Consider the following 115,343-nt stretch of genomic DNA (forward strand, 5'->3'; position numbering starts at 1 on the left):
GTGCGTTTAAGCATATCGACTTCCAGCTGCGACAACATGTCCATTGAGCCAAGCGGGCTAATATGTGTAATCAAGTAAACTCCTTATGGGACGCAACACGTCATTCCCTGTTGATTACAATAGCCCTGGCTTATGACCTTTCACAACCTTGCGCGCGGAATCCGGCACGCAAAATTGAGAAAAAAGATTACTGACGTACCAGACGCCCCGTTGCTGGGGTGAAATCGGTGTTGGTGCGCCATGGGTTAATGTCCAGGCCGCCACGTCGCGTGTAGCGCGCGTAAACGCTCAGTTTCTCCGGTTGGCAGAAGCGCAGAATGTCATTGAAAATGCGTTCCACGCACTGCTCGTGAAACTCATTATGGTGACGGAAGGAGACCAAATAACGCAGCAGCTTCTCGCGATCGATTTTTCGTCCGCGATACTGAATCTGTATGGAGCCCCAGTCCGGCTGGTGGGTGATCAAGCAGTTAGACTTCAGCAGATGGCTGACCAGCGTCTCTTCCACCGCTTTTTCACCGCCAACGGCATTTTCCAGATACTCTGTGCTGAACTGGTAGTTATCGATGACGATATCCTGATTGTCGATACAGGTGCCGTTAAAGTGGGCTATCGGTTGTCCTTCCAGTTCGTCAAGACGGTACAGCGCTACGCTGACATCACCCTGAGCACAAGCGCGCAGATCGTTTTCCAGCGTCTGGCGTACCGCATCCCAGGAATCAAAACGCGTCTGGTTAAAACTGTTCAGGTAAAGCTTAAAGCTTTTCGATTCGATCAGATTTACGCTGGTATAATCCAGTTCTACATGACCGACCGCTACCTGCGGTAAACCGTTGGCATTCAGCCATGACAGTTCATATAGCGTCCAGATATCGGCACCGTGAAAAGGCAGATTATCGGCCTGTAAATCCAGCTGGTCGCGGTTCAGGCTGCGTGGAACGCCCTGCAGCAGGCTGGCATCGTAATTGTCACGGTAATCTGTTGATTTACCGAGAGTCAGGCCGTCAAGCGCCTGATGATTTTCATAAGAGGACATGTTTCACCGTCATAAACCAGATACACTATGCGACAAGTGTATCCTGGCTTTTGTGAAGAGAGAAATCAGTGGACGAATTGACAGCGCAGGCGTTGACAGCCTTTACGACACGTTATTGCGACGCATGGTACGAAAAAAACAACAGCTGGCCCCTCAGCGAAGAGCTGTATGGCGTACCTTCTCCGTGCATCATTTCTTCCACAGACGATGCGGTATTCTGGCAACCTCAGCCTTTTGTCGGCGAAAAAAATCTCAATGCGGTTGAACGCGCCTTTGATATCGTGATACAACCAGCCGTTCACGCTTTTTACACCACCCAGTTTGCCGGGGACATGCACGTGCAGTTTGCGGATGAAAAGCTAACGCTGCTGCAAACCTGGAGCGAAGACGACTTTAGGCGCGTTCAGGAAAACCTGATTGGTCACCTGGTTACGCAAAAGCGCCTCAAGCTGTCGCCTACGCTTTTTATTGCCACCCAGGACAATGAGCTTGACGTCATTTCGGTGTGCAATCTCTCCGGTGAAGTGTGCAAGGAAACGCTGGGAACCCGTAAACGAACGGTGCTGGCGGACTCACTTGCGGAATTTCTCACTCAGCTTAAGCCAGTTCTGTAATCCAGATTGCCCTGAACCTTGTGAGAGATCTCTTACAAACCCTGTAGGACATTGCCAGGTGATAAGTAAAGACTTAATGAACGGATAAAATAATTATTCCTTATTATTCATAAAGTTAATGTTTTATTGTCAACTTTCATACGAAAATAATCTTAAGGGAGTGTCTGTAAGCATCTTGTAAGACAAGGCGAAACAGGCGATTCTATATCTGTCGACAAGGAGTCGCACAACGAAGAGAACATCAGGATGATGGCTCTTCGGCAGGACACACCAGGACGGTGTTACAAGGACAGGCTTCAGGATGAAGCGAAGCGGAAAGCGCTGGATGCGTTAAGGGACACCTCCAGGATGGAGAATGAGAGCCGGTCAGGATGTTCGGCGGGTCAGGATGGCCAGGACACTTCAGGATGAAGTTTTCACATCGGGGTGATGTGAGCAGGATGCACGAGTTCAGGATGAACAAGGTCGCAAGACCACAGGAAAAGTTGTCACGGATGAGCAGGGAGCACTAAAAGTAGCTGGAACGCTGCGAAACGAACCGGGAGCACTGTTTTTACAGTGCTCCCTTTTTTTATTTCCCTTCACTAGTGCTATTCTTCGCGCCAGATTTTTCATCATTGAGGTTAATTTCATGACGACTCATGACCGTGTGCGCCAGCAGTTACACGCGCTTGAAGCGCTACTGCGTGAACATAATCACTGGCGGTTGGATGAGCCTGCAGAGCATCTGTTTACCAGCACGCAGCCTTTTTGTATGGATACCATGGAGCCGGTTGAGTGGCTGCAATGGGTATTGATTCCCCGCATGCATACGCTGATTGATAACGCTCAGCCGCTTCCGCAGGCTTTTGCCGTCGCACCGTATTACGAAATGGCGTTGGCAGCCGATCACCCGCAACGCGAAATTCTCCTGACGGCATTGCAGGAGTTGGATGCACTGTTTACAAGTGATAACGCCTGATGCTGGAGATTCTGTATCAGGACGAATGGCTAGTCGCAGTTAACAAACCTTCGGGCTGGTTGGTTCACCGCAGTTGGCTCGACCGGGATGAGAAAGTGGTGGTGATGCAAACGGTACGCGACCAGATTGGTCAGCACGTTTTTACCGCCCACCGACTCGACAGACCGACTTCCGGGGTACTGCTGATGGGGCTGTCCAGCGAAGCCGGGCGGCTGCTGTCACAGCAATTTGAACATCATCAAATTCAGAAACGCTATCATGCGATTGTGCGTGGCTGGCTGATGGATGATGCCGTGCTGGATTACCCGCTGGTCGAAGAACTGGATAAGATCGCCGATAAATTTGCCCGTGATGATAAAGGCCCGCAGCCTGCCGTCACCCATTATCGCGGTTTGGCGACGGTTGAGATGCCGGTAGCGACCGGACGTTATCCGACGACCCGTTACGGATTGGTGGAACTGGATCCTAAAACCGGTCGAAAACACCAGCTCAGACGCCATCTGGCGCACTTACGCCATCCGATTATCGGTGACAGTAAGCACGGTGATTTGCGGCAAAACCGCAGCGCCGCTGAGCACTTTGGCTGTCAGCGTTTGATGCTTCATGCCAGCCAGCTTGCGCTGACTCATCCTTTTACCGGCGAACCGCTGGTTATTCGCGCCGGGCTGGATGATGTCTGGATGCAGGCGCTATCACAGTTTGGCTGGCGTGGACTTCTCCCTGAGAATGAAAGGGTTGAGTTCAGCGGGCTGTCAGGTCAGGATGAGCAGATAGATTCTTAAGTCCCAGGAGATTACGGTTATGGCGGAAATTGGAATTTTTGTCGGCACGATGTACGGAAACGCGTTGCTGGTTGCCGAAGAGGCCGAAGCTATTTTGACGGCGCAGGGTCATAAAGCCACGGTGTTCGAAGATCCCGAGCTCAGCGACTGGCAGGAATATCAGGAAAAATATGTGCTGGTGGTGACCTCAACGACCGGGCAGGGCGATCTGCCGGATAGCATCGTGCCGCTGTTTCAGGGGATCAAAGATAATCTCGGTTTCCAGCCAAATCTGCATTACGGGGTAATTGCGCTGGGTGACAGTAGCTATGTTAATTTCTGCAATGGCGGCAAGCAGTTCGATGCACTGTTGCAGGAACAAAGCGCCCACCGTGTTGGGGAAATGCTGCTGATTGACGCCAGCGAGCATCCTGAACCGGAAAGCGAATCCAATCCCTGGGTAGAAAACTGGGGAACCTTGCTTAAATAACCTTGCGCCCGGCAGCGCTTTGCTTGCACAGGCCTGTTACTCTCTTTTGGATTGTAGGCCGGGTAAGGCGTTGCTACCCGGCAACAAAACGCCCACCAAACGCCAATTTCGTGAAGCATCTTCCATTCCCTTAGGCTTATGCCATAAACAACCTCATTCACCTCCCGCAATGTTGTGTTTTTGCACGGTGAGGGTAAGAGGCACTCCTTCATATACTTTTCCCGTCAGTTCCCGAAAAGGCAGCGAGTCAGAATAAAACGGCCCTGAGCTGTACCAAAACTGCCACACACTAACCTCTCATTCTGATCACCCTACAGGTGCTGTACAGAATGAACTGGCGAAAGCCAAGATTCAGGAGTGCAACAATGAGTTCATTAAGTCAGGCGGCGAGCAGCGCGGAAAAACGCACTAACGCTCGCTACTGGATAGTGGTGATGCTGTTTATCGTCACATCCTTCAACTACGGCGATCGCGCCACCTTATCCATCGCCGGCTCGGAGATGGCCAAAGATATTGGTCTGGATGCGGTAGGGATGGGGTATGTATTCTCCGCTTTTTCATGGGCCTATGTTATCGGTCAGATCCCCGGCGGCTGGCTGCTCGACCGCTTCGGTTCAAAACGTGTTTACTTCTGGTCCATTTTTATCTGGTCCATGTTTACCCTGCTGCAGGGCTTCGTCGATATCTTCAGCGGCTTCGGCATTATCGTTGCGCTGTTTACCCTGCGCTTCCTCGTGGGGTTAGCCGAAGCGCCATCCTTCCCTGGCAACAGTCGTATTGTGGCGGCGTGGTTCCCGGCGCAGGAAAGGGGCACGGCGGTCGCTATTTTTAACTCGGCGCAGTACTTTGCCACCGTAATCTTCGCGCCAATCATGGGCTGGTTGACCCACGAAGTGGGTTGGTCGCATGTGTTCTTCTTTATGGGCGGTCTCGGGATTGTTATCAGTTTTATCTGGCTGAAGGTGATTCATGAACCGAACCAGCATCCGGGCGTAAACCAAAAAGAGCTGGACTACATTGCCGAAGGCGGAGCGCTGATCAATATGGATCAGGCGGCAGCCAAAGCCAAAGTGCCGTTCAGCGTGAAGTGGGGGCAGATCAAGCAACTGCTGGGCTCACGAATGATGATCGGTATTTATATCGGCCAATACTGCATAAATGCACTGACCTACTTCTTTATCACCTGGTTCCCGGTTTATCTGGTACAGGCACGCGGTATGTCGATTTTGAAAGCCGGTTTTGTTGCCTCGGTCCCGGCCATTTGCGGATTCGCAGGCGGCGTGCTCGGCGGCATTATTTCCGACTGGCTGATGCGCCGTACCGGTTCGCTGAATATCGCCCGTAAAACGCCAATCGTACTGGGTATGCTGTTGTCGATGGTGATGGTGTTCTGTAACTACGTCAACGTGGAGTGGATGATCATCGGCTTTATGGCGCTGGCCTTCTTCGGCAAAGGTATCGGTGCGTTGGGATGGGCGGTGATGGCCGATACTGCGCCAAAAGAGATCAGCGGTTTGAGCGGCGGTCTGTTCAATATGTTTGGCAACATCTCCGGTATCGTTACGCCAATTGCTATCGGCTACATCGTAGGTACCACTGGCTCGTTTAACGGTGCGTTGATTTACGTCGGGGTGCATGCGCTGATTGCTGTAGTGAGCTATCTGGTGCTGGTGGGTGATATTAAACGTATCGAACTGAAACCTGTCGCAGGGCAATGATGATGACAACACAATCGAGTCCCATTATTACCGATATGAAGGTCATCCCGGTGGCCGGTCATGACAGCATGCTGCTCAATATTGGCGGGGCGCATAACGCATACTTTACCCGCAATATCGTCGTGCTCACCGATAACGCCGGAAATACCGGCGTCGGTGAAGCACCGGGCGGCGAAGTGATTTATCAGACGCTGGTGGACGCGATTCCACAAGTGTTGGGCCAGGAAGTCGCGCGCCTGAATAAAGTGGTTCAGCAGGTGCATAAAGGCAACCAGGCCGCTGATTTTGACACCTTTGGTAAAGGTGCCTGGACCTTTGAACTGCGGGTTAATGCGGTGGCCGCGCTGGAAGCCGCACTGCTCGACCTGCTGGGCAAGGCGCTGAACGTGCCGGTCTGCGAACTGTTAGGGCCAGGCAAGCAGCGCGATGCGGTCACCGTGCTCGGCTATCTGTTCTACGTGGGAGATCGCAGCAAAACCGATCTGCCGTATCTGGACAGCACGCCGGGCAACCATGAGTGGTATCACCTGCGTCACCAGCAGGCGATGAACAGTGAGGCGGTGGTACGTCTGGCTCAGGCTTCGCAGGATCGCTACGGCTTTAAAGATTTCAAACTCAAAGGCGGTGTGCTGCCTGGCGAGCAGGAAATCGACACCGCTCGCGCGTTGAAACAATGCTTCCCGGATGCGCGTATTACGGTCGACCCTAACGGTGCCTGGCTGCTGGATGAAGCTATCTCCTTGTGTAAAGGGCTGAACGATGTTCTGACTTACGCCGAAGATCCGTGCGGCGCAGAACAGGGTTTTTCTGGCCGCGAAGTGATGGCCGAGTTCCGCCGTGCAACCGGTCTGCCGGTAGCAACGAATATGATAGCCACCAACTGGCGTGAGATGGGCCATGCGGTGATGCTCAACTCGGTAGATATTCCACTGGCCGATCCGCATTTCTGGACCCTTTCCGGCGCGGTACGCGTGGCACAGCTATGCGATGACTGGGGACTGACCTGGGGCTGCCACTCTAACAATCATTTTGATATTTCCCTGGCGATGTTCACCCACGTCGGTGCCGCTGCGCCGGGCAACCCAACGGCGATCGACACCCACTGGATCTGGCAGGAGGGCGATTGCCGCCTGACCAAAAATCCGCTGGAGATTAAACACGGAAAAATTGCGGTACCCGACGCGCCCGGCCTGGGCGTGGAACTGGACTGGGATCAGGTACAGAAAGCGCATGAAGCCTATAAGGCGCTGCCTGGCGGCGCGCGTAATGACGCAGGCCCGATGCAGTATCTGATCCCTGGATGGGCTTTTGACCGTAAACGTCCCGTTTTCGGCCGCCACTAATTTTGAATAAGGACTTAATTATGAGCGCACAATTTACTACCCCAGTCGTAACCGCGATGCAGGTGATCCCGGTTGCGGGCCATGACAGCATGCTGATGAATCTGAGCGGCGCACATGCTCCGTTCTTCACGCGTAATATTGTGATTATCAAAGATAACTCCGGTCATACCGGCGTGGGTGAGATTCCCGGCGGCGAAAAAATTCGTCAGACCCTGGAAGATGCCATTCCGCTGGTGGTGGGCAAAACGTTAGGTGAATACAAAAACGTACTGAATGCGGTCCGCAATACCTTTGCCGATCGTGATGCCGGTGGACGCGGTTTGCAGACCTTCGATTTACGTACCACTATTCATGTGGTTACCGGGATCGAAGCGGCCATGTTGGATCTGCTGGGTCAGCATCTGGGCGTTAACGTCGCATCTCTGCTGGGCGACGGTCAGCAGCGTAGCGAAGTTGAAATGCTGGGTTATCTGTTCTTCGTCGGTAACCGTAACGCGACGCCGCTGCCGTATCAGAGCCAGCCGGATGAGAAATGCGACTGGTATCGCCTGCGTCATGAAGAGGCGATGACCCCGGATGCAGTGGTGCGCCTGGCGGAAGCCGCATATGAGAAATATGGTTTTAACGATTTCAAACTGAAAGGCGGGGTGTTGGCCGGGGAAGAAGAAGCGGAATCTATTGTGGCGCTGGCGAAACGCTTTCCACAGGCACGTGTCACGCTCGATCCCAATGGCGCGTGGTCGCTGAATGAAGCGATTAAAATTGGTAAATACCTGAAAGGATCGCTGGCTTATGCGGAAGATCCGTGCGGCGCCGAGCAGGGGTTCTCAGGCCGTGAAGTCATGGCGGAATTCCGTCGTGCTACCGGTCTGCCGACCGCCACCAACATGATCGCCACCGACTGGCGTCAGATGGGACATACGCTGTCGTTGCAGTCCGTGGATATCCCGCTGGCGGATCCGCACTTCTGGACTATGCAGGGTTCTGTCCGCGTTGCGCAGATGTGTCATGAGTTTGGGCTGACCTGGGGCTCGCACTCTAACAACCACTTTGATATTTCGCTGGCGATGTTTACTCATGTTGCGGCGGCGGCGCCGGGCAAAATTACCGCTATCGATACCCACTGGATCTGGCAGGAAGGCAATCAACGCCTGACCAAAGAGCCGTTTGAAATCAAAGGCGGCATGGTGCAGGTACCGGCGAAGCCGGGTCTGGGCGTGGAGCTGGATATGGATCAGGTTATGAAAGCTCATGAGCTGTATCAGCAACATGGACTGGGAGCGCGCGATGATGCCATGGGAATGCAGTATCTGATCCCGAACTGGACGTTTGATAATAAGCGTCCGTGCATGGTACGCTAAGCGAACTGGGACCGCTCCCACAAAGGGGCGGTTTTTCTCCTGGTGTATGCTTAACACAGTCAACATGCGTAAGGATGCTTTATGAAAATAGTAATCGCACCGGATTCCTATAAGGAAAGTTTGAGTGCGCTTGAAGTGGCAACGGCTATTGAGCTGGGATTTCGTGAGATCTGGCCTGAGGCGAATTACGTGAAGATCCCGGTCGCGGATGGCGGTGAGGGAACGGTCGAAGCGATGGTTGCCGCAACGCAAGGCCACCTTGTGCATGTTGATGTTACCGGCCCTCTGGGTAAAACGATTCAGGCATTTTATGGTTTATCTGGGGATGAGCGTTCGGCGTTTATCGAAATGGCGGCCGCCAGCGGACTGGAGCAGGTTCCCGCAGGTTTACGCGATCCGCTGAAAACGACCTCCTGGGGAACCGGGGAGCTAATCCGTCATGCGCTGGACGCGGGCGTTGAACATATCATTATCGGGATTGGCGGCAGCGCCACCAATGATGGCGGTGCCGGGATGGTGCAAGCGCTGGGAGCAAAATTACTGGATGCGCAAAATAACGATATTGCTCATGGCGGGACTGGTCTTGAATCACTCGCCCGGATTGATATTTCTCAGCTAGACCCGCGTCTTGCCGCGTGCCGTATTGAAGTGGCCTGCGATGTGACTAATCCGTTGACCGGTGAAGAGGGGGCCTCTGCGGTCTTCGGTCCGCAAAAGGGGGCGACGCCGGAGATGATTCCTCGTCTTGATCGGGCGCTCACGCATTATGCGCAACTCATTGCCCGCGATCTGGACGTCAACGTGCTGGAACTGGCGGGTGGTGGCGCGGCTGGTGGTATGGGGGCGGCACTGTATGCGTTTTGCGGTGCGCAGTTACGCTGCGGTATTGAGGTCGTGACGGATGCGTTACACCTCGACGACTGCGTTGCGGATGCGGATTTAGTGGTCACGGGCGAAGGACGTATCGACAGCCAGACCATTCACGGTAAGGTTCCGGTTGGCGTGGCGAAGGTGGCAAAGCGTTACAACAAACCGGTTATCGGCATTGCTGGCAGCCTGACGGCTGATGTCGGTGTTGTACATGAACATGGGCTGGATGCGGTTTTTAGCGTTATCTATACCGTTTGCACACTGGATGAGGCGCTGAAGAACGCAAGTGAGAACGTGCGAATGACGGCGCGAAACGTGGCCGCGACCCTGAAAGCGGGTCAGCAATTACGTTGAATGATGTGGCATGAAGGCCGGATAAGACGCGTGAGCGTCGTCATCCGGCAATCAGATCTTTACCCTAACAACTTCTTCGCTTCGCGCGCAACGTTATCCATTTCATCCAGAAGCTCTAAAAACTCAGGCTCCAGCTCTTCTTCTTTGCTCCCGCTACGTAATTGCTGCTCAATCAGCTGACACAGGTTTTTCATGCGGGGAACGCCGCTATAACCGCAACTGCCATGCAGTTTATGGATCATATCCACCAGTCCTTCAGGGTTTTCACCTACCAGCTGTTCTTCAATTTTGTTACGCACTTCGGGCAGAAAATCGAGCAGCATTTGCAGCATATCCCGCGCCAGATCGTTTTTACCGGCGGCTTGCCTTAACGCCAGTTGCCAGTCGAGTGTGGTATTCGGATTGACGACCGGTTCAACAGCGAGCGCCCTCAGCGATGAGCTCGCGCCGGGTTTGTAGCGTAACAGCAGATTATGCAGCTTATCTTCTTCGATAGGCTTCGCCAGGTAATCGTTCATACCGGCGCTGAGCAGCTTCTCTTTTTGCCCGGCCATGGCATGCGCGGTGACCGCAATGACCGGCGTCTGTTGTTGATGAGGAAGCTGGTGGATCAGTTCGCAGGCGCGAATACCGTCCATGTCTGGCATCTGAATATCCATCAGGATGAGATCAAACTGCATCTGTTTGGCGCGATCCACTGCCTGATGTCCGCTGTCGCAGAGCACGACGTGCTGCACTTTATCTTCCAGCAGTGCGCCAATCAGCTTGAGGTTCGCCGGGTTGTCGTCCACCGCCATGACGGTCATCGCAATTTTGCTCTCGTCTAACAGTAGCGGAGCCGCGCTGTGGTTCAGTTGACAATACTCTGTCAACGCTGGCAGTAAGCGGGTTGAGGTTAGAGGTTTCAACAGGCACGCCGCCGCGCCGCCCTGCTTTAATTTCTCGGCGTTAATCTGCGCATGGCAAGGCAGAGCCAGTAACAAAAAGTCGGTCATCGCCGCTGCGCTTGCCAGCCGCTCATGCTGCATGGTGAGCGGTTCGCGTAAAGTGACCGGTATGCCAAGCAGCAGAATATCGTAGTGATCCTTCGGCAGCCCGGAGAATGAAGGGCTGTAAATCACCTCCAGCGGCGTTTCACTCAAGATATCTAACGTGCATTGCGCGGCTGTTGCGTTAGGTTCAACGTAGGCCAGCCGCTTTCCGGCCAGACAGTGCGTGGTTGAGCGATCCACGAGAACGTTAGGGTTGAGATCGAGGCTGATATGGAACCAGAACGTGGAGCCCCGGTTCGGCTGGCTGTGGAAGGAGATATCCCCGCCCATTTCATTGACCAGCTTTTGCGTAATGACCAGGCCCAGTCCTGTCCCGCCGTGGCGGCGGGAAATACTGGCATCGGCCTGGCGGAAGGCCTGGAACAGGCGTGACTGATCGCGCTCAGGGATGCCAATTCCGGTATCGCGGATTTGCACTTCAATTTGCACTTTCGTGTTACTGAGGGCGCGTTTCTCGACCAGAATGTCGATATTGCCGCCTTCGGTAAATTTGATGGCATTGCCAACCAGATTAGTGATTACCTGCTGTAAGCGCAGCGGGTCCCCGATGACGTTGTCCGGCACGTCATTCTTAATATTTAGCGTCAGCTCAAGCCCTTTATCATGGGATGAGTGCGCTAACAGCGTGACGACGTCATCCAGCGTGCTACGCAGCGGGAATGGGATGCTTTCCAGAATCAGTTTGCCCGCCTCAAGTTTGGAGAAGTCGAGCACATCATTGATGATGGCCAACAGATTGTTGGCCGAGCGTTCAATCGTATTCAGGTGATCGCGCTGCGTCGTGTTGAGCTCGGTTTTAAGCGTCAGGCGGGTGAAGCCAATCACGCCATTCAGCGGCGTACGCAGCTCATGCGACATGTTAGCCAGAAACTCAGACTTAATACGCGCCGCTTCCTGGGCGCGTTTCTTCGCCAGATCCAGTTCGACGTTCTGGATTTCCATCTGCTCCAACGTTTCGCGCAGGTCAGAGGTGGCCTGGTCGATGTTGTGCTGCATCTCTTCATGGTAGGCCGCAAGTGACATCGCCATCGAGTTGATGCCATTTTTGAGCATATCCAGCTCGCCCAACATGAAACCTTCGACGCGGCTGTCGAGCTGGCCTCTACGTATTCGGTCAACGGTATTCACCATATTGCGAATCGGGCCAGTCACGTCGCGCATCAGACGCCAGCCAAAAATTAACGCAATACCGATACAAAACAGCATCATTACGCTGGAGATAAAGATCTCTTTATACTGCTGCAATCGTACTGACTTGAGGTCCAGCTCAAGCGCTACATACCCCAGCATATTTTCCGTATTTTTGGCGTCGCTGACGGCAGATTCATCCGGCGAATAGCTTTCCGATATAATTGGCGTTCGCAGGATCATGATATCCCCGAGCCGGGTGACGCTCAGCTTTCGGGGAAATGGTGAACCGGTTGCCAGCTGCATTTCAGACGGATCGAGATGAAAATTGGATGTGACAAACAGCCGGTTATTCTCGTCATAGACAGAAATTGCCCGCACGATATCGGAATGGCGACGATGCAGCACGCTGATAAGTTGGCCGATGGATTCTCTGTTTTGCAGATTCATGCCATATTCGCTGGAGACCGCGAGTGGCTCAATGATGCTGGCGCCAGCATCTTCCAGTTGACGCTGCAAGTCGTTATAGCGATGCACAACAAAAAAGATACTGAGCAGCAAACCAATCAGGACGGTCGGGGCCAGGATCAGAATCATCATGCGTGCGCGCAGGCTGTAGTTGGTCATGGAGTTCCGTTATGGGACAATTAGGGTCACACTGTTAAATAGAGATATATCTCGTCGATGGCGCAATTCTACTCTGCAAAACGACGCGTGACGACGCGTCAGATCATAACCGTTACCGTCAATGACCTTGATCCTTTCGGCCAGGGCGTTGCTCGCCATAACGGAAAGGCGTTGTTTATACCGGAATTGCTACCTCAGGAAAGCGCCGAGGTAGTGATTACCGAAGATAAAAAACAGTTCGCCCGCGCGCAAGTAAAACGACGTTTAAACGACAGTCCGCAGCGTGAAGTGCCACGTTGCCCGCATTTTGGCGTGTGCGGCGGCTGCCAGCAGCAGCATGCCAGCATCTCGTTGCAGCAGCGTAGCAAAAGCGCGGCGTTGTCGCGTTTAATGAAATGTGAAGTGTCGGATGTTATAGCTGATACCCCGTGGGGCTATCGTCGTCGCGCCAGGTTGAGCCTGAACTATCGGCCAAAAGAACAAAAATTGCAGATGGGGTTTCGCAAATCCGCATCCAGCGACATTATCGATGTCAAACAATGCCCTATTTTGGTGCCCCAGCTTGAAGCGCTCTTGCCCCACATCCGGGCGTGTCTGGAAAGTCTGCAAGGGTTACGCCATCTTGGTCATGTCGAGCTGGTGCAGGCGGGGAGCGGAACCCTGATGATTTTGCGCCACACGGCGCCATTAAGTGTTCAGGATAAAGAAAAACTGGAATGCTTTTCGCATTCTCAGGGGCTGTCTTTGTTTCTGGCCCCGCAAAGCGAGATACTGGAATCAATATCAGAAGAGTCGCCCTGGTATGACTCAAATGGACTACGGTTAACCTTCAGCCCGCGTGATTTTATTCAGGTCAATGAAGGGGTAAACCAACAAATGGTGGCCCGTGCGCTCGAATGGCTGGATGTGCAACCTGAAGATCGCGTACTCGATCTGTTCTGTGGAATGGGTAATTTTACCCTGCCGTTGGCAACCCGGGCTGCAAACGTGGTGGGGGTGGAAGGGGTACCGGCGCTGGTGGAAAAAGGCCGGGAAAACGCGCTGAATAACGGATTACACAATGTGACATTCTTTCATGAAAACCTTGAGGAAGATGTTACCCGGCAGCCGTGGGCGAAAAACGGATTCGACAAAGTATTGCTCGATCCTGCGCGTGCGGGGGCTGCAGGTGTGATGCAACATATTATAAAATTAGAACCTATACGCGTTGTTTATGTATCCTGTAACCCGGCAACGCTGGCTCGTGACAGCGATGCTTTGCTCGACGCGGGATATGTCATACGGCGACTGGCGATGCTCGATATGTTCCCGCACACTGGACACCTGGAATCAATGGTCCTGTTTGAGCGTATGTAATAAATTTTGTACCCATTGGATTTCGGGTGGTAATGCAGCGTGAAAGACAATGGGTATGGCTTGTCGACTTCGACAGGCCAGGCCCCTTAAGGAGAGGACAATGGTTGCGGTAAGAAGTGCACATATAAATAAAGCTGGTGAGTTTGATCCAAAGAAATGGATCGCGAGTCTGGGGATCTCCAGCCAGCAGTCGTGTGAACGCTTAGCCGAAACCTGGGCGTACTGCCAGCAGCAGACACAGGGGCATCCGGATGCGGAACTGCTGCTGTGGCGTGGCGTGGAGATGGTAGAAATACTCTCCATGTTGAGCATGGATATCGACACGCTGCGCGCAGCAATGCTGTTCCCTCTGGCAGATGCCAACGTGGTCAGTGAAGACATCCTGCGCGAGAGCGTGGGCAAATCCATTGTTCATCTTATCCACGGCGTGCGGGATATGGCGGCAATACGCCAGCTTAAGGCCACTCATACCGATTCAGTCTCTTCCGAACAGGTCGATAACGTTCGCCGCATGCTGCTGGCTATGGTGGATGATTTCCGCTGTGTGGTCATCAAGCTGGCGGAGCGGATTGCACATCTGCGTGAAGTGAAGGACGCACCGGAAGATGAACGCGTTCTGGCGGCAAAAGAGTGCACCAATATCTATGCGCCGCTGGCCAACCGTTTGGGTATCGGGCAATTAAAATGGGAACTGGAAGATTACTGCTTCCGTTACCTGCACCCGGCTGAATACAAACGTATTGCCAAGCTGCTGCACGAACGTCGCATCGATCGCGAGCATTATATTGATGAGTTCGTCGGTCATTTGCGCTCAGAGATGAAAACGGAAGGCGTCAAAGCCGAAGTGTACGGACGTCCGAAACACATCTACAGCATCTGGCGCAAAATGCAGAAAAAGCAGCTGGCCTTCGATGAACTTTTCGACGTGCGCGCAGTGCGTATCGTGGCGGAGCGTTTACAGGACTGCTATGCCGCGCTCGGGATAGTGCATACTCACTATCGCCATCTGCCGGATGAGTTCGATGACTATGTCGCTAACCCGAAACCCAACGGCTATCAGTCAATTCATACGGTTGTGCTGGGACCGGGCGGGAAAACCATTGAAATTCAGATCCGTACGAAACAGATGCACGAAGATGCCGAACTGGGCGTTGCGGCACACTGGAAGTATAAAGAGGGCACCGCTTCAGGCGTGGCGCGTTCTGGTCATGAAGATCGTATTGCATGGCTGCGTAAGCTGATCGCCTGGCAGGAAGAGATGGCGGACTCTGGTGAAATGCTGGATGAAGTCCGTAGCCAGGTCTTTGATGACCGAGTGTACGTCTTTACGCCAAAAGGCGACGTTGTGGACTTACCTGCAGGCTCCACACCGCTCGATTTTGCTTATCATATTCACAGTGATGTGGGGCATCGTTGCATTGGCGCGAAAATTGGCGGGCGCATCGTACCGTTTACCTACCAGCTGCAGATGGGCGATCAAATTGAAATTATCACCCAGAAACAGCCCAACCCAAGCCGCGACTGGTTGAACCCTAACCTCGGCTATGTCACCACCAGTCGGGGGCGTTCGAAGATCCACGCCTGGTTCCGTAAACAGGACCGCGACAAAAACATCCTTGCTGGCCGCCAGATCCTCGACGATGAGCTGGCGCATTTAGGCATTAGCCTGAAAGAAGCGGAAAAGCACCTGCTGCCGCGCTACAGCTTCAATGAGCTGGATGAGCTGCTGGCGGCGATTGGTGGGGGGGACATTCGCCTCAACCAGATGGTGAACTTCCTGCAGGCGCAGTTTAATAAGCCAAGCGCAGCCGAACAGGATGCCGCCGCGCTGAAACAGCTTCAGCAGAAAACGCAGGCGCCGCAGAGTCGCCGTAAAGACGATGGTCGCGTGGTGGTGGAAGGGGTGGGTAACCTGATGCACCACATCGCGCGCTGCTGCCAGCCGATTCCAGGCGATGAAATTGTCGGGTTTATCACTCAGGGCCGCGGTATTTCCGTGCACCGGGCGGATTGCGAACAGTTGACCGAGCTGCGCTCCCATGCGCCGGAACGTATTGTTGATGCGGTTTGGGGTGAAAGCTACTCGGCAGGATATTCGCTGGTGGTTCGCGTCCAGGCCAACGATCGCAGCGGCTTATTACGTGATATCACCACGATTCTTGCCAACGAAAAGGTGAACGTGCTGGGGGTTGCCAGCCGGAGTGATACCAAACAGCAACTGGCTACCATCGATATGACCATCGAAATCTATAACCTGCAGGTGCTCGGGCGCGTGCTTGGCAAGCTGAACCAGGTGCCGGATGTGATCGACGCACGTCGTCTGCACGGTAATTAATTATTTTATAGGCCAGATAAGTTTGCATGCCTGGTGAGGCGCGTTAGCGTTGCCATCAGGCATTGCCATGTTGCCGGATATCGGCTGTCGTCTTAGCTGGCCTCGCGTATTGAAATTTCAGGATATTCCAATGAATCAAATCGACCGACTGCTCGGTATTATGCAGCGCCTGCGCGACCCGGAAAACGGTTGTCCCTGGGACAAAGAGCAGACATTCGCCACTATTGCCCCTTACACCCTCGAAGAAACCTATGAAGTGCTGGACGCAATTGCGCGGGAAGACTTCGACGACCTGCGTGGAGAGCTGGGTGACTTGCTGTTCCAGGTGGTGTTTTACGCCCAGATGGCGCAGGAAGAAGGACGTTTCGATTTCAATGATATTTGCGCCGCTATCAGCGATAAGCTTGAGCGTCGCCACCCACATGTTTTTGCTGATGTTTCTGCCAGTAACAGCACTGAGGTGTTGACCCGCTGGGAGCAAATCAAAAGCGAAGAACGCGCCCAGAAGGCGCAGCATTCCGCGCTCGACGATATTCCCCGTAGTTTACCGGCGTTAATGCGCGCCCAAAAAATCCAGAAACGCTGCTCTAATGTTGGCTTCGACTGGAAAACATTAGGACCGGTTGTCGACAAGGTTTACGAAGAGATCGATGAAGTCATGTTTGAGGCGAAGCAGGCTGTTGTCGACCAGGCTAAACTGGAGGAGGAAATGGGCGACCTGCTGTTTGCGACGGTCAATATGGCTCGGCATTTGGGCACTAAAGCAGAGACCGCATTGCAAAAAGCGAACGAGAAATTTGAGCGCCGTTTTCGTGAGGTTGAGCGAATTGTAGCGGCTCGGGGTCTGGAAATGACTGGTGTTGATCTGGAAACTATGGAAGAAGTCTGGCAACAAGTAAAACGGCAGGAAATTGATCTCTAAGGGATTTCGTCGGTCAAGGGCGATTTGTGTGATTTTTTAAATAACAAGCGCTTGATTTACGTCAAAAACATTTACCCCAAAGGGGCTATTTTCTCACTCCCGATGTTTATGTGAGCCTGGTGAAGAGGAGGAATAATGAAAGTTTGTGGCGCTCGTCATGTTCGGGTATACTACTTTCCCGTCTTGGTAATTCCATCGTTTCACCCTAACTTCTCAGGTCCAGCATGACAACGAACTATATTTTTGTGACCGGCGGGGTCGTATCCTCTCTGGGTAAAGGCATTGCCGCAGCCTCCCTGGCAGCCATTCTTGAGGCTCGTGGCCTCAACGTGACCATGATGAAACTGGATCCGTATATCAACGTCGATCCAGGTACTATGAGTCCAATCCAACACGGGGAAGTGTTCGTTACTGAAGACGGCGCTGAAACCGACCTGGACCTGGGTCACTATGAGCGTTTCATTCGTACCAAAATGACTCGCCGCAATAACTTCACTACCGGTCGAATTTACTCCGATGTCCTGCGCAAAGAGCGCCGTGGTGACTATCTGGGTGCAACCGTACAGGTTATCCCGCACATCACCAACGCGATTAAAGAGCGTGTCCTTGCCGGTGGCGAAGGTCATGACGTCGTTCTGGTTGAAATCGGCGGTACGGTCGGTGATATCGAATCCCTGCCATTCCTGGAAGCGATTCGCCAATTAGCGGTGGATATCGGTCGTGAACACGCGCTGTTCATGCACCTGACTCTGGTTCCTTACCTGGCCGCTGCCGGTGAAGTCAAAACTAAACCGACTCAGCACTCGGTAAAAGAGTTGCTGTCTATCGGTATTCAGCCTGACATTCTGATCTGTCGTTCCGATCGCGCGGTTCCGGCCAACGAACGTGCAAAAATTGCATTGTTCTGTAACGTGCCAGAAAAAGCCGTTATTTCAATGAAAGATGTCGATTCCATCTATAAAATTCCAGGCCTGTTGAAATCCCAGGGCCTTGACGATTATATTTGTAAACGATTCAGCTTGAACTGTCCGGAAGCTAATCTGTCAGAATGGGAACAGGTTATCTACGAAGAAGCGAATCCGGCAGGCGAAGTGACTATCGGTATGGTCGGCAAGTATATTGAACTGCCGGATGCCTATAAGTCAGTTATCGAAGCATTGAAGCACGGTGGTCTGAAGAATCGTGTCACCGTCAACATTAAGCTGATCGATTCGCAAGATGTCGAAACGCGCGGCGTTGAGATCCTGAAAGGTCTTGATGCAATCCTGATCCCTGGCGGCTTCGGCTACCGTGGTGTTGAAGGTAAGATCGCGACAGCGCGCTTTGCGCGTGAAAACAATGTTCCTTATCTGGGTATTTGCCTGGGTATGCAGGTTGCGTTGATTGAGTTTGCACGTAACGTAGTGGGTATGGATAACGCCAACTCCACGGAATTTGTGCCAGACTGTAAGTACCCGGTGGTGGCCCTGATTACCGAATGGCGCGATGAAGACGGCAACGTTGAAGTCCGTACCGAGAAGAGCGATCTGGGCGGCACAATGCGCCTTGGCGCCCAGCAGTGTCAGTTGAGCGACGATAGCCTGGTTCGTCAGCTGTACGGCGCGCCGACAATTGTTGAACGCCATCGCCACCGTTACGAAGTCAACAATATGCTGTTGAAACAGATTGAAGCTGCGGGTCTGCGTATTGCAGGCCGTTCCGGTGATGATCAGTTGGTCGAGATCATTGAGGTACCGAATCATCCGTGGTTCGTGGCCTGTCAGTTCCACCCGGAATTTACTTCCACGCCACGTGATGGGCACCCGCTGTTTGCCGGCTTTGTGAAAGCCGCCAGTGAACATCAGAAGCGTCAGGCGAAGTAAGAAGTAAAAAAGTTAGAACGGCAATGCACCCATCCGGGTGCATTGTTTGTCTGGAGTTTTAGTTTAACTTGTACTGAGGAAAATCTAATGTCCAAAATCGTTAAAATCATCGGTCGTGAAATCATCGACTCCCGTGGTAACCCGACTGTTGAAGCCGAAGTACACCTGGAAGGTGGTTTCGTTGGTATGGCAGCAGCTCCGTCAGGTGCTTCTACTGGTTCCCGCGAAGCACTGGAACTGCGCGACGGCGACAAATCCCGTTTCATGGGTAAAGGCGTACTGAAAGCTGTTGCAGCTGTTAACGGCCCAATTGCTCAGGCTCTGCTGGGTAAAGATGCTAAAGATCAGGCTGGCATCGACAAGATCATGATCGATCTGGACGGTACTGAAAACAAATCCAACTTCGGTGCAAACGCCATCCTGGCTGTGTCCCTGGCGAACGCCAAAGCAGCAGCTGCTGCTAAAGGCCTGCCGCTGTATGCACACATCGCTGAACTGAACGGTACTCCGGGCAAATACTCCATGCCGGTTCCGATGATGAACATCATCAACGGTGGTGAGCACGCTGACAACAACGTTGACATCCAGGAGTTCATGATTCAGCCGGTTGGCGCTAAAACCCTGAAAGAAGCCGTACGGATGGGTTCTGAAGTGTTCCATAACCTGGCTAAAGTTCTGAAAGCTAAAGGTATGAACACTGCAGTGGGTGACGAAGGCGGCTACGCGCCGAACCTGGGTTCCAACGCTGAAGCTCTGGCTGTAATCGCTGAAGCGGTTAAAGCAGCTGGCTACGAGCTGGGCAAAGACATCACCCTGGCGATGGACTGTGCAGCTTCTGAATTCTACAAAGACGGTAAATACGTTCTGGCTGGCGAAGGCAACAAAGCATTCACCTCCGAAGAATTCACTCACTTCCTGGAAGAACTGACCAAACAGTACCCGATCGTGTCCATCGAAGATGGTCTGGACGAGTCTGACTGGGACGGTTTCGCATACCAGACTAAAGTTCTGGGCGACAAAATCCAGCTGGTTGGTGACGATCTGTTCGTAACCAACACCAAGATCCTGAAAGAAGGTATCGAAAAAGGCATCGTTAACTCCATCCTGATCAAATTCAACCAGATCGGTTCTCTGACCGAAACTCTGGCTGCGATCAAAATGGCGAAAGACGCTGGCTACACCGCTGTCATCTCTCACCGTTCTGGCGAAACTGAAGACGCTACCATCGCTGACCTGGCTGTTGGTACCGCTGCAGGCCAGATCAAAACCGGTTCTATGAGCCGTTCTGACCGCGTTGCTAAGTACAACCAGCTGATTCGTATCGAAGAAGCTCTGGGTGAACAAGCGCCGTATAACGGTCGCAAAGAGATCAAAGGTCAGGCGTAATCCTGTTCTTTAACTCTTAACGTAAAAACCCGCTGCGGCGGGTTTTTTTATGCGTTCAGCGGAATTTGACGCAGATAAATCTGCTGGCTGTTTTTACCGGCAAGTTTCTGAAGGAAGCAAAATAGCGCATGATTCGTTCGCAGATTAAACTTTTTGCGGATGATGTATTTATGCACATAGAGCGTTTTCTCTGAGATTGACATGTTGCTGGCAATCTCAGATGTCGTTATCCCCTGACAGATAAAGGACATAATGCGCCTTTGCTGTCTGGTCAGGACTTTATGTGGACAATGAAAACATAATGTTTTCCCTGGCTGTATTTGCTTTTTTCTTGATTCCCGCCAGGCAGTTAATACTTTCTTTTTGACTGTCGACAGTGAGTCCTGTCGGTGAATAAAAATGATCCGGGCAATGCAAAAGGGCAGATCGGAAGGGGAGTCAATCACCTCATCAGTTAAGCCAATAATAATGCCTGTTGTCCTGTTCTGTAGTTCAGGAAAACACATGAGATGCTCTCCCGGAGCCAGAGAAATAACGACGATATCTGCCTTATCAAAGTTTTGTTGGGAGTAGGATGTTAAAAAGCCAATTTTATTGGCGGTTCTTCCAAGGAATATCTCTATAAAAAAATGTTTCAATCCTTCGCGATAAAATTCGTAAGGGTCCTGTATGAGTATTTTCATATTAAATATACCAGAGCCAGTAGAGGCATTTATTAATAATAATTAGGGTGGTTTTTTTAGTAATTCAAATTCATTTGCACCAAAGAATTAAACGTATTGGGAAGGGGGCAGATACCAGTCAGTAAAAAGATCGCTGGATACAGGGGACAAAGCGCCAGGATAGAATAATTCATTTGTTGCACCATGATAAATATCCTTTACACAGAAATAGTTCGGTTTACTGATAAGTCATTGTGAATTGCAAAATAGTAACTTAATTGTAAGTAAAGTTGGCCTGAACGATACCAGCGATCGTCCCCGGCATCACATTGCCTTTGGAATAGGCCCGGGCACGTAAATTGTATGTAACGGTACGATCGGCCAGGACTGATTGAGTAATATTCGTATTATTTCCTTTCAGGTAACCGGTGCTGACCTGGATCAGTTCTATCGCAACGTTCGCCGTTCCGGTATTTTTATAGCGTACCGGAAAGTCGGGATCTTCCGTTCCGGTAAATGTCACGACCACGCTGGTGGTTCCCACCGGGCAACTGGCAAGGTTAATGGTAAAATTTACCGGGGTAGAGGTTGTACCTGCCGCTGCAATATCTGCAGCCGGGATGTCTCCCAAATTAACATTGATATTGCTGCCACTGGCTACGACACACGGGGACGCAATAACTTTCCCGGTAATATTAATATTGACCGGTTCGGCCCCGGCAATATGGATTGTCGCTCCCAGATACAGCCCCGCCAGCGCCAGATGAATGAATCTTTTTTGAATATTCATTTTATGCCTCTCCTTGTATAATTCTGATGGCCGAGTCGCCTACTGATAAGTAATATTGAGCGTCGCAGTGGCGTTAGCGCTGCCTGCGGTCACGTTGTCTTTCGTCTGAAAATAGCGTGCGGTGAAGGCTCCCGGAGGGAATTCCTGCCCGCCTGCTGAGGTTTTCAGCACGATGTTGTTATTCAGCTTCAGGGGCGCGCCCCCATAAAGCAGCTGGATCCCGATTCCGCTCGCAACCCCTGACATCCCAGCTCCTGATAATGCCAGGATACTGTCATTGGCGGTTTCAGTACTTTGCGTCCCGCTTAACGATGCGTTAATCCGGGTGCCCGCATCACAGTTAAGGTCTATTGTGAAAGTCCGATCGCCTTTGGTGGATCCTGCACCGCTAAAACTATCCGCTAATACCGGATCCAGGGGGACAGCGATACTCGCGTTATTTATTGCGCATGCCTGGACCGTCACCACCACTGACCCCGCACCTGACCAGATGGGATTTAAATCCCACTGTCCGCTTTGATTATTTAACGAATAGCTTGAGGTTACAGACGGTATTGTCGTTATTGCTCCTGAGGAGACATTGGGCCTGGTTTTCACAAATTGCAATGATGCACCCATGGATAAACCCTGCGTGTCCTTTTTAAGTATATGGCAGGTATAAGTCCGGGTTGAGTTTGAAATATGATCGTCAAATTGCACCGGGCAAAAAGACAATGAGCCTGTATTCAGGGCAAAATTATAACGAACGCCAATTCCGTCAACATTCGTGGGATAGACATCGGTATAACCTGCAACGGGGGCTGAATTAACCTGTAAACGCAAGTACACATCTCTGTCGGCGTCAGGATCCCCGAAGCAACCCAGCCCCCATACTTCGCTGCCAATAGATCCAAATTTATTACTGAAAACATTCATGGTGGCGTCGTCACGTTGATAATTTAACGCTCCTGAGAACGTATAATACCCGCCGGAATTTACACAGCTGGCCGCTTCAACAGAGGCAGTAAACGCACCGGTTAACCCAAGTACCAGGACGAATATATGATTCTTCTGTATCTGTAACATAACGCATACCCTCGCCGCTATTTCAGGTGACTATTCTCAGCAACCCATTCAGAGCCTGGCTCTAAGCAGGGTGGTTTTGTTTATCGGTAAGTAAAATTCATTTGTACCAGGGAATTAAACGTACCGGGGAGGGTAGTGTCAGAGACAATCACCCGACCAGCCAGTAAAAAGGTCGCCTTGCGCTGAGCGTCAACCAGGACGTTCATGCTGCTGCCGTTTCCCTGCACCTGCGCCTTGTTTGTGTCCTGGGCCATTTGCACGGCGGCGTTGGCGGCGGTCCCCGTACTGGCATACAGCGTGGGATCTTCTACGGCCGGCTGTCCGTTGAACGTCACGTCCACCGATGTCGTTCCTGCCGGGCATTTGAAAAGCCTCACCTCGAAGGATTTCCACGCGGACGCATTTCCGTCGGCGCGCATTTCATTTAAGCGGAGCTGGCCGAAATTAACGCTCTGGTTTTGCGAGGCGATCTCGACCACGCAGGGAGACGCCACAACATGACCACCGATATTGATCTCCGCAGCATATGCAGAGCACGCCAGACAAAGCGCGGGGAGAACATATTTCATTTGTTGCTGCATGATAAACACCCGTTGAGCAGAGAAGTCAGGTTTACTGATAAGTGAAGGTGACTTGTGAAACGCTCACTATCGTGCCGGGCATAACGTCTGCCGCTGCAGCAATGGCGCGTGCGCCTATCGGGAAGGAGACAGTGCGGTCGGTTGCAACATTACGCTTTAATGTGGTTCCCGGACCTAAAAACTTACCGTTACCGGAACCCAGACTCTCTTTAAGCTGTACGTTAACATTGGTTGCCGTCCCGGTATTGACATAATCCCCGGGGCTGTTTGCTGCTGGCGTTCCGGAAAAGGCAGCCGTTACCGATGTTGTGCCAAAAGGACAATCTTTTAAGATTAAATAAAAGATTTTGAATGTTGTGACGTTACCAGGCTGTGCCAGGGCGGTGGCCTGAATATTATCACCCAAATTAACATTGAGCTGTGATTGGGTGGTGTCAACAGTACAAGGTGAGGCGACGACTTTGCCGGTAATATTAATATTGACCGGTTCTGCTTCGGCAATATTTACTGCCGCTCCCAGATATAGCCCCGCCAGCGCCAGATGAATGAATCTTTTATGAATATTCATTTAGTCCCCTCCTTTTTATAACTCAGATGGCGGAGCCGTCTACTGATAAGTAATATTGAGCGTCGCGGTGGCGTTAGCGCTGCCCGCGGTCACGTTGTCTTTCGTCTGAAAATTATCCCATGCCATACCCCCCTTTTGTTGTTCGATATTGCAGGCGGCAAGCGCAGAAAATGAGCTGCATATTAGAAAAGCAGCGCTCCAGATAATTTTCTGAAATTTCATTTTGTTCATTGGTATACCTCAATACGCAACAGGTATCAGATAAAAAATTATTTTTTTGAACGGCTAAGTTATTTACTTAATGACACCGCTCGCTAATGATCTGAATGCCGCTATTTTCCGGCGGCGCTTTAGCCAGGGAATAATTCACCTGACACTGCTGCTCTGCGCCGTTCCCCCATTTCACTCTTAGTTCACCGCTGTCGGCCAGACCGGTCAGATACACCTGTCCGCCATCGCCAACGATAAACGCCTGGGCGCTTTTCTGCGCGGTATCGCTGACCGTCGCGCCAAATGGCACTGGCATTCCACCTTGCAGCAATAGCGTCATCATCACGCGCTGGCCCACGCTGGCGTTAAAGCTGGCCTGCACCACGGCTCCCCGCGTCGGCACCACGTTGCGGGTGGTCTGCATCAGCTCTACGTTATCGGGCAGCGTCAGCGTATTCAGCTGCACCTGGTTTTTACGGTAGGGCGAGGTATAAGGCACGATGGCATAGCCGCGCCAGTCGGTTTTCACCCCGCTCTGATTGCTCACGCCAACCCCGGAGGCTCCCGGTGCCTGAACCAGCGCCATGGTTTCACCCAGCGGTTGGCCGAAGGTGACGCCGCTGGCGTGCGCGACTATCCCGCCCTGTAGCCCGTAGTTCAGCCGCTGGCTGTTTTTGTCGTAAGCATATCCAGCAGTGACTTCAGCATAGGTTCCGCGATAGTCGGCGTTCAGATTGCCGCCGTTGCCCGTTCCCTGGCTGCCGTAACCCTGCTGGATGCTCCAGCTCAGATTATTGCCCTCAAGCGTCGTACCATTGAGACCCACGGTGTGATTGGTGCTCCCTTTCTGGCTGCTGCTGACGTTCCACCACGCGTGGGTATTACTCAACCAGCGATTCAGTGGAATGCTGATGTTCAGTGAGAACACCTGGTCGCGCTCATAGACCTTTTCTTTGCCGGAGCCCCCGCTGCGCGACGTCGAGTTAATGTTATAGCTGTAATTAAGCCCGTAGCTGATGCCGTTCCAGCTATTGTTGTAACCGGCGCCGATCGACCGCAGGGTCCGGTCGCTGTTCCAGTAGTCTTCGTTTATCAGGCTCAGCGACAGCGAGCCCGCTCTTTCCCACAAATTCTGGCTCAGCGACAGTTCAGTACGGTTACGCCTGCGCTCGAAAAACGTCGGGTTGCTCCCGCCGCGCCAGGTATCCATGACTTCTGCCAGCGTGTAATAGCCATCGGTCGAGTAGCGATAACCGGCAATGGCGAAGTTAGTCCCGGTTTCGACAATATTTTTGCTGTAGCGGATCCGCCATGACTGGCCTTTCTCCTTCGGCTGGTTCTGTATCTTCGACCAGCCCTGGGTGACATCCAGCGAAAGCGCGCCAATTTCCCCCAGATTTTTACCGACGCCCAGCGCCAGCGACTGATAGTGATCCGAGAACTGGCCGCCGCCATAGAGGGTAAAACCCCGGGGCAGGCCGTAGATCAGCGTCGCCTGGCTAAACGGCGTCTTTTCCACGCTGCGGTCATACGAACGATACTGGCCGCTGGTCAATGAATATTTCAGCCGCTGTTCACGCTGGAGCACCGGCAGTGAGGCAAACGGTACGACGAGATTCTGCTCGCTGCCGTTATCTTCTTTAATCGTCACATAGAGATCCCCGCTGCCACCGGTGGCGTACATGTCGTTGATTTCAAATGCGCCCGGCGCCACATAGCTCTGATAAATAACATACCCGTTCTGCCGGATAATCACCTGCGCATTGGTTCGCGCGATGCCTTTGATCGCCGGCGCATAGCCCTTCATGCTGTCGGGGATCATCTCCTCGTCGGACGCCAACTGCGCGCCGCGAAAAGGAACGCTGTCAAAAATATCGGACGGGGAGGCGCTGTCTCCCAGCACCAGCTGGCTCTTCAGGACACGAATATCACGGGACAAATAGGTATAGACGGTGTCCCAGCTGTCGCGACCGTTATTATCCCGCTGAAAAGTCGTGTAATTACGCAGCCGCCAGGGACCGATATTCATGCCGGGACGCAGGTTGGCGTACTGGGTCGTACTGTCCGTGCCGCTACGAGCCCGCGCCCGGGTACTGGCACCGTTCACGCTGTAATTAAGCAGCAGGGCGGTGATCCCATCATCCCACTGCGTTTCAGGAACGTAATCGCGTGGATTCATCACAATGGCGGCCTGCGGAATGCTCAACAGCAGTTGCTGCGCGCTAAAGCGAAACTCTGCGCGAGCCTGGGGGATCGCGTCCAGCCTGGCACACGGCGCGGCGGCATCGCCCAGATCCGGGAACAGGTCGGTTTTGACTCCCATCGAGTTAAGCTGGCTCACGCTCAGGCATGGCGACAGAAGCGCTTTCCCGTCCGGGCCGGGCTGCATGCTGAACTCCACTTCCCGGGTTTCCTGAAACTGGTTGTTAACAGAGATATCGACTCGGTAAACGCCCGGTGCCTGGCCGTTTTCCTCTTCAAATACGCTAAGATCGGTCTTTTCCTGATGCGGGTTGTCAATTTCCAGCATCAGCGGATTAAAATATTCCCTGGCGTGTGAGGCAAAAGTCGTTAAATTTAGTAGTAAAAAGGGTGTCGAAAAAAGATAAATCAGCCTGCGGATATTATTGGTTTGTGGATATTTGCGCAGGTTTTTTGGGCTCCCCATCTGTATAGTCCTTCCCTGAAGGGTAAATAATTTACGCCGGATTCCTGTGCTGTTATTTATCAGAATGAAGCACGATGAAGCTCGCCGATTCCGCCGTAATCATTAATAATTTTCCAGCTCACGCTATTACCCGCACCGCTGGGTAATTCAAAAATGGCGCTACTCTGCGGCGCAATATACCGGGCATCTTCCAGCTCTTTACCTGCAACGGTAACGCTCTGGAAATTCATATAAAATGAGGTCGGGTTACTCACCTCCAGCCGGTTGCCGCGGCGCTGCCAGGAAAGCTTATGGGTTAACACTTCCGCGGAGCCTGTTAAACCTTCAGGGCGATAGATCAGTTTGATGCGCGTTTTGACCGCGATCTGCAGCAAGTTTTTACCCTGATCTTTTTCTATCGAGGGGATACTCTTAATATTCAGCCAGTACAGCGATTCCCTGTCCTGCGGTAGATTCCCGCCCGCCCGCACGACGCGCAAGACATTTTCCTGCCCGCCGTCCAGACGAAATAACGGCGGGGTGATCACAAACGGTGTTTTCTCTGCGCGATTAATTTCCGGTTCGACCCAGCTTTGCACCAGATAAGGTGCCAGGTCCGGGTTGCTCACATTAATTGAAGACTCTTTCTTACTCCCATCGTAAATTAAGCGGGTGCCACCCACAATCAGGCCAGCCTGGGCTAACCCGGGGGTTATTATTAGTGCAGTCAGCAAGGTGAGAGGAATAAGTTTCATCATTAGTCATTCATTAAAAGAGTGAGGACGGACCGACAATAATCCATCGGTCCGAATAACAATTTCGTTATGCAGGTATGACGGGCTATTAATTATAAACAATGGTGAAACTTGCCATTGAATTAGCCTTGCCTGCGGTCACCGTTGTCGATGTGGCGATATAGCGCGCAATAAAATCCAGATTATTCACCACGCCGGTACCTGACGTCAGAGGGTATTGTTTGGATGCGTTATACAGCGGAATCGCGGTATTGGCATCGTCGTATAATTGAATCCCCACGCCGCCTGCCACGCCAGTTTCTGCGGTCAGGGCCAGCACGCCAGGACTCCCTGCTACCGGGGAGCCGTCAAACTTCACGGCCGCCTTGGTTGCGCTTACCGGGCAATCCGTGAGCTGCAACGTGAATTTGGTCGGTGCAGCAGTAGAGCCTGCGTTGGTAAAGGCGCTCTTACTGACCTGACCTAATGTCACCGTCAGCGGACTGGCCGGACTATTGGTGACTTTACAGGCAGCATCAATAATTTCGCCGTTAAAATTCACCTCTCCGTCAGCTGCCATCGCTGAAACTCCAGCCAGAGACGAAATCAGCACTCCCAGTGGCAGTAATTTGCTTTTCATGATCTATTCCTTGAGTATATTCAATTTATTAGTATTAATGTATTGCCAGGCAAACGGCAGCTTTTTGAAATTTATCAATAGAATATCGTCCCGTTTCCAGGCTCACAGATCTCTAATGATAATATTAATAAGAATGACAGTTCCCTGCTTTTATATTTAAAACGGGCTTGTCAAACGTTATAATTTGTATGAGATTATTCTTGTACATTTCAAAATATCCGGCAACACTTTTTTGGGTGTAATTTTACACCCTGTGTGTTTTCCGCGATAAAAGGGTTATGCCAGAGGGGACGGTAAGTCTTGGGAAAATAGCGACTGCAAGTTAACAAAACAAGAACATATTATAAGGGTAAACATTTCATCGAAGAGAGTACGTTATTTTTCTTCGTTGATACAATAAGTTAGTACTTTAACGGAAGATGCTCGATTGTCAAAAGGATGCCGTTTTCAATGCTGATATAGCCTCCCTTTTTAAGCTGTGCGAGGATTTTCATAATGCTGCTACGTGAAAGGCTGGTTTTCTGCTGGATATACTGCGCGGCAGAAACATCATGTCTGTATTCCGCTGGTTCACTCATCAACTCCTGTAACTGAACGCGGACAATTTCATAGGCACAGGTGGCCATGAGCCTGGTATTTATCGTATACAGTCGTGAGGTGACTCTGAGGCTATGGCAGGCCAGCAGCCTCCAGAGATTGTGTTCGGTGACGAACTGGTTGACCTTATCGGTACGGGTAATCGCGATCTCAGAGGTACTGTGGGTTTGAATAAACATCCCCGCCTCGGCGTAAAGTGTTCCACTGAGACCCATGATCCCTGGCACATACAGCGTGCCCAGCAGAATTTCACTCGTCTGATGATAGACGTTGCACACGCCGCTTCGTACCAGATAGCAGTACGCAACGCCATTATTATAAAGATATAACCGGGTGTTGGGAGGATAAATAGCAAAAGTCGCCAGAGGAGTCAGGCTTTCCAGCAGTTCGGCGGTAGCGGAAAGGATCAGACTGCGATCCGGATGTTCGGTATCCATAACATACTCCTCATGTTGATTGACGCTCACTTAAAATTTGACTCAGAATTATCCGATAGATCTTAATCTTATTTCTTTTTAAATCAATATCTTCAAAGTAATATTTAATCTTGTTTATATAACAAAATACTTCTGATAAGTAATTTATGGTTTTATTACTTATTTCCTTTTACTAAAATGGCTGTAATATCAAATTGGATGATTTTTAAGAAGAATGAATTCAGTACCCATAATAGTATTATGGATGTTTATGCAAGTTATTTATGGGTGTAATTTTACACCCATAAACAACTTTTAAAAATCTAAAACAATTATCATAATTATCGTTTATGTGAGGGGAGTGCGTTAGGGGGATGTTCATAAGCCTATGGAGGGATTTATTTGTGAATAATAAAAGAAGAGCTACCTCAATAAGTTACAGCATCAGACACAAAAAGCCTCTGGCTGATATCAATCAACTGATAAGCATCCTTACACCTTCAGCCAATAAGTTGACGCTCGCCAATAAGCAGTCACTTAACTTTAGAGTGGAAGGGGAACATAAATGTTTTTTACTTCATCACGGTAACATTACGCTTTATCGCCATGCCGACGGTATTGCCTTAAATTCAGAATCAGCTCCCTACATATTTGGCTTAAGTACGCAGTTGCTGGAGCATGATTATTTCTATATCAGAACGAATGAGACTTCTGATATTAGCGTTCTTTCTATTGCCGATGCTAACCGGATTATCGACAGGAGTAACCTGTGGAAAGGCGTAGCCGCGCTATTAATTTATAGTGCGACAAGAATGTTCGATCACTGCACGAAGATCTCGGCATTATCTTCTTATGAGATTATATGCTATCAGCTCTATGAACTGATGGATGAAACAGAAGAGGTGAGAAATAATGTCAGCATTGTTTCTTATATTTTAAGCCGTACCTTTCTGTCGCGCAGCAGCATCATGAAGATACTGGCTCAGCTGAAGACCGGAAATTATATCGAGACTGAAAAAGGCCTGCTCAGAGCGATAAACAACATACCTTCAAAATATTAAATCATCACCGCTGGCGATGGCACCTGAAGCCACAGAGGCGCGGCGGCTCCCGTACATGACCTGATGACCGAAATCTGCGATACTTATGCTTTATCCCCCTCACAGAGATGACTATGCAGTACCCGATTAACGAGATGTTCCAGACCCTGCAAGGTGAGGGTTACTTTACCGGCGTCCCCGCCATTTTTATTCGTTTACAGGGATGCCCGGTTGGCTGTGCCTGGTGCGATACCAAACACACCTGGGATAAGCTTGAGGATCGGGAAGTTTCCCTGTACAGCATCCTGGCTAAGACCAAAGAGAGCGATAAATGGGGCGCGGCGAGCAGCGAGGATCTGCTGGCGGTCATTGTGCGTCAGGGCTATACCGCCCGTCACGTGGTGATAACCGGTGGCGAGCCCTGCATTCATGACCTGATGCCGCTGACAGACCTGCTGGAAAAGAACGGCTTTAGCTGCCAGATTGAAACCAGCGGTACCCACGAAGTGCGCTGTACGCCGAATACCTGGGTGACCGTATCGCCGAAGGTGAATATGCGCGGCGGTTATGATGTGCTGTCGCAGGCGCTGGAGCGTGCGAATGAAATCAAACATCCGGTTGGTCGCGTTCGCGATATTGAAGCGCTGGATGAACTGCTGGCTACGTTGAGCGACGACAAACCGCGTATCATCGCCTTACAGCCAATCAGCCAGAAAGAAGATGCCACGCGTTTGTGTATTGATACCTGTATTGCGCGTAACTGGCGTCTGTCGATGCAGACCCATAAATATCTGAATATTGCCTGATGATAATGGGTTTATCGGCCTGCATTGAGTGCTACATGCAGGCCGGACAACCTTATGCGTTAGACCAGCTCTGAATCGAATTAACGTTATCCAGGCCGCCGTGCAGTACTTCATACGACTTTTTCAGGATCACATCGGTGTGCTGGGTTAAATCGCGGAAAATCCCTTTGTTCAGCGCGTCATAGCGTCTGGCGTTGCTTTCTATTGGTGTGAATACATCTTTCACCCGAACCATTTTTTCTATCGCGGTCTCATAGTTCGGATAGAGACCAAGCCCTACCGCCGTGTTAATGGCCGCGCCCAGGCTGGCGCAACCGTTAATGGCATTCCGTCTTGCTGGAAGATTGAACACGTCGGCAAAGATTTGCATGAATAGATCGCTGTTTGAACCACCGCCAGTGATGATCACCTGTTTAGCGAAGTGGTTAATTTCATTACACATATTGTCGTAATTGTTTTTCAGCGTCAGCGCAACGCTTTCCAGAATAGAGCGGTAAATCCATGCGTAGTCCATGCTGGAGTCAAAGCCAATCATGATCCCACGTTTGAACGGTTCCCACGGGTTGGTCAGCCAGTCCAGGACGGTCATCAGGCCATTACAACCGGGTGGTACGCTGGCCGCTTTCTTGTTCAGCAAATCTTCCGGCGACAGATCCTGCGCTTTCGCATCCTGGATTAGTGATTCCCCCAACATATCCCGCAGCCAACTGACCGTCCACATCCCTTTGCGAATGCCATAGCCTTCGTAGAGCAGCGTTTGCGGAATCGAAGACATAATTGGCCAATAAGCGACGGGATCTTTGGGCAGCGCTTTGCCGTTCATCATCAGGGCGATATAGGTGCCTAATGAGATCACCGCGGTTTCGTCGTCCAGCAATCCTGCGCCCAGGGCTTCTACCGGTTTGTCGCTGGTGGTGCAAACCACCGGTAATCCTGCCGGGAAGCTGGTCGCTTTCGCCGCAGCATCCGTCAGGTGCCCGAGCACGGTTCCCGGCATCTGCACCTCGAACAGCATCCTGCGCGGGATATTGAATTTCTTCACCACCTCCGGGTCGTCGCTCCATGTCCAGGTTTTGTAATCCACCGGCCACTGACCAAAGTAGTTGGCGATATTGTCTTTAAATTCACCGGTTAAGCGATGTGACAAATAACCTGAAAATGAGGTGACGTAAGCCACATCAGGATTGGCGTGCTCATAGGGGCGGGTGACGCGCGCGTCCTGCCAGCTGATCAATGGCGCAGCGGGCGTGCCGTCTGCTTTGAGCAATGCGCGACAGCAGCGAATGGAGCCCAGACCAATCCCGACAATGTCTTTTGGATCTCCCGCGAACTGGCTCATTAAGTCTTTGCCAGCAAAACACAATGAAGCCCATAAATCATCGTCCGGATGCTCTGCCGTATCGGCGTCGGGAGTAAACATCGGTTGCAGGAGACCTTTTCCTTCACACACCACGTTACCTTCCAGATCGTACATCACTACCTTGGTACTCTGACTTCCGCCATCAATTCCAATGATGTATTTCTTTGACATTGTCATTCTCCTTTAATTTTCCATCTTCACTCGCCGGAGGTTTCTGCGGCCAGTGAGGTTATCTTTTCCGGTGCGGCGTTGTTGGTGCGAATTTTGCGAAACAATAAGAACGTGAAGAGGATGACCATGCACAGCGCCGCCAGTCCCATCAGCCACATATTGCGATAGGCTTGTGCCGCCGGGAGCGTATCCTGCCAGTGGCCGACAATCGGATAGACGAACACGTCGGGCAGAAAACCGATCACCGAGCAGATCCCTACGGTGGTTCCCATGATGTAAGAAGGGGTTCTGGCCTCGCCGGGACAGGCCCAGTAAAGCCCGCGCGAGGCGTAGCAGGTGAAGCCCAGCAGCAGAATCAGACCGATCCCCATAACCACGGACTGCGGATTTGAGTTCGTCACCAGCAGGGCAATCAGCGCAGCGGCGCCGACAATTGAAAGCAGTTGCACCACGCGCGTTGGCGACTTAATTTTGCTGTAGGTGGTGATGATGCCGCCCAGCGGCCCACAGATAGCCCGGAAGATCTTGTTGATGACGATCCCCATGTAGCTCGCCGCGACCAGCGACATGCCGTACATTTCAGTCAGATAGTTGGTGGAGTAGCTGAGAATGGCGTAGATCGTAAAGACGCCAAAAATAACCATACTGCAATACCAGGTGGTGCTGATACGCAGCACGGCGATGATATCTTTGAGCTGAAACGCCTGCTTATCCTCTTTCGCACCGTGGCTGCGGCTGTTGCCATCGTTCACGAAGAACCAGCACAAAATTCCCAACAGGATGTAAACCACGCTATAAATCAGGATCACGGCCTTCAGGCTGTTGCTGTCGTCCGGTGCGAAGCGAGAAAAGACCCACATGGTAAATACCGCCAGCGACATGACGCCGACGCCGCGCAGGCCTTCCATCCAGCCCATGATTTTCCCTTGTTCACTGTGATCCCCCAGCAGCGAGGCGGCTTTAATTGATACCGACCACAGCATCAGGATTGTCGTGATGGCAAATGCGACCTGAATACAGAGCATGATCCACAGCGGTGGATAGGTCATCATCAGCAGACCGAGCAAGCCGGTAATTATCATGGCTGAGGTGATCATTTTGCGATGGGAGAATTTATCGGCAATAACGCCGCTGGGCGCATACAGAATAATAGCGGCAACGCCAAAGGTACTCATTATTAATCCAATTTCGGTATTGCTAAATCCCATGAATTTTGCCATGGGAATTTGATAGATATAACGTAAATAGGCTAAATCAAAACTAACGCCACCACTGAAACTAATAATGGCGAGTGTTATCCAACGGCGATATGAGGATTGTTGCATATCGGGCTCTCATTTTATGCAGACAAAAAAAAGAGAAAAGTAAACCGCCCTTTCAGGTGGATTACTTTTCTCAGGTCTCTAGTAATTGCGCTTAGAAATAACATGGAAGTGTGGGTTATAGTGTGAGAATAATCACGCTTCTTGTTTTTAGTCATCAATACAAAATGAACAAAACATCTGTGATTTTGATCACGTTAGATAATTTCTCGTTATGCTAAAAATTCATTCCAGTTACCAGAGATAATGAGAAAGGTGACTTCCCTCTAGCGGGGGAAGTTGCCTTTCTTTTTTTTTGCCTAAAGGAATTTGGAGCCAGCTATGTCAATCGAATCTCTCAATGCATTCTCAATGAATTTTTTCTCCCTGAAAGGGAAAACGGCGATCGTAACGGGCGGCAACAGCGGTCTGGGTCAGGCTTTTGCGATGGCGCTGGCGAAAGCCGGGGCGAATCTGTTTATCCCAAGTTTTGTAAAAGATAACGGTGAAACGAAGGAAATCATTGAGAAACAGGGTGTTGAAGTTGAATTCATGCAGGTGGATATCACCGAGAAAGGTGCCCCGCAGAAGATTATTGCCGCCTGCTGCGAGCGTTTTGGCACCGTTGATATTCTGGTGAACAATGCCGGAATTTGTAAGCTGAATAAGGTACTGGACTTTGGTCGTGCGGACTGGGATCCGATGATTGACGTCAACCTGACGGCGGCGTTTGAACTGAGCTACGAAGCAGCAAAAATTATGATTCCGCAAAACAGCGGTAAAATTATAAATATCTGTTCTTTGTTCTCTTATCTTGGCGGACAGTGGTCTCCGGCTTATTCAGCGACAAAACATGCGCTTGCCGGTTTTACCAAGGCGTATTGCGATGAATTGGGGCAATATAATATTCAGGTTAACGGTATCGCACCGGGATATTATGCAACGGATATTACGCTGGCTACGCGCAGCAATCCGGAAACGAATCAGCGCGTATTGGATCATATCCCAGCTAATCGTTGGGGCGATACCCAGGATTTAATGGGGGCTGCGATATTCCTTGCCAGTCAGGCTTCTAATTATGTTAACGGTCATTTACTGGTCGTCGATGGCGGTTATTTAGTTCGCTAATATCTACCTATAGTTTCTGTATTATTAATTGTTCTGCTAATTATCAGGAAGGAATAGCTATGCCTTTATCTCGCGAAGCGATTGTTGACCAGTTAAAAGAAATTGTTGGGTCCGAACGCGTAATTACCGATGAAACGGTATTAAAGAAAAACAGTATTGACCGCTTTCGTAAATATGCCGACATTCACGGTATTTATACACTACCCATTCCGGCAGCAGTGGTAAAACTCGGTTCGACAGAGCAGGTTTCCCGCGTTCTGGCGTTTATGAATCAGCATAAAATCAATGGAGTTCCGCGTACCGGCGCATCCGCGACGGAAGGGGGGCTGGAAACGGTGGTTAAAGACTCCGTGGTGCTGGACGGGGCAGGGATGAACCAGATCCTGAGCATTGATATTGAAAACATGCAGGCGACCGCTCAATGCGGCGTGCCGCTTGAGATTCTGGAAAATGCATTGCGCGAAAAAGGATATACCACCGGGCACTCGCCGCAGTCTAAGCCGCTGGCGCAGATGGGCGGCCTGGTTGCAACCCGCAGCATCGGGCAGTTCTCCACTCTTTACGGTGCCATTGAAGATATGGTCGTGGGGTTGGAGGCGGTGCTGCCGGACGGCACGGTAACCCGCATCAAGAACGTGCCACGCCGGGCCGCCGGGCCGGACATTCGCCACATCATCATTGGGAACGAAGGCGCGCTGTGCTATATCACTGAAGTGACGGTGAAAATCTTCAAGTTCACGCCGGAAAATAACCTTTTTTACGGCTACATTCTGGACGATATGAATATCGGTTTCGACATCCTGCGTGAAGTGATGGTGGAAGGCTACCGTCCTTCGATTGCACGCCTGTATGACGCCGAGGATGGCACCCAGCACTTCACTCATTTTGCTGACGGGAAATGCGTGTTGATCTTCATGGCTGAGGGCAATCCGCGAATGGCGCAAGCCACTGGCGAGGGCATTGCGGAGATCGTCGCGCGTTATCCACAGTGTAAGCGTGTGGACAGCAAGCTGATTGAGAACTGGTTTAACCATCTGAACTGGGGCCCGGAAAAAGTGGCTGCCGAACGCGTGCAGATCCTGAAAACCGGCAATATGGGCTTTACGACGGAAGTTTCCGGCAGCTGGAGCTGCATCCATCAAATTTACGAAAACGTGATCCATCGTATTCGTACTGAATTCCCACACGCAGATGACATCACCATGCTGGGCGGTCACTCTTCCCATAGTTATATCAACGGTACCAACATGTACTTTGTGTATGACTACAACGTAGTGGACTGCAAGCCGGAAGAGGAGATTGATAAGTACCACAACCCGCTTAACAAGATTATTTGCGAAGAGACGATCCGTCTTGGCGGCTCAATGGTGCATCACCACGGCATCGGCAAGCATCGTGTTCACTGGAGCAAGCTGGAACATGGCAGCGCGTGGCCGCTGCTGGAAGGTCTGAAACGTCAGTTTGATCCAAACGGCATTATGAACACGGGAACGATCTACCCGATTGAGAAATAAACATCAGCTGGCTTCCTGATCGGGAAGCCACAATTTTACCGGACAGGGGTAGAAATGAACACTTCACCGGTGCGAATGGACGATTTACCGCTTAACGGTTTTCACTGTCGTATTGCCGCCTTGACCTTTGGTGCTCACCTTACCGACGGCTATGTTCTTGGTGTTGTCGGCTATGCCATTATTCAGTTAACACCTGCCATGCAGCTCACACCGTTTATGGCCGGGATGATTGGCGGCTCGGCGCTGCTCGGGTTGTTTCTCGGTAGTCTGGTGTTGGGCTGGATTTCAGACCACATTGGTCGACAGAAGATCTTCACTTTCAGCTTTGTGCTGATCACTATCGCCTCTTTTTTACAGCTTTTCGCCACCTCGCCGGAACAGCTTATTGGTTTACGCATCCTGATTGGGATTGGGCTGGGAGGCGATTATTCCGTAGGGCACACTCTGCTGGCCGAATTTTCACCACGACGACATCGGGGAGTGTTACTGGGGGCTTTTAGCGTGGTATGGACCATCGGCTATGTGCTGGCAAGCCTGGCGGGACACCACTTTATTACCGAAAACCCGGATGCCTGGCGCTGGCTGCTGGCGTCGGCGGCGCTGCCCGCACTATTGATTACCCTGCTTCGCTGGGGGACGCCGGAATCGCCTCGCTGGCTGCTGCGCCAGGGGCGTTTCGCGGAAGCCCATGCCATTGTTCACCGCTATTTTGGGCCGCACGTATTGCTCGGCGACGAGGTTTCTGCGGCGTCCGGGAAACATATCAAAACGCTCTTTTCCCCCCTCTACTGGCGGCGAACCGCGTTTAACAGCGTGTTTTTTGTTTGTCTGGTGATCCCGTGGTTTGTTATCTACACCTGGCTGCCAACCATTGCCGGGACCCTCGGCCTGGAGGATGCGCTCACCGCCAGCCTGCTGCTGAATGCGTTGTTAATCGTTGGCGCACTGCTGGGGCTGATATTGACACATCTGCTGGCGCACCGTCGGTTTCTGCTTGGGAGTTTTTTTCTGTTGGCTGCCACGCTGGTGGTGATGGCTTTTCTGCCGTCCGGTAGCTCGTTAACTTTGCTGCTTTTTGTCCTGTTCAGCACCACAATTTCTGCGGTCAGTAATCTGGTAGGGATCCTGCCTGCTGAAAGCTTCCCGACGGATATCCGCTCTCTGGGCGTGGGTTTTGCGACGTCGATGAGCAGACTTGGCGCGGCAATCAGCACCGGCCTGCTGCCCTGGACGCTGGCGCAATGGGGGATGCAGGTCACGTTGCTGCTGCTGGCTGGCGTGCTCCTCATTGGATTTATGGTGACATGGCTATGGGCACCGGAAACGAAGGCATTGCCGCTGGTGGCGGCCGGAAGCGTGGAGAAAAGACAGGGAGGAGCAAATGAACATTCTGTTCGCGTTTAAGGCCGAACCAGACTCCGGCATGTTGGCGGAAAAAGACTGGCTGGCGGCGACGGAAGATACCCGGGGCCCGGACACCGCGCTGCTGCGCTGTTCTCCTGGTGCCGATGAGCAGGCGGCTGCGGCATTACTGCTGGCGCAACGTCGTGAAGGTTGTGATATGACGTTAACCGCGCTAAGCATTAGCGATGAGCGTGCTATTCATTGGTTGCGCTATTTTGCCGCGCTGGGTTTTGATAAGCCGGTGTTGCTGGAAACGACGGCGGATCTGCGCTTTGCGCCGGAATTCATTGCCCGGCAAATAACTGACTGGCAGCGTCATCACGGCGCGGATTTGATTATCACTGGCTGTCAGAGTAGCGAAGGGCAGAACGGGCAAACGCCATTTTTGATGGCTGAAATGTTGGCCTGGCCCTGCTTTACCCAGGTGGAGCGTTTTACGCTGACGCCGCCTTTTGTTGTTGTCGAACAGCGAACGACAACCGGGTTACGCCGCTGCCGGGTGCGGCTTCCGGCAGTGATTGCCGTCAGGCAATGTGGTGAAGTTGCGCTTCCCGTCCCCGGAATGCGCCAGCGTCTGGCGGCGGTAAAAGCGGAGATTGTGCGCCAACCAGCGTCCAGTGATGAAACTCCGAACGTGCAATGTCAGAAGCTGGCGCGACCGGCGCAGCGGCGCAGCGCCACGATTATCGACGGCGCGACGGCGCAGGAAAAAGCCCGGATATTGTGGAATGATTATTTGCGCCAGAGGATGCAGCCATGAAGATCGTTGTGATTACGGAATCGGGTGAATGCGCTGCAATAGCGGGCTGGATCGCAGGGAACGCGCTTAATGCAGCAGAACTGGAACGCTGGACGCTCGACCCGATGCCGGACGTGGCGGAGCAGGTGCTGGACGCGCTGGCGGCGCAGTGGTTGCTGACGCCAGCCGACATCCTGATTTTTCCGGCGGGTGCGCTGGGGGATGAGCTTGCGACGCGGCTGGCCTGGCGTCTGCACGGCGGCAGCGTTTGCCAGGTGCAGACGCTGGATGCACAACAGGGGCTGGTGACGAAATCCCACTGGGGGAATGCGCTGACGGCCCGGCTACAATTCACCGCGCGTCCCTTGTGCCTTTCACTGGCGCGACAACCGGAAACGGGCGCGTCGGGCAACGTGCTGCCAGCGATGGTGGAGCGCCGGATTGCCCCCACCACACCTCCGGGCTGGCTGGATAGCGTAGAAAGCATCGACCGTGTTACAGCTCATCCTTTGTTGCAGGCCGGGCGTGTGCTGGTGGTAGGGCAGGGAAGAAGTGACGCCGATGCCGAAAAAATTACCGCTCTTGGTAAGGTGTTTGGTGCCGAAGTGGGATACAGCCGTGCACGGGTGATGAATGGCGGCTTTGATGCTGAGCGCGTGATTGGCATCTCAGGTCATCTGCTTGCGCCGGATGTCTGCATTGTGGCGGGAGCGTCCGGGGCGGCGGCGCTAATGGCCGGGATTCGTCAGAGCCGGTTCGTCGTGGCGATAAACAGTGACGCCAGAGCGCCGGTCTTTTCACAGGCGGATGTCGGGATTGTGGATGACTGGCTGCCGGTGCTGGAGGCGTTGGCAGCCATCGCAGAAAATTAATTCAGGGGCAGGCCGGATCAGGTGTTTACACCGCTATCCGGCACCTCGGGTTAATGCAGCTTTTTCGCTAACGTCCAGACGTCGGTGTTGGTAGTTGAAAGTGCTGCTACACCAGCTTTCATCGCATTGCGAGCGTCCTCTTCATCGCAAACCAGACCACCGGCAATCAACGGCTGGCGTATTTTTTCCGTCACCCATCCCAGCACTTTTGGCATGCATCCCGGCAGGATTTCAATACAGTCCGGGTTCGACTGTGCGACCTGCTTATCAATGTTGTGAAAGGAGATGGAGTCGACGATAAACAGGCGATGAATACAGAAAAAGCCCTCCGCCCGCGCGGCTTTCAGCATCGACGCTTTGGTACTGATGATGCCGTCGGCCTCGGTGACCAGCTTCAGAAACTGGATCACCACCTCTTTATTGGATGCGCCCTCCAGCAGATCAACGTGTATAAATGCGTATTTACCGGCATTTTTAATTTTCTTTACGATATGGCTGATGGTGCAGATATTGCCGTACAAAACAGATATGAACTGGCATTCGGAATCGATGGCTAATTGCAGACTGGCGTTGTCTTTCACCGCGGCAATAACCGGATTCTGGCGAAGCAGGTGTAACAGGGGCATAAATTATCCTATTAAATTATCCAAATCGGTAAGTGATGCCAAAGCCGGACGCGGGGTAGCGCCACTGTTGCAGTGTTTTTTCATCACACAACAGTCGACAGGTGCCGCACTCCAGGCAGCCGCGAAAGTTGATCCGTAGCTCACCTTCCGCCGTAAGAGAAAACAGTCCGGCGGGGCAGGACGTAATCAACCGTTCTGCCGTTTTGCTGTCAATAACGGTCGCAGGAACGATATGTGAAATGTCGGCGGGACGCCAGACGTTACGGGCTACAGACATCGTAAGCTCCTGATGATATCGCCTGCCAGATGACGCAGGCCGTGACGACGAAACTGACGCCAGACAATCTGGCGCAGCGGGGCTACCGGGCGGTCGCCCTGATGCCAGATTTCACGGGAAATAGCCTCCATCAGCATGGGCCATTGGCGATACCATCCGGGGCGCTGGAGCAACGCCGGAACATCCCGGTAACGTTGCAGAACGTCCCACAGCAGGCTGTGCTGGATGTCGTGGTGATAAGCCGGAAACAGATTTTGCGGCTCGCGTTTCCGGCAGGCGTTAATCAATGTTTGCGCCGCAGCCTGAGCACCAATGAGCGCCATATCCATGCCGCGAACGGACAAACCGGTATTCACACAGCTGCGCAGCGCATCGCCCACCAGCAGCCAGCCTTCTCCTGCATATTGTACGGGCAGGCTGTGCAACCCGCCTTCTGGAACCAGATGCGCACCATATTCCAGCGTTTCGCTGCCTCTGAGCAGCGGATGTAACGCCGGATGCGTCTTGAGCCGCTCCAGCAGTTCAGCCGCCGGGACATCGCTTTGTGCCAAAGAGGAGAGCGGACAAACCACGCCCAGAGAGAGCGTCTCCTGATTGGTATAGAGAAACGCGCCGCCGGGAAGTTCGCCACAAATATTGCCACTGAACAGCATTGCCGCGCCTTCGTCATTGGATAAGCGGAAACGTTCCTCAAGTAACGATTTATCCAGCGCCAAAGTCTCTTTAATGCCTAATGCCATTGCGGTTGTCGAGGGACGCGGCAGGAATCCGTAGCGCTCGGCCAGTACGCTGTTTGCCCCTTCCGCCAGTACCACATAACGGGCGCGCAGCGTCTCGTTATCGGCAATAACGCCGCAGACTCTGCCCTCTTCGATATGGAGCGCCTCGACCGTCACACCGCTGATAAACTGTACGCCTTCGGCCTCGGCCTGGGCGACAAACCACGGGTCGAAGCGGGCGCGCAGCAGGCTCCATGAGTCTCCATCCGGTTGCAGGCTGGAGTACGTCGTTGCGCCATCGCGAGTTAACAGCGAGAGATTTTCCTGGGTAATTCGGCGTTCAAGTGGGGCTGAATGTTGGAAGTGGGGAAGAAGTTCACCGAGCGCGTGAGTATACAGACGCCCGCCGGAAAGGTTTTTACTGCCGGGAAGCTCGCCGCGTTCAATAAGCAAAACTGACAGTCCTGCTCGCACGCAGCGTAAAGCACAAGCGGTGCCCGCTATCCCTGCACCGATAATAATAATATCGAAATCGTCAGACATGTTGTGCTCCAGATATCCAGAGCACATAACCCTAACAGAGTGTTAGTTAAGGAAAATTGACCGTTGCCACAGACGATACAATCATTCCCCGCGATACACGCAGCCTGCTGTGCAGGTCTCTTTCACCATTACGGCACTCAGCAGAGGGACAACCGGTTTAACCTGATCCCAAATCCATTTGGCCAGTACTTCACTGGTTGGGTTTTCTAAGCCAGGAATATCGTTCAGATAGTAGTGATCGAGTCTGTTGTAAGTTGGCTTAAACGCGGCTTTTAACTCAGAAAAATCCATGATCCAACCGGTATGCGGATCGACTTCACCGGTAATTTCAAGACGCACCATAAATGAGTGACCATGCAGGCGGCCACACTTATGCCCTTCCGGTACATGCGGCAGGCGGTGAGCGGCTTCGAAGGTGAAATCTTTAAACAAGGTGGTGGACATTTTTTACTCTCAAGAATGCGAAAAACCGCCGTAGGGTACCGTAAAGAGCGAATTTTATCATTAGTTAAAAGGGCGCTGAGTATCAGAACGACCTATTCATGATGGTAATATTTAATAATTATTGATATATCATATGGTTATCCAATCTGTTTTGCTGTTAATAACTATAACTAAAACAGGTTAGTTCATTTGGTTATTTGTTATTTCTATCCCTTCTTTAATTGTTACTATCCCCGCCGTTAACCTTATCTTCAGTTTGGGTTTTATTGCTGAAATCCGCTTTGCTTACTGGAACATGACAACGCATGACGACACAGGTCCCACCTTCCGCTCTGCTACCGCTAAACCCGGAGCAACTGGCACGCCTTCAGGCGGCCACGACTGATTTCACTCCCGCACAGCTTGCGTGGGTTTCTGGCTATTTTTGGGGCGTGCTGAATCAGCAGCCAGGCAGCAATGCGGCGACTCCTGCGCCTGCTGCTGAAATGCCTGGTATTACGCTTATCTCCGCCTCGCAAACCGGTAATGCGCGTCGTGTGGCGGAAGCCCTGCGCGATGATCTGATCGCTGCAAAGCTCAACGTCACTCTCATCAATGCTGGCGACTATAAATTCAAACAAATCGCCAATGAGAAATTGCTGATCATAGTGGCGTCGACGCAAGGGGAAGGTGAACCGGCGGAAGAAGCCGTAGCGTTGCATAAATTCCTGTTCTCGAAAAAAGCGCCGAAGCTCGATAACACCGCTTTTGCCGTGTTTGGTCTTGGTGACACTTCTTACGAGTTTTTCTGTCAGTCAGGAAAAGACTTCGATGCAAAACTGGCTGAGCTGGGCGGTGAACGCTTGCTTGACCGCGTGGATGCCGACGTCGAATACCAGGGCGCGGCAGCCGAATGGCGTGCCCGTCTGGTTGATGTCCTGAAAGCGCGTGCCCCTGCGGCATCGTCTGTGCAAGTTGCTGCGAGCGGTGCGGTAAACGAAGTACACACCAGTCCGTACACCAAAGAAGCGCCGCTGACGGCGTCGCTTGCGGTGAATCAGAAAATCACCGGTCGCGACTCGGAAAAAGATGTGCGCCATATTGAAATCGATCTCGGCGATTCCGGCCTGCGCTACCAGCCGGGCGATGCCTTAGGAGTCTGGTATCAGAACGATCCTGAGCTGGTCAAAGAGTTGGTTGAATTGCTGTGGCTGAAAGGAGATGAGCCGGTCACGGTTGACGGCAAAACCCTGTCGCTCACCGAAGCGCTGCAGTGGCATTTCGAGCTGACGGTTAACACCGGCAATATCGTCGAGAACTATGCCACTTTAACCCGTAGCGACTCTCTGCTGCCGCTGGTGGGCGACAAAGCGCAATTGCAGCATTACGCCGCAACCACGCCAATCGTCGATATGGTGCGCTTCTCCCCAGCGCAACTGGACGCCCAAACGTTGGTTGATCTTCTGCGCCCGCTGACGCCGCGTTTGTATTCTATTGCCTCTTCCCAGGCGGAAGTGGAAAGCGAAGTGCACGTCACCGTGGGCGTGGTGCGTTATGACATTGAAGGTCGTGCCCGTGCTGGTGGCGCGTCCAGTTTCCTCGCCGATCGCGTGGAAGAAGAGGGCGAAGTGCGCGTGTTCATCGAACACAACGATAACTTCCGCCTGCCGGCTAACCCGCAGACACCGGTGATTATGATTGGACCAGGCACGGGGATTGCGCCGTTCCGTGCATTTATGCAGCAGCGTGCGGCTGACGGAGCCGAAGGCAAAAACTGGCTGTTTTTTGGCAACCCACACTTTACCGAAGATTTCCTGTACCAGGTGGAATGGCAGCGTTACGTCAAAGAGGGCGTACTGAGCCGCATCGATCTTGCCTGGTCGCGCGATCAAAAAGAAAAAGTCTACGTACAAGATAAACTGCGCCAACAAGGTGCGGAACTGTGGCGCTGGATAAACGACGGTGCCCACATTTATGTCTGCGGCGACGCCAATCGCATGGCGAAAGACGTTGAGCAGGCTTTGTTGGAAGTGATTGCCGAATTCGGTGCTATGGATATCGAAGCGGCGGATGAATTTTTAAGTGAGCTGCGCATTGAGCGCCGTTATCAGCGAGATGTCTACTAATGAGCGAAAAATACCCAGGACCATTGGTGGTCGAAGGCAAGCTGTCCGACGCTGAGCGTATGAAGCTGGAAAGCAACTATCTGCGCGGTACGATTGCCGAAGATTTAAACGACGGCCTGACCGGCGGCTTCAAAGGCGATAACTTCCTGCTGATCCGTTTTCACGGTATGTACCAGCAGGATGACCGCGATATCCGCGCCGAACGAGCCGAGCAAAAGCTGGAGCCGCGTCATGCGATGCTGCTGCGCTGCCGTCTGCCGGGTGGGGTGATCACCACCAAACAGTGGCAGGCGATCGACACGTTCGCCCATGACAACACGATTTATGGCAGCATTCGTCTGACCAACCGTCAGACCTTCCAGTTTCACGGCATTCTGAAGAAGAACGTTAAGCCGGTACACCAGATGCTGCATTCGGTCGGGCTGGACGCGCTGGCGACCGCCAACGACATGAACCGTAACGTTCTGTGTACCTCTAACCCGTACGAGTCCGAGCTGCACGCGCAAGCCTATGAATGGGCGAAGAAGATCTCTGAGCATCTGCTGCCGCGCACCCGCGCCTATGCGGAGATTTGGCTCGATCAGGAGAAAGTCGCCACCACCGACGAAGAGCCGATCCTCGGTCAGAGCTATCTGCCGCGTAAGTTCAAAACCACGGTCGTAATCCCGCCGCAGAACGACATCGATCTGCACGCCAATGACATGAACTTTGTGGCGATTGCCGAAAACGGCAAGCTGGTGGGCTTTAACCTGCTGGTGGGCGGCGGTTTGTCCATTGAGCACGGTAACAAGAAAACCTACGCCCGCACCGCGAGCGAGTTTGGCTATCTGCCGCTGGAGCACACCCTGGCGGTAGCGGAAGCTGTGGTGACAACGCAGCGCGACTGGGGTAATCGTACCGATCGTAAAAACGCCAAAACCAAATACACGCTTGAACGCGTTGGTATCGACACGTTCAAAGAGGAAGTGGAGCGTCGTGCGGGTATTAAATTTGAGCCGATCCGCCCGTACGAGTTCACCGGTCGCGGCGATCGTATTGGATGGGTAAAAGGGATCGACAATAACTGGCACCTGACGCTGTTTATTGAAAACGGCCGTATCCTGGATTATCCGGGCCGTCCGCTGAAAACCGGCCTGCTGGAGATCGCGAAGATCCACAAAGGGGATTTCCGCATCACCGCCAACCAGAACCTGATCATTGCTGGTGTGCCGGAAAGCCAAAAAGCGAAGATCGAGAAGCTGGCGCGCGATCACGGATTGATGAATGCGGTGAAGCCGCAGCGTGAAAACTCGATGGCCTGCGTGTCGTTCCCGACCTGTCCGCTGGCGATGGCGGAGGCCGAACGTTTCCTGCCATCGTTCACTGATAAAGTGGAAGCTATTCTCGAAAAACACGGCATTCCTGACGAGCATATCGTGATGCGCGTTACAGGCTGCCCGAACGGCTGCGGCCGCGCGATGCTGGCGGAACTGGGCCTGGTGGGTAAAGCCCCGGGGCGCTACAACGTACACCTTGGCGGTAACCGCATGGGCACGCGCATTCCGCGTATGTATCGCGAAAATATTACGGAATCGGAAATTCTCGACTCCGTTGACGAACTGGTTGGGCGCTGGGCGAAAGAGCGCGAAGCGGGTGAAGGCTTCGGTGATTTTACGGTGCGTGCGGGCATCATTCGCCCGGTGCTCGATCCCGCCCGGGATTTCTGGGAGTAACCACGAGAGGTAATTATGTCCGTACTCGATCTAAACGCCCTTAATGACCTGCCAAAAGTCGACCGCATTCTGGCGCTGGCGGAAACCAACGCACAGCTCGAAAAGCTGGACGCCGAAGGGCGCGTGGCGTGGGCGCTGGAAAACCTGCCTGGTGAATATGTACTGTCATCAAGCTTTGGTATCCAGGCGGCAGTAAGCCTGCACCTGGTGAATCAGGTTCACCCGGATATCCCGGTGATCCTCACCGATACCGGCTATTTGTTCCCGGAAACCTACCAGTTTATTGATGAGTTAACGGACAAACTCAAGCTTAATCTGCAAGTCTACCGGGCGAAGGAGAGCGCGGCCTGGCAGGAAGCGCGCTACGGCAAACTGTGGGAGCAGGGCGTTGAAGGCATTGAGAAATACAATGAGATCAACAAAGTCGAGCCGATGAACCGCGCGCTTAAAGAACTCAATGCGCAAACCTGGTTTGCCGGTCTGCGCCGCGAACAGTCGGGCAGCCGGGCGCATTTGCCGGTGCTGGCTATCCAGCGCGGCGTGTTTAAAGTGCTGCCGATCATCGACTGGGACAACCGTACCGTTTACCAGTACCTGCAAAAGCACGGCCTGAAATACCATCCACTGTGGGATCAGGGCTATCTGTCAGTTGGTGATACCCATACCACCCGCAAATGGGAGCCGGGTATGGCGGAAGAAGAGACGCGGTTCTTCGGATTGAAGCGCGAGTGCGGATTGCACGAAGGGTAAAAGATAAAAGCCCGGTAATGTTTACATATTACCGGACTTCTTCTTCAGGATTTTCCCGCCTTTGCCAGTTCTTTTACCAACGGGAGCATAATGCGTACCACGTCGCGGCTACGGTGCTCTATCCTGCCCGGTAAGGCTTTATCGATATGCTGCTGGTTATCCAGTCGCACATCGTGCCAGCTGTTGCCTGCCGGGAACGAGGCGCTTTTGGCGCGCTGTTGATAGCCATCTTTCTTGCCCAGACTCCAGTTGGTTGCTTCAACGGAGAGCACGGCAATGCCTGCGTTGTCGAAGACCTCTGCGTCGTTACAACATCCAGTACCTTTCGGATAGTTTTTGTTCAGTCCCGGATTGGTGCTGGCTACGATACCGCGGCTGTGCGCGATGGCCAGTGCCCGGTCGCGCGTCAATTTTCGCACCGCTTCCGGGGTTTTCTTACCGCTATTGAAATAGAGCTTATCGCCGACGATCAGGTTATCGAGGTTGATAACCAGCAGCGTATTTTTCTTCTCGGCGGCGCTCATTCGCTTCAGGATGTTCTCCGCGCCCAGTTTGCCTTCTTCCTCGCCGCTGGTGGCGATAAATCGAATGCCGTACTGCGTCGGCACGTCTTTGAGTTTTTCCGCCAGTTCCAGCATCACGCCAAGTCCTGCGGCGTTGTCATCAATACCTTGCAGGGTCAATCCACCCAGATTGGCATCGGAATCGGCGTCGCTCTGTGCGGCGTAGGTGTCGAGGTGCGCCATGATAATAATCTGCTGTGGCGCTTTACCCTCATGTGCGGCAATAACGGTACTTCCCGTGACGTTATGCCAGTTTTTACGGTTATTTTTGGCGGTATAAACATAACGGCTATTAAACGTTCGAATATTGTAATGGCTCAATAGTAATGTCCGCCTGTGGCTCAATTCAGATGTCCGCGCTATGGTAAGCTTCACTGGTCCGTTTAAACTACCGGGAGGCATATCATGAGCGCAGAAAGCTCAGGAGTGTTTACTTTGAAAGAGATCAACCGGATCAAGATTATACAGGACGTCATTGAACGTCGCATCACAACGCGCCGTGCGGCCGAGCACCTCGGTATCAGCGACAGGCAATGCCGCAGACTTCTTGCCCGTTACCGTGAAGGCGGACCGCTTGGTATGGCCAGCAGACGATGTGGCATGCGTGGTAACCGCCAGTTGCCACCCGGGCTCGCAGATCAGGCTCTGGAACTGATCAAGACGCGTTATGCTGATTTCGGTCCGACTCTGGCGCGTGAAAAGCTCGAAGAACTCCACGGACTGTTTCTTGGCAAAGAAACTGTCCGGCGCATCATGGTGCGGGCTGGCTTATGGGTTCCCCGTAAACAACGTGCCGCAAGGATCCCTCAACCACGGTACCGGCGTCCGTGTACTGGTGAGCTGATACAAATAGATGGCTGTGATCACGACTGGTTTGAAGGCCGTGGCCCGGCCTGCACCGCGCTGGTCTATGTTGATGATGCAACCAGCAAACTGATGGAACTGTTGTTTGTTAAATCGGAGTCCACGTTTTCTTACTTCGAAGCCACGCGGCGCTATATCGATAAGCATGGTAAACCGCTGGCACTGTACAGCGATAAAGCCGGTGTTTTTCGTGTTAACAATAAACACGCCACAGGCGGAGACGGGCATACTCAGTTTGGGCGAGCCATGCATGAACTGAACATCCAGACTATCTGTGCAGAAACCAGTCCCGCCAAAGGGCGTGTAGAACGAGCTCACCTCACTTTACAGGATCGTCTGGTCAAAGAGCTGCGGTTACAGGGCATTTGTTCAATGGAGGCTGCAAATGACTTCGCTGAGGCCTATATGGCTGACTATAACCGCCGTTTTGGCAAAGTACCGCGACATGATTTTGACGTACACCGTGCTGTAGAACATGATGAGGACCTGGGGCTTATTTTCACTGTTCGTGAAAAACGTAAAGTCTCAAAATCGTTGACGATACAATATGATAAAATGTTGTACCTGATTGAAGACAGCGAACTGAGTCGCCGTGCAATAGGTAAATATATCGATGTGTATCACTATCCTGATGGCAGAAAAGAGCTGCGCCTGAACGGTACGCTACTTCCCTACTCTACCTACGACCGACTGTCAGAAATCGACCAGGGCGCGATTGTCGATAACAAGCGTCTTGGCCGAACCCTGGAGTTTATCAGTCTGGTGCAGAGCAAGCGGGATAACACGCGCTCTCAGTCAATTCCCGCTGGAGATGGCCCTTCCCGACGACGGCCAAAGCAGGAAGGGAAGAAATCCCAGCGCTCACTGGATAATGATGACATGCTCGAAGCACTCAAACAGCTTCAGTCACGTTCAGAGGACATTTTTGGTAAAAGAGCCCGCTGATGGTACTCACTGGCCGGACAGTGGTTGCTCACCAGTTGATATTGTCCGGCCAGACCCATGATGTATTATTCATTTCGTTCAGCATCTTTATGTCCTGCTTTTCACGGGCATACTTACCCCATAATGAATGAAAAGAACGAACAATACTGATTAACTGCTTTTTTCTTTGCTCCGGAGATAGGCTGATAAAATAGCAGCACCTGCTGTCAATATTATCCTCAATGAAATTAAAATCAGAGTCTGATGCATATTTTACTGTTAGCATAATATCATTCGACGTTGTTCTCTCAGACTCTGTTAATGCTGATTCTATCAGGTATTCAAAGGCATACATGACAGACAGCTGGTTTTTGTCTGTCTGAATATAACCCATTGAGTTTCTGAGTATTGAGGACTGTACCAGGACCAGAGGCCATAAAAGCTCAACACCATAAAGCTTATATGTATCATGTTGATCATACTGATGTTGCTCAACACGACGATTACCTTCCCGTGCTTTACGAATATCATAGGCAAGGGATAACATAAATCCGTCTTTAACTTTAATCAGTGGGCTTTCATCCACGATGTAATGAATGAGTTCATGTAATTCATTCAGGGCTTCTGAATCTCCCCACAGTATAAAACCTGCATTGTTCGGCGTTAACTCGTATCGAAGCATGGGCTCAATCATCCTGTTGTTTCAGTCGGAGGAAAGTCTATCAGTAAAGAGAATGAGAGATCAAAGTGGTCATTTTAATTGAGCTGGATAACGGACATTTCAATTGAGCCTTGACAAATATCACTGCTGTAGCCCATCTGCTGAAATTGCTGGCGAATATAATCAGCAGACAACATTTCTGCCGGAGAGCCCGTTACGCGGCCTGGGAAAAACGTTGCGATATATCGAGCCTGGGTATTTGCGATATCTCCAGGTTTGGAAGATGTTGCCTGTGCGGGAAGGATAAAGCACGCGCCGAGCGCCAGGATTGCAAGAAGTGGGCGCGTTGCGGAAAACATAATGAGTCCTTAAATACCAAGCAGAAATTTTTAGCCGCTAGTATGAAACCGTGATCGAGGTAAAACAATTTCATTTGCTCCTAAATGCCCTAAATTCGGTAGCTTAAGCACTTTTTGATATTTGCTTTTCCGGATCGTTATTCCTTTGAGGAACTACTCATTCCAATTCGTAATTTCATTCGCCCTCTTGCCCTCCCTATAGTCAGGTTATCTGAGCATCGTTAGCAAAATAACGGCATTACATAGGAACGGTTATGGATCAAAAACGACTTACCCACCTGCGGCAACTGGAAGCGGAAAGCATCCATATTATTCGTGAGGTGGCCGCCGAGTTTTCGAATCCGGTGATGATGTATTCCATCGGCAAAGATTCCAGCGTAATGCTGCATCTGGCGCGTAAAGCGTTTTATCCTGGCACGTTGCCGTTCCCTCTGCTGCACGTTGATACCGGCTGGAAATTCAGCGAGATGTACGAGTTTCGTGACCGCACGGCGAAAGCCTACGGTTGTGAACTGCTGGTGCATAAAAACCCGGAAGGGGTGGCGATGGGCATCAACCCGTTTGTTCACGGTAGCGCCAAGCATACCGATATTATGAAAACCGAAGGGTTGAAGCAGGCGTTGAACAAATACGGTTTCGACGCCGCGTTCGGTGGCGCTCGTCGTGACGAAGAGAAATCGCGTGCCAAGGAGCGCATTTATTCTTTCCGCGATCGTTTTCATCGCTGGGACCCTAAAAATCAGCGTCCGGAACTGTGGCATAACTACAACGGACAGATTAACAAAGGCGAAAGCATTCGCGTATTCCCGCTCTCCAACTGGACTGAACAGGATATCTGGCAGTACATCTGGCTGGAAAATATCGACATCGTGCCGCTGTACCTGGCGGCGGAGCGTCCGGTGCTGGAACGCGACGGCATGCTGATGATGATTGATGACGACAGAATCGATCTGCAACCGGGGGAAGTGATTAAAAAACGCATGGTGCGTTTCCGTACGCTCGGCTGCTGGCCGTTAACAGGCGCGGTGGAGTCGAATGCGCAGACGCTGCCTGAAATCATCGAAGAGATGCTGGTCTCAACCACCAGTGAACGTCAGGGCCGCGTGATTGACCGCGACCAGGCGGGCTCCATGGAGCTGAAGAAACGTCAGGGGTATTTCTAAGGAGCCGCCATGAACACGACACTTGCACAACAAATTGCTAATGAAGGCGGCGTTGAAGCCTGGATGGTCGCCCAGCAACACAAAAGCCTGCTGCGTTTTTTAACCTGCGGTAGCGTGGATGACGGGAAAAGCACCCTGATTGGTCGCCTGCTGCACGACACGCGTCAGATTTATGAAGACCAGCTTTCATCGCTGCACAACGACAGTAAACGTCACGGTACTCAGGGCGAAAAGCTCGATCTGGCGTTATTGGTTGACGGCTTGCAAGCCGAGCGCGAGCAGGGCATCACCATCGACGTGGCTTACCGTTATTTCTCTACCGAGAAGCGTAAATTTATTATTGCGGATACTCCCGGTCATGAGCAATACACCCGCAACATGGCGACCGGTGCGTCGACCTGCGACCTGGCGATCCTGCTGATCGATGCGCGTAAAGGCGTGCTGGATCAGACCCGTCGTCACAGCTTTATCTCCACGCTACTTGGGATCAAACACCTGGTGGTGGCGATCAACAAAATGGATCTGGTGAACTTTAGCGAAGAGACATTTAACCGCATTCGCGAAGACTATCTTACTTTTGCTGAACAGTTGCCGGGCAACCTGGATATCCGGTTTGTGCCGCTCTCTGCGCTGGAAGGCGACAACGTGGCTTCACAAAGCGCCAGCATGTCGTGGTACAGCGGTCCGACGCTACTGGAAGTACTGGAAACCGTTGAGATCCAACGCATAGTTGATACTCAGCCGATGCGCTTCCCGGTGCAGTATGTGAACCGACCGAATCTGGATTTTCGTGGTTATGCCGGGACGCTGGCCTCCGGTAGTGTGAAGGTAGGGCAACGCGTCAAAGTACTGCCATCCGGCGTTGAGTCGAGCGTGGCACGGATCGTAACCTTTGATGGCGATTTACAGGAAGCACATGCGGGTGAAGCGATCACCCTGGTATTGAAAGATGAGATCGATATCAGCCGGGGCGACTTGCTACTTGATGCCGGTGAAGCGTTACCTGCGGTACAAAGCGCTGCCGTTGATGTGGTGTGGATGGCGGAACAACCGTTGTCGCCTGGGCAGAGCTACGACATCAAAGTCGCCGGTAAGAAGACCCGCGCACGCGTTGATAACGTGCAGTACCAGATTGATATTAATAACCTGACCCAACGTGATGTTGAAGCGTTGCCGCTAAACGGCATCGGTCTGGTTAATCTGACCTTTGATGAGCCGCTGGTGCTGGATACCTATCAGCAGAACCCGGTTACGGGCGGGCTGATTATCATTGACCGCCTGACCAACGTTACCGTTGGCGCGGGGCTGGTACGTGAGCCAATCGTCCAGGAGCACACCGCGGCTTCTCAGTTCAGCGCGTTTGAGCTGGAGCTTAATGCGTTGGTGCGTCGCCATTTCCCGCACTGGGGCGCGCGCGATCTGCTGGGAGGAAAATAATGGCGCTGCATGACGAAAACGTCGTCTGGCATGCCCATCCTGTTACACCGCAACAGCGGGAACAACGCCACGGTCATCGTGGTGTTGTGCTGTGGTTTACCGGGCTGTCAGGTTCCGGTAAATCCACGGTAGCAGGGGCGCTGGAAGAGGCGTTGCACAAGCTGGGAGTGAGTACCTATTTGTTGGATGGCGATAACGTGCGCCACGGCCTGTGCAGCGATCTTGGGTTTAGCGATGCCGATCGTAAGGAGAATATTCGTCGGGTTGGCGAGGTGGCTAACCTGATGGTGGACGCGGGCCTTGTGGTGTTGACCGCCTTTATCTCTCCGCATCGCGCCGAACGCAAAATGGTCCGTGAACGCGTTGGCGAAGGGCGTTTTATTGAGGTTTTTGTCGACACGCCGCTGGCAACGTGCGAATTACGCGATCCAAAAGGGCTATATAAAAAAGCGCGGGCGGGTGAGTTGCGCAATTTCACCGGAATTGATTCGGTATACGAAGCGCCTGAATCGCCAGAGATTCACCTTGATGGTGAACAATTGGTAACAAATTTGGTACCCCAATTATTAGACCTGCTGAGGCAGGAAGATATTATCAGATCCTGAGACACCCGAGCTTGTATGCCCGGTCAGTCACGGTCACAGGATTAGATATGCGTAACAGCCATAACATTACTATTACAGAGTCAGATACCTTCGCCGCCGACGATGAAACCACCTGGTCACTACCGGGTGCTGTGGTCGGTTTTATCGCGTGGCTGTTGGCGCTGGGGATTCCGTTTCTGATTTATGGCCCTAACACACTCTTTTTCTTCATTTATACCTGGCCCTTTTTCCTCGCATTGCTGCCCGTGGCGATTGTTGCGGGTATTGCGCTGCACTCCCTATTGAAGGGGCTGTTGCTGCTGAGCATTACCTGCACCCTACTGGTGGTTGGGGCGATGTTTGGCGCGCTATTTCTGTGGTTGTTGGGTTAGGCAAACGCCTTTTTTTAACAATCGCTGATGTTGTTCACTCTCTGGTCATAATTCAAACCGTAACCAACAATGAGATTATGTTCTCCTTACACGGGGTATACGTAACAACGGGCAAATGTGGTACATTTGCCCGCGTTGTCGCGGCATTCCCGACCGTTGATGTAAAGTTGTCTGCGGAAGTTATGGGATGTTAATGCCGTTTTTCAGGGGGCAGGATGGGTAAACTAACGCTGCTGTTGCTGGCTTTATTGGTCTGGCTGCAGTATTCGCTGTGGTTCGGTAAGAACGGCATACATGACTATAGTCGCGTCAACGATGATGTTGCTGCGCAGCAAGCTACGAACGCGAAACTTAAAGCACGTAACGATCAGCTCTTTGCCGAAATTGACGATCTCAATGGCGGACAAGAGGCTATTGAGGAGCGCGCGCGCAACGAACTCAGCATGACTAAGCCGGGCGAAACCTTTTATCGTCTGGTGCCTGACGCGTCTAAACGCGCTCAGACTGCAGGGCAAAACAATCGATAAACCGTCCAGGAATTAACATGGCAGCCACTTTATTGGACGTTTGCGCCGTGGTGCCGGCTGCCGGGTTTGGCCGCCGAATGCAAACAGAGTGTCCTAAGCAGTACCTCTCTATTGGCAATAAAACCATTCTTGAACACTCGGTTGATGCGCTGCTGGCTCATCCCCGGGTGACGCGAGTCGTTATCGCTATCAGCCCAGGCGACAGCCGCTTTGCCCAACTTCCACTCGCCGCGCATCCGCAAATTACCGTAGTGGATGGCGGCAACGAGCGTGCCGATTCTGTCCTTGCTGGTTTGCAAGCCGCAGGTGAGGCCAGTTGGGTACTGGTGCATGACGCCGCGCGTCCGTGTCTGCACCAGGATGATTTAGCCCGTTTGCTGGCAATCAGTGAGACCAGCCGCACCGGCGGGATCCTGGCGGCACCAGTACGCGACACGATGAAGCGCGCGGAGCCGGGCCGAACAGACATTGCCCATACGGTCGATCGCACCGATTTATGGCACGCGCTGACGCCGCAGTTTTTCCCTCGCGAGCTGTTGCACGACTGCCTGACCCGTGCGCTCCACGAAGGCGCAACCATTACGGATGAGGCCTCGGCGCTGGAATATTGCGGCTTACATCCTCAGCTCGTTGAAGGACGGGCTGATAATATTAAAGTAACGCGTCCAGAGGATTTGGCGTTGGCCGAATTTTATCTGACCCGGACTACCCACCAGGAGAAGACATAATGCGAATTGGACACGGTTTCGACGTACACGCTTTTGGCGGAGAAGGCCCAATTATCATTGGTGGTGTGCGCATCCCGTATGAAAAAGGATTGCTGGCGCATTCTGATGGCGATGTGGCGTTACACGCGCTAACCGATGCTCTGCTGGGCGCGGCTGCGCTGGGGGATATCGGTAAACTCTTCCCTGACACCGACCCGACCTTTAAAGGTGCCGATAGTCGTGAATTATTGCGAGAAGCCTGGCGGCGTATTCAGGCCAAAGGCTATACGCTTGGTAATGTGGATGTGACAATTATTGCTCAGGCACCGAAGATGCTGCCGCACATTCCGCAAATGCGCGTGTTTATTGCCGAAGATCTCGGCTGCCATATGGATGATGTTAACGTGAAAGCGACCACCACGGAAAAACTCGGTTTTACCGGGCGTGGGGAAGGGATTGCCTGTGAAGCAGTGGCGTTACTCATTAAGGCACCGAAATGACTGTGTTTGACGATCTGACGTATCTCCATGGCAAACCACTGGGCCATGGCGTCCTGAAAGCGAATCCGGAAGACTTTGTTGTCGTCGAAGATTTAGGCTTCGAACCGGATGGCGAAGGCGAGCATGTTTTGGTGCGCATCCTGAAAAACGGTTGTAACACCCGTTTTGTGGCTGACGCGCTGGCGAAATTCCTGAAAATTCACGCCCGTGAAGTGAGCTTTGCCGGGCAGAAAGATAAGCATGCGGTCACGGAACAGTGGCTGTGCGCGCGCGTACCGGGCAATGCAATGCCTGATCTAAGCAAATTTGAGCTCGAAGGCTGTAAAGTTCTGGAGTACGCGCGCCACAAGCGTAAGCTGCGTTTAGGGGCGCTGAAAGGCAACGAATTTACGCTGGTGTTGCGTGAAGTGAGCGAGCGAAATGACGTTGAAGCGCGTTTGCAGGCGATTAGCGAACGCGGCGTACCGAACTATTTTGGCGCTCAGCGTTTTGGTATTGGCGGTAGCAACCTGCAAGGGGCGCTGCGCTGGGCACAAAGCGATGCGCCGGTGCGCGATCGCAATAAACGCAGTTTTTGGTTGTCGGCGGCCCGTAGCGCGTTGTTTAATCAGATAGTCAGTGAACGCTTGAAAAAAACAGACTTTAATCAAGTTGTTGACGGCGATGCGCTACAATTATCCGGACGCGGAAGCTGGTTTGTCGCCACACAGGAAGAACACACTGAATTACAGCGTCGCGTCGATGAGAAAGAATTGATGATCACAGCGGCATTACCGGGCAGCGGTGAGTGGGGAACTCAGCGCGACGCACTGGCGTTTGAAAAAGCCGCTGTTGCTGATGAAACCGCGCTGCAGTCTCTGTTATTGCGCGAGAAAGTCGACGCGTCGCGTCGCGCTATGTTGCTGTATCCACAACAATTAAGCTGGAACTGGTGGGATGACGTAACCGTCGAGTTACGCTTCTGGCTACCGGCAGGTAGCTTCGCCACCAGTGTTGTAAGGGAACTTATTAACACAATGGGTGATTATGCGTATATTGCTGAGTAACGATGATGGGGTCCACGCACCCGGTATACAAACGCTGGCGAAAGCGCTGCGTGAGTTTGCTGACGTACAGGTGGTTGCCCCGGATCGTAACCGCAGTGGCGCGTCTAACTCGCTGACGCTGGAATCCTCACTTCGCACCTTTACCTATGATAACGGCGATATCGCCGTACAAATGGGTACGCCCACCGACTGCGTCTATCTGGGCGTGAACGCATTAATGCGTCCGCGTCCGGACATTGTCGTTTCTGGTATTAATGCGGGTCCTAATCTGGGTGATGATGTTATCTATTCCGGTACCGTTGCGGCGGCAATGGAAGGTCGTCATCTGGGGTTCCCGGCGCTGGCTGTTTCACTCGATGGCCATAAACACTACGATACTGCTGCCGCAGTAACCTGTCGTATCTTACGGGCGCTGAGTCGTGAACCGCTGCGCACCGGTCGCATTTTGAATATCAACGTGCCGGATTTACCGCTGGATCAGATTAAAGGTATTCGCGTCACGCGCTGCGGCAGTCGCCATCCGGCGGATCAGGTTATTCCACAGCAGGACCCACGCGGTAATACGCTGTACTGGATCGGGCCACCGGGCGAAAAGTGCGACGCCGGGCCGGATACGGATTTTGCCGCCGTCGATGAAGGCTATGTTTCTATCACGCCGCTGCATGTCGATTTAACCGCATACGGCGCGCATGAAGTGGTTTCTGACTGGTTAGACAGCGTGGGAGTCGACACGCAATGGTAAGCAGACGCGTACACACTCTTCTTGAACAATTACGTGCGCAGGGCATCAGAGATGAGCTTGTCCTCGATGCGCTCGCCGCCGTGCCGCGTGAAAAATTCATTGATGAGGCGTTTGAACATAAGGCCTGGGACAATATTGCCCTGCCGATTGGTCAGGGGCAGACAATTTCGCAGCCTTATATGGTTGCGCGAATGACCGAACTGCTTGAGCTAACGCCGCAGTCTCGGGTGCTGGAAATTGGTACTGGCTCTGGCTACCAGACGGCGATTCTGGCGCACCTGGTGCATCATGTGTGCTCCGTTGAGCGCATTAAAGGTTTGCAATGGCAGGCGCGTCGCCGCCTGAAGCAGCTTGATTTACATAATGTTTCGACCCGTCATGGTGATGGATGGCAAGGCTGGCAGGCGCGAGCTCCGTTTGACGCTATCATTGTAACGGCAGCGCCGCCCGAGATCCCAACCGCATTGATGATGCAACTGGATGAGGGCGGCATTCTCGTCTTACCCGTGGGCGATGAGCACCAGTTTCTGAAGCGGGTGCGTCGTCGGGGAGGCGAATTTATTATCGATACGGTGGAGGCCGTACGTTTCGTTCCCTTAGTGAAAGGGGAGCTTGCGTAGATAGCGCTGCTGAATACCTGGAGTTTTCCTGGTTATTCTCGAAAGAGTAAGCGTATTGTGACGGTGCCTTGCACGGTGATTACGTCACTGGTTTTAACCAATTTTCCTGGGGGATAAATGAGCGCGGGAAGCCACAAATTTACCGTTCGCCGCATTGCGGCATTGTCACTGGTTTCACTATGGTTGGCAGGTTGTTCAAACACCTCGAATCCACCAGCGCCGGTCAGCTCGGTTAACGGTAGTGCATCAACGAACACCAGTTCTGGCATGCTGATTACGCCTCCACCCAAAATGGGCTCGACGTCGACCGTACAGCAGACGCCACAGATCCAGTCGGTGCAGCAACCAACTACACAGCCAACGCAAATCCAGCCTGTTGCTCAACAGCCTGTGCAGATGGAAAACGGTCGTATTGTATACAATCGTAAGTATGGGAATATTCCGAAAGGTAGCTACACGGGCGGCAGTACCTATACTGTTAAGAAAGGCGATACCCTTTTCTATATTGCCTGGATCACCGGGAACGATTTCCGTGACCTCGCACAACGCAATAACGTTCCGGCCCCGTATGGCCTGAATGTCGGTCAAACTCTGCAAGTGGGCAACGCGTCTGGCGCACCGATTACCGGTGGCAATGCCATCACCCAGGCGGATGCAGCACAGCAAGGAGTTGTGACCAACCCTGCACAAAATTCCACCGTTGCTGTTGCTTCGAAACCAACAATTACGTATTCTGAGGATTCAGGTGAACAAAGTGCTAACAAAATGTTGCCGAACAACAAGCCTGCTGGGACTGTGGTCACAGCGCCTGTAACGGCTCCAGCAGTTAGCACAACCGAATCAACTGCAAGCTCAACGTCGACTAGCTCGCCAATCTCTACATGGCGCTGGCCGACTGACGGCAAAGTGATCGAAAACTTTGCAGCTACCGAAGGTGGCAATAAAGGGATCGACATTGCAGGCAGCAAAGGACAGGCTATTGTCGCGACCGCAGATGGACGCGTCGTCTATGCCGGTAATGCGCTGCGTGGTTACGGTAATCTTATTATCATCAAACATAACGATGATTACCTGAGCGCCTACGCCCATAACGATACAATGCTGGTCCGGGAACAACAAGAAATCAAGGCGGGGCAGAAAATAGCTACCATGGGTAGCACCGGAACCAGTTCAACACGCTTGCATTTTGAAATTCGTTACAAGGGGAAATCCGTAAACCCGCTGCGCTATTTACCGCAGCGATAATTAGGCGGAACCAGGCTTTCACGTGCTAGTTCCGTTAGGGATCACGGGTAGGAGCCACCTTTATGAGTCAGAATACGCTGAAAGTTCATGATTTAAATGAAGATGCGGAATTTGATGAGAACGGAGTAGAGGCTTTTGATGAAAAAGCCTTGAGTGAAGAGGAACCCAGTGATAACGACCTGGCTGAAGAAGAGCTGTTATCGCAGGGGGCCACACAGCGTGTGTTGGACGCGACTCAGCTTTACCTTGGTGAGATTGGTTATTCACCACTGTTAACAGCCGAAGAAGAAGTTTATTTTGCGCGTCGCGCACTGCGTGGAGATGTCGCATCTCGCCGTCGCATGATTGAAAGTAACCTGCGTCTGGTGGTGAAAATTGCTCGTCGTTATGGCAATCGTGGTCTGGCATTGCTGGACCTGATTGAAGAGGGCAATTTAGGGCTTATCCGTGCCGTCGAGAAGTTTGACCCGGAACGTGGGTTCCGCTTCTCAACATACGCAACCTGGTGGATCCGCCAGACGATCGAACGGGCGATTATGAACCAAACCCGTACGATCCGACTGCCGATTCACATTGTAAAAGAGCTGAACGTCTATCTGCGTACCGCGCGTGAGTTGTCGCATAAACTGGACCACGAACCGAGTGCAGAAGAGATTGCTGAACAACTGGATAAACCGGTTGATGACGTTAGCCGTATGCTCCGACTCAACGAGCGCATTACCTCGGTAGACACCCCCCTGGGTGGCGATTCCGAAAAAGCGTTGCTGGATATTCTGGCCGATGAAAAGGAAAACGGTCCGGAAGACACCACGCAAGACGATGATATGAAACAGAGCATCGTCAAATGGCTGTTCGAACTGAACGCCAAACAGCGTGAAGTGCTGGCACGTCGTTTTGGTCTGCTGGGGTACGAAGCTGCGACACTGGAAGATGTGGGCCGTGAAATTGGTCTCACTCGTGAACGTGTTCGCCAGATTCAGGTTGAAGGTCTGCGTCGTCTGCGTGAAATTCTGCAGACTCAGGGACTGAATATCGAAGCGCTTTTCCGCGAGTAAGCACAAGTTCTATCAAGAAAGGCCCGTCTCATTGAGACTGGCCTTTTTCTTTAGGGTTACTGCTATCGGGCTCTTATTGCTATACCAGACTTTTCAACCGGTAGATCCACTCCAGCGCCTGGCGAGGCGTTAGCGAATCCGGGTCGAGGTTTTCCAGCGCATCAACGGCGGGTGACGTTTCTTCCGGTACTGACAGCAGCGACATCTGCGTACCGTCGACCTGGGTTGCGGCAACATTTGGCGCAATGCTTTCCAGTTCGCGCAGTTTTTGCCGCGCGCGTTTGATCACCTCTTTCGGTACGCCAGCCAGGGCAGCGACTGCCAGACCATAGCTCTTGCTCGCCGCGCCATCCTGCACGCTGTGCATGAAGGCGATGGTATCGCCGTGCTCTAACGCATCCAGATGCACATTAGCGACGCCCTCCATCTTCTCCGGTAACTGCGTCAGTTCGAAGTAGTGGGTCGCAAATAAAGTTAATGCTTTGATTTTATTCGCCAGATTTTCTGCGCATGCCCATGCCAGCGACAGGCCGTCGTAGGTGGAGGTGCCGCGTCCAATCTCATCCATCAGCACCAGACTGTTCTCGGTGGCGTTATGCAGAATGTTGGCGGTTTCGGTCATTTCTACCATGAAGGTGGAACGACCCGATGCCAGATCATCCGCCGCGCCCACGCGGGTAAAGATACGATCGATAGGCCCGATCTCGACTTTCTGTGCCGGAACGTAGCTGCCGATATAGGCCAGTAGCGCAATCAACGCAGTCTGGCGCATATAGGTACTTTTACCCCCCATGTTTGGGCCGGTGATGATCAGCATCCGTCGCTGAGGCGAGAGGTTAAGCGGGTTGGCGATAAACGGCTCGGTCAGCACCTGTTCAACCACCGGATGACGTCCCTCGGTAATACGAATACCGGGTTTATCGGTGAAGATCGGACAGGTGTAATTCAGGGTATAAGCACGCTCCGCGAGGTTGACCAGCACGTCCAACTCCGCCAGCGCGCTGGCGCTCTGTTGCAAATCAGCCAGGTGTGGCAGCAGCATGTCGAACAGTTCGTCATACAGCTGTTTTTCCAGCGCCAGCGCTTTGCCTTTTGAGGTCAGAACTTTGTCTTCGTACTCTTTCAGTTCCGGAATAATGTAGCGTTCGGCGTTTTTCAATGTCTGGCGGCGTACGTAGTTAATTGGCGCCAGATGACTTTGCCCACGGCTGATCTGAATGTAGTAGCCGTGCACGGCGTTAAATCCTACTTTCAGCGTGTCCAGACCGGTGCGTTCGCGTTCGCGGATTTCCAGTCTGTCGAGGTAGTCCGTGGCGCCATCAGCCAGCGCTCGCCACTCATCAAGCTCTTCATTGTAGCCTGGGGCAATGACGCCGCCGTCACGTACGAGCACTGGCGGAGCTTCCACGACGGCACGCTCCAACAGTTCACGCAGCTCAGTAAACTCACCCATTTTCTCGCGCAGCATCTGCACGGGGGCGCTATCTACGTTTTCCAGTTGTGTGCGCAGTTCGGGTAATTGCTGGAAGGCATGACGCATACGGGCCAGATCGCGCGGGCGCGCAGTACGCAGAGCCAGACGTGCCAGAATACGCTCCAGATCGCCTACCTGACGCAGCACGGGTTGTAATTCGCTGGTGGTATCCTGCAGCGCGCCGATGGTCTGTTGGCGCTCGGTGAGGATTTTGGTGTCGCGGACCGGCATATGCAGCCAGCGCTTGAGCATACGGCTACCCATCGGTGTCACGGTGCAGTCGAGTACTGAAGCCAGCGTGTTTTCCACCCCGCCCGCCAGGTTCTGGGTGATTTCCAGATTGCGGCGTGTGGCGGCGTCCATGATGATGCTGTCCTGCTGACGCTCCATGGTGATGGAGCGAATATGCGGAAGCGAAGTGCGTTGGGTATCTTTTACGTATTGCAGCAGACAGCCGGCAGCGCATAACCCGCGTGGGGCGTTTTCCACGCCAAAGCCAATCAGATCCCGCGTGCCGAACTGCAGATTTAACTGCTGACGGGCGGTATCAATTTCAAATTCCCACAGCGGACGACGACGCAGGCCGCGACGTCCCTCTATCAGCGAGGTTTCGGCAAAATCCTCGGCATACAGCAATTCAGCGGGGTTGGTGCGCTGCAATTCCGCGGCCATGGTTTCGCGGTCAGCGGGTTCACTGACACGAAAACGCCCGGAGCTGATATCCAGCGTAGCGTAGCCGTACCCTTTACTGTCTTGCCAGATGGCGGCCAGCAGGTTGTCCTGGCGTTCCTGCAACAACGCTTCATCACTGATGGTGCCTGGTGTGACAATACGCACCACTTTGCGCTCAACCGGGCCTTTGCTGGTTGCCGGATCGCCTATCTGTTCACAAATAGCAACAGACTCACCCTGATTGACCAGCTTGGCGAGGTAGTTTTCTACCGCATGATGAGGAATGCCTGCCATCGGGATTGGCTCGCCTGCAGATGCGCCGCGTTTGGTCAGGGAGATATCAAGCAGCTGAGACGCGCGTTTCGCATCGTCATAAAACAGTTCGTAAAAGTCGCCCATGCGGTAAAACAGCAGTATTTCCGGGTGCTGAGCCTTCAGCTTGAGATACTGCTGCATCATGGGGGTGTGGGAGTCTAAGTTTTCTATTGTACTCATCGGTTTATGATGTCCATTTTCTTAATTTTTAATGAGTTAGTGATTTTTGTGGTTATCATTAAGTTTCACGTTGTCTCATCGAATATCATGAAATCCTACATTTAAAGGTGGGGTAAAGTGTGCCTTGCCAACCTATACCTGGGTAAAATATGGGCATATACAGGGTAACCTACCTTGATGTTCATGACTGCATAAGGTGCATGATAACGGAGTCTTTATGGCAGGAAAACAAGAGGGAAAGCTACTTTCGTTTAAAGCGGTAGAAATGATGAAGCCTGGCGACAAAGATAAGTCCATAAATGACTCTGAGGTGTCTGTTAAATCCGTGGTGATTCAACCTTTACGACAACCGGGGCGATACCTCAGTAAGGAGGCCATTAGACAGGCCTCGTCGTGAGGAGCGAATCTGCTTACAGATGTGGGGTCGGTCCATTATTCTGGAATAAACCGGTATCAGGACGATGTTTCATGCAATTTATCTGCTGGAGTTCCTCAATGGTATATTCGCGGTACAAGAAATACTGGATTTGGGTACCGTATCTGAGGTTCATTTTCTGAGCCAAGGCTGATACCCGCTGATACACTGCTTTCGTTGAGCAGTGCAGAAGTTGGGATGTGGCATTAATATTTATTTGTCGGCGTAACGCACAGGCTACGGAAATCTCGGTATGGGTAAGGTTACGTAGCTCCCGCAAATAATCAATTATGGTGAGTATATGATAGACAGTATATCTTCGGCCTTCATTAATATACCGGATAAACTCAGTTACAGAGGCGGTTCTGGAGATACCCTCCAGTGATGAGAGCACCTTTGATAACATCCCTCGGCCTTTTACAAAAATGATAGAATAGCCGTCGGTCAGTTCATTACAAACACGATGTTTAATATCATGCAAGCTGAAGAAAGATTCAATATCAATAATACATAAGTTATCTTCGCGCAGGCTATCTATTGGCATCAGCCCTCCCGCAGACCGGGTAAAAAAAATATCATCAGAGAATACGACAAACGACATTGGGAAAAACCTTAACTCTTTGTTTTTAAGAAAAATGAGTCCGGTGCTTTCCTCAAAGGGATACACTGGACAATAAATGATTTACTGATTTTTTGAGATGAAACTAAGAAATTACAAGAAGATCCTCATTCAGACGCTATTTTTTGTCTGACACCATTAGCGTTATCTCTTTTTTATTTAGCATGGAAATAATCCCCTGATCCTTCAGGCTATCCAGGGCACGCGACAAGGTGGATATCGAAATGCCCAGAACCTGGGCCAGTTCTTTCTTACTGATCGGTAACTCAAGGTTGAGATGCTCAAAGCCATACTCTTTATAAGTGCGAGACAACAGTTGCAGGAAATATTGAACCTTCTGCAAGGTATCACTTTTGGTCAATACTGAAATAAATTGCTGTTTTTCCTGCGCCGAACGTGACAGGATCCTGACAATAAAATCTGTAAATCCTGGCATCAGCTGGCTCATTTCGTAGAAATGATCGCTTCTCAGTACGCAAACTTCTATTTCCGTTGCGGCTTGAATATCCTGCTGACTGTACCCGATGTGCAGCTCTTCCACGCCCATCACCTGTCCTGGCAAAACGATCCCCATCAGTTGCCCGCGCGTATCGTAAACCTTAGCGGCCCCGCTACGTAGGGCATATAGCGCGTCTATTTTCTCCCCCCGACGATAAATATATTCACCTCTGGCAATCTTCTTTTCTGTCTCCAGATTGCGGATAAACAATGGATCTTTCTGCCTGAACAGATAGGCGGAGCACAGTTCTGCAAAACCGCACTCTTCACAATTGACACAATTATTTCTTTTCATAGTGAATGTATAACACTATCCCTGTTATTGAATCACACAGTTCATTAAGGGTGATAAGGTATTTGCAATCGTAATATAGTTATTGTCTTTTTTGTCTAAGAAGATAACGTATTTCCCTTCCATTCCAAATATTTTTGTTGTCAGCAGGGCAATGTCTTCCGGCACATTATCGTGAGCCATGATATCTTTTGTTGTCGTATTCATGCGATACTGGTTGCCGCTGACGTTATGATAGGTAAATGTTATATAACGCGACAATCGATATTGACGCCCCTGATAGTCAATGTTGCCCGAAAGATTAAATACACCCGTTTCGTTCTTGTTAAATTCAAACGTGATATTCCCTTTGAATAAGAGAGCGTTATCCGAAGCGTCAACATAGGTGGCATTAGCAAAGCAGCGTTCGTCAAAATAAACACCCGATCGCAGGTTTAGTTGCCATGTTAACAGACAAATCAACGCGACCGTTGCCAGCACTAAGGTTGTCATCAGCTTCATTTTAATTTCCAGTTAAAAGCGTAATGGTTCTCACAATAGACAATTTTTGCTGTTGCCTTATCTGTTGGACAATAAGAGTAGAAAAACCGACCATGGCTACCGTAAAGAACGCTGGGTTGAAAATAAACCATAATCTGCGCGGGTTTCCGGGCACACTTTTGCTCAAGTTCAGGCTGTAGCTGACGGATAATATTCATGACCTGAGGGTCAACTTCCTCCGATAAATCTTCATAGGCAGTAAATTTGCAGCTCCCGATTTCACCAATGCTGTATTCCGCTGCAAAACGCGGTGATTCCTGTTTCTGGCTGAGTATCCACAGATTGGCCAGCAGCAAAAACGCGATAGCCGCGATCAGCCAGAGATTTTTTTTATCCTTCGTTGCCGCCTTACGCAGGGATACCGGAAGAGGTGTGGTACTCACCCTTTCCTCATCATTCTGCAGTTCGACGGCGATTTCCGGTGAGAAGTAAAAGCCCACCTTGGGTACGGCTACAATAATTTCCTCAATGAATATTAAGGACGTTAATGTTTTTCTGAGGATACTAATGTACTGGCTCAGCGATGAACTGGAACCCGGATGGCCCGCTTCCTCCCAGACTTTATCCAGAAGATAATCACGTTCAAGTACCCGGCCTGGCGACGCAATCAGCAACGAAAGAATACGGTTAGCGGTATTTGTTAGCCTTTTACTTTGCTCGTTTCCGGGTTCCTTGACCACAAGTTCCCCGCTCTCGCTATCGTAAATGACTCTATTGGCTATCAAATATTTCATTCGCGTTTTCTTTCGGTAAATTTATAGAATATGCATTCTGCGCGGCTGCGATTTCGGGTTATGCCTGGCTTAGTACATCGCAACCAAAGGTCTGAGCACTGCAATATTATGGCTTAGCAGATCGACAATGTCCCGATCCAGACGAAAATTTGACGCCTCTTCCTCCAGAATAATCAATGCTTTTTCGCTGGACATCCCCTGACGATAGGGGCGGTTCTCGATCATCGCGGTGAAAACATCAGCCACAGCAATAATACGCGAAGGGATATCCAGCGCAGCCGCACCCAGACGAAAAGGGTAGCCGCTGCCGTCGAGGCGTTCATGATGTCTTGCCGCCCAGTGTACGATTTCACCCAGCTCTTCAATGGGGTGTAGCATCTCCAGCGTCTTATAGCTGTGGCGCTTCATTTGCGCATACTCGTCCGGCTCCAGCTTTCCCTGCTTCTCGAGGATTTCCAGTGGAATACCCAGCTTGCCAATATCGTGCAGGTACCCCGCGATGCGGATTTTATCCTGGGTGTAGCGATCGCAGCCGTACAGCTCCGCAAGCTTCGCCGCCACGTGAGCCACGCTGGTACTGTGAGTCTGCGTAAAGCTGCTGTATTTATCGACGATATTCGAAATCAGCAGGCAGACCTCCAGAAAATCATGGTGATCCAGCACCACATCATTGAGCGGGCTGATAACGCGCAGCACCTGTTGTAATGAGGGCGAACTCAGGCGAAACCAGAAACCATCCTCATGGCTGGCATCCTGTAGCGCCTCGACCAGGCACGATGGCCATAGTGGGCTACTGGCCAGAAAACCGGAAACAATATTATTCCGTTGGGCCACATAGTCACCTTCAATCCCGCGCAGCCACAGCTCAAACTCATCGGCCAGATGCACCAGATGCCAGGTATTTAGCATTGTATTCTGCGTGTAACCCAAGGCATCCGCGTGGCGCGTTTCAAGAATTGCGGTCACTGGCTGTAAAAAACGTACGCCGGACATCATTGAGGCGCCAAGTCGTCCATGCTCTTCAATAAAGGCTTTACCATGGGGGCCACTGAAGGGATGCACTTTGCTCAGCGCCCCGATATTGTGCAACATACCCGCAAGCCAGGCGTTATTGATGGTTGCACTGTCAAAACCGGCTCGATTTCCGAGATACCAGCAAATGAGACCCGTGCGTTGCAAATGATGCACCAGTTCAGGAGAAAGCGGGTGCATAATGCTGTGCAGAAGATCAAGTACGGTTTGAACAGATATTTTCATAAAATCCTTTATGAGAATTAAATTAAAAACTTCCTGTAGCCCGTCTGGGCCACAGTAAAATAGAGGGGTTAATCGTAGCCAAACATTATCTGCGCAGTCGCCACCACGCTACCGGTTGATAATGCTGAGGCGTTATAAACTTTGTAATAAGCATGAAGATAAATGTATTGCGTATTGCTTATATCATCATCTTTAGCGATATCTAATATTTGCGAGGCATGTTCCATATTATTGCTACTGGATATTTGCACCTCATCATAGTCACCCATAAACATCCGGCTACGAATGGCAATACCTACCCCTCCTGCTGTGGTTTCATCGTTGACCATTATCTGGTAGCTGGTATCCGAACTGACTAAATCATTGCTGGATAACCAGGCCTTAACATTGCGGGTAGACGTTTTAATTCCGGCCAGGTTGCCGCACTTCAGCGGGATGGTGAAATCGGCACCATCTGCCTTTCCATTTTTTTTCAGGACGCTAAACGGAGCGGGGGGTAATTTCACGCTCATGTCCCGCGTCATATTGCAGGTTGTTTCTTTTGGCTCAAACTGAATCGTTAGCTTCTCATAAGCAATAAAATAATCGGTATTCCAGCTTTTGCGTGCGGTTTCAGACATCATATTGGACCAGGCGCGATAAGCATATGTTTTGCTGGAAAGGAACGGTGAGCTGGAGCCGCTTCCGGTACCGCTCATCACCGCAGGTATGACCGACAGTGCGCCGCTGGTTGTGGTTTTGGTATAGCTTTCCATGCCCACAGGCGGAGCCGACATTAATTCCGCCCGCAGCGTATATTGTGTCTGATATGACAGAGAGTGAATGCCCACGATACCGCTGACAGTCACTTTGGTATCGCCACTAATGGTGGACGTTAATTTTATCCAGTAGCTACTTTCACCATCCGCACTGTTGAAATTCAAATAAACAGGAGAACCGTTGAAACCGGTAAAATAATATAAGTGGTCTTGCGCCAGACCACCGATCCCGATGTTTCCGTAAGTACAGGTCATACTACCCGACCAACTGGTGGTATAGGAATATTCAACGACGTTTGAATTCACGAAAGCCGATGAAAGATTTAGCGACTTATCCGATTCTGCAACGCTGGAAAAAAGTATGCCGGAATTACGGCAGGTATCGCCTGTTACACCGCGAGACTGAGCCTGCGACTGTGCTTGTGCAGATAATATTGGGATTGCGGTCAGTATTATGGCCGTAACCATAAGATAAAATAATTTTTTCATGATTGATTCTGTTAGCTGAGTAAACTGAGTTAGCGACAAATATTTTCAGCATGCTCTGCAGGCTGGGAAATAGTGCAGAATTTTTTAGTCTTGCCTTTGCTGATATTCACTTTCAGGCTGGCGGGAAGCGTCTCTGACTTAATAAAAATCTGACTCCCCTGTGCGACATAGCCGACCTCTTCATTCCCGGCACCGCTGACAACCGCGCCAAACGGCAACTGACCCCCTTCAGCGGTTTGCACATCAAAAGTGAAGAGTCTGCGCGTGTCAGTTTTGTACTTCAGCCAGCTGATACTGCCTTCGTACGGCGCCACATTGAGTAAATTACCTTCAAGGTCGACGTCGCTTTTTTGGGTTCCATCCTGCTCCAGATGGAAATTATTCTGTCGGTACGGTGTCGCGCTGGTGATGAGGGCGATACCTTTGCTGTTGGTGTGTGCGGAGGTATCGCCGTTAACGACCGCGTTCACCACTCCTGGCGCTTCAATAATGACAAAATTACGTCCGTTATGAGGAGACGCCAGCAGCCCACCTTTCCATGCCAGCAGATTGCCGCTGGCACCCAGGCTTAGCTGGCGATATTCACGGGCCAGGGTCGCGCCGCTGTTCATGCTGGTATAGTCATTTTTCCAGCTGGTGTAGAGATCGGCTGCCCGTGAATCGTTGTCACTGTCGTGGCTCAGCATCAGGCTGTAGTCAACATCATGCATATTCCCGCTCATGCTGACGTCAGAAGAGGAATATTTGCCGTTCTGCACGCTGGCATGAGAAGACAGGCTGCCGCCGCTGCCGAATATCGACATCGGTATCGTGACAGAAAAATAGAGGTTGTTTTCCGTCTTACCGCGTGAACGCAACGCGCTCACCAGGTCGCCTTCATAATTGGTTTCATAGTCGTAATAGGACTGCGTAACCTCCGAGCGGCGCAGCGAAACCGAGTAGTTGACGCCGTGACTGGCATTGCTCCAGGTCAGGTTATACTGACGGCTACTTTTCTGACCGCGCCAGTAATCGCGCCAGTAGGCTGAAAGCGACAGTCTTCCAAATTGTTCCCCCAGCGGCTGATTAATATTGGCGCTAAAGGCTTGTTTGCTGTTGATCGTTGAGGTGCCCGTTCCGCCATAATCCTTAATATTGGATTTGGTCAGAATATAATCGCTAAAAGAAGCGTAATCCTGAGTACGGTAATAATACGAAGCCAGTGAAATATTGGTGCGGGTCGGGAAGTATTTACTCCAGGACAGCGCGTATTTTTCTCCATGGCGACGGCTATCGCCAGGCAGATGATACTGCGACTCCTCCACGGAAGCCGAGAGTGACCCAGCGTAGGGGACGGAAACCGCTCCTCCAAGAAGCAGAGACTGATAATCCTGGCTCCAGATCCCGCCCGCTGACGCGGTGAGGTAGTTATTCACCCCACGTGAATAGCTCACCTGGGTAAAATGGCTGCTATCGTCGACGTTGCGCATGTCCACCGCCCCGACGTTAATCTGATAGTCGCTGCTGCCGGGGCGCTGCATATCCGGGATCGAGGAGAATGGCACAATGAAGCGCTCAATGTTGCCGCCGGTGTTTTTTACCTCGACGGATAAATCGCTGCGTGAGCCGGTAGGCATCAGATCGCGGATGGCGAAGGGACCTGGCGGGACATTGATCTGGTGGATGATATGACCATCCTGGGAGATACTGACCACCGCTGAACTGGTTGCAACACCTTCGATCACCGGCATATAAACGTTTTCGCTGTCCGGTAACATCTGACGACTTTTATTCAGTGTTACCCCACGAAAACGAACCGTGTCAAAATAATCAGACGTCGTATAGCTCCGACCAATGCGCAGTACCGAATCGATCGCCGCAATTGGTTTTTCAACAAAACGCGTGGTATTTATCCAGCTACCTTTGTTCATTGCGCTGTAGCGCATCCACGATGAGCTATCGAGAAAATGCCAGCCATACATGTTTAGTCCGCTGTTCAGCGATAAATACAGATTATCGCTGTCACTATAGCCATTCTGCAGGCCGTGAAAATTGTAATAGTTGAAATTGTAATTGGTATACAGGCCATTAATTCCCTGATCCCATTTTTGCGGTGACACCCAGTTACGGCTATATTCTTTTACGAAAGCCTGAGGTACTTCTAAATCCAAACGCAGTGTGCCGGGTATCAGGGCGCTTTTCCCTCCGTGTAGCAGGGTATTAACGTCGAGCTTTTCAGCGGTGCTTTTATTTACAATATCATCCAGCCCCTGAATATCCAGTAGAGATGCGTCGTCTTTATTAATAAGCAGAGTACCTTTATCGTCATTAGCGACGGAAATATTAAATTTCCCGCGCCAGACGTTATTCACATAAACATCCAAATCATAAGCCCCCGGCGTCATAACCAGCCGAGAATTACTCCAGTCCATATCTGCTGAATTACCTACCAGCAGGCTGCTATTAAAATCCTCTGCCAACGCGCCGTATGAAAATATCGCGAGGCTGACAGAGTGAACTAGCAAACTTATACGAAACAGAGAACTGTTTTTCATCAGAATTGAACCTGGAGTCATTTATCTGGGATATCAGTGGATAGTGCTGAATCTCTTTGCGCCATAATCATCAAGCCAGGTAAGGCGATATTGCCCACCGGACTGAATTTTGCTGGACACCAGCGCGCAGCCAAACGGCGGAATAAACGCAGTCTCAGCCAGTAAATTATCTTTTCGGCTTTGCTTTAGCTCGCCACCCTGCCAGGTCACGACCTGAGGGATGGTCATGTAATATGGCGAATTATTCTTCAGGCAGGTGTGACCGCCAGAAGTTGAAACGGTAATTTTCTCCGCCACGCTGCTGTCGAGATCGCTCAGTACATCCGGACGATAGAACAGTTTTATACGATTGCGAATGGCCACTTGTAGGTAGCTATCTCCACTCCCTTCAGGGACGGGAGGGACATCCAGAACGTTAAGCCAGAACACACTTTCGCGGTCTTTTGGCAGCGAATGGGTGTTCATCGCCGAGATTTTCAGAGCCTGTCCGGCGTGTCCGCTCATTTTTACGACCGGAGGCAGCAGAGAAAACGGCACTTTGACTTTCTCCGGCGCGGCGGAAGCATCGCCCTCGTCAATCCAGGACTGCACCAGATGGGTTTGTTCGCTGTCGTTTACCAGTTGCACCGACACAAATTTGGCGCTGGCCGGATAAATAACACGCGTTTCGTTGATCACAACGCTTGCGCTGGCATTCATGGAAATGAACGTAGCCGCAAGAAAAAATATCAGAGTTTTCATAATGTCGTAGAGGAGAGCCGGGGAGACCCCGGCTGAATGAGTTAGTCGTAGCTGAAGGAATAAGTTGCGTCAGTAACCACTTTACCGGTTGTTACGGCCGCGCCACCGTAGTTGTAGTAGTTGGCATACATGGTCAGTGTGACGCCATCTTCGGTGGCAGCGTCAGCGGAACTCAGACCAGTATCGAAAGCGGTATCAAACGGTACGGCAGTGTTACCGTCTTTGGTTAGCGCAATACCCACACCCTCGGCACCATTGTCGCTGTAGTTTTTCAGGTATTTAGCATCATCCGACAGGTTGCTGCTGCTGAAAGTGATTTTAAGCGTTTTAGCTTCGTCCGATGCCGCAGAGCAGTTTTTCAGATTCATGGTGAAGTCTTTGGCGTTGGTTTTAACAACACCGGCGGTGGTGCCCATATCACCCACAGCAATAGGGGAAAGGTTTACCGTGAAGTCTGAACCGTTATTGGTCACTACGTTACAGGTGGTATCGGACACTGAACCGTTAAAGGTAATAGTGCCACCCGCTACGCCGGTTGATTCAGCTGCAAATGCAGAGCTGGAAACCATCAATGCCGCTACGATGAATGTTTTGTTAAACATTTGTGTATATCCCATTTTCATAATCAAATTTACTTTTGTCAGTAGCGTGAAACTTTTTCCCTGCTCCCTGGTTCGCGCTACATCATCCCTGGCATCTGAACAGATGTTGATGATTCATTTCACCTTCTCTGGAGTGGCGCATTCGGTTGCAGAACAACATTTCGCGTCACGCTGTAAGGTTGGAATATAAGACCATTGTTTGCATATTTGGTAAATGTAAATATCGATTAAATTATTTTTTTAAGATTAAAACGCTATTTTTAATGTTTTTTATAAATTTATATCATGAGCGAGGGGATGAAGAGGCTAGCGTTAAGAAAGTAATTACTGGTTAGATGATGGACAAAAGCTGCAAATGACGTTTTTGCAGAACAGCGGAATAGGCGAATGAATAAATTAATTAACTAATTGTTATCAAAAACTTAATAAAATAAACGTGTTAGATACAATTGCCGTGTCGGTTCTGGGCTAAAGTTGACTCCCGGGCAGGGCAATCAATCGGGTTATGAACATGTTCAATACCTTTAAAGTAGTGCTAGGACAATTTCAGGATTGATACCAGGTGCCCAGAGATCCTGCAGCATGTACGGAATAAATGGGATAGCATCAGTTGTTTCAGCGGCAAGAGAACGTGCCAGTTTATCCTGTACACTCCTGTTGATTATTATCTCTTCGTCTTTCCAGTCGGGATTTTAGCTAATGTCAGCTAAAACAGCCCACCCTCAAATACTGAACACGGGCAACTGATCGTGGCATCAACAATGCGGTTAAATGTACCCGTTCCTGTGCTTCCACCTGCTATAAGTAACAATGTTCGAAAAGACCAGTTGGTGGTTGTCATTTCATCCAGTCCATTATCAAATACCCCCTGAAACCATCATTTTCTGCCTGCAGTCTTTAATGGTCTGTTGATATTAAAAATCTCGGAGGTTCAGGGGAAAAGCCCTTCTCCGGTTTCAGCATCAAGGACAAACTCCGAGAAAATAAATTGTCTGACCTGCAGTATCGAACTGAGGTTAAACTTTTGCCTGATCTTGCTGGTATAGGTATAAACAGTTTTTGGCGACAGATGAATGTTCCTGGCAATCGCCAAGGTGTCGTCAGTATCACGCAGGGCAAAAAGTGTCTTTTTTTCCTGGCCTGAAAGCAAGCTGAGATCCCTGCAGCATGTAATATGATTTAACGCATATTGAGGTGAATGCGTCCTGCCGTCATTGAGTTGTTTTCGAAAGTCCATAAAGCACGATTTTCTGTATATCGTCACAAGCGGCTCAAGAACCCTTGAACTGACATCTTTGCCACCGATGAAGATTAACCCGTGCTTATCAGTCAGTTTCTTTCTTTTTAGCAGTCTGAAAATCGCGCCCAGGCTTCTGTACGATTCAATATCAACAATGCAGAGCTTCCTGGCGGGAGACACCTGTTCAAGGATGACAGACAACGCTTTCTTTAAATAAACATCTTTTGTCAAAATCATGTGAGACATAAACATATCCGGATATTTCATAGCGCAATGAATAAGGGCCCTGAGGCCCCTGAGATAACATCAGAATCCGATACGGATACCGGCCACACCCTGAACCGGCGTCTCCGTATGGCTGCCCTGACGATAATTAGCCTCGCCGTACAGCGTTACGTCCTTGCCGACACTGACCGATGCGCCCAGACCGTACTTGCCTGACGTGCCTTTGACGTTGTTGTCAAAGCGGTTGCGCGCATTGATGGTGACTTCATTTGAGTCTGCATACTCCTGCACGATCGCCGCTGACAGGTAAGGTTTAAATTCTGTCGCACCGAGGCTGAACTTGCCGGTCAGCTTCGCGCCGGCCTCACCCGTTACCGAGCGCGGCGTGCCGGTGTTACCCTTCATGCCGTTGCTCAGCTTTACGTCCTCACTGCTCATCTGAACAAACGCCAGGCGGGCATAAGGCGTGAGGCTCAGGTCGTCCCTCACATCAAACTGATAGCCACCTTCAACGGCTGTGCTGAGACCATACTGCGTCCAGTCACCGCCGGTTCTGCCGCCGTTGGTCATCACGGCTCTCAGTTTGTTGTTCAGGCGGTTACCTTTCACCACACCGTCAGCGTAGAAGCTGCTGGCATCAAACCATGTTGCATACAGGCCGATACCGTAGCTGTCGATTTTGCTTTTTCCACCGCGGGCATGCTTAACAGTGTTGTCGCTGTAAGACATGAATGCCCCCGTGACGAGGCTGCCGCGCGCAAAATCCGTCCGCGTGTCGGCACCGATTTCAATGCCGTTCTGATTAAGCTGATACGCCGCGCCATTGCTGGTATCCGTATGGTTTTTGCTGCCAAGGTAGTGACCCCACACGTTACTTTCCGGTCCGGTTTTATCCAGATTTGTCCGGTACATGCGCAGGCCTTCCAGCTCGGAGTGGATGACATTCAGGCCGGCATTCGACATGGCCAGGATGGCGTCCGTTGCCGGGGTGGTCATCGGCTTCTTGTCGCCGCTTCCGCTACCGCCGGTATTGCCGTTGTCACCGCCGTCCGGATTCTCGCCGCCGCCAGGGTTTTCACCACCGCCAGGATTCTCGCCGCCGCCCGGGTTTTCACCACCGCCAGGGTTTTCACCACCGCCAGGGTTTTCACCGCCGCCAGGGTTCTCGCCGCCGCCAGGGTTCTCACCGCCGCCAGGGTTCTCGCCGCCGCCAGGGTTTTCACCGCCACCCGGATTCTCACCACCGCCAGGTTCTTCCGTCATCGCGCCCAGGTACCAGACGTTACCGCCGTTGAGACCGTCTTTATTCTGCTCGCTGAACAGGGTGTACATGTAGGTCCCGCCGTCAACCATGCTGGTGCTTCGCCCGTTAGCCGTGACCATTTCAAAATCAATGTCACCACCCTTCTCATGGATGAGGTTCACTGTGAGGTCGGTGTGGTCTGAGATTTCTTTACCGGAGTCATTAACGGCAATGCCAAACTGGCCTGAACCCTGCTCGATGGTGACAAAGTTGGCTTTGCGGTCGGCCAGCGAGGTATTGAAAAGGAAGTTTCCGGTTCCGTTCAGTTCCGTAATAGTCAGTTTCGCGAATTCACCTTTGCTGTTGCGCAGGAAGTTGACGTTACCGCCGTTCATGGTGAGCTTATCGACCTGAGCCGGGGTATAACTGGCGGTGGTATTGGTAAGGTCGGCGACAGAGAGGGTGCCCCCCGTGATGCGCACGTCCGTTGCGACAGAGCCAGCGTCCATCAGCAGTTCACCACCGGCGTTCACTTTGGTTTCGCCGTCAGCCAGTGCCCCCGTCTGCAGCCACGACTGACCGCTATTGATAGTGGTGTCAATGGCTGTGCCGCCACTGTAGACGAACTGCATGCCCCCGCTATTAATGGTAGTGCCAGTAGCCGTACCGTCACTGGAGACGTTCTGTCGGCCACCACCGTTGATAGTGGTGCCAGTTGCAGTGCCACCGCCGCGGATGTACTGCCTGCCATCGCTGTTGATAGCGGTCTCATTGGCTGTGCCGCCACTGGAGACGTACTGTTCGCCACCGTTGATAGTGGTGTTTGTGGCTGTCCCGCCACCGGATACGGATATGTACTGTCCGCCCCCGCTGTTAATGGTGGTGTCTGTGGCCGAGCCCCCACTGAAAATGCCTTGGACACCACCGCTATTGATGGTGGTGTCAGTGGCTGTGCCACCATAAATGGCCTGTTCACCACTGCCGTTAATGGTGGTCTCATTGGCTGTGCCCCCAATGTGGATGTACTGCTCTCCACTGTTGATGGTGGTGTCAGTGGCTGTGCCCCTATTGCTGACGTCCTGCCAGCCACCGTTGATTGTGGTGCCAGTGGCCGTGCTGTCATGGTAGACCCATTGGAAACCTCTGTTAATGGTGGTATCAATGGCTGTGCCACCACTGTTGACATACTGCTGACCATTATGGTTAATGGTGGTCTCAGTGGCTGTGCCACCATTGACGTCCTGTATGCCCCCGTTGATGGTGGTCTCAGTGGCAGCACCACCGCTGGAGACTCGCTGCTCGCCATCTGTGTTGATGGTGGTCCCAATGGCTGTGCCACCACTGTTGACATACTGATAACCACCGCTGTTAATGGTGGTGGCAGTGACAGAGCCGCCACTGAAGACGCTTTGACTACCACCGTTAATGGTGGTGTCAGTGGCTGTGCCCCTATTGTAGACATTCTGACTGCCACCGCTAATAGTGGTGTTAGTGGCTGTGCCGCCGCTAACGATCTCCTGCTTGCCACCATTGTTGATGGTGGTCCCAATGGCTGTGCCACCTAAGATGTACTGGTCGCCACCGTTGTTGATGGTGGTCTCAGTTGCCGAGCCCCCAACGTAGACGTCCTGCATGCCCCCATAGTTGATGACGGTCTCAGTGGCTGAGCCCCCATTGTAGATGTACTGACTGCCACCGTTGATAGTAGTAGAGGTGGCCGTATCTCCTGAAGAAATAGTCTGTTCACCCGTTAGCGTCACGTCCACATAATCCACGGCCATGACCGGCGCTGAGGGCAGCAGCATTGCCCCCAGCAGCAGTGCCAGGCCGCTTTTCTTTGGTGCCAGTTTCGGGCGACCAGAGCCGGATGCCAGTTCAGAGGTGACCACCCACTGCTGGCGCGACTCGCACCAGACGGTGGTATATATCTTGTTCATAGTAACGCTCCTTAATTATCAACTAATCCTGCATGCAGACGGTCCACCATCCCTGTAACCTGTCGTCCGGTTATTAGCCGCGTGCACTCATACTGTCTTGGGGTATCCCTGTGATGCGGGCACCACAAAAAATCCTGGTGGTCAAAATCAACCGACGTGTCATCCCAGCAGCCGTTACAGCCATGACTGCTGAACACCCGCCAGGGGGTGTAAAATTCGCTATTCGGAAGGCTGAATCCGCTGATCAACACCACAGGTATGTCAGTTGCCCAGGCAAGCCATGACAGCCCGCTGGCCAGACCGATAAAGAAACTCGCATGCCTTAACAGGTCCACCCGCTCCTGAAGCGGAATGTCGCCCGTGAAGTCTTCGGCACCATAGGGGATGTGGTTCCAGACGAAGCCCTGACCGTGACGGGCCTGGCGGTCAATGCACAGCACCCGGTATCCCAGTGATTTAAGGTGGGCTACCACCTCTGCCCAGCCGTGACCGTTGTTCCAGTATTTAGCCTGGTTGGTTGACTGCGCGGCGATGCAGACGTAGGGCTCCGCAATTTTTCGCTCTGCATCCAGCTTCAGGCGAGGCGGGCACTCCCGCGGGTCAACCCCGAGGATGTATCCGGCATTGCGGTGAAAGCCGACTTTCCTGAAATCAACGGGCTGATGAAGTGTGTCAGCCTTGAAGAAAAGACCGACGTACCAGGACGCGTAGGGATTGATTGTCCGGTGGGATTCTTTTGTGGAGAAGGTTATCTCCGGATATTGTGCGCTGAGCAGGTCAATGATTTCCTGCCCCATGACGCATTCAAGCTGGCACCTGTGCAGCTGACGAAATCGCTCGGCGTAATGGAACCAGCCAAGCATATCGCCCAGTGTTCCGGTCGGGAAAAAGATGACGACCGGCTTATCCTTCATGTCCAGTGTTTCATCCAGGATCGGATGCGCTTCTCCCTGGTGGAATACCTGAATGCGGAAACGGATGTAATATTTTTTGGTACTGGCGACCCACCCGCCGTCAGAATCACAGCTGAAAAGGATATTGCCGGAATCATCATCCATTAAAATGACATGCCATTTCCCTTCCGGAAGGTAAACACGCGCGCCATAATTAAAGTCAAACAGAATACCTTCCGGTCCGGCACAGGTCGGAAATTCAGGAGGTGTTGCAAAGTTAGCTGACATATCTTATATATCCCTAGTGTTCATGTGCAGTCGATAAAGGGTCAGTCAATTGCACTGGTTATATCTGTAATATTTTCCGTGACGGGCTGTGAGCCGTTTTTAACTCAGGCCAATAAGCAGTTCCGGATTAAATGTTTTGCGACTGTAAATGTATTTAAATCACCCTGCAGCTGAGGGCGTGATTTTTATTTTCCACTCAGTCAGTCATGTCCGGTCTGTTTACAGGGGTAAGGGTGTTAAATATGTTTGCAGAACTCGTGCATGCTGACGGGTTTTGAAAAAAGATAACCCTGAAAAACATTCACACCTTTATCTTTCAAAAGAGATAATTGTTCTTTATTTTCCACTCCCTCTGCCACAAGCTGGATTTGCAGTCGTTCAGAGAGGGTTACGATTGAATCAATTACCGCGGAATAAATTAATGTACCGTTGCTGACCACTGTAAGGCATTTATCCATCTTAATTGTAGAAAAACCTGAATGCTCAATATATTTAAGACACGAACTTCCGTTTCCGAAGTCATCAATCGCAAATCGCACACCTGCATCGGTAAGTTGTTGCATTGCGTCAAGCGCAAAGTCATCGAGATGCATCGTGCCACGTTCGACAATTTCAAGTAATACAGCAATGCGTCCTGCAAATGTTTTATTAAAATCGGTCACTGCTTCAATAACGTCCGGGGAATTCAGTTGTCTCGCACAGATATTGAAGGAAAGATAGAAGTCATCGGGAAGGGCTCCTTCATAGCCGTTGAAAAAGGTTTTAACATCAGACAGCAAAGAGCATGTCACATCATTAATCACCTCGCATGACTCCATTGCAGAGATGTATTTCTCCGGAGAGTGAAGGACTCCATCTTTTCGGATCCTCAATAACACTTCTCCGCCTGCAACCTTGTAAGCCCTGTAAACCGGTTGCACATAAGGCACAAACTCAGCTCCAGCCAGTTCTGCTGACAGGATCGACTCTCTTATCCGTGTTCCGGCCTTACTGAAGAAACGTTCTGCCTTCCTGAGCATGTTGGTGCTTATCATGGAGTTGCTCCTGAACCATGGTGGATCCGTTAACCTGGGAACTCTTCATATCCCGGATGGTGAATGGCAGTAATGCTGATGACTATTAGATGATAAGAACCTGCTCATTCTGCGAACAATCTTAACTGAGAAGAGTGGCAAATAAGTACATGTATCGTCGTTAAGTTATTTTGCGGATTAAAATGCTAAAATATAAGTGATTTACAATCAATTAACCTGGTAATTAAGATATCCTGGCTGCGTATGGTATGCTTTGCAAAAGTCAGACGTAGTGATAATGAGGTGGAACAGGCGTTTTTTATCGCCTTACGTTCAGGATATTGGAGTGTTCATGTGGATTATTTAATCAGTTCTCTGGCCAGGTATCGTTCAGATGATGGCACAATCTGGCCGGTCTCGGATGAAGATTCTGTCATTATTCTGACAGCAACCATGAACAGACTTTTAGCCTATCTGCTGGAAAGACAGGGGCAGGTGATTAACCGGGATGAGCTGCTGGATAATGTCTGGGATTTACATGGTCTGCGTTCGTCAAACCACACCCTTAATAAATATATTTCCGAAATCAGGAAGTACTTTGTCAGCACAGGGATTCAGGCAGAATGTATTACCACTGTGCCACGAATCGGTTTTATGTTTAATCAGGATATAGAGGTCGTGGTGATGACAGATACATTCCCGGTGCATGAGTCGGTTACCACGACGGACTGTACCGGAGCCGGAATAAAACGGCGGTATTCTGCATTTTCGGCAAAACACAGAATAATCTTTAACATTCTGTTGTTAGCTATGTTTGCCGCCAGTGCCGCCATTTTTATTGCGGGCAGTCAGATCCCGGCAACAACCACATCGGCCCTGAAAGATATTCAGACCCATTTTCTGTTTAACTATCAGAATTGCCCGGTGTACACCATTCAGAAAAACTCCATTTCATTCCTTGAGAAAAAGAAGGACGTATTTGTCACCCTGGCCCGGCAGAATAATATTGACTGCCTGGACGGGGCTGTATTTCTTTATCAGGCGTCAGACGCTTATATTTATGGCAGTAAAGGCCGGGTATTTATCAGCAGATGTACAACGAAAGACAAGCAGTATATATCCTGCCTTAATAACTACTGGAATGGCTATGAAAGCAATTAAGATAAGTCGCCTCTGTGCAGCTGTCAGTCTGCTACTGGTCATGGCATCGTCCATCGGGTTCTATATGTACATGCTTAAGCGACAGAATGGCATGGACATCGACTGCAGCACGATCATTCGTTATAACCATCTTAACCCTGATTTTACTGCCACACTGAACCTCATCTTTCGTCTCGATAAACAATTCTCTGGTCAGGTTGTGTTGTCCGGATATATCAATTCTGAAGGTGACCATGAAACGGTTTCCAGGACGATTCATTTCGGTTACGAGGTGAACAGGCCAGGCGAAATTTCAGTGAGCAATATGCACTATGTCAAAAAATCACAGGACACCGCCAGTGATGAAATATTCAAACACAGCTTCTTTTATGTTCCGGAAGGCACAGTCCGTCAGATCAGGATCAATCCGTTGTTAAATGGCTGGTTGATTGAAAATCTGCAGTCGCCGTTTGCGCTTTGCGTGAATAAGGACAGGTAGCGATAAAGACAGCATACCCAACATGCTCAAAAACCATACCGGGTATGCTCAGAGGATACTCCAGGAGACTACGGCTTATTTTGCCCAGTCTTCCAGCGTGAGCCCCGGCACCCGCTCAAACTCCCTCACATTAATGGTCACCAGCACACGCCGGCGGCGATAGCATGCCGGCAATCGCCGTGTCGTTCGGCCCAGTTGATAGCCGAGACCACGTCCGATCGCTGGCCAACACCGCCTGCTCCAGGCGCTTCAGTACGAATTACAGCTGCCCGTGCAGGATGAACGCTCAGATACAGGTGTCGAGCATATACGTTTTTTCACAGGTCAGCCCGTCCTTCGTCGCTGACATCCTGCATTGATGAGGGGAAGAGATTATTGGAAAACCAGAAAGTTATAACGCTGGACGAGCAGGGTAACAATGTTCGCATAATCAGTGAGTTATGGTAGTGTAGATTAGAATGGGTTTTTTATATTATGAGAGAAAATAATCTTTATTAATCAGCATTAACACACCAAGGCATCATTGGCGTGTGGTTCGTGAAGTCCGTATCAAGTGACTCTTTCAAATCGTTTTTGCTCTTATTTAATCTTCGCTTATTGATTATTCATTTTCCGGCAACGCATAATTCTGGCAGTACAGATAGGGGATCCCCTCTTTGGTAATCAAATACGTCTCTCTATTCAGCGCAAAAAAATCGACGTTGGATACGCTGGTGTTGGTCAGGAAGAAGTCGGGGAGGAGTTCCTGAATGAGACTGGCGGGTGCTGTTTCGCGATTGGATATTTGGATTTTCTGCGAAATCCAAACCGGGCTTGAGCCGTAGCTGGATTGTGTAAAAAGTACCATGCGTTGCACGGTCTGCTCATTATTTTCGGCATCTTTGATAATGCCATCAATATTCACAATACCTTTGCTGCCGCCGGTTTTGATATCAATGATCCCTCGGAATGAGCTTGTATTGCGTACAATCTCGATGGCAGACCGACAGGTCAGATTATGTAACTGACCATTGTTTTTACTGTACCGGTAGACGGCGGTAACAATTAGCGCAGCAAAACAAAGCAACAGGATAATACCTGTCTGGATGCGGGGCGTTCGGGAATAAAAATTCATTAGCTATCATACCGTGGGTAATAAACCGACTGACAGGCGTTTTCCTGCCTGTTTTTCATCGGTGAGCGACATACAAGCACGGATAATTTCTTGGATTCAGGGTAGGTGGTGATATAGATAAATTTATGGCTCTGACACAGCCCAGGATTTTTGTTGATAAATGCCGTATGTCGGGAGAAATTACTGGCATCATTATTAAAATAATACTGACAGTCAGTGGGGGCTTTGTCTGCGGTGATATAGCCGGAGAAATAGTTATCACTGGTTTGCCACGGATACATTATAAGCACACAAATTATCAGGGTAATGGCAAGTATGACCATTTCAGCAGTGGTTATCAAAGGTTGGCGCGCTGTGTCATCTGACAGTTCTTCTATGGCGACATCCGGCACTAAAGGTTCTGCTGTAAAAGATACGCTCTCCTCCGGAGTTTCAATCACCTGAATATTGAATTCTTCCTGGATGATCAGCCCTTTGCGGGGGATCGTGGTGATAAGCGGTTGCTCCAGTTCCAGCTGCAGCAAACTTTTGCGCAAAGAGAGAATGCTTTGATAAAAGGCGTTGAAGCTCACCTGGCGGTGATTTTTACCCCAGCCGAATTCCAGTAGTTCGTTTTGGGAAACCACTTGCCCGCGATGTTGAATAAGTAATAAAAGACATAATGACGCCGAGTGTTTGAGTTTTATCCGCTGATTGGGTTGATCTATCCGCGCCAGAGATTGTGTAGCTGGCGTAAATATTATTATTTTTTCAATCAGATAACTGACATTGCCAGTCTCAGACATGATGTTTCTACTCTTGCTGGTGCGCCAGGCGGTTGGCGAGTCATGATACCACTTAGTCCATAAAGACCACCAGTATGGACCCGACCCTGCAGCGAGAACCGCGAAGTGTTTCAATTTCGTATCATAATATAACAACAATGATAACTTTTTAATGAAAATAAACTATATATAAATCAATGTATTGTATCTTTTTGGCTACATTGAAAAGAACAGAAAGATGAAATAACAACGACAAAGATGATTGCCATTAATTCTTTATGGACAGCGTCATATACTGCCTGGCGCCACCACGCGAAAACAGCATGAGTCTGAACGCGTCAACGGCACCAGGGAATGCCGGTGGTAGATGTAGATGGGAATAAATGTCAGCTTGTTGGTGAGCTGACATTTATTTTTCGTGTTGAGTAAAATTCCACCCTCGTTTTGACAAAGCCATAATTTGCGGTAGAGAGTCCCATGTTCCAGAAAGATATTGAAAATGCTGTAGTGCTTGTTGGTGATGAAATGAAAAAGTCAGATAATGCCTGGCTGTCCTTACGCAAAAAACGCCAGCGTATTGATCTGAAGAGTGATGGAAATATCTTGTTTCTGGAGAAAGGGGCCGTCTCTGTTCATCGTGTGGAAAATGATTTAGTGATGGTAAGTATATCTGCACCGGCCATCCTCGGCTTGCCACAAATGCGTACGGAAGTTGCCGGACACTATTTACGTTGTGATACCGATTGTGAAATGTGGGCAATGAGTGCACCCAATGCCGAACTTTTGTTCACTGCAAAGAATCTTTGGAAACATGCATTTGATATTTTAACGCTACATCTGCAACGCTATTTTCAGCGAGAAAAATTGCAATCGCATCGCACTATCCGTGAATTGATTATTGAACACCTGAAGTATATTTGGTCGATGGAGCTTGAGATGCGTGAAAACACATCTGTGTATACATTCATTCTCGCTCGAAATCATATCTCACGCAGTGCTATCCACAAAGTATTGCAGGAGTTAGTGAGTGACGGAAAAATAATTATGAAGCGAGGGAAACTCTCTTTTTTTGTATGTTAAAGTTAACATTAAAAGCATCTGACGTGTTTTTTGCACTCAGCTGGAATGATAATGCAAAAACTGGGTTTGTGATTTTTGTTAATTATCAGTATGTTGGTTTTTGTCTTTTTCTTCACCGCTGATGCCAGCTACGCGGAATGTCCATTTTTATCTATAAATTAGTATTTATTTATTAATTTGATATGAATATGATGTTCCCTCCAATAATAACAAAAGTCATATCGCCAATGACCAACGGCAGGCCGGAAAACCTTGAGGCACAGCATAGCCGACTGTTTGGCAACCCTACTACCGATACAACGGATGTTCGCGCTGCACTGCAAAACGCGTTGGATCACAATACCTTTGTCCTGCTGGCCCAGCCTATCGTCAGTACTCGTGGTGATGAATCCTATCATGAGATACTGATCCGCATGCTCAATGAGCACGGGGAATTTCTTTCCCCTGACAATTTTCTGTCGGTTGCACGCGACACAGGGTTAGCACCCGATATCGATCTTTGGGTTATTGAGAACACCCTGAAGTACATGCGCTACCATCCGCTGAGTTGTTTTTCCATTAACCTGGCGCCAGTGACGCTATGTCGTTCAGGTATCGTTGCAAAGATAACTGCGTTGTTGCAGGAATATGTGGTGATACCGCAACGGATTATTTTTGAGATAACCGAGGCTGATACCCTGTCAGATAAAGAACACACGGCAGATACACTACGCTTACTACGTCAATTGGGATGTCGGATCGCGATTGATGACTTCGGTGCCGGGTTTGCAAGCTATGAACGCCTGATGAACATTGAAGCAGATATTTTGAAGATTGATGGGTCTTTCGTTCGTGGGGTTATAAAATGTGAGGTTAGTCGCTATATCATCGAATCTTTCTGCCGGGTTGCGGCAATGAAAGGTATGCAGGTTGTCGCCGAGTTTGTTGAAAGTGCCGAAATCCAGATGCACCTGGAACACATGAATGTCGGGTGGTTACAGGGATACCACATTGGCAAGCCACAACCGTTGTTCACGTTAGAGTAATCTATAATCCATTTATTTAAACGTATCATCACGATGCTGTAATCTGCCGATAATATAACCTCCTGGCGGAGGCTATATTAATATCAAGAACATTAGCTGACCCATAATTTACGGATCCTGCAGCTGAAGCTGATTCTCTAAACGCCTATCGCGCAGGGTTGCATAAATAAAGGTAATCACAAACAGCAGAGAAAATAGTACGACTATGGTGGGAGCCGGTGCGCTGTCGATGAAAAATGACAGGTACACGCCCATAAATGAGGTAATGACCGACATCGCCACCGCCAGCCATAAGGCGTGGGAAAATTTCCGCGTCATTAAAATCGCGATGGCGCCAGGTGCAATCAGTAATGAAATTGACAAAATAATCCCTACTGATTTTAGCGTGGCGACAATCGTCAGGGCGATCATGCACAACAGGCCGTAATGCAGCAGTGCGGTGTTAAGCCCACTGGCCTTTGCCTGATGTGGGTCGAACGCATGCAGTAGCAAATCTTTCCATTTAAGTCCGATGATAAGCGCGATCCCCAGAGTAATAACCGCGGTTTGCATGATATCGCTTAACGATACGCCCAGCATGTCGCCGAACAGAATATGATCGAGATGGACTTCTGACTGGATAGAGACGTACAGCACCAGACCCGCACCAAACATCCCGGAGAAAACAATACCCATGATGGTGTCGCGCTTGATGCGGCTGTTATCGTCGAGGTATCCGGTCGCCACCGCGCAGAACAGACCGGCGATAAACGCGCCAATTGCCAGCGGGATGCCCACAATCCACGCCAGTACAATCCCTGGGAATACCGCATGACTCATGGCATCGCCCATCAGCGCCCAGCCTTTGAGTACTAAAAATACCGACAGCAGCGCGCAGGGCACTGCGACGATGGTAGAGATGACCAGCGCATTAACCATAAAGCTAAACTGAAAAGGTTCCAGCAGCGTTGTTAAGATCATACTTGCTCCTTGTTCACCAGACGGGCGCGGCGGCGATTTGCCAGCAGACCGTGTTTTGGTGCGAAGACAAATGCCAGCAGGAACAGCAGCGTTTGCAGAACGACGATAATTCCGCCGGTTGCACCGTCCAGCCAGTAGCTTAGCCAGGCGCCGAAAAAGCTGGTCAGGCTGCCGAGCGCCACGGCGATGGTGAGCAGGCGAGGAAAACGATCGGTCAGCAGCCAGGCCGTCGCACCGGGCGTAACCACCAGGCAAATCACCAGAAAGGCGCCGACGGTTTGCAGTGCGGCGATCGTGGAAACGGAGAGCAGCGTAAAAAACAACAGCTTCAGCCGACCCGGATTCAGCCCGATAGACCGCGCGTGGTTTTCATCAAAAAAGACCACCATCAGATCTTTCCACTTCAAAAACAGAATGGTCAGCGAAACCACGCCGATGATCGCCAGTTGCAGAATATCTTCCGGCGCAATCGCCAGGATGTTACCCAGAATAATGGTCTGGATGTTCACCGACATCGGATTAAGCGACACCATAAACAGCCCGATACCGAAAAAGGACGAAAAAATCAGCCCGATAATGGCATCTTCCTTCAGGCGTGAACGCTGATTGAGAAACAGCATGCTGCCCGCCGCCAGTCCACCGGAAAGAAATGCGCCCAGCGCAAAGGGAAGCCCTAACATATAGGCTCCGGCTACGCCTGGAACGATCGAGTGCGACAGCGCATCGCCAATCAGCGACCAGCCTTTGAGCATCAGATAGCAGGAGAGAAATGCGCACAGGCCGCCGACCATCGCCGAAACCCACATGGCGTTGAGCATGTACTGGTAGCCAAACGGCTCCGTCAGCCAGTTCATGATTGCTCCCCCTCGCTTGCCGCGCGTCGCGAAATAAACGGACGTTCATCATCGGTAATCACGTGTTGTTCACCGCCGCTCAGCGCGACGTGACGCAGAACGCCGCTGAATGCCAGCTCGAGATTCTCGTGGGTAAAGGTGGTTTCGGTTGGCCCACTTGCCAGCACCGTGCCCTTAATCATCACCGTGTAATCGCAAAATTCGGTGACGGATCCCAGATTATGGGTAGAGACCAGCATGGTCCGGCCTTCATCACGCAGTTCACGCAGCAGATCGATGATCCGGGCCTCGGTTTTCACATCCACGCCGGTGAAGGGTTCATCCAGTAAAATAACCTGCCCGTCCTGTGCGATGGCTCTTGCCAGAAAAACGCGTTTTTTCTGCCCGCCGGATAGTTCACCTATCTGGCGATGGCGATAGTCCAGCATATCTACCCGCGCCAGCGCCGCATCCACGCAGTCGTGGTCGATCTGTTTTGGTCGACGCAGCCAACCCATATGGCCAAAGCGGCCCATCATCACTACATCTTCCACCAGTACCGGAAACGACCAGTCCACCTCTTCTGACTGGGGGACATAGGCGATAAGATTCTGTTTGAGCGCCTTATTAACCGGTTGTTGCAGAATAGATATTTCCCCTTTCGCCAACCGGACAAAACCCATCAGCGCTTTAAAAAGCGTTGATTTTCCCGAACCGTTTACGCCGACCAGAGCGGCAATTGAGCCGCCCGGAACCTGAAAAGTGGCATCCCGCAGCGCGGTGTGGCCGTTGCGATACGTCACCGTAACCTGATTCACGGTAATCGCAGATTGACTCATTTTTGGCTCCTTAACCCGTCGTTGATGCCGCTGACGATGGTTTCTGTCGTCACGCGCAGTAAATCCAGATAGGTCGGTACCGGACCATCGGCAGCGCTGAGCGAATCGACATACAGCACGCCGCCGTAGTACGCGCCAGACTCGCGGGCGACCTGACGCGCAGGTTTGTCGGACACGGTGCTTTCGCTAAATACGGTAGGGATTTGATGTTTTCTGATCGCATCGATCACTTTGCGTACCTGCTTGGGCGTGCCTTGCTGATCGGCATTGATCGGCCATAGATACAGCTCTTTCAGGCCGTTATCACGCGCGAGGTAAGAGAATGCGCCTTCGCTGGTGACCAGCCAGCGTTTATCAGCAGGGAGCTTCGCCAGTTCTGCATGCAGTGGCGCCAGAGTCTGCTGGATTTTCGCTTTATAATTCTCCGCATTTTTCTGGTAGGTTGCGGCATGGTCGGGATCGTATTTCATCAGCGCATCGCGAATGTTATCCACGTAGATAAGCGCGTTCTCCGCTGACATCCAGGCATGCGGATTCGGTTTGCCGTTGTATGGCCCTTCGCTGATACCCATTGGCTGCACGCCATTTGAGACCATGACCTCCGGTACGCCGGACAAATTTTGGTAGAAGCGGGCAAACCATAGTTCGAGGTTAAGGCCGTTGGAGAGAATAAGCTGTGCGCCTTGCGCCCGTTTAATATCTCCCGGTGTGGGTTGATATTCGTGAATTTCTGCCCCGGGTTTGGTGATGGAACTGACGTCCGCCGCGTCACCTGCCACGTTGCTTGCCATATCGGCAATCACCGTAAAGGTGGTTATCACTTTGAACTTTTCTTTCGCCCAGGCAGGTGACAGCGTAAGCGCCGTTAACACGCTGGCAAGGAGAAATGACTTCAGATGGGGCAGATGCGGCATAGTATCCCTCACAACAAAGTGGTTAATTTATCATCGAATATAGCCTTTGCTATGTTATATAGCACACGGCATAAACAAATGAAAATAATTCTTATTTGCGTAGGGTGCTAAGGAATGTATCACCGCCAGGTAATAGTCCTGCGCTTAGTTAAGGTGTATTATTTATGCAACTTAATTGTGGAGGCATCATGTCCGGCAAACGTATTGCACGTGAGAAAATGACGATCCAGAGAATGATCTCGCTGTATGAGAGCCAGTGTCCGCAGGCTTCAGATGAACCGGGGCATTACGATGCGTTGTTTGCCTATGCGCAAAAGCGCCTGGATAAGTGCATATTTGGTGAGGAAAAACCGGCCTGCAAACAGTGTCCGGTGCACTGTTACCAGCCCGCTAAACGCGAAGAGATGAAGCAAATTATGCGTTGGGCTGGACCCAGAATGCTCTGGCGTCATCCGATCCTGACCGTGCGTCATCTGATTGATGACAAACGTCCGGTGCCGGAGTTACCCGAGAAATACCAGCGGAAGAAGTGATTTAGCTATTCTATGCCGGGTGGCGGCTGCGCCTTATCCGGCCGACAAAGACAAACGCACCAGTGGCGTAGGCCCGATAAGCGTAGCGCTATCGGGCAATAATCCGTTAAACCAGTGCGTCCTTATCAATGCCCAGGCGCTTCATGCGCGAGAGTAACGTTGTGCGTTTCAACCCCAGTCTTTGTGCCGCGCCTTTAGGACCGGCGACAACGCCATTGGTTTCTTTCAGAACGCGCATTATCAGCTGGTATTCATCTTCGCCATCCTGCGCGACTTCGGTCGCCACCGGCGGCGTAGACGGCGCCATAGCGATTACATCCGGCAAGGACAGTTGCAGCACGTTGCCCCGGGTGAGCAGAACCGCGCGTTCTACGACGTTTTCCAGCTCGCGCACGTTACCCGGCCATTCCATGTTGCTCAGCGTACGCAGGGCTTCGGCGGGAATGCTGTCGATATTGCGCCCCATCCGGCGGGCAATTTTGAAGGTGAAGGCTTTCACCAGCAGCGGAATATCTTCCGGGCGCTCGCGCAGCGGCGGCAGATGGATCGGGAAGACGTTCAGTCGATAGTAGAGATCGTTACGAAACTCGCGATCGGCGACCATCTTTTTCAGATCGCGGTTAGTGGCAGCGATCAAGCGAACGTCGGTCTGGATCAGCTTATTGCTGCCCAGACGTTCAAACTCCTGCTCCTGCAGAACGCGCAGCAGCTTGGGCTGAAGCTCCAGCGGCATGTCGCCAACTTCATCGAGAAATAACGAACTTTTGTCCGCCAGTTCAAAGCGTCCAATCCGCTGCGTGCTGGCCCCGGTAAATGCGCCACGCTCATGGCCAAACAGATCGCTTTCCAGCAATCCGGCAGGCATTGCCGCGCAGTTCATTTTCACCATCCGACGGGCGTTACGTCCGCTCAGGTTGTGAATTGCTCGTGCAATCAGCTCCTTACCCGTCCCGGTTTCACCAAGAATCAGGACAGTGCTGTCGCTTTGCGCCACCATTTCGACCTGTTTGAGTACGCTGTACATCGCTTCGCTGCGGCCAATGATTTCTCCGAACTCACTTTCTACGTTGTTGAGTTGTTCAGTCAGCGCCAGGTTTTCATCGACCAGCCGCTCCTTCAGGCGGTGGATTTCCTGGTAGGCGAGAGCGTTATCCACGGCGATCGCCACACGTTCTGCGATTTGGCGCAGCAGTTTGAGATTGGCGGTGGTGAATACTTTCTCTTCACATTGCGCCAGCTTAAGTACGCCGAGCATATTATTGCCGGACATCAGCGGCAGCAGGCACAGAGTCTGTAGCTGGTTGCCCCAGGTTTCGAACAACATTCTTTCGTAAGGGGCCAGGGTATCGCGTTCGCTCAGGTTAATCAGCAGCATCTCTTTACTTTTGAAGACCCGTTCAGAGAGCGTGCCGGCTTCGTCCACTTCACTTTGTTCGTGTGCCGGATGATGTTCATCCAGATAGTGAGTGGAATAAATGCTGAGCTTGTTTTTGCGATCGCTGCGTAACACGATGCTGATGGCATCAATGTCGAAGTAGTGATGGATCTCTTTGGCGACTTCGCTGACCAGCTCATCAATATCCAGGCGGGAGAGCACAGCATTGGTGATGGCGACCAGGATGCGAAAGTTATCACGCTCACGGCACAGGAGATCGTAATCGACATTGTTGCTGACCCGGCTTTGAATTTGTTCAGCAACGACGCCGACTATTTGGGTGAAGGTCTGCAGCCGGTTGTACTCTTTTTCACTCCACGGTTGGTCTTCGTTACGGATAAATTCGCAACCGCCAAAGATTCGCCCATCTGCTGCCAGCGGTAGCAGGCAATAGTGACCAAATTTAGAATACAGTCCGCCAGAGGCCAGCTGTGGCCAGGTTTCGCTAAACTCATGATAGTTGCAGTGCAGCGCATCGGGGCGAGACAAAATACGGCGTACCGGGCCATGCGCCAGTACCGTTTCGTCTTCATAATCGATGGGGTTACCATTTTCACGCGTCGCAAAATAACGCGCACGCTGCGTTTGTGCCTGCCATAAGACAATAGCCGCGCAGTCGGCCAGCGCTGAACGCTTGACCAGTTGCGAAAGCGCCTCGCTGAGAGACGGCAGGTCGGGCTGCTGTAATAATGTACGAGTAATATCGAACAGGCCTTGCTGTCCGAGGTCACTCATCGGTGTATACGACATATTGCTTTTCCAGGAAAAGCACCGCAGAACGGTGCGAAAACGGTAAATGAATTATAGGTATAAGTCGTAAATTATTGCCGGACTGGTCCAGCTACACGAACCGTAGACCCGATCGGCAAAACGCCATCAGGTGATATTGCAGCGTTAAGGCCGGATGTCGACGCAAATGCGTCTTACCCGGCCTACAGCTTGCTGCCAACCGGCTGTTAGCATATACGAGGTAATGGTTCGGCGTGTGGTAAATCGAGAGTGCGTTTCACGCCGTAGAGTCCGGCAAGACGCACACCTTTGCGTTCTACCACTTCACCAATCATTGCGGCATCGCGTCCTAACGGATGTGCGCGCAGCGCGGCAAGCACCGTTTCAGCAGCCTGACGCTCAACGGCAATCACCAGCTTGCCTTCGTTAGCAAAGTTAAGCGCATCCAGACCCAGCAGTTCGCAAACGCCACGCACCGCGGGCTTCACGGGCAGGGCCGCTTCAGACAGCTCAATACCAAACCCGCATGAGGCGGCAAACTCATGCGTTACCGCATTCACGCCGCCACGGGTCGCGTCACGCAGCGCCTTCACGCCGGGAATATCACGCAGCGTCTGGATAAGCGGTGTCAATACCGCGCAGTCGCTGACCAGTTCGCCATCAAGACCCAGCTGTTCGCGCAGGTTAAGGATAGTTGCGCCGTGATCGCCAAGCGTACCGCTGACCAGCAGCACATCGCCTGGGCCGAGGGTCTGTGCGCCCCAGTGAATGTTGGCGGGGATCGCCCCCATTCCGGCCGTGTTGATGAACAGCTTGTCTGCAGCGCCGCGCTGCACGACTTTGGTATCGCCGGTCACGATGGCGATGCCTGCTTCACGCGCGGTCGCCGCCATACTGTTGACGACGGTTTTCAACGTCTCCATCGGCAAACCCTCTTCGAGGATAAAACCGCAGGAGAGGTAGCGAGGGATCGCGCCGCTGACCGCCACGTCGTTAGCCGTACCGCAGATGGCCAGCTTGCCGATATTGCCACCCGGGAAGAACAACGGATCGATAACATAGCTGTCGGTTGAAAACGCCAGACGATCGCCTTCTGCAACCAGTTGTGCCAGGTCCAGACGGGCCTGATCTTCTTGTTCCGCCAGCCACGGATTAGCAAAAGCCTCCATAAACAGACTGTTGATCAACTGCTGCATAGCCTGACCGCCGCTACCGTGGGCGAGTTGTACGCTGTTCATGCTTCACACTCCTGCTGACGATACTGATACCAGGCGGCACATGCGCCTTCTGAGGAGACCATCAGGGCGCCAAACGCGGTCTCCGGGTTACAGGTTTTGCCAAATAGCGGGCACTGATGCGGTTTGCATCTGCCGGTCAATACCTCGCCGCAACGCGCGCGCGGATCGTCATACACCTGCTGCGGCGCTGGCTGGAAATGCGCTTCGGCATCAAAGCGCTGATAGTCTGGCGTCAGGTGAACGCCAGAGGATTCAATGACGCCCAGACCTCGCCATTCGCTATCGCCATTGACGCAGAACACTTCGGCGATGGCCTGTTGCGCTAGCAGGTTACCGGCGTCCGGCACCACGCGGCGATACTGGTTTTCAACCTGGCTATGCGCGGCAATCTTCTGTTCAATCAACATCACCACGCCCTGCAGCAGATCGAGCGGTTCGAAACCGGCGACCACCAACGGACGATGGAAATCTGAAGCAATGAAATTATAGGCATCGGTGCCAATCACCATGCTGACATGGCCCGGCGCTAAGAAGGCGTCGATGCCGTTGTCCGGCTGTTCCAGCAGGCTGCGCAGCGTTGGGATAAGCGTGATGTGCTGGCAGAAAAAGTAAAAGTTCTGCACGTCACGCTGTTTTGCCTGCTGAAGGGTGATGGCGGTGGTTGGCATTGTGGTTTCAAAACCCAGGCCAAAGAACACAACCTTACGCGTTGGGTTTTCCTGCGCCAGCTTCAGCGCATCCATCGGTGAATAGACGATGCGGATATCCGCGCCGCGCGCTTTGGCTTGTAGCAAAGAACCTTGTTTACCCGGAACGCGCATCGCATCGCCAAAGGTGCAAAAAATCACTTCCGGATGGCTGGCGATTTCCACACAACTGTCGATTCTGCCCATCGGCAGAACGCAAACCGGGCAGCCCGGGCCATGAATAAACTCGACGTTGTCGGGCAACAATTGGTCGAGACCGAACTTGAAGATAGCGTGGGTATGACCACCACACACTTCCATGATGCGCAGCGGACGTTCAGCAGTGTAGGGGAGGTGTGCGGCACGTTCACACAGGTGCTCTATCAACTGCATCACCTGTTCTGGTGCGCGGTATTCGTCAACAAAACGCATTATTTTTCCTCGCCATACAACAACGCGCCGACATCCGGCTCAACGTCAAACATGTTTTGTAGCGCGTCGAGCGTGTCGCGCGCTTCAGCTTCATTAATGATGCTCATGGCAAAGCCGACGTGGACCAGTACCCACTGGCCCAGACGGGGTTGACCGTGTTCATCGCAGCTTCCGACCAGCGTCAGGTCGACGTCGCGCTGAATACCGCAAACGTCGACTTTGGCCTGGTTGCCATCAATGGTGCGGATTTGACCCGGAACACCTATGCACATCGCTGCGTCTCCAGCCAGGAGAGCCATTGGTCCATGCCTTCGCCACTGGTGGCGGAAATCAGGATAATCTCAATTTCCGGGTTCACTTCCCGGGCGCTGGCGATGCACTTTTCTACGTCAAAATTGAGGTACGGCAGTAGGTCTACTTTGTTGAGCAGCATCAGCGACGCGGCGGCAAACATATGCGGGTATTTCAGCGGCTTGTCTTCGCCTTCAGTGACGGAAAGCACCGCCACTTTATGGCGTTCGCCGAGGTCGAAGCTGGCCGGGCAAACCAGGTTCCCGACGTTTTCAATGAACAGGATGCCGTTGTCTTCAAGCGGCAAACGTGGCGCTGCGTCAGCAATCATTTGTGCGTCAAGGTGGCAACCTTTACCGGTGTTGACCTGGATGGCGGGCGTACCTGTGGCGCGAATACGGGCGGCATCGTTAACCGTCTGCTGGTCGCCTTCAATGACGGCGCAAGGCACGCTGTCTTTAAGCTTCATCAGCGTTTCGGTCAGCAGCGTAGTTTTACCGGAGCCTGGGCTTGAGACAAGGTTTAATACCAGATGTTGACGGGCAGCAAAGCGGGCGCGGTTGCGCTCGGCCAGACGGTTGTTTTTATCCAGCACGTCAATTTCCACTTCCAGCATCCGGCGCTGACTCATGCCTGGTGCGTGGGTGCCTGCTTCACCGTGACCGTAATGCAAATCGCCTTCTTCAGTCTGGCTCGGTGTGAAACTGGAGGTCTTCACCCCGGTAATATTCAGCGCCGGACGAGCCGCTGGGGCAAATGGCGCGCTGCGAAACGCCGAGTGGGGATTATGCTCATCACCCTCTATATAAAGGTTGCCTTCAGCGCAACCACATGTCGTACACATCGCTCACTCCTGATTTATTACTTGCGATACTTCAGTTGCCGGATGATGACGCTTAGGCGTCGGCATCCGACGCTGGAGTTTCATCTATTTCAATACGTCGAATCTGTAAGCCGTCATCGGCCACAATTCTCAGCATATCGCTGTTGCATTGCGGACATCTGCGCACGCGTTGCGTCAGTAAGGTGACGTATTGCTGACAAGATTCGCACCAACATTCGGCTTCTTGTTCTTCGAGGTGGAGTTTACAACCTTCTGCAAGGGTCCCGCGGCATACCAGATCAAAACAAAAGGCGAGAGCGCTGGTTTCTACGCAAGAAAATGCGCCAATTTTGAGCCAGACCCCAGTTACTCGCTGTGCACCGTATTGCGTGGCCTGTTGTTCAATCAATTCCAGTGCCCGTTGGCAGAGGGTTATTTCGTGCATACCGCCTCCTATGAAGTTGCCGTATTAAAAGCAATAAACATGCCAGCTTGAATTTTTTCTATCGTGACAATGACGACGATGACGAAATGACATGTCGTCACCACTCTTTGATTTTTTATCTATATGAAAATTAAGGTTTTTAATTTTGGCATGAAATGTGCTTAAAGCTGTTCATCTCTGCTAAACGGGTAACCTGACATGACTATTTGGGAAATAAGCGAAAAAGCCGATTACATCGCTGAACGGCATCGTCGCCTACAGGACCAGTGGCGTATTTACTGCAACTCGCTGGTTCAGGGGATCACCCTGTCAAAAGCGCGTTTGCATCATGCAATGAGCTGCGCACCGGACAAGGATCTCTGCTTCGTCCTTTTTGAACACTTCACTATCTACGTCACGCTGGCGGACGGCTTTAACAGCCACACCATCGAGTACTACGTTGAAACGAAAGACGGTGATGATAAGCAACTGATTGCACAGGCTGAGTTGACCATCGACGGTAAGGTTGATGAGCGTATCAGCAACCGCGATCGCGAGCAGGTGCTGGAGCACTATCTCGAAAAAATCGCCACCGTCTACGACAGCCTCTATACCGCGGTTGAAAACAATATGCCGGTGAATTTAAGCCAGCTGATTGAGGGACATAGCCCGGCTTAAGCTTTGGGTGTGCCCACTTTTGTCATGATGCACTTTCATACTGCGTCACGACGTTTAGGGAATGGGCATGTCGAAAAATGTCGAAATGACATTTTCCAGACATGTTTTCGTCAAAAATGACTATCACCTGAGGAATGCCTGGTGAATCGTTTTGTAATTGCTGACTCCACTCTTTGCATCGGCTGCCACACCTGTGAAGCCGCCTGCTCAGAGACACATCGCCAGCATGGCCTGCAGTCAATGCCGCGCCTGAAAGTGATGTTAAATGAAAAAGAATCCGCCCCGCAGCTTTGCCACCATTGCGAAGATGCGCCTTGCGCCACCGTTTGTCCGGTTAATGCGATTAATCGCGTTGATGGTGCCGTGCAGCTGAATGAAAGCCTGTGTGTAAGCTGCAAACTGTGCGGGATAGCCTGTCCGTTTGGCGCGATTGAGTTTTCCGGTAGCCGTCCGCTGCATATCCCGGCAAACGCCAATACGCCAAAAGCGCCTCCGGCTCCGCCAGCGCCTGCCCGCGTGAGCACGTTGCTGGACTGGGTTCCGGGTATTCGCGCCATCGCGGTGAAATGCGATCTGTGCAGTTTTGACGAGCTTGGTCCGGCCTGCGTACGCATGTGCCCGACCAAAGCCCTGCACCTGGTGAGTAACGTGGATATTGCCCGCGCCAGCAAACGTAAGCGTGAGCTGACTTTCAATACCGATTTCGGCGATCTCACCTTGTTTCAGCAGGCTCAGAGTGGGGATGCAAAATGAGCGCAATTTCACTGATTAACAGCGGCGTGGCCTGGTTTACGGCGGCTGCGGTTCTGGCATTTCTGTTTTCATTTCACAAACCGCTGAGCGGCTGGATTGCCGGGGTTGGCGGTGCGGTTGGCAGCCTGTGTACGGCGGCTGCGGGTTTCACCGTACTGACTAATGCTCTGGCGGTAAGCGGTGTGATGCCATTTATTGGTCACAGTGTGCAAATTACCCCGTTGAACGCTATCTGGCTGATTACGCTGGGCCTGTGCGGCCTGTTTGTCAGCCTGTACAACATTGACTGGCATCGTCATCCGCAGGTAAAAGCCAACGGACTGCTGGTGAATCTGCTGATGGCTGCGGCGGTATGTGCGGTGGTTGCCAGCAACCTCGGAACGCTGGTGGTGATGGCGGAAATCATGGCGCTGTGTGCCGTGTTCCTCACCGGCTGCAGCAAAGAGGGCAAACTGTGGTTTGCGCTGGGCCGCGTCGGCACGCTACTGCTGGCTATTGCCTGCTACCTGGTGTGGCAACGCTACGGCACCCTGGAGCTGCGCCTGCTTGACCTGCGCGCACAGGAGCTGCCGCTCGGGTCTGATATCTGGCTGCTGGGCGTGGCGGGTTTTGGCCTGCTGGCCGGGATTATTCCGCTGCACGGATGGGTGCCACAGGCACACGCCAACGCCAGCGCACCGGCTGCGGCGCTGTTCTCTACCGTCGTCATGAAAGTGGGTCTGCTGGGTATTCTCTCCCTGTCGCTGCTGGGTGGTAACGCGCCGCTGTGGTGGGGCATTACGCTGCTGGTGCTGGGAATGATCACCGCGTTTGTCGGCGGTCTGTATGCGCTGATGGAACACAACATTCAGCGTCTGCTGGCATATCACACGCTGGAAAACATCGGCATTATTCTGCTGGGTCTGGGCGCAGGCGTAACCGGAATTTCCCTGAATCAACCTGCGCTGATTGCGCTGGGTTTGACCGGCGGTCTGTACCACCTGGTAAACCACAGCCTGTTCAAAAGCGTTCTGTTCCTGGGCGCAGGCAGCATCTGGTTCCGTACCGGTCATCGTGATATCGAAAAACTGGGCGGTATCGGTAAACGTATGCCGGTTATCTCTCTGGCGATGCTGGTTGGCCTGATGGCGATGGCCGCACTGCCGCCGCTGAACGGTTTTGCCGGTGAGTGGGTTATCTACCAGTCCTTCTTTAAGCTTGGCAACAGCGGCGCGTTTGTCGGTCGTCTGTTAGGACCGTTGCTGGCGGTAGGACTGGCGATTACCGGCGCGTTGGCGGTGATGTGTATGGCGAAAGTCTATGGCGTTACGTTCCTTGGCGCACCGCGCACGAAGGAAGCTGAAAATGCCTGCTGCGCGCCAATCCTGATGGGCGTTAGCGTAGTCGCGTTGGCTATCTGCTGCGTGATTGGGGGCGTTGCTGCGCCGTGGCTGCTGCCGATGATCTCCGCTGCCGTTCCGCTGCCGCTGGAAACCGCGAAAACCACCGTTTCTCAGCCAATGATCACGCTGCTGCTGATCGCATGTCCGCTGCTGCCGTTCATCATCATGGCGATTTTCAAAGGCAACCGTCTGCCATCGCGTTCACGCGGTGCGGCATGGGTGTGTGGTTACGATCACGAGCAGTCAATGGTCATTACCGCACACGGTTTTGCCATGCCGGTGAAAGAAGCCTTTGCGCCGGTACTCAAACTGCGCAAATGGCTGAATCCGGTATCACTGGTTCCGGGCTGGCAGAATGCGGCTGCACCGGTGCTGTTCCGTCGCCTGGCGCTGATTGAGCTGGCGGTACTGGTGGTGATTGTGGTTTCACGAGGAGCCTGAGAATGAGTGTTTTATATCCGTTAATTCAGGCGCTGGTGCTGTTTGCCGTTGCGCCGCTGCTGTCCGGTATTACCCGCGTGGCACGTGCGCGTTTGCACAATCGCCGCGGTCCGGGCGTTTTGCAGGAATACCGCGACATTATCAAACTGCTGGGCCGTCAGAGCATTGCGCCTGCGGATTCCAGCTGGGTTTTCCGCCTGACGCCGTTTGTGATGGTGGGTGTGATGCTGACTATCGCCACCGCGTTGCCGGTAGTGACCGTTGGCTCACCACTGCCGCAACTGGGCGATCTGATCACCTTAATTTACCTGTTCGCCATCGCTCGCTTCTTCTTCTCTATCGCGGGCCTGGATACCGGTAGCCCGTTTACCGCTATTGGCGCCAGCCGCGAAGCGATGCTCGGCGTGCTGGTTGAACCTATCCTGCTGCTGGGTCTGTGGGTAGCGGCGCAGGTTGCTGGCTCAACGCATATCAGCAATATCGCCGATACCATTTATCACTGGCCTGCTGCACGCAGCATTCCGTTGATTCTGGCGCTGTGCGCCTGTGCTTTCGCCACCTTTATCGAAATGGGCAAACTGCCGTTCGATCTGGCAGAGGCAGAGCAGGAGCTGCAGGAAGGTCCATTGACCGAATACAGCGGCAGCGGTTTTGCGGTGCTGAAATGGGGCATTAGCCTTAAGCAACTGGTCGTTCTGCAAATGTTCGTTGGCGTGTTCCTGCCGTGGGGACAGATGGAAACCTTCACCTCGGGTGGGCTGCTACTGGCGCTGGTGATTGCCGTCGTCAAACTGGTTCTCGGCGTGCTGGTCATCGCCCTGTTCGAAAACAGCATGGCGCGTCTGCGTTTTTGCGCCACTTCACGCGTGACCTGGGCCGGTTTTGGGTTTGCGTTTTTAGCGTTCGTCTCCTTGCTGGTGGCGTGATTTAAGAGAGTTTGAGCATGTCTGAAGAAAAATTAGGTCAACAATATCTCGCGGCGCTGCACCAGGCCTTCCCGGGCGTCGTGCTGGATGAAGCCTGGCAGACCAAAGATCAGCTGACGATCACCGTCAAGGTGAACTACCTGCCGGAAGTGGTGGAGTTCCTGTACTACAAACAGGGTGGCTGGTTGTCCGTGCTGTTTGGTAACGACGAACGTCAGCTGTGCGGTCATTATGCCGTGTACTACGTGCTGTCGATGGAGCAGGGTACCAAGTGCTGGATTACCGTGCGCGTTGAAGTCGATGCCAATAAGCTGGAGTTCCCGTCCGTCACGCCGCGCGTGCCTGCTGCGGTCTGGGGCGAGCGCGAAGTGCGCGATATGTACGGTTTGATCCCGGTTGGTTTGCCCGATGAGCGTCGTCTGGTACTGCCGGATGACTGGCCGGACGAACTCTACCCGCTGCGTAAAGACAGCATGGATTATCGCCAGCGCCCCGCGCCGACTACCGATGCTGAAACCTACGAGTTCATCAACGAACTGGGAGACAAGAAAAATAATGTAGTGCCGATTGGCCCACTGCACGTCACCTCTGATGAACCCGGTCACTTCCGTCTGTTTGTTGACGGCGAGAACATCATCGACGCCGACTACCGTCTGTTCTATGTCCACCGCGGCATGGAGAAGCTGGCGGAAACCCGCATGGGTTACAACGAAGTGACCTTCTTGTCCGACCGCGTGTGCGGCATTTGCGGCTTTGCGCACAGCACCGCCTATACCACCTCCGTCGAGAACGCGATGGGCATCGTCGTGCCGGAACGTGCGCAGATGATCCGCGCCATTCTGCTGGAAGTTGAACGCCTGCACTCGCACCTGCTGAACCTCGGCCTGGCCTGTCACTTTACCGGTTTTGACTCCGGCTTTATGCAGTTCTTCCGCGTGCGTGAAACCTCCATGAAGATGGCGGAGATCCTCACCGGGGCACGTAAAACTTACGGTCTGAACCTGATCGGCGGTATTCGTCGTGATCTGCTGAAAGAGGATATGATCCAGACCCGTCAACTGGCGCAGCAGATGCGTCGTGACGTGCAGGAACTGGTCGATATGCTGCTCAGCACGCCGAACATGGAACAGCGTACCGTAGGTATTGGCCGTCTGGATCCGGAGATTGCCCGTGACTTCAGTAACGTCGGCCCGATGGTACGCGCCAGCGGCCATGCGCGTGACACCCGCGCCGATCACCCGTTTGTGGGCTATGGCCTGCTGCCGATGGAAGTTCACAGTGAACAGGGTTGCGACGTTATTTCTCGTCTGAAAGTCCGTATCAATGAAGTCTACACCGCACTGAATATGATCGACTTTGGTCTGGACAACCTGCCAGGCGGCCCGCTGGCTGTGGAAGGTTTTACCTACATTCCACACCGCTTTGCGCTGGGCTTTGCTGAAGCGCCGCGCGGGGATGACATCCACTGGAGTATGACTGGCGACAACCAGAAACTGTATCGCTGGCGCTGTCGCGCGGCGACTTACGCCAACTGGCCGACGCTGCGCTACATGCTGCGTGGCAACACCGTTTCCGATGCCCCGCTGATTATCGGTAGCCTCGATCCTTGCTACTCCTGTACCGACCGTATGACCGTGGTCGATGTGCGTAAGAAGAAGAGCAAAGTCGTGCCGTACAAAGAACTTGAGCGCTACAGCATCGAGCGTAAAAACTCGCCGCTGAAATAAGGAATCGCCATGTTTACCTTTATCAAAAAAGTCATCAAAACCGGGGCGCCGACATCGTCGTATCCGCTGGAGCCGATTGCGGTCGATAAAAACTTCCGTGGCAAACCGGAACACAATCCGCAGCAGTGCATTGGCTGTGCGGCCTGTGTGAATGCGTGCCCGTCGAACGCGCTGACGGTAGAAACCGATCTGGTTACCCATGAGCTGGCGTGGCAGTTCAATCTCGGCCGTTGCATCTTCTGCGCCCGCTGCGAAGAAGTCTGCCCGACGGCGGCAATCAAGCTGTCGCAGGAGTATGAACTGGCGGTGTGGAAGAAAGAGGATTTCCTGCAGCAGTCCCGCTTTGCGCTGTGTAATTGTCGCGTATGTAACCGCCCATTTGCGGTACAAAAAGAGATCGATTACGCCATTGCGCTACTTAAGCACAACGGCGACAGCCGTGCGGAAAACCACCGTGAGAGCTTTGAGACCTGCCCGGATTGTAAGCGCCAGAAATGCCTGGTGCCGTCTGACCGTATTGAACTGACTCGCCATATGAAAGAGGCCAGCTGATGAGCAATTTATTAGGCCCACGTGACGCCAACGGTATTCCGGTACCGATGACGGTGGATGAATCCATTGCCAGCATGAAAGCATCGCTGCTTAAAAGCATCAAGCGTTCAGCGTACGTTTACCGTGTGGACTGCGGCGGCTGCAACGGCTGTGAAATCGAAATCTTCGCTACGCTTTCTCCGCTGTTTGATGCCGAACGTTTTGGTATCAAAGTTGTACCATCACCGCGCCATGCGGATATCCTGCTGTTTACCGGCGCGGTAACGCGTGCCATGCGCTCTCCGGCGCTGCGCGCCTGGCAGTCTGCGCCAGATCCGAAAATTTGTATCTCTTACGGTGCCTGCGGTAACAGCGGCGGTATCTTCCACGACTTATACTGCGTATGGGGCGGCACGGATAAAATCGTACCGGTGGATGTGTATATTCCTGGCTGTCCGCCAACGCCTGCGGCTACGCTGTACGGTTTTGCAATGGCGCTGGGTCTGCTGGAACAAAAAATTCACGCGCGTGCGCCAGGTGAACTGGACGAACAACCGGCTGAAATTCTGCATCCGGACATGGTTCAGCCGCTGCGCGTGAAGGTGGATCGTGAAGCACGCCGTCTGGCGGGCTACCGCTACGGTCGCCAGATTGCTGATGACTATATGACACAGTTAGGGCAGGGCGAGCATCAGGTGGCGCGCTGGCTGGAAGCGGAAAACGATCCGCGTCTGACCGAGATCGTCACGCATCTTAATCATGTTGTCGAAGAGGCGCGTATCCGATGAGTGAAACGGTGGTGTTCAGTCAACTGAGCCGTAAGTTTATTGATGAGAACGATGCAACGCCCGCTGAGGCGCAGCAGGTTGTCTATTACAGCCTGGCGATTGGTCACCACCTTGGGATCATCGATTGCCTGGAAGCGGCGTTAACCTGTCCGTGGGATGAATATCTGGCGTGGATTGCCACGCTTGCCGAAGGCAGTGAAGCCCGCCGGAAAATGGAAGGCGTGCCGAAGTACGGCGAGATCGTCATCGACTTCAACCATGTGCAGATGCTGGCGCGCGCGTTCGATGATGCGCGTGCCGTGCAGACCCCGCAGCAGCAGGAGTGGAGCAAGCTGATGCTTAGCATGCTTCACGATATCCACCAGGAAAGCGCCATCTATCTGATGGTGAGGAGACATCGTGACTGACGTTTTATTATGTGTGGGTAACAGCATGATGGGCGATGACGGCGCGGGGCCGCTGTTGGCCGAAATGTGTGCTGCAAATCCTCAAGGTCAATGGGTTGTCATCGACGGCGGTAGCGCGCCGGAAAACGACATCGTCGCCATCCGTGAGTTGCGCCCGCAGCGTCTGTTGATTGTGGATGCCACCGATATGGGGCTAAATCCTGGTGAAATCCGCATTATCGATCCTGATGATATTGCCGAGATGTTCATGATGACCACCCACAACATGCCGCTGAACTACCTGGTCGATCAGCTGAAAGACGACGTTGGCGAGGTGATTTTCCTTGGCATTCAGCCGGATATTGTCGGTTTTTACTACCCGATGACACAGCCGATCAAAGATGCGGTAGATACCGTTTATCAGCGATTAGCCGGGTGGGAAGGACACGGTGGGTTCGCTGAATTAGAGGCACCGGAAGCCTGAGCCTGAGGGCACTGAATACCGGATGGTGTGTTGCATTACCACCATCCGGATAACGTCGACACCCTCGAAACAGACTATTCACCCGCTTGTTCAATAATTAATTTCCCCTGCGTAACCGATACTTTTACTGACGTGCCCGTTGGGAACCCCGCCTGTTCCAGCCAGTCTCCGTTCATCGTGAGTGAAGCATGACGGCTTATACGTCGTGTAAAACCGGTTTTGCGATCTTCATGCCGTACTCTGACATAGCTGACTTTAAAATGACGTAATGGCTTGTTGATAACCGCTTCGGCATTACCATTTTTACCAGACATAAACACTCCCTTGTTACGAATAAAACGATGGAAAACTACTGAATAAAATGCCAGTAAAAAGGCGGGAGGGCAAACCCGAAACTGGAAGGCAGATCCAGAAAATAGAATGCAAATAATGAAAGGATGAGAAGTTGATAATAGTTGGGGGGGAATATTCTCTTCTTTTACTAATACGGGAGTTATATTATATTTCGGCGTTGTTCAGGGAGGTTATATACTCGAATTATTTAGAATTTGAATATATGGGAAATTAATATACAGGAGTTATTTATGCGTTCAGGTATTCGTTTGGTAAATTTAATTATTATTTCCTCTCTTCTTAGCGGGTGCGAGACGGCGGCTGACGCGTTCTTCTCTGCGGGAGACCGATTATTTCAACCGGGGGAGTCATCAGCTGCGTCAATGCCAACCTTGTCCGTCGCTGATTTTGTCGCGCCCTATACCTTAAATCCTGTTAAAGCCAATAAGGACTATCTTGGTGAGTGGGTGAAGCTGCGGGGCGTGGTCATTGATATTCGTAAGATTAATGGTATTTCCAATGCTTATTCTTATCTTGTCAGCCTGAAAGACGAAAATAATAAAACGAACCACGTGATTCAGTTCCAGTTTGGCTCCCATAATAGTACGAATGTTGAGTCATTACAGATTGGCCGGAGCGCGACAATTATTGGTCAGGTCCACGCGTTGGGCGAAGCGCCTTTGCCGCTGCTGCAAAATCCTAAAGTTGTACAATAAAAATGATAACAGACAGCGGGTATATATATTCTGAATAATACGTGTTGCCGGATGGCAGTGTCATCCGGCAACATTGTTATTCCAGATCGGTCCCGTTGCTCGCAATCACTTTCTTATACCACCAGAACGATTTTTTGCGTTTACGCGCTAACGTGCCGTTGCCCGCGTCATCGCGGTCCACATACACAAAACCGTAGCGTTTGCTCATCTCACCGGTTGAGGCTGAAACCAGATCGATACAGCCCCAGGTGGTGTAGCCCAGCAGCGGCACGCCATCCTCAATAGCATCTGCCATAGCGCGAATGTGCTCGCGTAAATAGCTAATGCGATAGTCGTCATTGATTTCGCCGTTAGCATCGATCTCATCTTTCGCCCCCAGCCCGTTTTCCACCAGAAACAACGGCTTCTGGTAGCGGTCATACATCATATTCATGGTGATGCGCAGGCCGAGCGGATCGATGCCCCAGCCCCATTCGCTGGCGGCAATGTACGGATTACGCAGCGACTTCACCACGTTAGCGGCGCTGGTATTGCCAGTATTCATTTCAGCGGAGGCGCAGCGCGATGCGTAATAGCTAAACGAGACGAAATCGACGGTGTTTTTCAGGATATCGTCATCTCCCGCCGCTTTTTCTATCACCACGCCTTTTTCGCGAAACACACGGGCAGAGTAAGCGGGGTAAGCCCCACGCGCCTGCACATCAATAAAGAACAGGTTTTCGCGGTCTTTTTCCAGCGCGGTCCACACATCTTCCGGTTTACAGGAATAAGGATAAAAATTACCGCCCGCCAGCATACAGCCGACCTGGTTTTGCGGATTAATTTCATGGGCTAATTTAGTTGCCAGAGCGCTGGCAATCAGTTCGTGGTGGGCGGACTGATATTTCACCTGATCCTGATTCTCTCCTTCTTCAAACACCAGTCCGGCGCCAGAAAAAGGGCTGTGCAGCATAATGTTGATTTCGTTGAACGTTAGCCAGTACTTCACCAGACCGTCAAAGGCCTCGAAGCAGGTACGGGCATAGCGGGTAAAGAATTCCACCATTTTGCGGTTACGCCAGGAGCCATACTCGCTGACCAGATGCATCGGCACATCGAAGTGACACAGCGTAACTAACGGCTCAATACCGTATTTTTTACACTCGGCAAACACGGACCGGTAAAACGCGATACCCTCTTCATTAGGCGTCAGCTCGTCGCCGTTGGGGTAGAGACGGCTCCAGGCAATGGAAGTACGAAAAACCGTAAACCCCATTTCCGCCATCAGCGCGATATCTTCTTTATAGCGATGATAAAAGTCGATTGCCTGATGGCTGGGATAAAATTCGTCATCCCGCAGCGTAAAGCGTTTTTCCTGACCCAGTTTGACGGCCATGCGGTTTGTGCCGTGGGGGATCATATCGACGGTGGTCAGCCCTTTGCCGCCTTCCCGGTATGCCCCTTCAGACTGGTTGGCGGCCAGTGCGCCGCCCCATAAAAATCCTTGCGGAAAAACAGACATAGTTAACCTCAGTTCATACCAGTCAAATGCTGGCTCTATTGATATTGCCTGGTTGCGCGGCCTGGTTTTTTCTGGCCTGCGCGGCTGCATCTTCGACAGGAATATCTTCAAAGCCGAGGAGCAGTGTTAATACAAAGGAAAGCACAACCGCCAGCGCCATCACGCCAAACACCCAAACGATGGTCATCGGATTGGCTGGATCGAAAAACTGTACGCTGGTGAACAAGCCTGGAGCCGCCATGGAGTGGCTCGCCAGTCCGGCCATTCCGGCAACGGCACCGCAGATAAAGCCGCTGATAAGACTCGCAATCAGTGGGCGTTTCAGGCGGATCGCCACGCCATACAGCGCGGGTTCGGAAATGCCTGCCATGATGGCCGAGGCGGCTGCCGCTAACGCCGTCTGACGCAGTTCCGGGTTTTTGGTTTTCCATGCCACTGCCAGCGATGAACCGCCCAGCGACAAATTGGCACCGATTTCCGACGGCATCACCATGCCTTCTTTTCCGGTTTCGGCAATGGTCTGAATAATGGTTGGCGTGAAGACGCGGTGCATACCGGTCATCACCAGCAGCGGCCACAATGCGCCCATAATGGCCACCGACAGCCAGCCGAGATAGCCGTGAATGGTATAAACCAGTGCTGAAATTGCACTACCGATCCAGATACCGATCGGGCCAATGATGACGATGGCGAGTGGGGCGGCGATCAGCACGATTAGCATTGGTTTAAGGAAGTTTTTGGTTACCGCTGGAGTGATGCGATCGACCCAGCGTTCGATGTAGGACAGACACCAGGTCATGACCAGCGCCGGGATCACCGTGTAGGTGTATTTCACCGCCGTCACCGGGATCAGGGCAAACTCAACGTGCTCACCCTGCGCGGCCTTCGCCATCAGTTCGATGAAGCTGGGATGCACCAGTACGCCTGCGATGGCGATTGCCAGCGACATGTTGGTTTTGAATTTTATGGCTGCTGAGGCAGCGACCATCAGTGGCAGGAAGAAGAAGGCGCCGTCGCCGATTACGGTCAGAATAGTGAGCGTGGACGATCCTTTCACCAGCACGCCGGTCATTTCGAGGATCATTGCCAGCAGCTTGAGCATTGATCCGCCGATAATAGCCGGGATCAACGGGGACATTGTGCCGATCAGCGCGTCGAGGATCCCCGCACCAATCCGCTTCAGCGTCAGCCGAGGTTTGGTTTGCGGCTCTGCAGGTTGCATATTGGCAGGTAACAGGCTGACTACCTCGCGATACGCCTGCGAAACGGTGTTGCCGATGATCACCTGGCACTGGTTATCGCTGCGCACCACACCGAGCACGCCAGGGAGCGTCTTCAGCGTCGTGCTGTCGACCTGCGAGTCATCTTTGATAACGAAACGCAAACGGGTCATACAGTGGGTCACTGCTGTGATGTTGTCCACGCCTCCCAGAGCCGTCACAACCGAGCGCGCCAGCGCTGCATAATTTTTGGACATCGGATTTAATCCTGTTTTATCAGTAGAGTACGTTATGTTTTATCCGTTTACGTTGGTCGCTTTTCTGGGTTGATGAAACGCAGATAGGAAACCGGTTCCACAAAATCATGTTTAAATTACAAACAATAGGCAAGTTTTAATTTTGATCATTTTTTATAATTGTGACTCCGATCACCAGATGTCAGCGTTTGCAATTTAGCAGCAAGGACAGCGGCGAAACGGTGCAGTACACTGCGTCACATTGAGAGAAAAGGGATGAGTAATATGACCACGATGCTGGAGGTGGCGAAGCGTGCCGGGGTGTCAAAAGCGACGGTTTCCCGGGTGCTTTCCGGGAATGGCTATGTCAGCCAGGAAACCAAAGATCGCGTGTTTCAGGCCATTGAAGAGAGTGGTTACCGCCCTAACTTGCTGGCACGCAGTCTGGCAGCGAAAACCACGCAGACGCTGGGTCTGGTGGTAACTAACACCCTTTATCACGGCGTCTATTTCAGCGAACTGCTGTTTCATACCGCGCGGATGGCGGAAGATAAGGGACGCCAGTTGTTGCTGGCTGACGGTAAGCACAGCGCAGAGGAAGAGCGTCAGGCGATCCAGTACCTGCTCGACCTGCGCTGTGACGCGATTATGATCTATCCGCGTTTCCTTAGCGTGGATGAGATAGACGATATCATCGACGCCCACGCCCAGCCGATTATGGTGCTTAATCGGCGGCTGCGAAAAAATACCAGCCACTGCGTGTGGTGCGATCAAAAGCAAACCAGTTTTAACGCCGTTACTCAGCTCATTGCCGCCGGGCACAAAGAGATTGGTTTTATTACTGGCTCGATGGATTCGCCTACCGGCGTGGAGCGACTTTCAGGCTATAAAGACGCGCTGGCACATCATGGCATTCCGCTTAATAATGATTTGATTGTTAAAGGGAAATGGACGCCAGCCTGCGGCGCAGCGGGAGTCGATACTTTGCTTTCGCGTCAGGTTAATTTTACCGCGCTGGTGGCCAGCAATGATGATATGGCGATCGGTGCGATGAAGCAGTTGCACGCGCATGGCGTGAGCGTCCCTGCTCAGGTGTCGGTGATTGGCTTCGATGATATCGCTATCGCGCCATACACTATTCCGGCGCTTTCCAGCGTCAAAATCCCGGTAACGGAAATGATCCAGGAAACGATAGGCCGCCTGATCTTTATGCTGGATGACGGGGCGTTTACGCCGCCAAAAACCTTCACCGGTGAACTCATTCAACGCGACTCTGTTGCGCCGCTCGTTTTGCGCTGACGGCTGTCATTTGTCATCGTCACTAGTGACGATGACACGGCTTCTCTGCATTCATCAAAATAAAAAACCTTTAATAACAGTCAATTAAATTCTGGCACGATTTATGAATGCTTCGGCAGATAATCTGTCATTGCTGGAGAAATTGATGAACCGTTTCATCATTGCAGACGCCAATAAATGCATTGGTTGCCGTACCTGTGAAGTGGCCTGCGTGGTATCCCATCAGGATAACCAGGACTGCGCATCGCTGACCCCTGAAACCTTTTTACCCCGCATTCACGTCATCAAAGGCGTTAATGTCTCCACGGCGACGCTGTGTCGCCAGTGTGAAGACGCGCCGTGCGCTAACGTCTGTCCGAACGGTGCAATCAGCCGTGATAAAGGCTTTGTTCACGTGATGCAGGAGCGCTGTATTGGGTGTAAAACCTGCGTTGTGGCTTGCCCTTATGGCGCAATGGAAGTGGTCGTGCGTCCGGTTGTTCGTAACAGCGGGGCAGGTCTGAACGTCCGGGCAGAAAAAGCCGAAGCCAATAAGTGCGACCTGTGCCACCATCGTGAGGCCGGCCCTGCCTGTATGGAAGTCTGCCCGACTCACGCGCTAATTTATGTGGATCGCAATAAGCTTGAGCAACTGAGCGCTAAAAAACGCCGTCGCGCGGCGCTGGATTCCACTGCATCTTTGCTGTTCTGATATCTGAAAATCCGCGTAAAATACGTGCCGGATAAGGCGAAGCCGCCATCCGGCAAACGGACATTTCAGGGATACAATACCGCGGGAATTCATCATGACAATAAACAACCACTCCGGCGTACAGCTGCGTATTCGCGGTAAGGTACAGGGCGTCGGATTTCGCCCCTACGTCTGGCAACTGGCGCAGCGGTTACAGCTACATGGCGATGTGTGTAACGACGGTGACGGTGTGGTTGTGCGTATACAGGAAGATCCGGCAGAGTTTATTGCGCAATTGCATCAACACTGCCCGCCGCTGGCGCGCATTGACAGCGTTGAGAGCGAACCGTTCGCCTGGACGCAGCCGCCTGCCGACTTCTCGATTCGGCAAAGTGCTGGCGGCACGATGAATACGCAAATCGTTCCGGATGCCGCGACCTGTCCAGAATGTCTGGTTGAAATGAACACCCCCGGCGAACGCCGTTATCGTTATCCCTTTATCAACTGCACCCACTGTGGCCCACGGTTTACGATTATCCGCGCCATGCCCTACGATCGCCCGTTTACCGTGATGGCGTCATTCCCACTCTGTGCGCAATGCGATAATGAGTATCGTGATCCATACGACCGTCGCTTCCATGCCCAGCCCGTTGCCTGTCCGGCATGCGGTCCCCACCTCGAATGGTTTAGCGCGGGTGAGCGGGCGGAGAAAGAAGAGGCGTTGCAGGCGGCAGTATCGCGCCTGAAAGCGGGCGGTATTGTGGCCGTTAAAGGGATTGGTGGGTTTCATCTGGTGTGCGATGCACGAAATGATGACGCCGTAGCGCTGCTCAGGCTGCGCAAACACCGTCCGGCAAAACCTCTGGCAGTGATGCTGCCCGGTGATGACGGACTGCCTGAACCCGCTCGTCGTTTGCTGACAACCCCAGCCGCGCCGATCGTGTTGGTGCAGAAACGCTATGTCGCAGCATTGAGCGAGGGCATTGCGCCAGGGTTAACGGAAGTGGGTGTCATGCTGCCAGCGAATCCGTTGCAGCATTTGCTCTTACAAGAGATGAATTGTCCGTTGGTAATGACCTCCGGCAATCTCAGCGGCAGACCGCCCGCTATTACCAACGCCCAGGCGCTGGAAGATTTACACGAAATTGCCGATGGTTTCCTGCTGCATAACCGCGAAATTGTGCAGCGGATGGATGACTCTGTGGTACGCGACAGTGGCGAGATGCTGCGTCGTTCACGGGGTTACGTGCCGGATGCGGTAGCGCTGCCGCCAGGATTTCACGACGTGCCGCCGATGCTTTGCCTGGGCGCAGATCTGAAAAATACCTTCTGCCTGGTGCGTGGTGAACAGGCGGTTATCAGCCAGCATTTGGGCGATCTCAGCGATGACGGCATTCAGCAGCAGTGGCGTGATGCGCTGCGCCTTATCCAGAACATTTATGACTTTACGCCGCAGCGTATCGTGCATGATGCACACCCTGGTTATGTTTCCAGCCAGTGGGCCAGCGAAATGAATCTGCCAACCGAAACGGTGCTGCATCACCATGCGCATGCCGCTGCGTGTCTGGCCGAGCACGGCTGGTCGCTCGATGGTGGTGACGTGATTGCTCTGACGTTAGACGGTATCGGCATGGGGGAAAACGGCGCGCTGTGGGGGGGAGAGTGTTTGCGGATCAACTATCGTGAATGCGAACACCTTGGCGGCTTGCCAGCGGTAGCGCTGGCGGGGGGGGATCTGGCGGCAAAACAGCCGTGGCGCAATTTGCTCGCGCAGTGCCTGCGTTTTGTTCCTGACTGGCAGCGCTACCCGGAAACATCGGTGCTGCAACATCAAAACTGGAACGTGCTGGCACGCGCCATTGAGCGGGGGATTAACGCACCGCTGGCGTCATCGTGCGGACGGCTGTTTGATGCCGTTGCCGCCGCGCTTCAATGTGCGCCGGAATCGCTGAGTTATGAAGGTGAGGCGGCCTGCGCGCTGGAGGCGATGGCATCGCAATGTGCTGGCGTTGAGCACCCTGTCACGGTGCCGCTTGATGGCAATCAGCTGGACTTAGCGGTTTTTTGGCAGCAATGGCTGACCTGGCAGGCCAAACCTGCCGAAAGAGCGTGGGCGTTTCACGACGCGCTGGCGCGTGGGTTTGCTACCCTGATGCGTTTGCAGGCCGAAGAGTGGGGGATTAAGACGCTGGTATTCAGCGGAGGTGTGATGCATAACCGCTTATTGTCAGCCCGGCTGGCGTTTTATCTGCATGATTTTACCTTACTGTTCCCGCAGCGTTTACCGGCGGGCGACGGCGGGTTGTCGTTGGGGCAGGGCGTGATTGCCGCGGCGCGGGCGTTGGCGCAAAAATAAAAAAGCCCCGGGACTGGCGGGGCAAGAACAACAGGTCGGGGCATACCGACAAGTGGCAACGCACATCCATGTGCGTGAGGTTAATAAATCAAGCAACGGTATCCTGTACTTAAACGGGCAGCGTTTTCAGCAGCGCAAAGGCCTCTTTCATGCGGTCTTCGCTGACGACAAAGGCACATAGCTGGCCTGCGTCGTTCATCCCTCTGGCCACCATCCCTTGCGCTTCGGCGGCAATATGCCAGTTCAGATCGCGGCGCTGGGTATCCCCAGCCAGATGCAAGGGTAATTCCGGCGTTTTGACTTTTACCAGCATGGCAGGCAACTTCAATGGTGCATTGCCGCCGAGCAGGTTTTTCGCCAGATACATGGCGCTCAGCTGAATCGGTTGCAGGAACGGGAGTACCTGACCGTTAATTTCCGCACAGTCACCGAGAGCATAAATGTCCGGGTGGCTGGTTTGCAGGTAGCTGTCGACGCAGACGCCACGATTGATGTTCAATCCGGCGCGACGCGCCAGCGCGGTTTCAGGGCGCAGACCCGTAGCGGCGATCACCGCATCGACTTCTACGCTGCGGCTACGATCGAGCGTGGCGCGAATCCCCGACTCCGTTTTCTCCAGCCCCTGAAGCTGCGATTTCAGCAGCAGGTGTACGCCCATATCGGTCAGACGATGCTGTAAGCGACTGCTTACTTCTGGCGGCATCAGCGAAGCCAGAATGCTGGCGGCGTTGTCGATAAGCGTCACCGCTTTACCAGCACGACAAAAATCCATCGCCAGTTCGCTGCCAATCAAGCCGCCGCCGACAATCAGCACCCGTTGGGCGTCACGCAGTTGTGTTTCACAGGCGCGATACTCTTGTTGGCTGTTCAATGTGAGCATTAACTCACGTCCGGTAATCGGCGGTACGAAGGCCGACGCTCCCGTCGCCAGCACCAGTTTGTCGTATGGCCACTGTTGCTCCTGGCTTTTCACTACGTGAGCATCGGCATCGATGTCGGTTACCCAGGTGTGCGGAAAGAGGCGCAAATTAAACTGTTCGGCAAACTCCCCCGCCGACTGGCGGGTGAGGTCGTCTGCACGTTGCGACTGACTGATAACATGGCTGAGATCGGGCTTGTTGTACTCATCCATACTGTCTGCAGCAATCAGGGTCAGCGGGACATTTGCATCCTGCTTACGGATATTTTTGACTAACTGGCGGGCGGCGAAGCCTGAACCAATAATGACAATTCCGCGGCTCATTTTGCCTCCGTTGCCAGTACGTCAAAGACGTCTTTACCTAATGAACATTCCGGGCACAGGAAGTTATCCGGCACGTCGCTCCACGGTGTTCCCGGCGCGACATCCTGCAGCGGTTCACCTTTTGCCGGGTCGTAAATCCACTGGCATACGCTGCACTGCATGCTTGGACCAAGATCAGCGGCAGCCGCAGCGGCACAGGCGCACTCTTCCTCTTTGGTTGCCGTTTTGACGATTGTTTCCGGCAGCGGAGCAAGCGCCCACTGACGTGCGATTTCACGGCCATGCTGGCGACACAGTTCCAGCGCGTCCAGATCCGGACGCCATTTCGCTTTCAGACTCAGCGACATCTCGAAACCGGCATCCTGCAAGCGTGTGGACAAACGGTCTACCGCACCGCCGCTCCAGCCGTGTGAACCAAAGGCGCTGGCGCGTTTGTTACGAAAACGCAGGCCGGTCATCTCTTCTACCAGACCGGCGATTTTTGGCATCATTACGTTGTTCATCGTTGAAGTACCAACCAGCACGCCTTTAGAGCGGAAGACGTTAGTCAGGACTTCGTTTTTGTCGCTACGGGCGACGTTAAAGATTTTCACCGCCACGTTCGGGTCAACTTCGTTGATGCCCTGGGCAATGGCGTCCGCCATCATGCGGGTGTTGTTGGACATGGTGTCGTAGAAAATGGTGATACGGTCTTCCTGATAGTCAGCCGCCCATTTCAGATACATTTCAACGATTTGTGTCGGGTTGTCGCGCCATACGACGCCGTGGGAAGTGGCAATCATATCCACCGGCAGGTTGAAGCCGAGAATCTCAGTGATTTTCGGTGTAACCAGACGGCTGAACGGCGTCAGGATGTTGGCGTAGTAACGCTGGCACTGTTCGAACAGTTCGGTCTGGTCAACTTCGTCGTTAAACAGACGTTCATCACAGTAGTGCTGGCCGAAGGCGTCGTTACTGAACAGCACCGCATCGCCGGTCATGTAGGTCATCATGCTGTCAGGCCAGTGCAGCATCGGTGTTTCAACGAAGATCAGTTGTTTACCGTTGCCAATGTCCAGCGAGTCGCCGGTTTTCACCACGTTGAAGTTCCACTCCGGGTGGTGGTGGTGCCCGTTGATAGAGTCAATAGCGTTGGCTGTGCAGTAAATTGGGGTGTCAGGGATGCAGGACATCAGCTCAGTCAGCGCACCGGCATGGTCCTCTTCCGCGTGGTTAATGATGATGTAGTCGATATCTGCCAGGTCAATTTCACTGCGCAGGTTCTGCACGAATTCACGGCTAAACTTGTGGTCTACTGTATCGATCAGGACATTTTTTTCTTCACGGATGAGATAGCTGTTGTAGCTGCTACCGCGCAGCGTTTTATATTCAGTCCCGTGGAAATCACGAACTTCCCAGTCACGTTGGCCAACCCAATGAATGTTATTTTTAACCAGAATAGACATAGCAACCTCAGTAATTAATTCAGCGTTTTTCTAAAAAAGATGTTTTGCTTATTGCAGGTTGCGTGCCAACTTTTTATTTTGTTGATTTTAAAGGGTTTGTTTTTTAATGCCTATAAGGTGGTAGTCAAAATGACTATTCATTTTATTGTCAATATGACAATATGAATTGTCAAAATGACAATGAGGTCGTCATGAGTTTTTCCGTAGACGTGCTGGCGGGTATCGCCATTGAATTACAAAGCGGTATTGGACATCAGGACCGTTTTCAACGCCTGATAACCACCTTGCGACAGGTGCTGGAGTGCGACGCGTCGGCATTGCTGCGCTATGAGTCGCGACAGTTTATTCCGCTGGCGATCGATGGGCTGGCGCAGGACGTTCTCGGCAGGCGCTTTACCCTGGAAGGGCATCCTCGTCTGGAGGCGATTGCCCGCGCCGGGGACGTGGTTCGTTTCCCTGCCGACAGCGATTTGCCAGACCCTTACGATGGGCTGATTCCGGGCCAGGAGAGCCTGAAGGTACACGCCTGCATTGGCTTACCGCTGTTCGCCGGTCAAAATCTGATTGGCGCGTTAACGCTGGATGGCATGGAGCCCGATCAATTCGACGTTTTCAGCGATGAAGAACTTAGGCTGATTGCCGCGCTGGCGGCGGGCGCGCTGAGCAATGCGCTGCTGATTGAACAACTGGAAAGCCAGAATATGTTGCCGGGCTCGTCGACGGCCTTCGAGCAGGTGACGGAAACCCAAATGATTGGCCTGTCGCCCAATATGCTGCAGTTGAAAAAAGAGATTGAGATTGTGGCGGGATCCGATCTCAACGTACTGATTAGCGGCGAAACGGGGACCGGGAAGGAGCTTGTAGCTAAGGCTATCCATGAAGGTTCGCCGCGCGCGGTGAATCCGCTGGTGTATCTGAACTGCGCGGCGTTGCCGGAAACCGTAGCGGAAAGTGAGCTGTTTGGTCACGTAAAAGGCGCCTTTACCGGGGCTATCAGCAATCGTAGCGGTAAGTTTGAAATGGCTGACAATGGGACGCTGTTTCTCGATGAGATTGGCGAGCTCTCGCTGGCGTTACAGGCTAAGTTGCTACGTGTGTTGCAGTACGGCGATATTCAGCGTGTGGGTGACGATCGCAGCCTGCGCGTGGATGTTCGGGTGCTGGCCGCAACGAACAGTGATTTACGAGAAGAGGTGCTGGCCGGGAATTTCCGTGCGGATTTGTTCCACCGTCTGAGCGTCTTTCCCCTTTCCGTACCGCCCCTTCGTGAACGCGGCGAAGATGTGGTGCTGCTGGCCGGTTATTTTTGCGAACAATGTCGGCTGCGGCTGGGTCTTTCCCGCGTGGTGTTAAGTCCCGGCGCGCGTAGTCATCTGTTGAATTACGGCTGGCCCGGGAACGTGCGTGAGCTGGAACATGCCATTCACCGGGCGGTTGTTCTGGCAAGGGCCACCAGGGCAGGGGATGAAGTGGTGCTTGAGGCGCAGCATTTTGCCCTGCAGGATGAAACCCCGGCTCCCCAGG

At 52.1% G+C, this 115,343-nt stretch carries 106 protein-coding genes and 4 pseudogenes (2 of these 110 cut by a window edge); 55 read left to right on the plus strand and 55 right to left on the minus strand.

Going from position 1 to position 115,343, the window contains the following annotated elements:
* On the minus strand, positions 1 to 74 hold the start of the coding sequence (gene ppnN, locus HV237_RS05235) for a nucleotide 5'-monophosphate nucleosidase PpnN (protein WP_003840366.1). 1,291 nt of this gene lie to the left of the window's left edge; the window shows 74 of its 1,365 coding nt (coding positions 1–74); its start codon is at positions 72 to 74; the stop codon falls past the left edge of the window.
* Between the two features lie 113 nt (positions 75 to 187).
* Positions 188 to 1,036, minus strand: coding sequence for an NADPH-dependent 7-cyano-7-deazaguanine reductase QueF (queF, locus tag HV237_RS05240; protein WP_047357905.1), 849 nt, complete (start codon positions 1,034 to 1,036; stop codon positions 188 to 190).
* Positions 1,037 to 1,104: 68 nt separating this feature from the next.
* Between queF and syd the strand changes: the two genes are divergently transcribed.
* From syd to HV237_RS05280, 8 genes are all read left to right on the plus strand, one after another.
* A complete protein-coding gene (syd, locus tag HV237_RS05245) occupies positions 1,105 to 1,650 on the plus strand; it encodes a SecY-interacting protein (protein ID WP_047357904.1) in 546 nt (181 codons plus the stop codon).
* A gap of 631 nt (positions 1,651 to 2,281) precedes the next feature.
* Positions 2,282 to 2,611: a YqcC family protein gene (locus tag HV237_RS05250; RefSeq protein ID WP_016154244.1), complete on the plus strand. Its 330-nt coding sequence runs from the start codon at positions 2,282 to 2,284 to the stop codon at positions 2,609 to 2,611.
* Positions 2,611 to 3,393: a tRNA pseudouridine(65) synthase TruC gene (gene truC / locus HV237_RS05255; protein ID WP_003825671.1), complete on the plus strand. Its 783-nt coding sequence runs from the start codon at positions 2,611 to 2,613 to the stop codon at positions 3,391 to 3,393. Before HV237_RS05250 ends, truC begins: the two co-directional genes overlap by 1 nt.
* A gap of 19 nt (positions 3,394 to 3,412) precedes the next feature.
* Complete coding sequence (locus HV237_RS05260) at positions 3,413 to 3,862, plus strand: flavodoxin (protein ID WP_047357903.1); 450 nt, start codon at positions 3,413 to 3,415, stop codon at positions 3,860 to 3,862.
* A gap of 365 nt (positions 3,863 to 4,227) precedes the next feature.
* Entirely contained in the window at positions 4,228 to 5,580 is a 1,353-nt protein-coding gene (gene gudP, locus HV237_RS05265) for a galactarate/glucarate/glycerate transporter GudP (RefSeq protein ID WP_016154241.1), read from the plus strand.
* A gap of 2 nt (positions 5,581 to 5,582) precedes the next feature.
* Positions 5,583 to 6,923, plus strand: coding sequence for an enolase C-terminal domain-like protein (locus HV237_RS05270; RefSeq protein WP_047357902.1), 1,341 nt, complete (start codon positions 5,583 to 5,585; stop codon positions 6,921 to 6,923).
* A 20-nt stretch (positions 6,924 to 6,943) separates the two neighbouring features.
* On the plus strand, positions 6,944 to 8,284 hold the full coding sequence (gudD, locus tag HV237_RS05275; protein ID WP_016154239.1) for a glucarate dehydratase: 1,341 nt from the start codon (positions 6,944 to 6,946) through the stop codon (positions 8,282 to 8,284).
* 81 nt (positions 8,285 to 8,365) lie between these two features.
* Positions 8,366 to 9,508 carry a glycerate kinase gene (locus HV237_RS05280; protein ID WP_047357901.1) on the plus strand — a complete coding sequence of 381 codons (1,143 nt, stop codon included), beginning with the start codon at positions 8,366 to 8,368 and terminating at the stop codon, positions 9,506 to 9,508.
* Between the two features lie 59 nt (positions 9,509 to 9,567).
* Here HV237_RS05280 and barA read toward each other — a convergent pair whose 3' ends face one another.
* Positions 9,568 to 12,315: a two-component sensor histidine kinase BarA gene (barA, locus tag HV237_RS05285; protein ID WP_047357900.1), complete on the minus strand. Its 2,748-nt coding sequence runs from the start codon at positions 12,313 to 12,315 to the stop codon at positions 9,568 to 9,570.
* 57 nt (positions 12,316 to 12,372) lie between these two features.
* Here barA and rlmD point away from each other — a divergent pair, with 57 nt between their 5' ends.
* The 5 genes from rlmD (at position 12,373) to eno (ending at position 20,176) form a co-directional block, all read left to right on the plus strand.
* Positions 12,373 to 13,671 (plus strand): 23S rRNA (uracil(1939)-C(5))-methyltransferase RlmD, encoded by a 1,299-nt coding sequence (rlmD, locus tag HV237_RS05290; protein WP_047357899.1) that lies wholly within the window; start codon positions 12,373 to 12,375, stop codon positions 13,669 to 13,671.
* A gap of 100 nt (positions 13,672 to 13,771) precedes the next feature.
* A complete protein-coding gene (gene relA, locus HV237_RS05295) occupies positions 13,772 to 16,006 on the plus strand; it encodes a GTP diphosphokinase (protein ID WP_047357898.1) in 2,235 nt (744 codons plus the stop codon).
* Positions 16,007 to 16,136: 130 nt separating this feature from the next.
* Positions 16,137 to 16,928 (plus strand): nucleoside triphosphate pyrophosphohydrolase, encoded by a 792-nt coding sequence (gene mazG, locus HV237_RS05300; protein ID WP_016154234.1) that lies wholly within the window; start codon positions 16,137 to 16,139, stop codon positions 16,926 to 16,928.
* A gap of 224 nt (positions 16,929 to 17,152) precedes the next feature.
* Entirely contained in the window at positions 17,153 to 18,790 is a 1,638-nt protein-coding gene (pyrG, locus tag HV237_RS05305) for a CTP synthase (glutamine hydrolyzing) (RefSeq protein ID WP_016154233.1), read from the plus strand.
* A gap of 87 nt (positions 18,791 to 18,877) precedes the next feature.
* Positions 18,878 to 20,176, plus strand: coding sequence for a phosphopyruvate hydratase (gene eno / locus HV237_RS05310; RefSeq protein ID WP_003034129.1), 1,299 nt, complete (start codon positions 18,878 to 18,880; stop codon positions 20,174 to 20,176).
* 47 nt (positions 20,177 to 20,223) lie between these two features.
* On the opposite strand, the gene HV237_RS05315 is transcribed toward eno, so the two are convergent.
* From HV237_RS05315 to HV237_RS05360, 10 genes are all read right to left on the minus strand, one after another.
* On the minus strand, positions 20,224 to 20,859 hold the full coding sequence (locus tag HV237_RS05315) for a LuxR family transcriptional regulator (RefSeq protein WP_047357897.1): 636 nt from the start codon (positions 20,857 to 20,859) through the stop codon (positions 20,224 to 20,226).
* Positions 20,860 to 21,112: 253 nt separating this feature from the next.
* Positions 21,113 to 21,628, minus strand: coding sequence for a fimbrial protein (locus tag HV237_RS05320; protein ID WP_052951268.1), 516 nt, complete (start codon positions 21,626 to 21,628; stop codon positions 21,113 to 21,115).
* A 39-nt stretch (positions 21,629 to 21,667) separates the two neighbouring features.
* The gene (locus HV237_RS05325; protein WP_052951267.1) at positions 21,668 to 22,693 is read right to left on the minus strand and encodes a fimbrial protein; all 1,026 of its coding nucleotides are present in this window, start codon (positions 22,691 to 22,693) and stop codon (positions 21,668 to 21,670) included.
* Positions 22,694 to 22,773: 80 nt separating this feature from the next.
* Complete coding sequence (locus tag HV237_RS05330; RefSeq protein WP_046276149.1) at positions 22,774 to 23,274, minus strand: fimbrial protein; 501 nt, start codon at positions 23,272 to 23,274, stop codon at positions 22,774 to 22,776.
* Between the two features lie 31 nt (positions 23,275 to 23,305).
* Positions 23,306 to 23,842 (minus strand): fimbrial protein, encoded by a 537-nt coding sequence (locus HV237_RS05335; protein ID WP_047357896.1) that lies wholly within the window; start codon positions 23,840 to 23,842, stop codon positions 23,306 to 23,308.
* A gap of 39 nt (positions 23,843 to 23,881) precedes the next feature.
* Positions 23,882 to 24,073: a hypothetical protein gene (locus HV237_RS05340; protein ID WP_047357895.1), complete on the minus strand. Its 192-nt coding sequence runs from the start codon at positions 24,071 to 24,073 to the stop codon at positions 23,882 to 23,884.
* A gap of 67 nt (positions 24,074 to 24,140) precedes the next feature.
* Positions 24,141 to 26,720 carry a fimbria/pilus outer membrane usher protein gene (locus HV237_RS05345; protein WP_082137227.1) on the minus strand — a complete coding sequence of 860 codons (2,580 nt, stop codon included), beginning with the start codon at positions 26,718 to 26,720 and terminating at the stop codon, positions 24,141 to 24,143.
* A 59-nt stretch (positions 26,721 to 26,779) separates the two neighbouring features.
* Positions 26,780 to 27,454, minus strand: a complete 675-nt coding sequence (locus HV237_RS05350) for a fimbria/pilus periplasmic chaperone (protein ID WP_047357916.1) — start codon at positions 27,452 to 27,454, stop codon at positions 26,780 to 26,782.
* Between the two features lie 88 nt (positions 27,455 to 27,542).
* The gene (locus tag HV237_RS05355; protein WP_046276152.1) at positions 27,543 to 28,073 is read right to left on the minus strand and encodes a fimbrial protein; all 531 of its coding nucleotides are present in this window, start codon (positions 28,071 to 28,073) and stop codon (positions 27,543 to 27,545) included.
* 401 nt (positions 28,074 to 28,474) lie between these two features.
* Entirely contained in the window at positions 28,475 to 29,107 is a 633-nt protein-coding gene (locus HV237_RS05360) for a winged helix-turn-helix transcriptional regulator (protein ID WP_046276153.1), read from the minus strand.
* Between the two features lie 383 nt (positions 29,108 to 29,490).
* Between HV237_RS05360 and HV237_RS05365 the strand changes: the two genes are divergently transcribed.
* Positions 29,491 to 30,147: a winged helix-turn-helix transcriptional regulator gene (locus HV237_RS05365; protein WP_047357915.1), complete on the plus strand. Its 657-nt coding sequence runs from the start codon at positions 29,491 to 29,493 to the stop codon at positions 30,145 to 30,147.
* A gap of 113 nt (positions 30,148 to 30,260) precedes the next feature.
* On the plus strand, positions 30,261 to 30,932 hold the full coding sequence (gene queE, locus HV237_RS05370) for a 7-carboxy-7-deazaguanine synthase QueE (protein WP_016154229.1): 672 nt from the start codon (positions 30,261 to 30,263) through the stop codon (positions 30,930 to 30,932).
* Positions 30,933 to 30,984: 52 nt separating this feature from the next.
* On the opposite strand, the gene HV237_RS05375 is transcribed toward queE, so the two are convergent.
* Together HV237_RS05375 and HV237_RS05380 are read right to left on the minus strand one after the other, a co-directional pair.
* Positions 30,985 to 32,463, minus strand: a complete 1,479-nt coding sequence (locus HV237_RS05375; RefSeq protein WP_047357894.1) for an FGGY-family carbohydrate kinase — start codon at positions 32,461 to 32,463, stop codon at positions 30,985 to 30,987.
* Positions 32,464 to 32,489: 26 nt separating this feature from the next.
* Positions 32,490 to 33,788: an MFS transporter gene (locus HV237_RS05380; RefSeq protein ID WP_047357893.1), complete on the minus strand. Its 1,299-nt coding sequence runs from the start codon at positions 33,786 to 33,788 to the stop codon at positions 32,490 to 32,492.
* 318 nt (positions 33,789 to 34,106) lie between these two features.
* On the opposite strand from HV237_RS05380, the gene HV237_RS05385 reads away from it, so the two are divergent.
* The 5 genes and pseudogenes from HV237_RS05385 (at position 34,107) to HV237_RS05405 (ending at position 39,421) form a co-directional block, all read left to right on the plus strand.
* Positions 34,107 to 34,892 carry an SDR family oxidoreductase gene (locus HV237_RS05385; protein ID WP_016154226.1) on the plus strand — a complete coding sequence of 262 codons (786 nt, stop codon included), beginning with the start codon at positions 34,107 to 34,109 and terminating at the stop codon, positions 34,890 to 34,892.
* Between the two features lie 59 nt (positions 34,893 to 34,951).
* Positions 34,952 to 36,406 (plus strand): FAD-binding oxidoreductase, encoded by a 1,455-nt coding sequence (locus tag HV237_RS05390; protein WP_047357892.1) that lies wholly within the window; start codon positions 34,952 to 34,954, stop codon positions 36,404 to 36,406.
* 45 nt (positions 36,407 to 36,451) lie between these two features.
* Positions 36,452 to 37,810 (plus strand): annotated as a pseudogene (locus HV237_RS05395) (MFS transporter); the annotation flags it as partial.
* Entirely contained in the window at positions 37,788 to 38,570 is a 783-nt protein-coding gene (locus HV237_RS05400) for an electron transfer flavoprotein subunit beta/FixA family protein (RefSeq protein ID WP_047357890.1), read from the plus strand. The pseudogene HV237_RS05395 and the gene HV237_RS05400, both read left to right, overlap by 23 nt.
* Entirely contained in the window at positions 38,567 to 39,421 is an 855-nt protein-coding gene (locus HV237_RS05405; protein WP_047357889.1) for an electron transfer flavoprotein subunit alpha/FixB family protein, read from the plus strand. Before HV237_RS05400 ends, HV237_RS05405 begins: the two co-directional genes overlap by 4 nt.
* Before the next feature lie 50 nt (positions 39,422 to 39,471).
* Here the strand turns inward: HV237_RS05405 and HV237_RS05410 are convergent, their stop codons facing one another.
* The 4 genes from HV237_RS05410 to queD all read right to left on the minus strand — a co-directional run bounded on the left by HV237_RS05410 (position 39,472) and on the right by queD (position 42,030).
* The gene (locus HV237_RS05410; RefSeq protein ID WP_016157338.1) at positions 39,472 to 40,047 is read right to left on the minus strand and encodes a glycerol-3-phosphate responsive antiterminator; all 576 of its coding nucleotides are present in this window, start codon (positions 40,045 to 40,047) and stop codon (positions 39,472 to 39,474) included.
* 16 nt (positions 40,048 to 40,063) lie between these two features.
* The gene (locus HV237_RS05415) at positions 40,064 to 40,324 is read right to left on the minus strand and encodes a 4Fe-4S dicluster domain-containing protein (RefSeq protein WP_047357888.1); all 261 of its coding nucleotides are present in this window, start codon (positions 40,322 to 40,324) and stop codon (positions 40,064 to 40,066) included.
* Positions 40,315 to 41,586 carry an FAD-dependent oxidoreductase gene (locus HV237_RS05420; protein ID WP_047357887.1) on the minus strand — a complete coding sequence of 424 codons (1,272 nt, stop codon included), beginning with the start codon at positions 41,584 to 41,586 and terminating at the stop codon, positions 40,315 to 40,317. The genes HV237_RS05415 and HV237_RS05420 overlap by 10 nt, the downstream gene beginning before the upstream one ends.
* A gap of 81 nt (positions 41,587 to 41,667) precedes the next feature.
* Positions 41,668 to 42,030 carry a 6-carboxytetrahydropterin synthase QueD gene (gene queD / locus HV237_RS05425; RefSeq protein WP_016154218.1) on the minus strand — a complete coding sequence of 121 codons (363 nt, stop codon included), beginning with the start codon at positions 42,028 to 42,030 and terminating at the stop codon, positions 41,668 to 41,670.
* A 305-nt stretch (positions 42,031 to 42,335) separates the two neighbouring features.
* Here queD and cysJ point away from each other — a divergent pair, with 305 nt between their 5' ends.
* The 3 genes from cysJ to cysH are packed head-to-tail and all read left to right on the plus strand — an operon-like array spanning position 42,336 to position 46,597.
* Positions 42,336 to 44,135: an NADPH-dependent assimilatory sulfite reductase flavoprotein subunit gene (gene cysJ, locus HV237_RS05430; RefSeq protein ID WP_047357886.1), complete on the plus strand. Its 1,800-nt coding sequence runs from the start codon at positions 42,336 to 42,338 to the stop codon at positions 44,133 to 44,135.
* Positions 44,135 to 45,847, plus strand: coding sequence for an assimilatory sulfite reductase (NADPH) hemoprotein subunit (gene cysI / locus HV237_RS05435; RefSeq protein WP_047357885.1), 1,713 nt, complete (start codon positions 44,135 to 44,137; stop codon positions 45,845 to 45,847). The genes cysJ and cysI overlap by 1 nt, the downstream gene beginning before the upstream one ends.
* A 15-nt stretch (positions 45,848 to 45,862) precedes the next feature.
* The gene (cysH, locus tag HV237_RS05440; protein ID WP_016157335.1) at positions 45,863 to 46,597 is read left to right on the plus strand and encodes a phosphoadenosine phosphosulfate reductase; all 735 of its coding nucleotides are present in this window, start codon (positions 45,863 to 45,865) and stop codon (positions 46,595 to 46,597) included.
* Positions 46,598 to 46,641: 44 nt separating this feature from the next.
* Here the strand turns inward: cysH and HV237_RS05445 are convergent.
* A pseudogene (locus HV237_RS05445) lies at positions 46,642 to 47,469 on the minus strand (aminopeptidase); the annotation flags it as partial.
* 96 nt (positions 47,470 to 47,565) lie between these two features.
* Here HV237_RS05445 and HV237_RS05450 point away from each other — a divergent pair.
* Positions 47,566 to 48,969: an ISNCY-like element ISKpn21 family transposase gene (locus HV237_RS05450; protein ID WP_001567368.1), complete on the plus strand. Its 1,404-nt coding sequence runs from the start codon at positions 47,566 to 47,568 to the stop codon at positions 48,967 to 48,969.
* 28 nt (positions 48,970 to 48,997) lie between these two features.
* Here the strand turns inward: HV237_RS05450 and HV237_RS05455 are convergent, their stop codons facing one another.
* Together HV237_RS05455 and HV237_RS05460 are read right to left on the minus strand one after the other, a co-directional pair.
* On the minus strand, positions 48,998 to 49,630 hold the full coding sequence (locus HV237_RS05455) for a hypothetical protein (protein ID WP_001567369.1): 633 nt from the start codon (positions 49,628 to 49,630) through the stop codon (positions 48,998 to 49,000).
* A 116-nt stretch (positions 49,631 to 49,746) separates the two neighbouring features.
* Positions 49,747 to 49,968, minus strand: a pseudogene (locus tag HV237_RS05460) (aminopeptidase); the annotation flags it as partial.
* 254 nt (positions 49,969 to 50,222) lie between these two features.
* Here HV237_RS05460 and cysD point away from each other — a divergent pair.
* From cysD to HV237_RS05510, 10 genes are all read left to right on the plus strand, one after another.
* Positions 50,223 to 51,131 carry a sulfate adenylyltransferase subunit CysD gene (cysD, locus tag HV237_RS05465; RefSeq protein WP_003034152.1) on the plus strand — a complete coding sequence of 303 codons (909 nt, stop codon included), beginning with the start codon at positions 50,223 to 50,225 and terminating at the stop codon, positions 51,129 to 51,131.
* A gap of 9 nt (positions 51,132 to 51,140) precedes the next feature.
* The gene (gene cysN, locus HV237_RS05470; RefSeq protein WP_016154213.1) at positions 51,141 to 52,568 is read left to right on the plus strand and encodes a sulfate adenylyltransferase subunit CysN; all 1,428 of its coding nucleotides are present in this window, start codon (positions 51,141 to 51,143) and stop codon (positions 52,566 to 52,568) included.
* Positions 52,568 to 53,173: an adenylyl-sulfate kinase gene (gene cysC, locus HV237_RS05475; RefSeq protein WP_019077557.1), complete on the plus strand. Its 606-nt coding sequence runs from the start codon at positions 52,568 to 52,570 to the stop codon at positions 53,171 to 53,173. The genes cysN and cysC overlap by 1 nt, the downstream gene beginning before the upstream one ends.
* Positions 53,174 to 53,220: 47 nt before the next feature.
* Positions 53,221 to 53,544, plus strand: a complete 324-nt coding sequence (locus HV237_RS05480) for a DUF3561 family protein (RefSeq protein ID WP_016154211.1) — start codon at positions 53,221 to 53,223, stop codon at positions 53,542 to 53,544.
* A 215-nt stretch (positions 53,545 to 53,759) separates the two neighbouring features.
* Complete coding sequence (ftsB, locus tag HV237_RS05485; protein WP_003034163.1) at positions 53,760 to 54,071, plus strand: cell division protein FtsB; 312 nt, start codon at positions 53,760 to 53,762, stop codon at positions 54,069 to 54,071.
* A 17-nt stretch (positions 54,072 to 54,088) separates the two neighbouring features.
* Entirely contained in the window at positions 54,089 to 54,799 is a 711-nt protein-coding gene (ispD, locus tag HV237_RS05490) for a 2-C-methyl-D-erythritol 4-phosphate cytidylyltransferase (protein WP_016154210.1), read from the plus strand.
* A complete protein-coding gene (gene ispF / locus HV237_RS05495; protein ID WP_016154209.1) occupies positions 54,799 to 55,278 on the plus strand; it encodes a 2-C-methyl-D-erythritol 2,4-cyclodiphosphate synthase in 480 nt (159 codons plus the stop codon). The genes ispD and ispF overlap by 1 nt, the downstream gene beginning before the upstream one ends.
* Entirely contained in the window at positions 55,275 to 56,324 is a 1,050-nt protein-coding gene (gene truD, locus HV237_RS05500) for a tRNA pseudouridine(13) synthase TruD (protein WP_016154208.1), read from the plus strand. Before ispF ends, truD begins: the two co-directional genes overlap by 4 nt.
* Positions 56,305 to 57,066: a 5'/3'-nucleotidase SurE gene (gene surE, locus HV237_RS05505; protein WP_016154207.1), complete on the plus strand. Its 762-nt coding sequence runs from the start codon at positions 56,305 to 56,307 to the stop codon at positions 57,064 to 57,066. Before truD ends, surE begins: the two co-directional genes overlap by 20 nt.
* Complete coding sequence (locus HV237_RS05510; protein WP_003034172.1) at positions 57,060 to 57,686, plus strand: protein-L-isoaspartate(D-aspartate) O-methyltransferase; 627 nt, start codon at positions 57,060 to 57,062, stop codon at positions 57,684 to 57,686. The genes surE and HV237_RS05510 overlap by 7 nt, the downstream gene beginning before the upstream one ends.
* Positions 57,687 to 57,718: 32 nt before the next feature.
* Here the strand turns inward: HV237_RS05510 and HV237_RS26135 are convergent, their stop codons facing one another.
* Positions 57,719 to 57,946 carry a hypothetical protein gene (locus HV237_RS26135; RefSeq protein ID WP_225622947.1) on the minus strand — a complete coding sequence of 76 codons (228 nt, stop codon included), beginning with the start codon at positions 57,944 to 57,946 and terminating at the stop codon, positions 57,719 to 57,721.
* On the opposite strand from HV237_RS26135, the gene nlpD reads away from it, so the two are divergent.
* Both nlpD and rpoS read left to right on the plus strand, forming a co-directional pair.
* On the plus strand, positions 57,849 to 58,931 hold the full coding sequence (gene nlpD / locus HV237_RS05515) for a murein hydrolase activator NlpD (RefSeq protein ID WP_230330220.1): 1,083 nt from the start codon (positions 57,849 to 57,851) through the stop codon (positions 58,929 to 58,931). The two genes, HV237_RS26135 and nlpD, sit on opposite strands and share 98 nt — an antisense overlap.
* A gap of 62 nt (positions 58,932 to 58,993) precedes the next feature.
* Positions 58,994 to 59,986, plus strand: coding sequence for an RNA polymerase sigma factor RpoS (gene rpoS / locus HV237_RS05520; RefSeq protein ID WP_000081498.1), 993 nt, complete (start codon positions 58,994 to 58,996; stop codon positions 59,984 to 59,986).
* Positions 59,987 to 60,065: 79 nt separating this feature from the next.
* Here rpoS and mutS read toward each other — a convergent pair whose 3' ends face one another.
* The 14 genes from mutS to HV237_RS05590 form a co-directional block, all read right to left on the minus strand.
* Entirely contained in the window at positions 60,066 to 62,627 is a 2,562-nt protein-coding gene (gene mutS, locus HV237_RS05525) for a DNA mismatch repair protein MutS (protein ID WP_047357884.1), read from the minus strand.
* Positions 62,628 to 63,037: 410 nt separating this feature from the next.
* Positions 63,038 to 63,643: a hypothetical protein gene (locus tag HV237_RS05530; RefSeq protein WP_047357882.1), complete on the minus strand. Its 606-nt coding sequence runs from the start codon at positions 63,641 to 63,643 to the stop codon at positions 63,038 to 63,040.
* 136 nt (positions 63,644 to 63,779) lie between these two features.
* The gene (locus HV237_RS05535; RefSeq protein WP_249415301.1) at positions 63,780 to 64,370 is read right to left on the minus strand and encodes a Crp/Fnr family transcriptional regulator; all 591 of its coding nucleotides are present in this window, start codon (positions 64,368 to 64,370) and stop codon (positions 63,780 to 63,782) included.
* A gap of 108 nt (positions 64,371 to 64,478) precedes the next feature.
* A complete protein-coding gene (locus HV237_RS05540) occupies positions 64,479 to 64,952 on the minus strand; it encodes a hypothetical protein (RefSeq protein WP_047357880.1) in 474 nt (157 codons plus the stop codon).
* The gene (locus tag HV237_RS05545; RefSeq protein ID WP_046274815.1) at positions 64,949 to 65,725 is read right to left on the minus strand and encodes a winged helix-turn-helix domain-containing protein; all 777 of its coding nucleotides are present in this window, start codon (positions 65,723 to 65,725) and stop codon (positions 64,949 to 64,951) included. Before HV237_RS05545 ends, HV237_RS05540 begins: the two co-directional genes overlap by 4 nt.
* Positions 65,726 to 65,794: 69 nt before the next feature.
* Positions 65,795 to 66,982 carry an HD domain-containing phosphohydrolase gene (locus HV237_RS05550; RefSeq protein WP_046274816.1) on the minus strand — a complete coding sequence of 396 codons (1,188 nt, stop codon included), beginning with the start codon at positions 66,980 to 66,982 and terminating at the stop codon, positions 65,795 to 65,797.
* 68 nt (positions 66,983 to 67,050) lie between these two features.
* Entirely contained in the window at positions 67,051 to 68,229 is a 1,179-nt protein-coding gene (locus HV237_RS05555) for a fimbrial protein (protein ID WP_046274817.1), read from the minus strand.
* 29 nt (positions 68,230 to 68,258) lie between these two features.
* Positions 68,259 to 70,763: a fimbria/pilus outer membrane usher protein gene (locus HV237_RS05560; RefSeq protein WP_047357879.1), complete on the minus strand. Its 2,505-nt coding sequence runs from the start codon at positions 70,761 to 70,763 to the stop codon at positions 68,259 to 68,261.
* Between the two features lie 33 nt (positions 70,764 to 70,796).
* Positions 70,797 to 71,504, minus strand: coding sequence for a fimbria/pilus periplasmic chaperone (locus tag HV237_RS05565; protein WP_047357878.1), 708 nt, complete (start codon positions 71,502 to 71,504; stop codon positions 70,797 to 70,799).
* A 41-nt stretch (positions 71,505 to 71,545) separates the two neighbouring features.
* The gene (locus HV237_RS05570; protein WP_047357877.1) at positions 71,546 to 72,106 is read right to left on the minus strand and encodes a fimbrial protein; all 561 of its coding nucleotides are present in this window, start codon (positions 72,104 to 72,106) and stop codon (positions 71,546 to 71,548) included.
* A gap of 931 nt (positions 72,107 to 73,037) precedes the next feature.
* Positions 73,038 to 73,592, minus strand: coding sequence for a LuxR C-terminal-related transcriptional regulator (locus tag HV237_RS05575; RefSeq protein ID WP_158083352.1), 555 nt, complete (start codon positions 73,590 to 73,592; stop codon positions 73,038 to 73,040).
* 60 nt (positions 73,593 to 73,652) lie between these two features.
* Complete coding sequence (locus HV237_RS05580) at positions 73,653 to 76,751, minus strand: autotransporter outer membrane beta-barrel domain-containing protein (RefSeq protein ID WP_181541747.1); 3,099 nt, start codon at positions 76,749 to 76,751, stop codon at positions 73,653 to 73,655.
* Positions 76,752 to 76,762: 11 nt separating this feature from the next.
* Positions 76,763 to 77,932 carry an autotransporter strand-loop-strand O-heptosyltransferase gene (locus HV237_RS05585; RefSeq protein WP_047357874.1) on the minus strand — a complete coding sequence of 390 codons (1,170 nt, stop codon included), beginning with the start codon at positions 77,930 to 77,932 and terminating at the stop codon, positions 76,763 to 76,765.
* A 236-nt stretch (positions 77,933 to 78,168) separates the two neighbouring features.
* Positions 78,169 to 78,966 (minus strand): EAL domain-containing protein, encoded by a 798-nt coding sequence (locus tag HV237_RS05590; protein WP_047357873.1) that lies wholly within the window; start codon positions 78,964 to 78,966, stop codon positions 78,169 to 78,171.
* Positions 78,967 to 79,248: 282 nt separating this feature from the next.
* Here HV237_RS05590 and HV237_RS05595 point away from each other — a divergent pair, with 282 nt between their 5' ends.
* Both HV237_RS05595 and HV237_RS05600 read left to right on the plus strand, forming a co-directional pair.
* Positions 79,249 to 80,106: a winged helix-turn-helix domain-containing protein gene (locus HV237_RS05595; protein ID WP_240489675.1), complete on the plus strand. Its 858-nt coding sequence runs from the start codon at positions 79,249 to 79,251 to the stop codon at positions 80,104 to 80,106.
* The gene (locus tag HV237_RS05600) at positions 80,093 to 80,584 is read left to right on the plus strand and encodes a hypothetical protein (protein WP_047357872.1); all 492 of its coding nucleotides are present in this window, start codon (positions 80,093 to 80,095) and stop codon (positions 80,582 to 80,584) included. Before HV237_RS05595 ends, HV237_RS05600 begins: the two co-directional genes overlap by 14 nt.
* 75 nt (positions 80,585 to 80,659) lie before the next feature.
* Here the strand turns inward: HV237_RS05600 and HV237_RS26345 are convergent.
* The 3 genes and pseudogenes from HV237_RS26345 to HV237_RS05610 all read right to left on the minus strand — a co-directional run.
* Positions 80,660 to 80,777: pseudogene (locus HV237_RS26345) on the minus strand (VapC toxin family PIN domain ribonuclease); the annotation flags it as partial.
* A gap of 408 nt (positions 80,778 to 81,185) precedes the next feature.
* Positions 81,186 to 81,698, minus strand: a complete 513-nt coding sequence (locus HV237_RS05605) for a hypothetical protein (protein ID WP_016154204.1) — start codon at positions 81,696 to 81,698, stop codon at positions 81,186 to 81,188.
* Positions 81,698 to 82,483 (minus strand): winged helix-turn-helix domain-containing protein, encoded by a 786-nt coding sequence (locus tag HV237_RS05610; RefSeq protein WP_047357871.1) that lies wholly within the window; start codon positions 82,481 to 82,483, stop codon positions 81,698 to 81,700. Before HV237_RS05610 ends, HV237_RS05605 begins: the two co-directional genes overlap by 1 nt.
* Before the next feature lie 456 nt (positions 82,484 to 82,939).
* On the opposite strand from HV237_RS05610, the gene HV237_RS05615 reads away from it, so the two are divergent.
* Complete coding sequence (locus tag HV237_RS05615; RefSeq protein ID WP_047357870.1) at positions 82,940 to 83,542, plus strand: helix-turn-helix domain-containing protein; 603 nt, start codon at positions 82,940 to 82,942, stop codon at positions 83,540 to 83,542.
* 227 nt (positions 83,543 to 83,769) lie between these two features.
* Positions 83,770 to 84,567 carry an EAL domain-containing protein gene (locus HV237_RS05620; protein WP_047357869.1) on the plus strand — a complete coding sequence of 266 codons (798 nt, stop codon included), beginning with the start codon at positions 83,770 to 83,772 and terminating at the stop codon, positions 84,565 to 84,567.
* A gap of 108 nt (positions 84,568 to 84,675) precedes the next feature.
* Here the strand turns inward: HV237_RS05620 and sitD are convergent, their stop codons facing one another.
* Genes sitD through HV237_RS05640 form a run of 4 tightly spaced genes read right to left on the minus strand, consistent with a single transcriptional unit; the run spans position 84,676 to position 88,113 of the window.
* Positions 84,676 to 85,527, minus strand: a complete 852-nt coding sequence (gene sitD, locus HV237_RS05625) for an iron/manganese ABC transporter permease subunit SitD (protein ID WP_047357868.1) — start codon at positions 85,525 to 85,527, stop codon at positions 84,676 to 84,678.
* Complete coding sequence (sitC, locus tag HV237_RS05630; RefSeq protein ID WP_016154199.1) at positions 85,524 to 86,381, minus strand: iron/manganese ABC transporter permease subunit SitC; 858 nt, start codon at positions 86,379 to 86,381, stop codon at positions 85,524 to 85,526. Before sitC ends, sitD begins: the two co-directional genes overlap by 4 nt.
* On the minus strand, positions 86,378 to 87,199 hold the full coding sequence (sitB, locus tag HV237_RS05635; protein ID WP_016154198.1) for an iron/manganese ABC transporter ATP-binding protein SitB: 822 nt from the start codon (positions 87,197 to 87,199) through the stop codon (positions 86,378 to 86,380). Before sitB ends, sitC begins: the two co-directional genes overlap by 4 nt.
* Positions 87,196 to 88,113: a metal ABC transporter substrate-binding protein gene (locus HV237_RS05640; RefSeq protein ID WP_019077550.1), complete on the minus strand. Its 918-nt coding sequence runs from the start codon at positions 88,111 to 88,113 to the stop codon at positions 87,196 to 87,198. The genes sitB and HV237_RS05640 overlap by 4 nt, the downstream gene beginning before the upstream one ends.
* Positions 88,114 to 88,301: 188 nt before the next feature.
* On the opposite strand from HV237_RS05640, the gene HV237_RS05645 reads away from it, so the two are divergent.
* Positions 88,302 to 88,646: a nitrous oxide-stimulated promoter family protein gene (locus tag HV237_RS05645; protein WP_047357867.1), complete on the plus strand. Its 345-nt coding sequence runs from the start codon at positions 88,302 to 88,304 to the stop codon at positions 88,644 to 88,646.
* Between the two features lie 106 nt (positions 88,647 to 88,752).
* Here HV237_RS05645 and flhA read toward each other — a convergent pair whose 3' ends face one another.
* The 6 genes from flhA to hypA form a co-directional block, all read right to left on the minus strand.
* Positions 88,753 to 90,831 carry a formate hydrogenlyase transcriptional activator FlhA gene (gene flhA, locus HV237_RS05650; protein WP_047357866.1) on the minus strand — a complete coding sequence of 693 codons (2,079 nt, stop codon included), beginning with the start codon at positions 90,829 to 90,831 and terminating at the stop codon, positions 88,753 to 88,755.
* A gap of 206 nt (positions 90,832 to 91,037) precedes the next feature.
* Positions 91,038 to 92,048 (minus strand): hydrogenase maturation carbamoyl dehydratase HypE, encoded by a 1,011-nt coding sequence (gene hypE, locus HV237_RS05655; protein ID WP_016157324.1) that lies wholly within the window; start codon positions 92,046 to 92,048, stop codon positions 91,038 to 91,040.
* Positions 92,045 to 93,166, minus strand: coding sequence for a hydrogenase formation protein HypD (hypD, locus tag HV237_RS05660; protein ID WP_019077547.1), 1,122 nt, complete (start codon positions 93,164 to 93,166; stop codon positions 92,045 to 92,047). The genes hypE and hypD overlap by 4 nt, the downstream gene beginning before the upstream one ends.
* Positions 93,166 to 93,438 (minus strand): hydrogenase 3 maturation protein HypC, encoded by a 273-nt coding sequence (hypC, locus tag HV237_RS05665; protein WP_003037411.1) that lies wholly within the window; start codon positions 93,436 to 93,438, stop codon positions 93,166 to 93,168. The genes hypD and hypC overlap by 1 nt, the downstream gene beginning before the upstream one ends.
* Entirely contained in the window at positions 93,429 to 94,301 is an 873-nt protein-coding gene (hypB, locus tag HV237_RS05670) for a hydrogenase nickel incorporation protein HypB (protein WP_016154192.1), read from the minus strand. The genes hypC and hypB overlap by 10 nt, the downstream gene beginning before the upstream one ends.
* A 52-nt stretch (positions 94,302 to 94,353) precedes the next feature.
* The gene (hypA, locus tag HV237_RS05675) at positions 94,354 to 94,725 is read right to left on the minus strand and encodes a hydrogenase maturation nickel metallochaperone HypA (protein ID WP_019077546.1); all 372 of its coding nucleotides are present in this window, start codon (positions 94,723 to 94,725) and stop codon (positions 94,354 to 94,356) included.
* A gap of 198 nt (positions 94,726 to 94,923) precedes the next feature.
* Here hypA and hycA point away from each other — a divergent pair, with 198 nt between their 5' ends.
* The 9 genes from hycA to hycI all read left to right on the plus strand — a co-directional run bounded on the left by hycA (position 94,924) and on the right by hycI (position 102,800).
* A complete protein-coding gene (hycA, locus tag HV237_RS05680; RefSeq protein WP_016154190.1) occupies positions 94,924 to 95,382 on the plus strand; it encodes a formate hydrogenlyase regulator HycA in 459 nt (152 codons plus the stop codon).
* 141 nt (positions 95,383 to 95,523) lie between these two features.
* On the plus strand, positions 95,524 to 96,135 hold the full coding sequence (hycB, locus tag HV237_RS05685; protein WP_016154189.1) for a formate hydrogenlyase subunit HycB: 612 nt from the start codon (positions 95,524 to 95,526) through the stop codon (positions 96,133 to 96,135).
* Positions 96,132 to 97,958: a formate hydrogenlyase subunit 3 gene (gene hycC / locus HV237_RS05690; RefSeq protein WP_047357865.1), complete on the plus strand. Its 1,827-nt coding sequence runs from the start codon at positions 96,132 to 96,134 to the stop codon at positions 97,956 to 97,958. Before hycB ends, hycC begins: the two co-directional genes overlap by 4 nt.
* Before the next feature lie 2 nt (positions 97,959 to 97,960).
* Complete coding sequence (locus HV237_RS05695; RefSeq protein ID WP_046274832.1) at positions 97,961 to 98,884, plus strand: respiratory chain complex I subunit 1 family protein; 924 nt, start codon at positions 97,961 to 97,963, stop codon at positions 98,882 to 98,884.
* Positions 98,885 to 98,901: 17 nt separating this feature from the next.
* Positions 98,902 to 100,611, plus strand: a complete 1,710-nt coding sequence (gene hycE, locus HV237_RS05700) for a formate hydrogenlyase subunit HycE (protein WP_016154186.1) — start codon at positions 98,902 to 98,904, stop codon at positions 100,609 to 100,611.
* Between the two features lie 9 nt (positions 100,612 to 100,620).
* Positions 100,621 to 101,163 carry a formate hydrogenlyase subunit HycF gene (hycF, locus tag HV237_RS05705; protein ID WP_016154185.1) on the plus strand — a complete coding sequence of 181 codons (543 nt, stop codon included), beginning with the start codon at positions 100,621 to 100,623 and terminating at the stop codon, positions 101,161 to 101,163.
* Positions 101,163 to 101,930, plus strand: coding sequence for a formate hydrogenlyase subunit HycG (gene hycG, locus HV237_RS05710; RefSeq protein ID WP_003037388.1), 768 nt, complete (start codon positions 101,163 to 101,165; stop codon positions 101,928 to 101,930). Before hycF ends, hycG begins: the two co-directional genes overlap by 1 nt.
* Complete coding sequence (locus tag HV237_RS05715; RefSeq protein WP_003037385.1) at positions 101,927 to 102,337, plus strand: formate hydrogenlyase maturation HycH family protein; 411 nt, start codon at positions 101,927 to 101,929, stop codon at positions 102,335 to 102,337. Before hycG ends, HV237_RS05715 begins: the two co-directional genes overlap by 4 nt.
* Positions 102,330 to 102,800: a hydrogenase maturation peptidase HycI gene (gene hycI, locus HV237_RS05720; RefSeq protein ID WP_016154183.1), complete on the plus strand. Its 471-nt coding sequence runs from the start codon at positions 102,330 to 102,332 to the stop codon at positions 102,798 to 102,800. The genes HV237_RS05715 and hycI overlap by 8 nt, the downstream gene beginning before the upstream one ends.
* 74 nt (positions 102,801 to 102,874) lie before the next feature.
* Here hycI and HV237_RS05725 read toward each other — a convergent pair whose 3' ends face one another.
* Positions 102,875 to 103,114, minus strand: coding sequence for a SymE family type I addiction module toxin (locus HV237_RS05725; RefSeq protein WP_016154182.1), 240 nt, complete (start codon positions 103,112 to 103,114; stop codon positions 102,875 to 102,877).
* A 270-nt stretch (positions 103,115 to 103,384) separates the two neighbouring features.
* On the opposite strand from HV237_RS05725, the gene HV237_RS05730 reads away from it, so the two are divergent.
* Positions 103,385 to 103,849, plus strand: coding sequence for an OB-fold putative lipoprotein (locus HV237_RS05730; RefSeq protein ID WP_047357864.1), 465 nt, complete (start codon positions 103,385 to 103,387; stop codon positions 103,847 to 103,849).
* 76 nt (positions 103,850 to 103,925) lie between these two features.
* On the opposite strand, the gene HV237_RS05735 is transcribed toward HV237_RS05730, so the two are convergent.
* A complete protein-coding gene (locus tag HV237_RS05735; protein WP_047357863.1) occupies positions 103,926 to 105,350 on the minus strand; it encodes a 6-phospho-beta-glucosidase in 1,425 nt (474 codons plus the stop codon).
* 22 nt (positions 105,351 to 105,372) lie between these two features.
* Positions 105,373 to 106,827 (minus strand): PTS cellobiose/arbutin/salicin transporter subunit IIBC, encoded by a 1,455-nt coding sequence (gene ascF, locus HV237_RS05740; RefSeq protein ID WP_046274835.1) that lies wholly within the window; start codon positions 106,825 to 106,827, stop codon positions 105,373 to 105,375.
* A gap of 264 nt (positions 106,828 to 107,091) precedes the next feature.
* Here ascF and HV237_RS05745 point away from each other — a divergent pair, with 264 nt between their 5' ends.
* The 3 genes from HV237_RS05745 to hypF all read left to right on the plus strand — a co-directional run bounded on the left by HV237_RS05745 (position 107,092) and on the right by hypF (position 111,131).
* Entirely contained in the window at positions 107,092 to 108,105 is a 1,014-nt protein-coding gene (locus HV237_RS05745; protein ID WP_016154178.1) for a LacI family DNA-binding transcriptional regulator, read from the plus strand.
* A 145-nt stretch (positions 108,106 to 108,250) separates the two neighbouring features.
* Positions 108,251 to 108,796 (plus strand): electron transport protein HydN, encoded by a 546-nt coding sequence (gene hydN, locus HV237_RS05750; protein ID WP_047357913.1) that lies wholly within the window; start codon positions 108,251 to 108,253, stop codon positions 108,794 to 108,796.
* Positions 108,797 to 108,890: 94 nt separating this feature from the next.
* Positions 108,891 to 111,131, plus strand: a complete 2,241-nt coding sequence (gene hypF, locus HV237_RS05755) for a carbamoyltransferase HypF (RefSeq protein ID WP_047357862.1) — start codon at positions 108,891 to 108,893, stop codon at positions 111,129 to 111,131.
* Between the two features lie 109 nt (positions 111,132 to 111,240).
* Here the strand turns inward: hypF and norW are convergent, their stop codons facing one another.
* Both norW and norV read right to left on the minus strand, forming a co-directional pair.
* Positions 111,241 to 112,374, minus strand: coding sequence for an NADH:flavorubredoxin reductase NorW (gene norW / locus HV237_RS05760; protein ID WP_047357861.1), 1,134 nt, complete (start codon positions 112,372 to 112,374; stop codon positions 111,241 to 111,243).
* Entirely contained in the window at positions 112,371 to 113,819 is a 1,449-nt protein-coding gene (gene norV / locus HV237_RS05765) for an anaerobic nitric oxide reductase flavorubredoxin (protein WP_016154175.1), read from the minus strand. Before norV ends, norW begins: the two co-directional genes overlap by 4 nt.
* A 191-nt stretch (positions 113,820 to 114,010) precedes the next feature.
* Between norV and norR the strand changes: the two genes are divergently transcribed.
* Positions 114,011 to 115,343, plus strand: the 5' portion of a protein-coding gene (gene norR / locus HV237_RS05770; RefSeq protein ID WP_047357860.1) for a nitric oxide reductase transcriptional regulator NorR. 185 nt of this gene lie beyond the right edge of the window; 1,333 of the gene's 1,518 nt are visible here — the first part of the coding sequence; the start codon lies at positions 114,011 to 114,013; its stop codon lies off the right edge, out of view.

Source organism: Citrobacter sp. RHBSTW-00570, from assembly GCF_013739755.1.
GTDB lineage: Bacteria > Pseudomonadota > Gammaproteobacteria > Enterobacterales > Enterobacteriaceae > Citrobacter > Citrobacter braakii.

Excerpts from the sequence above, each read along its gene's own strand:
- hypB (WP_016154192.1), bottom strand. The coding sequence starts at position 94,301 with ATGTGTACGACATGTGGTTGCGCTGAAGGCAACCTTTATATAGAGGGT.
- HV237_RS05320 (WP_052951268.1), bottom strand. The coding sequence starts at position 21,628 with ATGAATATTCAAAAAAGATTCATTCATCTGGCGCTGGCGGGGCTGTAT.
- HV237_RS05335 (WP_047357896.1), bottom strand. The coding sequence starts at position 23,842 with ATGAATATTCATAAAAGATTCATTCATCTGGCGCTGGCGGGGCTATAT.
- pyrG (WP_016154233.1), top strand. The coding sequence starts at position 17,153 with ATGACAACGAACTATATTTTTGTGACCGGCGGGGTCGTATCCTCTCTG.
- HV237_RS05530 (WP_047357882.1), bottom strand. The coding sequence starts at position 63,643 with ATGTCGTTTGTCGTATTCTCTGATGATATTTTTTTTACCCGGTCTGCG.
- HV237_RS05560 (WP_047357879.1), bottom strand. The coding sequence starts at position 70,763 with ATGAAAAACAGTTCTCTGTTTCGTATAAGTTTGCTAGTTCACTCTGTC.
- HV237_RS05725 (WP_016154182.1), bottom strand. The coding sequence starts at position 103,114 with ATGTCTGGTAAAAATGGTAATGCCGAAGCGGTTATCAACAAGCCATTA.
- barA (WP_047357900.1), bottom strand. The coding sequence starts at position 12,315 with ATGACCAACTACAGCCTGCGCGCACGCATGATGATTCTGATCCTGGCC.
- hycF (WP_016154185.1), top strand. The coding sequence starts at position 100,621 with ATGTTTACCTTTATCAAAAAAGTCATCAAAACCGGGGCGCCGACATCG.
- sitB (WP_016154198.1), bottom strand. The coding sequence starts at position 87,199 with ATGAGTCAATCTGCGATTACCGTGAATCAGGTTACGGTGACGTATCGC.
- HV237_RS05250 (WP_016154244.1), top strand. The coding sequence starts at position 2,282 with ATGACGACTCATGACCGTGTGCGCCAGCAGTTACACGCGCTTGAAGCG.
- HV237_RS05415 (WP_047357888.1), bottom strand. The coding sequence starts at position 40,324 with ATGTCTGTAGCCCGTAACGTCTGGCGTCCCGCCGACATTTCACATATC.
- HV237_RS05375 (WP_047357894.1), bottom strand. The coding sequence starts at position 32,463 with ATGTCAAAGAAATACATCATTGGAATTGATGGCGGAAGTCAGAGTACC.
- HV237_RS05420 (WP_047357887.1), bottom strand. The coding sequence starts at position 41,586 with ATGTCTGACGATTTCGATATTATTATTATCGGTGCAGGGATAGCGGGC.
- hycE (WP_016154186.1), top strand. The coding sequence starts at position 98,902 with ATGTCTGAAGAAAAATTAGGTCAACAATATCTCGCGGCGCTGCACCAG.
- HV237_RS05735 (WP_047357863.1), bottom strand. The coding sequence starts at position 105,350 with ATGTCTGTTTTTCCGCAAGGATTTTTATGGGGCGGCGCACTGGCCGCC.
- hycA (WP_016154190.1), top strand. The coding sequence starts at position 94,924 with ATGACTATTTGGGAAATAAGCGAAAAAGCCGATTACATCGCTGAACGG.
- HV237_RS05450 (WP_001567368.1), top strand. The coding sequence starts at position 47,566 with ATGAGCGCAGAAAGCTCAGGAGTGTTTACTTTGAAAGAGATCAACCGG.
- HV237_RS05410 (WP_016157338.1), bottom strand. The coding sequence starts at position 40,047 with ATGCCCCTGTTACACCTGCTTCGCCAGAATCCGGTTATTGCCGCGGTG.
- surE (WP_016154207.1), top strand. The coding sequence starts at position 56,305 with ATGCGTATATTGCTGAGTAACGATGATGGGGTCCACGCACCCGGTATA.
- cysC (WP_019077557.1), top strand. The coding sequence starts at position 52,568 with ATGGCGCTGCATGACGAAAACGTCGTCTGGCATGCCCATCCTGTTACA.
- eno (WP_003034129.1), top strand. The coding sequence starts at position 18,878 with ATGTCCAAAATCGTTAAAATCATCGGTCGTGAAATCATCGACTCCCGT.
- ascF (WP_046274835.1), bottom strand. The coding sequence starts at position 106,827 with ATGTCCAAAAATTATGCAGCGCTGGCGCGCTCGGTTGTGACGGCTCTG.
- hycG (WP_003037388.1), top strand. The coding sequence starts at position 101,163 with ATGAGCAATTTATTAGGCCCACGTGACGCCAACGGTATTCCGGTACCG.
- HV237_RS05590 (WP_047357873.1), bottom strand. The coding sequence starts at position 78,966 with ATGATAAGCACCAACATGCTCAGGAAGGCAGAACGTTTCTTCAGTAAG.
- HV237_RS05605 (WP_016154204.1), bottom strand. The coding sequence starts at position 81,698 with ATGAATTTTTATTCCCGAACGCCCCGCATCCAGACAGGTATTATCCTG.
- HV237_RS05545 (WP_046274815.1), bottom strand. The coding sequence starts at position 65,725 with ATGAAATATTTGATAGCCAATAGAGTCATTTACGATAGCGAGAGCGGG.
- hydN (WP_047357913.1), top strand. The coding sequence starts at position 108,251 with ATGAACCGTTTCATCATTGCAGACGCCAATAAATGCATTGGTTGCCGT.
- HV237_RS05510 (WP_003034172.1), top strand. The coding sequence starts at position 57,060 with ATGGTAAGCAGACGCGTACACACTCTTCTTGAACAATTACGTGCGCAG.
- HV237_RS05270 (WP_047357902.1), top strand. The coding sequence starts at position 5,583 with ATGACAACACAATCGAGTCCCATTATTACCGATATGAAGGTCATCCCG.
- hypE (WP_016157324.1), bottom strand. The coding sequence starts at position 92,048 with ATGAACAGCGTACAACTCGCCCACGGTAGCGGCGGTCAGGCTATGCAG.
- cysJ (WP_047357886.1), top strand. The coding sequence starts at position 42,336 with ATGACGACACAGGTCCCACCTTCCGCTCTGCTACCGCTAAACCCGGAG.
- HV237_RS05260 (WP_047357903.1), top strand. The coding sequence starts at position 3,413 with ATGGCGGAAATTGGAATTTTTGTCGGCACGATGTACGGAAACGCGTTG.
- HV237_RS05575 (WP_158083352.1), bottom strand. The coding sequence starts at position 73,592 with ATGTCTCACATGATTTTGACAAAAGATGTTTATTTAAAGAAAGCGTTG.
- HV237_RS05715 (WP_003037385.1), top strand. The coding sequence starts at position 101,927 with ATGAGTGAAACGGTGGTGTTCAGTCAACTGAGCCGTAAGTTTATTGAT.
- rpoS (WP_000081498.1), top strand. The coding sequence starts at position 58,994 with ATGAGTCAGAATACGCTGAAAGTTCATGATTTAAATGAAGATGCGGAA.
- hypF (WP_047357862.1), top strand. The coding sequence starts at position 108,891 with ATGACAATAAACAACCACTCCGGCGTACAGCTGCGTATTCGCGGTAAG.
- mazG (WP_016154234.1), top strand. The coding sequence starts at position 16,137 with ATGAATCAAATCGACCGACTGCTCGGTATTATGCAGCGCCTGCGCGAC.
- cysD (WP_003034152.1), top strand. The coding sequence starts at position 50,223 with ATGGATCAAAAACGACTTACCCACCTGCGGCAACTGGAAGCGGAAAGC.
- norW (WP_047357861.1), bottom strand. The coding sequence starts at position 112,374 with ATGAGCCGCGGAATTGTCATTATTGGTTCAGGCTTCGCCGCCCGCCAG.
- relA (WP_047357898.1), top strand. The coding sequence starts at position 13,772 with ATGGTTGCGGTAAGAAGTGCACATATAAATAAAGCTGGTGAGTTTGAT.
- cysN (WP_016154213.1), top strand. The coding sequence starts at position 51,141 with ATGAACACGACACTTGCACAACAAATTGCTAATGAAGGCGGCGTTGAA.
- HV237_RS05550 (WP_046274816.1), bottom strand. The coding sequence starts at position 66,982 with ATGAAAATATCTGTTCAAACCGTACTTGATCTTCTGCACAGCATTATG.
- HV237_RS05340 (WP_047357895.1), bottom strand. The coding sequence starts at position 24,073 with ATGAACAAAATGAAATTTCAGAAAATTATCTGGAGCGCTGCTTTTCTA.
- HV237_RS05355 (WP_046276152.1), bottom strand. The coding sequence starts at position 28,073 with ATGAAAAGCAAATTACTGCCACTGGGAGTGCTGATTTCGTCTCTGGCT.
- HV237_RS05585 (WP_047357874.1), bottom strand. The coding sequence starts at position 77,932 with ATGTCAGCTAACTTTGCAACACCTCCTGAATTTCCGACCTGTGCCGGA.
- HV237_RS05360 (WP_046276153.1), bottom strand. The coding sequence starts at position 29,107 with ATGGATACCGAACATCCGGATCGCAGTCTGATCCTTTCCGCTACCGCC.
- HV237_RS05400 (WP_047357890.1), top strand. The coding sequence starts at position 37,788 with ATGAACATTCTGTTCGCGTTTAAGGCCGAACCAGACTCCGGCATGTTG.
- gudD (WP_016154239.1), top strand. The coding sequence starts at position 6,944 with ATGAGCGCACAATTTACTACCCCAGTCGTAACCGCGATGCAGGTGATC.
- HV237_RS05405 (WP_047357889.1), top strand. The coding sequence starts at position 38,567 with ATGAAGATCGTTGTGATTACGGAATCGGGTGAATGCGCTGCAATAGCG.
- HV237_RS05540 (WP_047357880.1), bottom strand. The coding sequence starts at position 64,952 with ATGAAGCTGATGACAACCTTAGTGCTGGCAACGGTCGCGTTGATTTGT.
- ispF (WP_016154209.1), top strand. The coding sequence starts at position 54,799 with ATGCGAATTGGACACGGTTTCGACGTACACGCTTTTGGCGGAGAAGGC.
- gudP (WP_016154241.1), top strand. The coding sequence starts at position 4,228 with ATGAGTTCATTAAGTCAGGCGGCGAGCAGCGCGGAAAAACGCACTAAC.
- HV237_RS05330 (WP_046276149.1), bottom strand. The coding sequence starts at position 23,274 with ATGCAGCAACAAATGAAATATGTTCTCCCCGCGCTTTGTCTGGCGTGC.
- mutS (WP_047357884.1), bottom strand. The coding sequence starts at position 62,627 with ATGAGTACAATAGAAAACTTAGACTCCCACACCCCCATGATGCAGCAG.
- hypC (WP_003037411.1), bottom strand. The coding sequence starts at position 93,438 with ATGTGCATAGGTGTTCCGGGTCAAATCCGCACCATTGATGGCAACCAG.
- HV237_RS05620 (WP_047357869.1), top strand. The coding sequence starts at position 83,770 with ATGACCAACGGCAGGCCGGAAAACCTTGAGGCACAGCATAGCCGACTG.
- HV237_RS05580 (WP_181541747.1), bottom strand. The coding sequence starts at position 76,751 with ATGAACAAGATATATACCACCGTCTGGTGCGAGTCGCGCCAGCAGTGG.
- truD (WP_016154208.1), top strand. The coding sequence starts at position 55,275 with ATGACTGTGTTTGACGATCTGACGTATCTCCATGGCAAACCACTGGGC.
- hypD (WP_019077547.1), bottom strand. The coding sequence starts at position 93,166 with ATGCGTTTTGTTGACGAATACCGCGCACCAGAACAGGTGATGCAGTTG.
- cysH (WP_016157335.1), top strand. The coding sequence starts at position 45,863 with ATGTCCGTACTCGATCTAAACGCCCTTAATGACCTGCCAAAAGTCGAC.
- HV237_RS05455 (WP_001567369.1), bottom strand. The coding sequence starts at position 49,630 with ATGCTTCGATACGAGTTAACGCCGAACAATGCAGGTTTTATACTGTGG.
- HV237_RS05570 (WP_047357877.1), bottom strand. The coding sequence starts at position 72,106 with ATGTTTAACAAAACATTCATCGTAGCGGCATTGATGGTTTCCAGCTCT.
- HV237_RS05555 (WP_046274817.1), bottom strand. The coding sequence starts at position 68,229 with ATGAAAAAATTATTTTATCTTATGGTTACGGCCATAATACTGACCGCA.
- HV237_RS05325 (WP_052951267.1), bottom strand. The coding sequence starts at position 22,693 with ATGTTACAGATACAGAAGAATCATATATTCGTCCTGGTACTTGGGTTA.
- queE (WP_016154229.1), top strand. The coding sequence starts at position 30,261 with ATGCAGTACCCGATTAACGAGATGTTCCAGACCCTGCAAGGTGAGGGT.
- HV237_RS05315 (WP_047357897.1), bottom strand. The coding sequence starts at position 20,859 with ATGAAAATACTCATACAGGACCCTTACGAATTTTATCGCGAAGGATTG.
- norV (WP_016154175.1), bottom strand. The coding sequence starts at position 113,819 with ATGTCTATTCTGGTTAAAAATAACATTCATTGGGTTGGCCAACGTGAC.
- HV237_RS05615 (WP_047357870.1), top strand. The coding sequence starts at position 82,940 with ATGTTCCAGAAAGATATTGAAAATGCTGTAGTGCTTGTTGGTGATGAA.
- sitD (WP_047357868.1), bottom strand. The coding sequence starts at position 85,527 with ATGATCTTAACAACGCTGCTGGAACCTTTTCAGTTTAGCTTTATGGTT.
- HV237_RS05610 (WP_047357871.1), bottom strand. The coding sequence starts at position 82,483 with ATGTCTGAGACTGGCAATGTCAGTTATCTGATTGAAAAAATAATAATA.
- HV237_RS05380 (WP_047357893.1), bottom strand. The coding sequence starts at position 33,788 with ATGCAACAATCCTCATATCGCCGTTGGATAACACTCGCCATTATTAGT.
- HV237_RS05730 (WP_047357864.1), top strand. The coding sequence starts at position 103,385 with ATGCGTTCAGGTATTCGTTTGGTAAATTTAATTATTATTTCCTCTCTT.
- ftsB (WP_003034163.1), top strand. The coding sequence starts at position 53,760 with ATGGGTAAACTAACGCTGCTGTTGCTGGCTTTATTGGTCTGGCTGCAG.
- HV237_RS05695 (WP_046274832.1), top strand. The coding sequence starts at position 97,961 with ATGAGTGTTTTATATCCGTTAATTCAGGCGCTGGTGCTGTTTGCCGTT.
- truC (WP_003825671.1), top strand. The coding sequence starts at position 2,611 with ATGCTGGAGATTCTGTATCAGGACGAATGGCTAGTCGCAGTTAACAAA.
- HV237_RS05645 (WP_047357867.1), top strand. The coding sequence starts at position 88,302 with ATGTCCGGCAAACGTATTGCACGTGAGAAAATGACGATCCAGAGAATG.
- HV237_RS05480 (WP_016154211.1), top strand. The coding sequence starts at position 53,221 with ATGCGTAACAGCCATAACATTACTATTACAGAGTCAGATACCTTCGCC.
- HV237_RS05345 (WP_082137227.1), bottom strand. The coding sequence starts at position 26,720 with ATGGGGAGCCCAAAAAACCTGCGCAAATATCCACAAACCAATAATATC.
- HV237_RS05745 (WP_016154178.1), top strand. The coding sequence starts at position 107,092 with ATGACCACGATGCTGGAGGTGGCGAAGCGTGCCGGGGTGTCAAAAGCG.
- HV237_RS05390 (WP_047357892.1), top strand. The coding sequence starts at position 34,952 with ATGCCTTTATCTCGCGAAGCGATTGTTGACCAGTTAAAAGAAATTGTT.
- rlmD (WP_047357899.1), top strand. The coding sequence starts at position 12,373 with ATGGCGCAATTCTACTCTGCAAAACGACGCGTGACGACGCGTCAGATC.
- hycC (WP_047357865.1), top strand. The coding sequence starts at position 96,132 with ATGAGCGCAATTTCACTGATTAACAGCGGCGTGGCCTGGTTTACGGCG.
- HV237_RS05350 (WP_047357916.1), bottom strand. The coding sequence starts at position 27,454 with ATGAAACTTATTCCTCTCACCTTGCTGACTGCACTAATAATAACCCCC.
- ispD (WP_016154210.1), top strand. The coding sequence starts at position 54,089 with ATGGCAGCCACTTTATTGGACGTTTGCGCCGTGGTGCCGGCTGCCGGG.
- hypA (WP_019077546.1), bottom strand. The coding sequence starts at position 94,725 with ATGCACGAAATAACCCTCTGCCAACGGGCACTGGAATTGATTGAACAA.
- HV237_RS05385 (WP_016154226.1), top strand. The coding sequence starts at position 34,107 with ATGTCAATCGAATCTCTCAATGCATTCTCAATGAATTTTTTCTCCCTG.
- cysI (WP_047357885.1), top strand. The coding sequence starts at position 44,135 with ATGAGCGAAAAATACCCAGGACCATTGGTGGTCGAAGGCAAGCTGTCC.
- flhA (WP_047357866.1), bottom strand. The coding sequence starts at position 90,831 with ATGTCGTATACACCGATGAGTGACCTCGGACAGCAAGGCCTGTTCGAT.
- HV237_RS05565 (WP_047357878.1), bottom strand. The coding sequence starts at position 71,504 with ATGAAAACTCTGATATTTTTTCTTGCGGCTACGTTCATTTCCATGAAT.
- queF (WP_047357905.1), bottom strand. The coding sequence starts at position 1,036 with ATGTCCTCTTATGAAAATCATCAGGCGCTTGACGGCCTGACTCTCGGT.
- HV237_RS05280 (WP_047357901.1), top strand. The coding sequence starts at position 8,366 with ATGAAAATAGTAATCGCACCGGATTCCTATAAGGAAAGTTTGAGTGCG.
- HV237_RS05600 (WP_047357872.1), top strand. The coding sequence starts at position 80,093 with ATGAAAGCAATTAAGATAAGTCGCCTCTGTGCAGCTGTCAGTCTGCTA.
- sitC (WP_016154199.1), bottom strand. The coding sequence starts at position 86,381 with ATGAACTGGCTGACGGAGCCGTTTGGCTACCAGTACATGCTCAACGCC.
- queD (WP_016154218.1), bottom strand. The coding sequence starts at position 42,030 with ATGTCCACCACCTTGTTTAAAGATTTCACCTTCGAAGCCGCTCACCGC.
- HV237_RS05640 (WP_019077550.1), bottom strand. The coding sequence starts at position 88,113 with ATGCCGCATCTGCCCCATCTGAAGTCATTTCTCCTTGCCAGCGTGTTA.